A 103,975-nucleotide genomic window follows, 5' to 3' on the forward strand; every position below is an offset into this window, starting at 1 on the left:
ACATCACCCCGCCTCCCCCCTCCGGTTTCCGGCGGGGGGGCTGGGTTATGTGTATCACCCCCCGTTGGGGGGGCCCCCAAAACCTCGGGGCGGCCCCTAACCCTCCGGCCCCCGGTTTGCCCCGGGGCCCCCGAGCCGGAAAGTTGAGATCGTGGACTGGGATAGCCGTCAGCTCACGCCGGCAAAAGTGCCTTGCATGAGCAGATCCGGCAGATAGCTTGCCGGCTTGTCGCCAACCGCCTGCCCACCGGTCAAGCCGCCTTGTATTTCAGGGCCGAAGAACGAATACGGAAAGGGCGTGACCGGCCGGCTCACCGCATCGAGCCGTGCCCGAAGGTCTTCGGGAATGTCGAAATCAAGCGCGCCGAGATTGTCCTTGAGCTGGTCAAGCCTGGTGGAGCCGACGATGACGGACGCAATGCCTGGCCTGTTTGCCGCCCAGTTCAGGGCGACCTGGGCCATGCTGCGGCCGAGCTGGCCGGCAACCCTCTCCAGTTCGGCGACGATTTGCCAGTTGCGGTCGGTGAATTTCTGGAAACCGGGATTGGTCGAACCACGCATTGTCTCCAGCCGGCCACCATCCTTGACGATTGTATCGAAACGGCATTTTCCGCTGAGCAGGCCGCTGGCCAACGGACTCCAGACCATGATTCCAGCGCCATAGCGCGTGCCGAACGGCACGAACTCGTGCTCGATGTTGCGCTCGGCCAGCGAATATTCGAGCTGAAGCGCCGAAACCGGTTCATAGCCGCGATGCTCGGCGATCGCCTGCGCCCGGCTTGCGTACCAGGCCGGCACGTCGGACAGACCGACATGCCGGATCTTTCCGGCGCGCACCAGATCGTCCAGCGTCCGCATCACCTCCTCCGGTGGCGTCAGCCTGTCCCAGGTATGGAGGATGTAGAGGTCGATGTAATCGGTGCCGAGCCGCTTCAGCGAACCGTCTACCGCCCGCAGGATGTTCTTACGGCCGTTGCCGCCGGCATTTGGATTACCCGGTTCGGCGTTGTAGGTGAATTTGGTACTGATCACCGCCTTGTCGCGCAGCCCACGCTCGGCGATGAATTCGCCGAGCCAGGTTTCGGCCGTGCCACCGGTATAGAGATCGGCGGTATCGAACAAATTGCCACCGGCTTCGACATAGGCATCAACCAAGGCGCGCGCCGTTTCCTTCTCCGCGCCCCAGCCCCATTCCGTGCCGAACGTCATGGTGCCGAGCGCCAGACGAGTGACACGCAGCCCGCTGTTGCCGAGCGTGTAGTAGGACATGGTCATGGATTTTCTCCTGAAATTTGAAAACGGGATTGAGGTCCTTGCCTGGGATATGCAGTCAGGCCTTGGCCAGCGCATCGACCACCACCTGGAACCGACGCGGATCGAAATAGTCGTGGTAGGCGCTGATCAGACCGCTCTCGAAGCGGAAGATCGCGATATTGCTGTTGGTGTATTCAGAGCCGCCAATCAGCATCGCGCGGTTCTTGTACTCAACGACGATCGCGTCCGAATCCGCTGCCGGATAGACGGCTGTCAGCTGGGAGTCGAAGGATTCGAAATTGCCGAAGAGGCCTCGGAAGGCCGCCAGGATCGCGGCCTTACCATCGATGCTGCTTCCAAATCCTGCCGGCGGGTAGAAGACAAGGATTCGGCCATCTTCAGCCCAAAGGTTGCCCCATGCCTCAATGTCCTTGCGGTGCATCAGGTCAAAGAATTTACGCACTGTCTCGAGATTACGGGTTCGTTCGGACTTGAGGTCGGTCATTGGACGTCTCCTTGGCTGCTCGGCGATTGCCGTGTGATGCAGCCAAAGATGCGTTCTCCTTCCCTATCCGATAAGATTGCATTATCCGAATGGACTATGCGATACCATGCATGAATGGATCGCGATCTGCTTAGCCACCTACCTATAATCGTTGCCGTCGCGCGGCGTGGCGGCTTCGCCTCGGCGGCCGCCGAGCTCGGCATGAGCCCGTCAGCGGTCAGCCATGCGGTGCGGCTGGTGGAGGAGCGAATCGGCCAGCCGTTGTTTGCCCGCACCACACGCAGCGTCTCGCTGACCGAGGCTGGCACCGCCCTCGTCGCTGCGGCGGAGCCGGCGCTGGAAGACATTGCCGACCGGATCGAACGCATCCGCTCTGTCAAAGGCCGGGCAAGCGGACTGCTCAGGATCAACGCGCCGCGTTTGGCGCTGCCTCTGGCGCTGATGCCCATCCTGACGGCGATGGCGGAACGTTACCCTGACGTGACGGTGGAGATCGTCACCGACGAACGTCTGAGCGATATCGTCGGCGAGGGTTTCGACGCCGGCATCCGGCTGGGCGAGATGATCGCCGAGGATATGGTGACGGTGCGGCTGACTCAGCCGTTCCGGACGACCATTGTCGCCTCTCCGGCCTATATCGGCCGCCACGGAAAGCCGCGAACAATTGCTGATCTCTCCACCCGCAACTGCATCGGCTATCGGCTGTTGCGATCACGTGCGCTCTACCGTTGGGATCTGTCAGACCAGGGCAAGGATATCGGCGTCGAGACGCGCGGCAGCGTCGTCGTCAGCGAACCGCTGTCGGCAAAAGACATGGCCCTTGCCGGCATCGGCCTCGCATATCTGTTCGAGCCGCTTGTCAAGCCCGACATCGAGGCAGGCCGGCTGGTCGAAGTCCTTGGCGAGGCATCGATCGAGGAACCGGGACTGTTCCTCTATTTCCCGCGCCGCGCCGCGATGGCCCCGAAGCTCCGCGCCTTTATCGACACCGCGCAAGAAATCGGCCGGGCATCCTCGCGGACACCCGGCCGAAAAAGCCTTTCAAACGAATAGTTTACTTCTTGACCGCTGCCGCGACTTCCGCCGCGAAATCGGTCTCTTCCTTCTCGATGCCCTCACCGAGCGCGAAGCGCAGATAGGCGGCGATTTTGGCTGGCGCGCCGATCTCGCTTTCGGCATCCTTCAGCGCCTTCTCGACGGTGATGTCGGGATTGAGCACGAAAGCCTGCTTGAGCAGCACGACCTCTTCGTAGAACTTGCGCAAACGGCCCTCGACCATCTTCTCGATGATCGCTTCCGGCTTGCCGGACTGGCGCGCCTGGTCGGCGAAGATCGCCTTCTCGCGCTCGACCGCGGCCGGATCGAGCTCTTCGGTGGTCAAGGCCATCGGGTTGGTGGCGGCGACATGCATGGCGACTTGGCGGGCAAAGGCGTTGGCGGCCTGCGCGTTGCCTGTCGTCTCGATGGCGACCAGCACGCCGAGCTTGCCAAGGCCGTCGGCAACCGCATTGTGGACGTAGGTTGCGACAGCGCCGTGCTCGACGGTGAGCTTGGCCGAGCGGCGGAAGCCCAGATTCTCGCCGATGGTGCCGACTGCGTCCTTGATGGTCTCGGTGACCGACTTGCCCGAGCCCGGATAGGGAGCAGCGGCAACGGCCTCGGTCTTGCCGCCATAGGCAAGCGCGACCTTCGCGACATTGGCGACGATCTCCTGGAACGCAGCATTGCGCGCAACGAAATCCGTCTCGGAATTGACCTCGACGATCGCTGCCTCGCGGACGCCGGAATCGACGCCGATCAGGCCTTCGGCAGCAGTACGGCCAGCCTTCTTGTCGGCCTTGGAAATGCCCTTCTTGCGCAGCCAGTCGATGGCTTCTTCCATGTTGCCGTTGGTCTCGTTCAACGCCGCCTTGCAGTCCATCATGCCCGCGCCGGTCAAGTCGCGGAGTTCTTTGACCTGTGCAGCCGAAATGCTCATTGTCGCCTCTTTGTCTAAATGCACCGACGCACCATCGAGTTTCGATGATGCGCCTGGTGCCGGTAGCGCTTACCGCGCCAACATATTGGAAAGATGAAGGCCGCAGCCGGCCTTCGCTATTATGCTTCCGGGGTCTGGGTTGCCGGGCTCTCGGCGGCCGGGGTCGGTTCGAGCGCCGGCTCGACCGGAGCCTCGACCGATGCGCCGATGTCGACGCCGAGTGCGCCCTGCTGGCGGGCGATGCCGTCGATCGCAGCCTTGGCAATCAGATCGCAATAGAGCTGGATGGCGCGGGCCGCATCGTCATTGCCGGGGATCGGGAAGTCGATCTTGTCCGGGTCGCAGTTGGAATCGATGATGGCAACGACCGGGATGCCGAGACGCTTGGCCTCGAGGATGGCGATCGCTTCCTTGTTGGTATCGATCACGAACATCAAATCGGGCGTCGAACCCATATCCTTGATGCCGCCCAGCGCCTTGTCGAGCTTCTCACGCTCGCGGTCGAGGTTGAGGCGCTCCTTCTTGGTCAGGCCCTGAGCCTCGCCGGCCAGCATCTCGTCGAGCTTGCGCAGGCGCTGGATGGAATTCGAGATCGTCTTCCAGTTGGTCAGCATGCCGCCGAGCCAGCGCGAGTTAACATAGTACTGAGCCGAGCGCTGCGCGGCATCGGCGACGATGTCGGAGGCCTGGCGCTTGGTGCCGACGAACAGCACGCGGCCGCCCTTGGCAACAGTGTCGGAAACCTGCTTCAGCGCCTGGTGCAGCAAAGGCACCGTCTGCGAGAGGTCGATGATGTGGATGTTGTTGCGGGCGCCGTAGATATAGGGCGCCATTTTCGGGTTCCAGCGGTGGGTCTGGTGGCCGAAGTGAATGCCAGCTTCCAATAGCTGGCGCATGCTGAAATCAGGCAGAGCCATTCTTATTTCCTTTCCGGTTAGCCTCCACGGACACAGGCATTTTTTGGACTTGGTCCTCGAACGCCACCGGAGGTTTCCGCCGGATTTCTCCCGGGCAGACACCAAAGTCCGTGTGTGGAATGTGCGCGCATATAGAGGGGATGCGCGACAAACGCAAGCGCTGTGGCGTCTTGCGGCTCAGCGTGCGGCGATCAGCGCACCGGTGCCTATCATGGCGCCGCCGGCAAACCTGTTCATCAGCCGCATGCGCCTTGGCGTCTTGAACCAGCTCGAAGCCCGCCCGGAGAGCGCTGCGTAGAAGCCCATGGTGACGATGTTGACGCAGATCACGACCGCAACCACGAGCAGCCCATCGGCGAAGGTCATCGTATTGAGGTCAAGAATCAGCGGCATGATAGAGGCGTGGAACAGGATCGCCTTGGGATTGCCCAATGCGATGGAGATACCGAGGAAAAACGATCGAGACAGTCTTGCCTGGGTTGCGTGCTGTCCATGCGATCGCGCGGAGGCCGATCGCCACATCCGGATGCCGAGAAACACCAGATAGGCAGCACCCGCATACTTCAGGATTAAAAAAACCCATTCGAAGGCCTGTACCAGCGCCACGAGACCGAGCAGTGCCAAGGTGACCAGCACCGCGTCGCCTGCGGCGATGCCGAGACCAGCCAGGAAAGCGCGAACGAAGCCAAGCGAGACGCCATTGGCGATAACCGTGAACATCGCCGGACCAGGCGTGGCGGCGGCAAATGTGATCGCGGCGCAGTAAGCCAAAAATGCCGTCAATGTCATCGTCGCATCTTCCCCCTCGGCACGCGCACACGCCGGAAAACAGCGACGATCTCCTCGCGGCTGCACTCGATGGCGCCGAGCCGCACCGCGCGGTCGCGCTCGAACCCGGTTATGTCATAATGCGGCGCCGATGTCTTCGGCGGCCCTTGGTAGGACGAGCGCTTGATGCCGAGCTGCGCGGCGAAGCGATGCAGCTCGTCGGTGTCGTCTGCCAGCAGATGACACCAGCGGTGGCCGACCCATTTCCAGATCGCCGCATCGACATAGACCGCCATGGGGCTTGCCGCACTCCTTCATCTTGCGCCGATCAACACGCCGCTAACGATGATAGAAGGGATTAGCATAGAAAATGAAGCCGCCGCCGGCCTGGAGTTGCGCTATGGTGCTGGTGATGGTCTCCTGCATGCGGTCGTGCAGTTCGACGAGTGCCGCCTCGACGGAGCCTTTATAGGCGTGCAAGCCTAACGGGTCCGGCACCCGGATATGGGCGCGGCGTGGGCCTGCCGGCTGCGGCACGAAACGGTCGATCGTATCGCGCAGTGTACCCTTGCAATAATCGTTGCGGATCCGCTTCAAGTGTTCGGCGATCTCCTCCTGCGTGATGCGCGGATTGGCTGAAGCCCACGGCCCGACACGCCGCAAGCGCTGGATCGCATCCGCCAGCGTTCGGACCTGCTTCCGGCTTCCGGTATCATCCGTGTTTTCTCGCAGCCAGCGGCGCGACCGGCGCAAAAGCTCGCCACTGTCGAGCGTGCCGGCGCCGACCGAGACAAGTTCAGCAAGGCGACGGCCGAGTTCCACGAGCAGGTCCTTCTGACGTGCGTCATACGAAACCCGCTCATCGGACCGCAGGCCATATGCAGCCTCATCGCGCGACAGCAATGTCGCATAGATATGATGGACGCGCTCCGGCAGCGAATCGGCGGCATGGCGTTCGATCTTCAGGCTGCGCTCGACGTAGGCGCACTCCTTTGCCAGCGCTGCCTCGACATTCCCCGTGAAAGCGAGCTTCCAGATCACGGGCGCGATCCAAACTTTGAAATCCGGATCCGTCAGGCGGCCGCGCTTCAGCGCTTCGAGCCCCATCTCGACCGCGCCCGGCAGCAGCGGGGCAACGATGTTGGCATGCCAGCCGACGCCGCCTTCGGGATGCAGGAGAACGCCGTGCCCTTTCAGCGCCCAGGCCACCGAATGTTCCTTGGCGGCCCCGCTATTGCCCGGGATTTGGGCGATTAGATTGTTGGCCAGCCAGAATTTCTGCATCAGCCGGCCAAGCCCGTTGACGACGCCGTGCGTGGCCCAGGATGCCGCCAGCGGGCTTACCCGCGAGACGACCTCCTTGTCGATCATCCAGTCGGTAAAGAACTCCGGATGGTTGGGCGTGATGAACGTCGCCTTGCCCGCGCCGCAACAAGCCTTCAACCTTTGCCGGTCGTCCTCCGGAAAATCGATGTGGCGGACATTGGCGACGCCGCGCAGACCGGCCAGACGGTTGAACGGCAACAGGTCGCGAAGCCCCGGAATGCCGTGCAGCATGACAATGCGGTTGACGAATGTCATGGCCTTGATCAGCGTCGCATTGGGCCGCGGCGCCACAAAAACGTCGATCCTGCTCAACCTGCTCCCCCCGCGGCGCTTACCGTCGTAAGACGTTGATATGCAATTGCGGCATGCTCAAGTCGGTGCAACATGCCCGCAAGATCAAGCGCCACTATCGCGGAGAGCAGCCGGCAGCAGCTTGCCGTCGGTTCGAGCCTATTTCGACGGGCAGGTCTTTGGCTGATCGAACAGCGACAGATTGACCAGCTTGCCGGTCATCGAGAACTCGCCATAGTCCATTACGAGACCGCGCGTGATGCCGTTCTCGTGCAGCTTGAAGCTGATCCGGTATTCCGGCACTTCCTCGCCGCCTTTGTCGGTATCGTCGAAATAGGCGATGTCAACCGGCCAGTATTTGTCGCTGGCGAGCTTGGCCAGCGCCGGCACTTCCGGATCAGTCTTGTCGGCATTGGCTTGCTTGCCGACGACGACGGTGGTGGTCATCACCTTGTTGGCATCCTCCGAGCCGTCGAACAGGTTGGTTTCGTAAAAACGCTCGCCCTTTTCCGCCTTGCCGATCATTTCAACCATTTGCTGGGTCGGGAACTGGGTCGCGGCGAGTTCCAGGCTGTTCTTCTCGGGCTTGTCGATTTCGACCTTGAGACCATTGGCCTCCTTCGTTGCCGTCCCCTTGACCTCCTTGTCGAGGTTCTGGTCGACAAAGGACTTGTTGACGAAGGAGAAGGTCTTGCCTTCGGCATCCTCGAAGGTGGTCATCTGCTGGTCGGTCAGCCTAGTATTGTCGTTGGTGACGATCTGGGTGACCAGGCGGAACTTTACCGTGTAGCCCTCGCAAGGCGAGCCATTGAACTCGTAGACCATACGGCCCGATATGCCGGTGATCCCCGAGCGATCCGACGCCTTGTCCAGGGTGATATCATAGACGGCACGGTGCGCCTGCAGCGCCGGCACCGCAAAAGCGGGAGCCGCCCAGGAAGCCGCTGTCAGAAGAACGGCGTTGAATGCGAGGCGCGTTGCGCGCATGGGGTGCTCCGATCATCGCGGCTAATGGCAGGCCGCATGGAAAGATGGTCCAGCTTAAAAAAAGTCGTGGCGGAAGCGAGGCAAAAATAGCAATTTCGGCCCGGCCTGCGCGGCACCTTCAAGCAATAGGGAAATAGCATGAGCGAAACAATCGAAAAGCGGCTAAGCGATCTCGGCGTGACGCTGCCGGCTGCCGCTGCGCCCGCCGCCAACTACGTTCCCTATTGCAGGACCGGCAATCTGCTGTTCACCGCCGGGCAGTTGCCGCTCAAGGAGGGCAAGCTCCAGGCGAGCGGGCTGCTTGGCCGCGATGTCGACACCGCGACCGGAAAGGAAGCCGCAAAATACTGTGCGATCAACATATTGGCGCAGACCCAGGCGGCACTTGGCGATCTCGACAAGATCCGCCGCCTGGTGAAGATCACCGTCTTCGTCGCCTCGGCACCGGATTTTGTCGAACAGCATCTGGTCGCCAACGGCGCGTCGGATTTTCTCGTCGCCGTGCTCGGCGACCGCGGCAAGCACGCCCGCTCCGCCGTCGGCACCCCCTCCCTGCCGCTTAATGCCGCAGTGGAAATCGAAGCGATCTTCGAAGTCGAATGACCGGGACTGCGACCATGACCGACCTTTCCTGGCTGACTGCCCGGCCCGTCGCCCATCGCGGCCTCCACGACATGAACAAGGCGCGCTGGGAGAACACTCTTTCCGCCTTCGCCGCGGCAGCCGAGCGCGGCTATGCGATCGAGTGCGACGTGCACCTGTCATCCGACGGCGTCCCCGTCATCATCCACGATGGCGATCTGCGGCGGCTGACCGGCGAGGACGGCTTCGTCTGGCAGCGTACGGCTGCTGAGATCACGGCGCTGAAGGTCGGCGGCACCGCCGACCATTTGCCGACACTGCAGCAGGCGCTTAATCTGGTCGACGGGCGTGTGCCGATGGTTGTCGAGCTGAAAGGCGCTGCCGGACACGACGAAGGCCTGGTCGAAGGCGTCGGCAAGATGCTCAAGCGCTATAAGGGCAAGACCGCGATCATGTCGTTCGACCATTGGCTGATCCGCGAGTTCCCGAAACATGCACCCGGCATACCCGGCGGGTTGACCGCCTACGGCAACGACAACCATCTGATCGAGGCGCATTTCGCCATGCTGGCGCATGACATCGCCTTTATCTCCTACGCCGCCGGCGACCTGCCGAACCGGTTCGTGTCGTTCGTACGTGAAAGGCTCGGCATGCCGGTGATCACCTGGACAGTGCATGACCAACCTGCCGTCGACCTGACCTTCAAATATGCCGACCAGATGACGTTCGAAGGATTCGAGCCCGATCTTGTGCGGCTTGCTTGAACGGGCTTGTATGGGTTCGCAGCGAGCTTAAGTAAGCCACATGGATCAAGGGGACGACTGCGACAGACAAACGGCGAATGCGGAGCTGTCGATCCGCATCGCCGCGGGCATCGGCGCCTTCACCAGCGCGGAATGGGACAGCCTTGGTGGCACTACGCGGGGCGAGGCAGAAAACGCCTACAACCCGCTTGTTTCATTCGCTTTTTTGAGCGCGCTAGAAGATTCCGGCTGCGCCGTTCGACGCACCGGCTGGCAGGGTCATCATCTCAGGCTGGAAACCGCGCAAGGCAAGCTGCTCGGTGCGGTCCCCTGCTATCTGAAGTCGCACAGCCAGGGCGAATATGTCTTCGACCATGGCTGGTCGGACGCATTCGAACGCGCCGGCGGGCGCTACTATCCGAAGCTGCAATGCGCGGTGCCGTTCACACCCGTCACCGGCCCTCGCCTGCTGGTCGGCAAGCGCGAGGACAGCCCCACCGTCAAGGCCGGCCTTGCGGCCGGCCTAAAGGCGGTGACGGATAAGCTCGGCGTGTCTTCCGCGCATGTCACCTTCGCGCCGGAGGATGATGTCCAGATCTTAGCGGCAGCCGGCTTCCTGCATCGCACCGACCAGCAGTTTCACTTCTTCAACGAAGGCTTTTCGAGCTACGACGATTTTCTCTCGACGTTGGCCTCGCGCAAGCGCAAGGCGATGAAAAAGGAGCGGCGTGAGGCGCTCGCCGACGGCATCTCGATCGACTGGCTGACCGGCAAGGATCTGACCGAAAAAGCCTGGGACGACTTTTACGCGTTCTACATGGATACCGGCAGCAGGAAATGGGGCCGGCCCTACCTCAACCGCGATTTCTTCTCCTTGATCGGCGAGCGCATGGCCGACGACATCCTGCTGGTGATGGCCAAACGCAACGGGCGCTACATAGCCGGCGCCATCAACTTCATCGGTTCAGACGCGCTCTACGGCCGCAATTGGGGCTGCATCGAGGACCACCCGTTCCTGCATTTCGAGGTCTGCTACCATCAGGCGATCGATTTCGCCATCTCGCGAAAGCTGAAGGTGGTTGAAGCCGGTGCGCAGGGCGAGCACAAGCTGGCGCGCGGCTACCGGCCGGTGACGATGCATTCGGCGCACTACATCGCCCATCCAGGTCTGCGCAATGCAGTGGCCGACTACCTCCAGCGCGAGCGGCGCGAAGTCGAGCGGATGAGCGAATATCTGGAAGAGCACACCCCGTTCCGCAAGGACATGGCGGAGTAGCAAAACCCGCCCGATCGCTCAACCACGTTCGAGCCTGCATGGCCGATGTCGACCGATCGTCTTGCCCGCCCGCAACAGCTTCGCTACACGAGACCGCGAGCCAAGAACCGGAGCGTGCGCCATGGCCGAAGCAACCTACGACAGCAGCAACATTTTCGCAAAAATCCTGCGCGGAGAAATCCCTTCGCACCGCGTCTACGAGGATGATGCGGTCATCGTCTTCATGGATGTGATGCCGCAAGGACCGGGTCACACGCTGGTCGTGCCGAAAGCGCCGTCGCGCAACCTGCTCGACGCGGATCCGGCGGTGCTTGGCCCCCTCTTCGCTCACGTGCAGAAAGTTGCGCGGGCAGTAAAGAAGGCCTTCGATGCCGATGGCGTCACGGTCATGCAGTTCAACGAACCAGCTTCGGGCCAGACCGTCTACCACCTCCATGTCCATGTCATTCCGCGCTTCGAAGGCATCCCCTTGAAGCCGCACAGCGGACAGATGGAACAGCCTGAAGTCCTGGCTGAGAACGCCGGCAAGATACGGACGGCGCTGGCAAACTGAATCGGGGCGAAGCCGCTCGGCCGACACTCGACCACAAGCTTCATGAAAAAAGCCCCGTTGCCGGGGCTTTTTTACTTGCAGGATTGTCAGTTCTTACGCGGCAGTTGCGGCACCAGGCTGCGCTTGCCGCCATCCTTGCCCTTCGGCTCCGACTTCTGCGCCACCGCCTTTTTCCCGGCGGGCTTTTTCGCCACCGCCTTCTTGGCTTTCGGCACGTCGTCCGGCTCTTCCTTCTTCGGCTTCACCGGCGCCTCGTCGGCGAGCGATTCGAGCTTCAGGCCGGTCTCGCCGGTTTCCTTCTTCTCGACGGTGACACGCACCGTGCCGCCCTTCTTGAGCTTGCCGAACAGCACCTCGTCGGCCAGCGGCTTCTTGATGTGCTCCTGAATGACACGGCCAAGTGGCCGCGCACCCATGCGCTCGTCATAGCCCTTGTCGGCCAGCCAGGCGATTGCATCCTGCGACAGGTCGAAGGTCACGCCGCGTTCGGAAAGCTGCGCTTCCAGCTGCATGACGAACTTCTGCACCACCTGATGGATGACCGGCACCGGCAGCGAGCCGAACGGAATGATCGCATCGAGACGGTTGCGGAACTCCGGCGTGAACAGCCGGTTGATCGCTTCGACATCGTCGCCTTCGCGTTTGGTCGAACCGAAACCGATCGCCGCGCGCTGCGCGTCGGATGCGCCCGCATTGGTGGTCATGATCAGGATGACATTGCGGAAGTCGATCTGCTTACCGTTATGGTCGGTCAGCTTGCCGTGATCCATGACCTGCAACAGGATGTTGAACAGGTCCGGATGCGCCTTTTCGACTTCGTCCAGCAACAGCACGCAATGCGGATGCTGGTCGACGCCGTCGGTCAGAAGGCCGCCCTGGTCGAAGCCGACATAGCCGGGAGGCGCGCCGATCAGCCGCGAAACGGTGTGGCGTTCCATATATTCCGACATGTCGAAGCGGATCAGCTCCACGCCGAGCGAGGCGGCGAGCTGCTTGGCCACTTCCGTCTTGCCGACACCGGTCGGACCGGAGAACAGGTACGAGCCGATCGGCTTTTCCGGTTCCCGCAGGCCGGCCCGCGCCAGCTTGATGGCCGAAGTCAGCGCGGTGATCGCGGTGTCCTGGCCATAGACGACGCGCTTCAACTCGATGTCGAGACCTTGCAGCACCTTCTCGTCGTCGGCGGAAACCGTCTTCGGCGGGATGCGCGCCATCGTGGCGATCGTCGCTTCGATCTCCTTGATGCCGATGGTCTTCTTGCGCTTGGCCTCGGGCACCAGCATCTGCGAGGCGCCGGTCTCGTCGATCACGTCGATCGCCTTGTCCGGCAGCTTGCGGTCGTTGATGTAACGCGCCGAGAGCTCGACCGAAGCCTTGATCGCTTCACTCGTGTAGCGAACCTTGTGGAACTCCTCGAAATAGGGCTTCAGTCCCTTCATGATCTCGATGGCGTCCTCGACGGTCGGCTCGTTGACGTCGATCTTCTGGAATCGCCGCACCAGCGCGCGGTCCTTCTCGAAGAACTGCCGGAACTCCTTGTAGGTGGTCGAGCCGATGCAGCGGATCGCGCCGGACGACAGCGCCGGCTTCAAAAGGTTCGACGCATCCATGGCGCCGCCAGAGGTGGCTCCTGCCCCGATCACGGTGTGGATCTCATCGATGAACAGCACGGCGCCGGGATAGTCCTCGAGCTCCTTGACGACCTGCTTCAGCCGCTCCTCGAAATCGCCGCGATAACGGGTGCCGGCCAGCAGCGTGCCCATGTCGAGCGCGAAGATGGTGGCATTGTGCAGCACTTCGGGAACGTCGCCCTCGACGATGCGCTTGGCGAGGCCTTCGGCGATCGCCGTCTTGCCGACGCCGGGATCGCCGACATAGAGCGGGTTGTTCTTGGACCGGCGGCACAGCACCTGGATAGTCCGGTTGATCTCGCTCTCGCGACCGATCAGCGGATCGATCTTGCCAGCCTTGGCCTTGTTGTTCAGGTTGACGCAATAGGCAGTCAGCGCGTCCTGCTGCTGCTTCTTCTTGCCGCCTTCTTCTTGCGGCTCAGCTCCGCCCTGGCTGCCTTGCTCGTCGTCGGCGCCGCGCGGCGTCCGCGTCTCGGAAGCGCCTGGGCGCTTGGCAATGCCATGCGAGATGTAGTTGACCGCGTCGTAGCGGGTCATCTGCTGTTCCTGCAGGAAATAAGCGGCGTGGCTCTCGCGCTCGGCGAAGATGGCGACGAGCACGTTGGCGCCGGACACCTCCTCGCGGCCTGACGACTGCACATGGATCACCGCGCGCTGGATGACGCGCTGAAAACCGGCCGTCGGCTTGGAATCTTCATCGTAGCCGGTGACGAGATTGTCGAGCTCGGTGTCGATATAGGTGAGAACCGTATGCTTCAACTCGTCGAGATCGACGTTGCAGGCACGCATGACTGCGGCCGCCTCGGTGTCGTCGATCAGGGCGAGCAGCAAATGTTCAAGGGTTGCATATTCATGGTGCCGCTCATTGGCGAGCGTCAGCGCTTGGTGAAGCGCCTTTTCCAGGCCTTGGGAGAAAGCCGGCATGTTACCTCACTTCTTCTCCATCACGCATTGCAGCGGATGCTGATTCTGTCGGGCGAAATCCATGACCTGAGACACTTTGGTCTCGGCCACCTCGAATGTATAGACCCCGCACTCGCCCACCCCATGATTGTGAACATGAAGCATTATGCGTGTGGCGGCTTCGCGATCCTTCTGGAAAAAACGCTCCAGCACGTGAACCACGAACTCCATGGGTGTGTAGTCGTCGTTAAGGATGAGGACCCGATACAGACTGGGCTTCTTGGTCTTGGTTTTTGTGCGCGTGATGACGGCCGTGCCGCGACCGGCCTCATTGCCGTTGCTGCCGTTCTGCATTCGCACCACGTAGCTCGTGGCAGTCAAACCTGTAGTCACGTAGTCCTGCCTCTTTCGAATCCTCATGCATGCTCGACATGTAGGTGCTCGATGGACGATTTTAAGCCCTTCTGTTTAGCTGACAATATGGCTAGGTGGCCAAACTTGACCGATTTTTCAAATCGTGAAGACCGCAAGGACCCCGATTTCGAGCTGGCATGAAAAAACCCGGCCGCGCGTTCGCGACCGGGTCTGTCTTTTGAGGCCCAAGGGCCGGCTTGGAACGTTCGTCGAATTTACTTCGCCTTGGCGACAATCGATTCGAACGGCTTGTAGGCTTCCTTGGCGAGTTCGGCATAGAGATCGCCAAGCTTGGTGGCCTCGGTGACGAAGCTCTCATAGGACTGCTTGGCGTAGTCGGACTGGATTTCGATCGCCTTATCCAGCGACTTGGCGGAGAAGAGCTTCTCGACAACGGCGCTGCCGGCCTCAAAACTTTTCTTGGTGTACTCGCCCGCCTCGGTGGCGATGGCCTGCGCACCCTTGGACAGCGATGCAAAGCTCTTCAATCCGGTGTCGGCAAATTCCTTGCCGTATTTGCTGAAATCTTCATAGGTCTGGGTCATTTCACGCATTCCCTTGAACGGTTGCCTTTGGACGATGGACGCGCCTTGTCCGGGCCGCGTTGTGCAATGCGTGTAAATATATTGTGCAGTGCACAAAAAGTCAAGATTTCCGCGGCAATGCGCATCGTGAGCCGCCGGCAATCGCTAAGATTCGAATAAAGAGAGGCTCAATCCCGCAGAAAATGGTGAACGCGGCGGTTACCATAAACGGATTGGTAACGCTGCCCGCGTTAGCGTGGCCCGAGGTGAGGCAGGACCCTTTGCCGCCTCCAAGGCAACGGAAATTCAAAGGAACTATCAGTGCGTAAGGCGTTGTCGGGCTTCGTTTCCAAATCCGCGTCCCCCCTCAAAACGATCATGATTCTCGCTATGGCGATGAGCTTCGTCGTCGCGGACGCGGCTTCATCCATGGCGGCCAAGTCGGCGGCCATCGTCATCGATGCCAAGTCCGGCAAGGTGCTTTATTCGTCGGATGCCGATGGCCGGCGCTATCCGGCCTCGCTTACCAAGATGATGACGCTCTATCTGACGTTCGAGGCATTGGCGAAGGGCAGGATCAGCAGGAATTCTCCGGTCGTGTTCTCGGCCAATGCCGCTGCCGAACCGCCAACAAAGCTCGGCGTCAAGCGGGGCGGCTCGGTCACGGTCGAGACCGCCATCCTGTCGATGGTGACCAAATCGGCAAACGATTCCGCAACTGCGCTTGGCGAGATGCTCGGCGGCAATGAGGCCAATTTCGCCCGCATGATGACCGCCAAGGCGCGGGCGCTGGGCATGCGGGGAACCGTTTTCCGCAACGCCAACGGCTTGCCTGATCCCGGGCAGTTCACGACGGCGCGCGACATGGCGCTGCTCGGTATCGCCCTGAGAGAGCATTTTCCACAATATTACGGCTATTTCTCGCAGCGCTCCTTTCTTTACGGGCGACAGCGCATCAACGGCCATAACCGTCTGCTCGGACGCATCAAGGGCGTCGACGGCATCAAGACCGGTTATACCCGCGCCTCCGGCTATAACCTGGTCTCCTCGGTATCGGATGGCGACCGGCGCATCGTAGCGGTGGTCATGGGCGGCAGGTCCGGCGGCAGCCGCGACAGCCAGATGGCCGGGTTGATCAATGCCTACATGCCGAAGGCGTCGTCGCGCGGCGGCGGCATGCTGATTGCCAAAGCCGGTGGCGGCAATCCGATTTCAGCCCTGGCCAAGGTGCTTCTGCCGAAGCATGACGCGCCGACGCCGGATAGTAAGCCGGACGACGATGCCGTTGCCTCCCTCGTCGAGGAAAATGCTCCCGTCGCTGAAGAAACCACTCCGGTCGTTCAGACCAGAAAGGTCAAGACGGCGGCCGTGGCGACAGCGGACGATGTGGCGACGGCCCGGGTCGCCGCAGCCTATGCCGAACCGGCTGCAGAGGTCGATCCGGTCAGCACGGCGTCGGTGCCATCCGGCTGGGCAATACAGGTCGCCTCTTCGCCAAAGCAATCCGAAGCAAAGGCTTTCCTCGACAAGGCGACGAAGCAGGTGCCCTCCGTTCTGGCCGATGCCTCCGGTTTCACCGTCGCCTTCGACAAAGACGGCGTCACCTATTACCGCGCCCGGTTCGGTGGTTTTGGTTCGAAGACCGCCGCCTGGAGGGCTTGTAACGCTTTGAAAAAGAAGAAGATCGAGTGCTACGCCGTCCAGCAGTAAGGGCGCGAAACGATATCTTTCCCGAAAGTTCTGCGTCGAAGGAGACTAGTTGTGATTGGAGAGCAAGACGTCCTTGGCTTCGTTGATCCGCGCCGCCAGGAAAGACGTGCCACCGATATCGGGGTGCAGGCGCTGCATCAGGCGGCGGTGCGCCTTGCGGACATCCGCCGCGGCAGCCCCCGCTTCAAGACCAAGGATCTTGTAGGCCTCCTCCTTAGTCATGGCGCCCGAACCTGGCGCAACACCCAGCCCTTCGCCACCATTCGCATCAGCGTCTTTGCGCCAGATGGGAAATCTGCCGTCAAGATACGTCTCTAGCAGCTGGCGGCTCTCCGGATCGCCGGAGAGCTCGCGATAAAGTTGCTGCAATTCGGCAAGCCCCATCGAGCCAAGCATCTTGCCTTCATGGCGCCCAGCCAGCACGAGGCCTTCGAGGCCGCCGGTGTCGTGATCGAGTTCCATCTCAAGCGCCGCGGTACGCACCGTCGAACGCTTGCCCGGTGCCAGTTTTGCGGCCGGCTGATTCATGCGCATGGAGCCATACCAGGCGAGCGCGGCCGACAGGATCAAGCCGCCGAGGCCCTCGCGCCCGACCAGCAGCACGGCAACGCCGACCAGCCCGAGCAGCACGGGTCCAAGGGTCCTCATGCCGCCTGCAAGCTTCCCCGGATCGGCGCGCAGGAAGATGGTGAGCATGCCGAGAAGCACCAGAAGCAATGCTACAAAAGCGATAATCGCGCCCATCAGTTTCCGCCGCCCCGCAGATGCTCGATCATCAGCCGGTCCTCCGGCCTGCCCCGGTCCTCCAGTGCTTTCAGACCGCCGGTCGCAAACACGGCGACGGACGAAAGCAGGCCGGCCAAGGTCGCGGCAGCCCGCCGATCAAACCGGAACCAGGCCCCTTTGGACAGCCGTGCAATTTCCTTGAACGCCTTTTCTGCACCGGCATCATGGCCTTCCTGAAAAACGAAGACAGGAACGCCGTGCAGACCTAGGCTACCGGCCTTTTCGGCCAGATCATCTATGTTTTCTTCCATCGCATCGCCGATATAGACCAGCGCGTTGACCTTGGCCGCCGCCGTCTGTTTCAGCGCATGGGCGAGCACCTTGCCGATCTGGGTGTGGCCGCTACGGCAGTCGATGCGCGTCATCAGCTGCTTCAGAGCTTCGGTATCGGTGACGAATGCGGAGGAACGGCACTCGCCAAGCCCGCGGAAATAGACCAGTTGAACCTTGAGCACCCCAGCCTTGCCGACGGCGTCGAACATCTCGGCCTGCAGCGCACAGGCGAGATCCCAGGTCGGCTGGCGGCTCATCGTAGCGTCGAGGGACAGGATCAGCCTGCCTGAACCGGTGGCGGATGCAGCGAGCGTCCTTGCCTGACGGAGAAAGGCGTCGATCTCGCCGGTGCTCGATTGGGACTCGACCGGCGCAGGATTGGCCTTTGCAGGCACGGGCTGCTTCTTGTCGCTCATGACATTCAAGATGTGGCGTTGTTCCCCAGCTTGCAAGCCCAGATCAGGCGACCTGCAGGACCGGTGATGATGGCAACTGCGGACAAGCGTTCGGCCGGTGCCCTTGGCGTTACGGTTCTTGGCGTCAGAGTAGGCCGAGATCGGCAAGCTCACGCCTGAGCTTCGGCGGCATTTCGATCAGCCCGGCTTTGCCCTTGCCGAGATCGGCCGGCGCGTCCGCCGGCTTCAGGTAGCGCCACCCTTGGAATGCACGGCGCGGCTGCCAGTCGGTGCGCACGACCTCGGGATCGAGGATCAGATGGCAGCGGCCGATGCCATCGTCATCAGTGAAGGGCCGGATTTCGGTGATCAGCTGACGGCATTGGACATTGCCCTTGACCACCCAGTAGAGCGAGCCGCCGTCGGTGATCTCGGCGCCGCGCGTCGGCACCATGCGGGTGGTGTGGTAGTGTTCGGCCGGTTCGCCGGCGCGGCGCCGCTCGTCGAGGCGGAAGGCAATCCACTCTTCCAGATCCTCGACGCTGTCACAGCCGACGCAAAGCTTTATGAGATTGAGAGACATCGTTTAAGGTTTAGCCCAGCACGCGAACGCGTCAACGGCCTGATCGACTTCTCCACAGTGGTGGTCCAGGCCGCCAGACTGGCGCTCAGCACTCCACGACATTGACGGCCAATCCGCCAAGGCTGGTTTCCTTGTACTTTTCGTTCATGTCGAGGCCGGTCTGGCGCATCGTCTCGATCGCCGCATCGAGCGGCACGAAATGAACGCCATCGCCCTTGATGGCCAGCGAAGCGGCGGTCACCGCCTTGACAGCGCCAAGCGCGTTGCGCTCGATGCACGGCACCTGCACCAGGCCGCCGACCGGATCGCAGGTCATGCCGAGATGATGTTCCAGCGCGATTTCGGCAGCGTTCTCGACCTGCTCGGGCGTGCCGCCCATGACGGCGCACAATCCCGCCGCAGCCATCGCCGAAGCCGAACCGACCTCGCCCTGGCAGCCTACCTCGGCCCCCGAGATCGAAGCATTGGTCTTGATGATGCCGCCAACGGCCGCCGCCGTCAGCAGGAAATCGCGGATACTCGGCTGGTCGGCTTCGGGATGGAAATGCAGCCAATAGCGCAACACCGCGGGCAGAGTGCCGGCCGCCCCATTGGTTGGCGCGGTGACGACACGGCCGCCGGCGGCGTTCTCCTCGTTGACCGCCATTGCATAGATCGACAGCCAGTCATTGGCGAGCAGCGGGTTGGGCCGGTTCTGCTGCCATTGCTCCTGCAACTTGTCGTGCAGCATCCGGGCACGGCGGCGCACCTTCAGTCCGCCGGGCATGATGCCGTCTTGCGACAGGCCGCGCTCGATGCATCCCTTCATGGCGCTCCAGATGCCGTCGAGGCCGGCGTCGAGCTCCTTGCGCGACATCTGCGTCTCCTCGTTGACGCGCTTCATCTCGGCGATGGAAAGGCCACTTTTCGCTGCCATTGAGAGCATTTCGACGGCGTTCTTGAACGGATATGGAACCTTCTTGCCTTCGGTTGTCGCCGAGCCCCTCGCCTTCATCCGCTGCAATTCTTCCTCGGAAACGACAAAGCCGCCGCCGATCGAATAGTAGACGCGCCTCAGCAGCAACCGGTCTCCGGCATCATAGGCAGAAAACGCCATGCCATTGGCGTGACCCGGCAGCGGCGTCTTGCGATCCAGCACCAGATCCGTTGCCGGGTCGAAACGATAGGACGGATGGCCGGGCGGCGAAATCCGCTTCTCGGCGGCGATGCGAGCGGCGATGCCGTCGGCGTGGTCAGGATCCACCGTCTGCGGCGTCTGGCCGGCGAGGCCGAGCACCACGGCGCGATCGGAGCCATGGCCGATGCCGGTATAGGCGAGCGAGCCATGCAGGCTGGCCGCGATTCGGTCGACCCTGGCGCCGGCCGGACGCGGCCAGTCGTCTCCCGCAATCTCGTCGAGAAACCGCCGCGCAGCCGTCATCGGCCCCATCGTGTGCGAACTCGATGGGCCGATGCCGATCTTGAACAGGTCGAAAACCGAAAGGAACACGTGGGCGTTTTCTCCTGGGACCCTGTTGAGCTCTATATATAGGAATTCCCATGATGTTTTCCGCTGTTTTGAAGATTGCGGCGCTGCGCCTGCCGACCTTGTTTGCTCCGGCAGCGACATTCCGGCTTCGGCCATCGAAGCGTTGCCTCGGCTTGTGGTAAAAGCACCGCATGAGCGATTCCTTTCATCTATCGACGGCCGACCTTGCAGCGCTGGGGTTCTTCCTCGCCGCGTGGGTGCTGCATACGCTCGCCGCCGACGGAATGCTGGTCAGCCGCATGTCGCTGACGAGGGCGATGAACGCGCAGCGCGAGGCCTGGATGAGGACCATGGCCGAACGCGAGATCCGCATCGTCGACACCGCCATCATGAGCGGCCTGCAACAGGGGACCGCCTTCTTTGCCTCCAGTTCGCTGATTGCGATCGGCGGCTGTTTTGCCTTGCTCGGCGCTTCCGATCAGGTTCTCACTGTGCTGAGCGACCTGCCGTTTGGCGCCACATCCTCACGCGCCGCCTTCCAGACGAAGGTGTTCGGGCTGGTGCTGATCCTGGCCTTTTCCTTCTTCAAGTTCGGCTGGGCTTACCGGCTGTTCAACTATTGCTCGATCCTGATCGGCGCGGTGCCGATTCCGCATGGCGAGGCGTCGCGCAATCCGGTCACCGAAACGGCGGTGTGGCGCGCGGCCCGCATGAACATGCTGGCCGGGAAGCATTTCAATTCCGGGCTGCGCGGCGTGTTCTTCTCGATCGGTTATCTTGGCTGGTTCGTCGATCCCGCCGTTTTCGTGCTATCGACGCTGCTGCTTCTGGCGGTGCTGGTGCGCCGCCAATTTTTCTCGGCGGCGCGGCAGGCGGTGCTCGGTCAGCCGCCTGGCCCGGGAAAAGGCTGATCAATGCGGCCCGACAGCCAATAGGCGACGAGCCCGATCCATTCGCGAATCGCGATGGTCGTGGTCTGCAGCGCTTCGTTGGTAGATTTGCGGAACAGGCTGATACCTTCCTTACCGGAGGTGCGGTAGTCGACCGGCCATGGAACCGTCGGGAAGCCGGCTCTGTCGAACAGCGCCTTGGCGCGCGGCATGTGGAAGGCTGAGGTCACCAGCAGCCAGATCTCGCCGGGTTTCGGCGTAATCAGCCGCTTGGTGAAGACGGCATTCTCGTAGGTGTTGCGTGACTTGTCTTCCAGGATCAGACGATCGGCCGCCACGCCGAGCGCAGTGAGTACGCGTGGCGCCGTGGTTGAGTCGCCTTCGTCCTCACCGATTATTGCAACGGGGCCGCCTGAAATGACGACTCTCGCTGTCGGAAAACGCCGCGCCAGCACGGCTGCCTCGACAATTCGATCGCCACTGGCGTTGAGTTCATAACCGCCGCGAACGAAATTGATGGCGCCGTCCATACCGCCGCCGAGCACAACGATTCCGTCAACCCTTTCCGGCAGGGGTGGCTTAGGGAAACGCTCCTCGAGCGGATTGAGCATCACTGCGCCGAGCGAGGTCCATGCTGACAGTGCCAGGACAAGGAAGGCCAGCACGCTGCCGGTGGCAAATAGCCTTTTGCGCCCGACCAATGCCGCAAGCAATCCAGCCAGCAGCAGGATGATCGCGAGATTAAGCGGCTGGACGAAGAGCCACAGGACCTTGGAGACATAGAAGAACATCCCTCACCCCCTCAGATGAGAAACGATCCTACCACCATTTTTCCGGCTGAAATGTGCCGGCCGCCTGTTCGATGACATGGGCGGTCTGGAACAGCGTTTCCTCGTCGAAAGGCCGGCCGATCAGCTGCAGGCCGAGTGGCAGCCCCTTGGCGTCGAGCCCGGCCGGAACCGCGATGCCGGGCAAGCCGGCCATGTTCACCGTCACCGTAAAGATGTCGTTGAGATACATCTTGACCGGGTCGGCGGCCATGTCTTCGTCTGCGATGCCGAAGGCGGCGGACGGCGTTGCCGGCGTCAGGATGACGTCGACACCTGCGACAAACACATTTTCGAAATCGCGCTTGATCAGGTTACGAACCTTCTGCGCCTGCAGATAGTAGGCATCGTAGTAGCCAGCGGAAAGCACATAGGTGCCGATCATGATGCGGCGCTTGACCTCACGCCCGAAGCCGGCGGCGCGGGTCTTTTCATACATGTCGACAATGTCCTTGCCGGGCACGCGCAATCCATAGCGGACGCCGTCGTAACGGGCGAGGTTGGACGAGGCTTCGGCGGGCGCAACAATGTAATAGGCCGGCAGCGCGTATTTCGTGTGCGGCAGCGAGATGTCGACAATCTCGGCGCCGGCATCCCTCAGCCAGGCAATGCCCTTCTGCCACAACGCCTCGATCTCCTCGGGCATGCCGTCGACACGGTATTCCTTGGGGATGCCGACCTTCATCCCCTTGATCGAGCGGCCGATCGCCGCCTCGTAATCCGGCACCGGCAGGTCGACGGAGGTCGTGTCCTTCGGGTCGACCGAAGCCATCGAGTTCAACAGGATCGCGGCATCGCGCACGTCGCGCGCGATCGGCCCGGCCTGGTCGAGCGACGAGGCGAAGGCGACGACGCCCCAACGCGAGCAGCGGCCATAGGTCGGCTTAATGCCGACCGTGCCGGTGAAGGCGGCGGGCTGGCGGATCGAGCCGCCGGTGTCGGTGGCGGTAGCGCCGGCGCACAGGAAGGCCGAGACGGCTGATGCCGAGCCACCGGACGAACCGCCCGGCACCAGCTGGGCATTGTCCAACGTGCGCGCGGTCCTGGTGCCGCCCGCCGAAACGAAGCCGCCCTCGCCCTGATGTGTCGTCGGCATTACCACCGTGTCGAGCCGCGAACGCCGCCACGGGTTGATGACAGGCCCGTAATACGAGGTCTCGTTGGACGAGCCCATGGCGAACTCGTCCATGTTGAGCTTGCCGAGCATGACGGCGCCATCCGCCCACAGATTGGCGGTGATAGTCGATTCGTAGCGCGGCTTGAACCCGTCAAGCACGTGGCTGCAGGCCTGGGTGTGGACGCCTTCGGTGCCGAACAGATCCTTGATGCCGAGCGGGATACCCTCGAGCGACCCGCCCTCGCCCTTGGCCAGTTTCGCGTCGGAGGCCTTGGCCATGTCGCGCGCTTTGTCGCCAGTGACCACCACATAGGCATTGAGCGCCGGATTGGCTCGCTCGATAGCCGAAAGATAAGCCTCGGTGACTTCGGTGGCGGTGATCTCCCTGGAGCGCAATTTGGCGCGGGCCTGCGAAATCGTCAGCTGGGTCAGGTCGCTCATCAGGCAAGACTCTTTTCGTAAAACACCGACCACTCGGAATTGGGATAATTCAGCACCGGCCCACAGCGCGAAAAACCGGCGCGTTCGTAGACGGTCCAGGCGGCGGGATGACGGTCGCCCGTCTCCAGCACCAGACGCTTCAGCCCTTCTTGGCGCGCCAAGCCCTCAATCCGCTCGACGATCATCGCACCGATTTTTCGGCCGCGATGCGAAGGCCGCGTATACATACGCTTGACCTCGCCGACGACAGCATCGTGGCGCTTCAGCGCGCCGCAACCGATGGCAAGGCCGTTATCGCGGGCGATGAAGACGGTCGTGTCGCGGTCCGCCATCTGCTCGACCGTCAAATGGTAGCAATGCTCCGGCGGCGTCAACTCCAGCAATGTGGCGTTGAGCTCCTCGACCAGCCCACGCACATCGTCCTGCAGCGGCGTCTCCGCGGCGATCTCGATTACCATCGGCCAGCTACTCCACGACCTTTGGCACGAGAAAGAAGTTCTCTTCGGTTGCCGGCGCGTTGGCGACGATGTCGGCTGCCTTGCTGCCGTCGGTGACGACGTCCTGGCGCTTCTTCATTGCCATCGGCGTGACCGAGGTCATCGGCTCGACGCCGGAAACATCGACCTCGTTCAACTGCTCGACAAAGCCCAAAATGGCGTTCAATTCGCCGGTCATGCGCTCTGCATCCTCCTCGCTCACCGCAATGCGGGCAAGGTGCGCGACGCGCTTCACGGTTTTAATATCAACGGACATGTTGTGCCTCGGGGAAAACCAGCGCTATAGCGGCGCAGCGCGTGCCGCGCAACATGCATCGTGCCGACAACTGCCCTACGGCATCGCCACGCCGTCGCAGAGGAAATAGCTGCCACCGTTGCCGCTCTGCTCGCTTTCGTCCGCGGCAGGCCGAACCGAAACCAGGTCGATCTGCTTCGGGTTCATCTGAGTCAGTGAGAGAACATCCGGAAAGACGTAGCCCGGCTCCTGGCAGATGGCGGTCACCGCCCAGCTTGGCGACCGTGTCGCCTTGGTGATCTGCAGGAACTCGCAGTTATATTCGATGCTTTCCAATCCGTTTGCCGACAGTACGATATTGCCGCCCTCGATCACCGTCTGCAGCGTATCCTTTTTGGCCTGCGCGCAGAGATCCTCCGATTGCAGATAGATGCCCTCGATGAAATCCTCGGCGGCCAGCGCCGGCGATGCGGCAACCAGCATAGAAATGCAAAGAGAGTTTCTCAGACCCATGTCGTCATTCCGGTTCGCTATTCCTACAGCGTAATCGTCTCGCCGATCTTCGGCAACGCCACTTTCACACCCGATCCGTCCAGCCCGGCCACAAACTTGTCGGCGGTCTGATCTATCATCGGAAATGTGCCGAAGTGAGCGGGAACGACCGTCTCGAACTTGAAGAAACGCTGGCAGGCAAGAGCTGCCACCGCGCCACCCATGGTGAAGCGGTCGCCGATCGGCACGATGCCGATCTTCGGCTCATGCAACTCGTTGATCAGCGCCATATCGGAAAAGATGTCTGTGTCGCCCATATGGTAGAGCGTCTTATCCTCGGGGAAGTGCAGGACGAGCCCGCCCGGATTGCCGAGATAGGTGTTCTGGCCGCTCTCGCCTAGAAAGGACGATGAATGCAGAGCCTGAACGAAAGTGGTGGTGAAGCCGCCGCAATCGACGGTACCGCCGATATTGCCGGGATTGATTTGCTTGTCACTGACGCCTTTGCCGACCAGGTACATGCAAATCTCGAAATTGGCGACAAGCATCGCGCCGCTTTTCTTGAGCACTTCGACGGCGCCGCTGATGTGGTCGCTGTGGCCATGGGTAAGCAACACGTGCGTGACCCCTTCGGCCGGCTCTTCCCAGCCGCCTGTCCATGACGGATTGCCGACCAGATACGGGTCGATGAGGATTTTCGCGCCTTCGATTTCGACGCGGAATGCCGAGTGTCCGTACCAGGTAAGTTTCATCAATACCTTCCTCGATTTTTGCTTCGGTAGAGGCTAGAACGCCGACGGCGAAATTAAAGTGCCGCGGCATATGTTGCGCGTATAGGAAGTGCGGCGTCGCGGTCAAAGGAAAAGCCGTTGGGCATCATCACGATCGAGGAGTTGCCGGGCCGGCTCGGCGGCGGCAAGACCCTGGCTGGGCTTGACCTCGGCGACAAGACGATCGGCGTGGCGGTTTCGGACCGCGGCTTGTCCTTCGCGCACCCGCGCCCTGTCATCATGCGCAAGAAATTCTCGCTCGATGCCGCGGTGCTGCTCGCACTGCTGCAGAAGGAAAATGCCGGCGCAGTGGTGATCGGCCTCCCCATCAACATGGACGGCTCGGAAGGCCCACGCGCCCAAAAATCCCGCGCTTTCGTCCGCAACATGGCTGGATTGACCGATCTGCCGTTCGTCTTTTGGGACGAAAGGCTGTCGACGGTGGCGGCCGAGCGGACACTGATCGAGATGGATTTTTCCCGCAAGAAACGCGCCGGCAAGATCGATTCAGCGGCGGCGGCCTTCATCCTGCAGGGTGTTCTCGACCGGCTTCAGGCGCTCGGAGTCGATGCCTGGTCGAAATAGCGATTGCGCGTTGCCTTGATCCAGCTGCCGATCGCCTTGCGGCGGCGAAATGCCCAGAACGCCATCAGCAGTAGGCCGTCGAAGACGCAAGCCTTCGCCACCATGCCCGGGATGAGCGCCGGATCGACGCCGAGCATCTGCCCATAAAGCTGGAAAACGAGATCGTGCAATTGGCGGCTCAGCATGACATAGCCGAAATTGATATCGTTGAGCGACAGAAAGAACCAGCCCCAGAACAGGAGGAGCGGAGCCGCCCACAGCGCGAACAAGGTGCGCATCAGCGATCGTCCCTCGAATCCGGCCGGCCCGAAATGCGCGCAAGCGAGGAATTGTACGCCGCTGCCTTGGCCATGATATGCGCGGCCGCGCGGATTTCGCCGGTCACTGGAACTGCCGCGGCAGCGGCTGAGCGCCGCTCGGCGAGCATCGCGACATATGACGCCAGAAGTGCCGCCAATTGCACGGCGACAACCATGAACAGCCCATTGATGCCTTGCGCAGCGCCGCCGATGACGATCAACGACAGCACGCCCGAGGCCGAGATGAAGGCGATCCGCACAACACTGTCGGCTGGGTCCGGGTTGGTGGCGTCGCTGGTCAATGCTTCAACAAAGGCCCAGCAGAACAGCACCGCGACGACAAGCAATGCCACGGCGAGCGGCGCCACGACGACGGCGTTTTCAAGATCGGCAAAGCGAGTGTTCTGGACGGGAACGCCGAGCACGCCAAGGGCCGCCGCGACGCCACGATTCCCATCGATGCAGATGAACGCCAGCAGGGCGAAAACGGCCGCCCAATGCAATGCCAGAAAAGAGCTCAAAATATGCCGCATGACGCTCCTGCTTCGCAGGACAAAGACCGCTCAGCCGAACAGTCCTTGCCTTAACCATAACACTGGGCTTTGCCACCGGCCGCCGCAATGGAAACCATTTGTTAAGGTTAACGATCATCCACAGGGCGCGCGAAAAAAAGCGGCTACGACCCGGGCGACGGCACTAGTTGATCGGCGGGTAGAGCGTGTCGATGATCATCCGCGCATCGTGGCGCGAATCGAGCATTCCATAGGTGTTGCGCCACTGGCCGGCGAGGCGCGTCTCGACGAAGGCGTCGGCGATCCGCCCTGCCCCCAGCCTGCGAAGCTCTGCCGCCGCCGCCGACAATGCCAATTGCTCGGTCAACAGCCGCGCTGAGCCCTCGTCGGTTGCAGCGACCTGCATTGCTGCCTTGAGCACGCCGACGGTGCCGCGTCCGCCAGCGCCGAGATCGCGGTCGATGCCGGCCAGCACGTCATCGAACAGGCCTGGCGCGCGGCCGAGCACTCGCAACACGTCGAGCGCCATGACGTTGCCTGAACCCTCCCAGATCGCGTTGACCGGAGCTTCGCGATAGTAGCGGGCGAGCGGCCCCTCCTCGACATAGCCATTGCCGCCGAGGCATTCCATCGCCTCATAGAGCAGCGGCGGCGCAATCTTGCAGACCCAGTATTTGACGACCGGCGTCATGGCGCGGGCGAAGGCCGCCTCGCCGCGGTCGCCGGCCGCCTCGTCGAAGGAGCGCGCCAGCCGGAACGACAGCGCGGTAGCGGCGGCAACGTCGAGCGCCATGTCGGCCAGAACACGCTGCATCAGCGGCTGCTCGATCAGATTGGTTCCGAACACCTGGCGGTGGCGCGTATGGTGGACGGCCTCGGCCAGTCCGGCCCGCATGATCGCCGAGGAGGCGACGGCACAGTCGAGCCGCGTCAGGGTCACCATGTCCATGATCGTCTTCACGCCGGCGCCGGGCTCGCCAACCATCTCGCCGATGGCATTGACGAATTCCACCTCGGAGGACGCATTGGAGCGGTTGCCGAGCTTGTCCTTCAGCCGCTGAAAGCGGAAGCCGTTGCCGGATCCGTCGCCAAGCAAGCGGGGAACGAGAAAGCACGACAGTCCCTCCGGCGCCTGTCCGAGCACCAGGAAGGCATCCGACATCGGCGCCGACATGAACCATTTGTGGCCGGTCAGGCGATAAAAACCGCTGCCGGCGCGCTCGGCCTTGGTGACGTTGGCACGAACATCGGTACCGCCTTGCTTCTCGGTCATGCCCATGCCGAGCGTCAGCCCGGCTTTTTCGACCGGCGGCTTTTGGCCCTGATCGTATTTGCGCGTCGTCACCCGAGGCGCCCATTCGCGAAACAGCTTCGGGCTGGCCATCAGCGCTGCCAGCGAAGCGCTGGTCATGGTGATCGGGCAAAGATGCCCGGTTTCGAGCTCAGCCGTGAGGTAAAAGCGCGCGGCGCGCACCTGGTGGCGGCGGCCGATCTCGGCGTCGCCATTCTCCCAGACCGACGAATGCAGCCCGTTGGCGACCGAGCGGCGCATCAGCGCGTGATAGGCGGGGTGGAACTCGACCTGGTCGATGCGCCGGCCCTGGCGATCATGGGTCCTGAGCTTCGGCGTCTCGACATTGGCAAGACGGGCCAGCTCCTGCGCCTCATGCGTCAAAACGAAACGGCCAAGCCCGTCGAGGTCCTTGCGCACCGGATCGGAAAAGCGCTCGGCAAGCTGGATCAGCAACGGATCGCCCCGCCAGGCGTTGCCGCCGGCCAGCGGCGGCGGCTGGTTGGTCACGTCGTCGGTCACGCTTCGTCCTTATCACCTGAAGTCTGCGAATCCAAAGTCATCGCGGTTTATAGCCTATGGCCGGCGGCGCGCGACGAAAATACCGGGGAGAACCGATCCAATCCCAAGCCGGTGCTTGCAGCCGCGGAGCCTCCCCCCTATAGCAGCGACTTGAGATGACTGACGCATCGTCCCTTCCACTTTATCCCCACCGCCATCTTCTAGGCATCCGCGATCTTTCCCCCGCCGACATCGAGCTTCTGCTCGACCGGGCGGACCGGGCCGTTGCCATCTCGCGGCAATCGGACAAGAAGACATCGACGCTGCGCGGCCGCACCCAGATCAATCTCTTCTACGAAGCCTCGACCCGTACGCAATCGTCGTTCGAGCTGGCCGGCAAACGGCTCGGCGCCGACGTCATGAACATGTCGGTGGCAAGCTCGTCGGTGAAGAAGGGCGAGACGCTGATCGATACCGCGATGACGCTGAACGCCATGCGCCCCGACATATTGATCATCCGCCACCAATCGGCGGGCGCGGCGGCACTTCTTGCTCAAAAGGTCGGCTGCTCGGTGGTCAATGCCGGCGACGGCGCTCATGAACATCCAACGCAGGCGCTGCTCGACGCGCTGACCATCCGCCGCGCCAAGGGTCCGTTGTCGAAGCTGATCGTGGCGATCTGCGGTGACATCCTGCATTCGCGCGTGGCCCGCTCCAATATCATTCTGCTCAACGCACTCGGTGCCCAAGTACGGGTCGTCGCCCCTTCGACGCTTTTGCCCGCCGGCATCGAGAAGATGGGCGTCATCGTCACCCGCTCGATGGGCGAGGGTCTGAAGGACGCCGACGTGGTGATGATGTTGCGCCTGCAGCGCGAACGCATGGAAGGCGCTTTCGTACCCTCGGTGCGTGAATATTTCCGCTATTTCGGGCTCGACGCCGAGAAGCTGAAAGCGGCCAAGGAGGGTGCGCTGGTCATGCATCCCGGCCCGATGAACCGCGGCGTCGAGATCGCCTCCGAGATCGCCGACGGCCCGCAAAGCGTTATCCAGGAACAGGTTGAGATGGGCGTCGCCGTGCGCATGGCGGTGATGGAAGCGCTGCTCGACCCCCGTCGAAACCACGAGGGCCGCGGCGCATGAGCATAACGGTCTTCAGCCGCGCCCGCATCGTCGACCCATCGCGCGGCATCGACGAGATAGGCACCGTCATCGTCGAAGGACGCAAAATCGTTGCCGCCGGCAAGGCGGCCTTGAACCAGGGCGCGCCCGAAGACGCCACGATCATCGAGTGCGCTGGTAAGGCGATCATCCCCGGCCTGATCGATGCACGTGTCTTCATCGGCGAACCGGGCGGCGAACACCGCGAAACCATCGCATCGGCGAGCATTGCTGCGGCGGCGGGCGGCGTCACCTCAATCGTCATGATGCCCGATACCGACCCGGTGATCGACAATGTCGCACTGGTCGAGTTTGTGCTGCGCACCGCCAAGGACACGGCAATCGTCAACATCTTTCCGGCGGCAGCGATCACCAAGGGGCTGGAAGGCCGCGAGATGACCGAATTCGGCCTATTGCGCGAGGCTGGAGCGGTCGCCTTCACCGACGGCCGGCATTCTATCGCCAGCGCGCTGGTGATGCGTCGCGCGCTGACCTACGCGCGCGATTTCGACGGCGTCATCGCGCATGAAACCCAGGACGCCGATCTCGCCTCGGCCGGCGTGATGAACGAAGGCCTTTACGCAAGCTGGCTTGGCCTTGCCGGCATTCCTCGCGAGGCCGAATCAATCCCCCTGGAGCGCGATCTCGCGCTGGCTCGCCTGACCGGCGGCTCCTATCACGCTGCCAAGATCTCGACGGCTATGGCGGCAGACGCGGTAGCGCGCGCAAAAGCCGACGGGGCCAACGTCACAGCAGGCGTGTCGATCCACAATCTGTCGCTCAACGAGAATGATGTCGGCGAGTACCGCACCTTCTTCCGGCTGACGCCGCCGCTGCGCGCCGAGGAAGACCGGCTGGCGATGATCGAGGCGGTCAAGGACGGCACCATCGACCTCATCGTCTCCTCGCACGACCCGCAGGACGTCGACACCAAGCGCCTGCCCTTCGCCGATGCTGCGGCCGGCGCCATCGGGCTGGAAACGCTGCTGGGCGCGGCGCTGCGGCTCTATCACAATGGCGACGTGACGCTGCTCCGGCTGGTCGAGACCTTATCCACCGCGCCGGCAAGATTGTTCAGCCTGCCCGGCGGCACGCTGAAACCGGGGGCTTTGGCCGACCTTGCACTCGTCGATCTGGACGAGCCATGGATCGTCAGCGAGAGCGGCATCCGCTCGCGCTCGAAAAACACCTGTTTCGAAGGCGCGCGGCTGCAAGGCAAAGTCTTGCAAACGATGGTGGCGGGCCGCACAGTGTTTTCGGCCTAGGACGGAACAGGCGTCACGCCTTCAAATCCGTTCAGCCAAGGAAACTTCGGGGGAACAATGGCTTACAGTCCCGTCTTGGCATTGGTGTTCGGCTATCTTCTCGGCTCGATCCCCTTCGGGCTGCTGATCACCCGTGCCGCCGGCCTCGGCGACGTGCGCAACATCGGCTCCGGCAACATCGGCGCCACCAATGTGCTGCGCACCGGCAACAAGGGTCTGGCGGCGGCCACCCTGCTGCTCGACGCCCTTAAAGGCACCGCGGCTGTGCTGATCGCCGGCCGCTTTGCACCTGAGCTCGGACTCTGGGCCGGTTTCGGTGCGTTTCTAGGCCACCTCTTTCCGGTCTGGCTCGGCTTCAAGGGCGGCAAGGGTGTCGCCACCTACCTCGGCGTGCTGATCGGCCTTGCCTGGCAGGTGGCGGTGATCTTCGCCGTTGTCTGGCTCGCGGTGGCTTTCCTGTTCCGCTACTCCTCGCTGGCGGCATTGACGGCAGCGGTCGTCGTGCCAGTGGCCTTGTACTTCCTGAGCACGCCGCAGATTGCCGGGCTTTTCGCGGCGATGAGCCTGATCGTCATCATAAAGCACCGCGCCAACATTGCGCGGCTGCTTGCCGGCACCGAGGGTAAGATCGGGGCAAAGGAGTGAGCGAGCCCGCCGCCGGGCCGCGCCTCAGCGACCGGCAGCGGCTGAGCTGGCTTCGCCTGATCCGCACGCCGAATGTCGGCCCGGCTTCCTTTCGCGACCTGATCAACCGGTTCGGTTCGGCCGAAGCAGCGCTTGCGATGCTGCCGGAGCTGATGATTTCGGGTGGCGCCAAAAAAATCGTCCGCATTCCGTCCATTGCCGAGGCCGAGGCCGAGCTGGAGGCAGCCAGGCGGGCGGGCGCCCGCTTCGTCGGCATCGGCGAGGCGGATTATCCGCCGCTGATGAAGAGCATGGACCATCCGCCGCCGTTGCTCGCGGTCAGGGGCAGTAGTGCGGTTTTCCGCTTGCCCGCGGTCGCCATCGTCGGCGCTCGCAACGCCTCGCTGGCCGGCATCAAGATGGCGCGGATGCTGGCGGCGGATCTCGGCCGCGACGGCTATGGCATCGTCTCCGGCTTGGCGCGCGGCATCGATACGGCCGCGCACCAGGGCAGCCTTTCGACCGGCACGATCGGTGTGCTCGCCGGCGGCATCGATTTGCCCTACCCGCCCGAAAATGCCGGGCTGTGCGACGAGATTGCCGAGCGCGGTGGCGCCATCGTCTCGGAAATGCCGTTTGGCTGGCAGCCGCGCGCGCACGATTTTCCGCGCCGCAACCGGCTTGTTGCTGGCGCCGCATTGGGATTGGTGGTGGTCGAGGCCGCACAGCGCTCCGGCTCGCTGATCAGCGCCCGGCTTGCCGGTGAGATGGGCCGACTGGTCTTCGCCGTTCCCGGTTCGCCGCTCGATCCGCGCGCCGCCGGCACCAATGGCCTGCTCAAGGACGGCGCCACCCTTGTCACCGAGGCCGCCGATGTCACCAGTGCGATCGCGCCGCTGGTCGGCGCCTGGGCGCCAAGGACATCGCCGCTTGAAGAGCCGCCCGACTTTTCGGCAACGCCGCCGCCGCGCGAGGATGACCGCGACCGCGTCGTCGAGGCACTCGGCCCGACGCCGGTAGCAGTCGACGAGATCATCCGCCACACCGGCCTGCATCCCGCCCAAGTGTTCATGGTGCTGCTGGAGCTCGACCTCGCCGGCCGGCTCGAACGCCATGCCGGCGGTAGTGTCTCGCTGATTTGACCGGGAGCTTGCGCATGTCCCGGCGCGCATTCAGACGTGATTTCATGACCGATCTAAGCAACAAACCAAAGCGGACGCTGTTCACTCGTAAGACGGCCTTCGTTTGGGCGGCATTGAGCGTCGTGCTGGCGCTGCAATGGTCGATGGATCTCGGCACGCTGGGTTTTCCCGACAGCTATACAACGCCCTTCGCAAGAGGGACGAGCACGCTTCTGGGCATTCTGACGGCAGCCTGCATGGCCCAGGGTCTCTACTTTTTCCTGGCCGGCGTGTTCGGCAGAAAGGTAAGCGCCGTCGGTCTTTGCCCGCAAATCCTTGCCGCAGCGGTTCTCACGGTGGTGCCGGCGCTTATCGTGAAGGATTGTCCGCATTCGCAGCTGTGCAGCAGAGCCTATGAGGCGCTCACCGGCACGATGATGGACGATGGGGCGGTGGTTAAGGCCACCGCATGCGTTCGGCACGAGGTTGTCACCCATTTCTTAGGTACAAACTGTTACCCATGTCTCCGGGCCGTATCTGGATTTTGGTGAGCGCGATGGGATTCGAACCCATGACCTACTGATTAAAAGTCAGTTGCTCTACCGGCTGAGCTACGCGCTCCCGCGGGCTCAGAAAGGCCGCCCTCGAAATTGCGCGGAACATAGGGAGAGTGCCTCTGCCGGTCAACCGGAAAAAGACGGCTCGCACACCGGGCTTTCCAGCAGTGTCATCATGCCTTGCGGAGCGCTTCGGCGTTGACGGAACTGCCTCCCTCTCGCACAAGGCCGAAGCTCGCCCTCTATGGCGACAAAGGCAAGCAGCAAATCGGGAGAACCTTTGCGGATCAGCAACTTGGGATTTTTGGCGGAACAATTTGCGCAGCCTGCCCGTTTCCCGCGATAAGGGACATGCGTTTCAAGGAGAAGATCATGAATAGGATCATGTCGGGCCTGCTGGCGACCACTCTTTCGATCTCATTCGCTGCCGCGGAGATCGTGCCAGTCAACGCTCAGCCCAGCTATGCGCCCCCGGCCCAGGGGATCACCTCGAATGTCCAGACCGTCCAGTACGAGCCGTGGCGGAGGCACCGGAGTTTCAACCGCGATTTCTCGCGTCGCGATTTCTCCCGGCGCAGTTTTGCGCGTGACGATGGCATGTATTGGCGTGGCCATCGCGGCTATCGCGAATATCGTCGCGGCTATCGCCGTCACGGTGACTACTGGTTCCCGCTGGCCGCCTTCGCCACCGGAGCGCTGATTACGGGCGCTATCGTCAACAGCCAGAATCGTGTCTATCGTGGCGATGCCCACGTGCAGTGGTGCTACGACCGTTATCGGAGCTATCGCGCTTCTGACAACACTTACCAGCCCAACTACGGTCCGCGCCGGCAGTGCCGGTCGCCTTACTGAGTCCTAAAGCGCGTCGCGTTCGATCGGCCTCATGCGACGCGCTATCGCAAAACCGCTGTTTGCGCGACATGCATTAGATTAGAGGCTGCAGGCCCGCGCCCGAAACGGCGCGGGTGTTTCATTAGTGCGTATCCGGTGGCATCCCTGCCTATTGAGTACTGAGCGTCCTGCGTACAGCGTGGCGCCAACCTGCCAGCTTGGCGGCACGTGTCGAAGCATCCATGTCCGGCTTGAACCGGCGCTCGAGCGCCCAACTCCTGGCGAATTCCGCGGCCTTCGGCCAGACACCCGCCTTCGAGCCGGCCAGCCAAGCCGCACCAAGCGCCGTCGTCTCGAGAATTGTCGGCCGGTCGACCGGCGCATCGAGAATGTCGGCCAGCCGCTGCATGGTCCAGTCCGACGCCACCATGCCGCCATCGACCCTGAGCACGGTCTTGGCCGAGGCGCCCTTCCAGTCCTTTCGCATGGCGTCAAGCAGGTCGCGGGTCTGGAAGGCAACGGATTCCAGTGCCGCGCGGGCAAATTCCGCCGGCCCCGAATTGCGGGTCAGCCCGAAGATGGCGCCGCGCGCCTCGGCATCCCAGTGCGGTGCGCCGAGCCCGACGAAAGCCGGCACCAGATAGACGTTCTGCGTTGGATCGGCTTCCGCCGCCAATTTGCCGCTCTGCTCGGCCTTGCCGATCACCTTGATGCCGTCGCGCAGCCATTGTACGGCGGCGCCGGCGATAAAGATCGAGCCCTCCAGTGCATAGGTGGTCTTGCCGTTCAGCCTATAGGCGATGGTGGTCAAAAGCCGGTTCTTCGAACGCACCAGATCGCTGCCGGTGTTGAGCAGCGCGAAGCAACCGGTGCCGTAGGTGGATTTCATCATGCCCGGATCGAAACAGGCCTGGCCGATCGCCGCCGCATGCTGGTCGCCGGCCACACCGAGGATTCTGATCTCTGCACCAAACAGGCTTTTGTCTGTGATTCCAAAATCATCGGCACAATCTTTCACCTGCGGCAGCATTCTTGCAGGTATGCCAAGAATGGCCAGCAGCTCGTCGTCCCAGGCATTTTGTTCGATGTTGTAGACCAGTGTGCGCGAGGCATTGGTGGCGTCAGTGGCGTGGACCTTGCCGCCAGTCAGGCGCCAAATCAGAAAACTGTCGATGGTGCCGGCCAGCAGTTCGCCCTTCTCGGCGCGTTTTCTGGCGCCCTTCACCTTGTCCAGCATCCAGGCGATCTTGGTGCCGGAGAAATAGGGATCGAGTAGCAGGCCGGTCTTTTTTGTGAATTTCTTCTCCAGCCCCAGCTTCTTCAGTTTCTGGCATAGCGGCGCGGTGCGGCGGTCCTGCCAGACAATCGCGTTGTGGATCGGCTTGCCGGTCTCTTTGTCCCAGATGACGACGGTTTCGCGCTGGTTGGTAATGCCGATCGCGGCGACTTCGGCTGCGTTGCGGCCAGCTGTCTTCAGCGCGGCCTTCACCGTTTCCACGACGCTTGCCCATATCTCCTCGGGATCGTGCTCGACCCAGCCGGAGGCCGGATAATATTGAGTGAATTCCTTTTGCCCGCTGCCGACGACCTTCATCTTGTCGGCGAACAGGATCGCCCGGCTCGATGTCGTCCCCTGGTCGATTGCAAGGATGTATCCGGTCATTCTCTCTCCCGTCGAAGCGAATTCAAAGGTGCTACGGTGTCTCGACGCCAGACGGCGCGGAGCCGTTCACGCAAACAGGGGAGACGGCAACATGCCGCCTCCCCTGAGCATGGCGATGCGGGCGCGGACGCCCGCATCAAACGGTCCTATTGCTGCCAGCTCTTCACCAGCTCGTCGTAGTTGATGGTGACCGGCTTTTCCTTCTCGTTCTCGATCTTGAGCTGAGGAGCGAGATTGCCCTTCTTGACCGCGTCGGCGTTCCAGTAGGCGAGGTCATGCTCTTCGGCCATCTTCGGGCCAATATCGCCCTGGACGCCCGACTTCTCGATGCGGCTCATCACCTTTTCCTGCTCGGCGCAGAGCGAGTCCATCGCTTCCTGCGGGCTCTTGGCGCCCGACGAAGCATCGCCGATCGCCTGCCACCAGAGCTGTGCCAGCTTCGGATAGTCCGGCACGTTGGTGCCGGTCGGCGACCACTGGACGCGCGCCGGCGAGCGGTAGAACTCGATCAAGCCGCCGAGCTTTGGCGCACGTTCGGTGAAGCTCTTGTCGTGGATCGTGCTCTCGCGGATGAAGGTCAGGCCGACATGGCTCTTCTTCACGTCGACCGTCTTCGAGGTGACGAACTGCGCGTAGAGCCAGGCGGCCTTGGCGCGGTCGGTCGGCGTCGACTTCATCAGCGTCCAGGAACCGACGTCCTGATAGCCGAGCTTCATGCCGTCCTTCCAGTAGACGCCATGCGGCGACGGCGCCATGCGCCACTTCGGCGTGCCGTCGTCGTTCAGCACGGCCTTGGCGCTGGCGTCGACCATGCTGGCGGTGAAGGCGGTGTACCAGAAGATCTGCTGGGCAACCGCGCCCTGCGCCGGAACTGGCCCCGATTCGGAGAAGGTCATGCCTTGGGCTTCCGCCGGTGCATAGGCCTTCAGCCAATCGAGATACTTCTGGATGGAGTAGACGGAAGCCGGACCATTGGTGTCGCCGCCGCGCGCCGTGCAGGAACCGACCGGACGCGAATTCTCGTCGACCTTGATGCCCCATTCGTCGACGGGCAGACCGTTCGGAATGCCCTTGTCGCCATTGCCGGCCATCGACAGCCAGGCGTCGGTGAACCGCCAGCCGAGCGACGGGTCCTTCTTGCCATAGTCCATATGGCCGTAGACCTTCTTGCCGTCGATCTCACGCCCGGTGAAGAACGCTGCAATGTCCTCATAGGCCGACCAATTCACCGGCACGCCGAGGTCGTAGCCGTATTTGGCCTTGAAGTCCGCCTTGTTCTTCTCGTCGTTGAACCAGTCGTAACGGAACCAGTAGAGGTTCGCGAACTGCTGGTCAGGAAGCTGGTAGAGTTTCTTGTCGGGCGCGGTGGTGAACGAGGTGCCGATGAAATCCTTCAGGTCGAGATTCGGATTGGTGACATCCTTGCCGTCGCCTGCCATCCAGTCGGTCAGGTTGCGCACCTGCTGGTAGCGCCAGTGCGTGCCGATCAGATCGGAATCGTTGACCCAGCCGTCATAGAGGTTCTGGCCGGTCTGCATCTGGGTCTGGATCTTCTCGACAACGTCGCCTTCCTGGGTGACGTCGTGCGTAACCTTGATGCCGGTGATGGCTGTAAAGGCCGGCGCCAGCACCTGCGATTCATACTGATGCGTGGCGATGGTTTCGGAAACCACCTTGATATCCATGCCGGCGAAAGGTTTCGCGGCATCGATGAACCATTGCATTTCGGCTTCCTGGCCGGCGCGGTCGAGCGTCGACAGGTCGCCGATTTCCTTGTCCAGGAAGGCCTTGGCCTCGTCCATTCCGGCATAGGCGTTGCTTGCCCCGAGCAACAGGACAAGCGCAGTTGTTGATGTCAAGAATTGCCGTCGCATGTATTTCCTCCACTGTTAAGTTCAAAGTGCGATCTGGATCGGCGGCCGGCACGCCGCCGTTCCAACAGTTTCCCCCTCTATACGTAGCGGAACACGCCGACGGCGTAGACCACGGAGAGAGCGAGAGCCCACCACAGATTGGGTCCGACTAGACCCAGCCAAGCGAGATGGATAAAGGCACTGCCAAGCAGCGACAGGAACAAGCGGTCGCCGCGCGTCGTTTCGAAGCGCAGCACGCCGACGCGCGGATTGCCGCCCGGCGAGACGTATTCCCACACCGCCATGCCGCAAAGCAGCAGAAAGATGGTTCCAAAGAAGGCCGCGGTCGGCCACGTCCACGCCATCCACGAAAAATCGAGGTTGGACGAGAGGTTAAATCCCCACAGGCGGATATTGGCCGGATCGCTGAAGCCTACCGTTATTGCCACGAAATCGATTTGAAGGGCCACCCAGGCCACGACGACCAGGGCGAGAAACAGCACGGCCCACCACCATGGGCTTCTGTCGACCTGCTCCATCATACCCTCCCCAGGGCAAAGCCCTTGGCGATGTAGTTGCGCACAAACCAGATGACGAGCGCGCCGGGAATCAGCGTCAGCACGCCGGCTGCGGCGAGCAGCCCCCAATCCATGCCGGCGGCCGAAACGGTGCGGGTCATGGTCGCGGCGATCGGCTTGGCGTCCGTGGTCGTCAGCGTGCGGGCGATCAGCAGCTCGACCCACGAGAACATGAAGCAGAAGAAGCACGCCACGCCGATGCCGCTCGCAATCAGCGGCATGAAGATCTTGATGAAGAAGCGCGGGAACGAATAGCCGTCGATATAGGCGGTCTCATCGATCTCCTTCGGCACCCCCGACATGAAGCCTTCGAGGATCCACACCGCCAGCGGCACGTTGAACAGGCAATGCGCCAGAGCCACGGCGATATGGGTGTCGATAAGGCCGAAGGCCGAATAAAGCTGGAAGAATGGCAGCGCGAACACCGCCGGCGGCGCCATGCGGTTGGTCAGCAGCCAGAAGAACAGATGCTTGTCGCCGAGGAAGCGATAGCGCGAAAAAGCATAGGCAGCAGGCAGTGCTGCGGCCACCGAAATCACCATGTTCATAACCACATAGGTGATCGAGTTGATGTAGCCCGAATACCAGGACGCGTCGGTGAAGATGGTGCGGTAATTCGCCAATGTCGGTGCGTGCGGGTAGAGCGTCAGCGACGAGACGATCTCGCCATTGGTCTTGAAGCTCATATTGATGAGCCAGTAGATCGGCAAAAGCAGAACGATGATGTAGAGCGTCGGCACGATCCACCACCAACGCGACTCCTCGCCGCGACGGCGCATCAGCCGTGCGATCTCGTCCTGCCGCAGCGTGCTGGCTAATCCTTGCGAAGCTGTCGTCTCGCTCACTCTGTCGGCTCTTTCGTCAGCGCGGCTCATCTCAGCGCTCCGCGTCGTAATTGGTCATCACGGTGTAGAACACCCATGACAACAACAGGACGATAAGGAAGTAGACCAGCGACATCGCCGCCGCCGGGCCGAGGTCGAACTGGCCGAGCGCCGTCTTGACGAGATCGATCGAAAGAAAGGTCGTCGAGTTGCCGGGTCCGCCGCCGGTCACCACGAACGGTTCGGTGTAGATCATGAAGCTATCCATAAAGCGCAGCAGCACGGCGATCAGCAGCACGCGGTTCATCTTCGGCAGCTGGATGTAACGGAACACCGCCCAGCGCGAGGCACCGTCGATCTTGGCCGCCTGATAAAAGGCATCCGGGATCGAGACCAGGCCGGCATAGCAGAGCAGAACGACGAGGCTGGTCCAATGCCAGACGTCCATGATGATGACCGTGACCCAGGCGTCATAGGGATCTTGCACATAGTTGTAGTCGATGCCGAGCGCGTTGACGTAATAGCCGAGCAGGCCAATGTCGTTGCGCCCGAACACCTGCCAGATGGTGCCGACGACGTTCCACGGGATCAGCAGCGGCAACGCCATCAAAACAAGGCAAACAGGCACGCCCCAACCCTTCTTCGGCATATTGAGCGCAATGAAGATGCCGAGCGGCACTTCGATCGCCAGGATGATGAAGGAGAAGACAAGGTTGCGGATCATCGCCTGCCAGAAGCGGCTGGAGGAAAGCAGTTCCTCGAACCACTCGGTGCCGGCCCAGAAGAAGACGTTGTTGCCGAAAGTGTCCTGCACCGAATAATTGACAACCGTCATCAGCGGTATGACCGCCGAGAACGCCACCAGCAGCAGCACCGGCAGCACCAGGAACCAGGCTCTGTTGTTCCAGGTCTTTTCCACTTCAGGCTCCCATCTCGACGCGCCAGGAATCGGCATAGATGTTGATGCCGGCCGGGTCGAACCGCACCTTCGGATCAGCCGGAACTGTCTCGTCCTCGCCGATGATGGCGGCGATCTCGCGCCCTTCGAGATTGGCACGGACCACCTTGTGGCGGCCGACGTCCTCGACCTTGCTGACCCGGACGGCCATGCCCTGGCTGCCCAGGCGCACATATTCGGGACGGATGCCGAGCTCGATGGCGCCGCCGCCCGCCTTGGGCACGCCCGGCAGTTCGATCTGCTGCGAGCCCAGCTTCGCGGTCTTGCCGTCGATCGCCACCGGCATGACATTCATGCCGGGCGAGCCGATGAAATAGCCGACAAAGGTATGGCGCGGGCGCTCGAACAGCTCCGCCGGTGTGCCGATCTGCACGATTTCGCCGTCATACATGACGACCACCCTGTCGGCGAAGGTCAACGCCTCAGTCTGGTCGTGCGTGACATAGACCATGGTGTAGCCGAAGCGGCGGTGAAGCTGCTTCAACTGCGAGCGCAGCACCCATTTCATATGCGGGTCGATGACGGTCAAAGGCTCGTCGAACAGGATGGCATTGACGTCGGAGCGCACCAGCCCGCGTCCGAGCGAGATTTTCTGCTTCTGATCGGCGGTCAGTCCGCGCGCCTTTCGTTTGGCCATATCGGCCAGCCCGGTCATCTCCAGCGTCTCGCGCACCTTGCGGTCGACGTCGGCCTCCGGCACGCCGCGATTGCGCAGCGGGAACGCCAGATTGTCGTAGACGGTCATCGTGTCGTAGATCACCGGGAACTGGAAGACCTGGGCAATGTTGCGCTCTTGGGTCGACAGATTGGTCACGTCCCTGCCGTTGAACAGCAACTGGCCGTGCGAGGGATGCAGCAATCCCGAAATGATGTTGAGCAGCGTAGTCTTGCCGCAGCCGGACGGGCCTAGCAGCGCATAGGCGCCGCCATCCTCGAACGTGTGGTGCACTTCCTTCAGCGCGAAATCGGCATCCGTGCGGGGGTTCTGCAGATAAGAGTGGCGGATATGATTGACATCGATGCGCGCCATCGCTTCCTCCTAAGCCGCCAGCTTCGGCGCGGCCACGGCGCGGCCGTGCTCGTCGAAGACCATGATGTGGCGCGGGTCGATGAACACCTCGACCTCCTCGTCCGGCTCGAAGTCGCGAATGCCGTGGGTCAGCATGACCCAGCGCGCATCGGCAAAATCGAGATGGATGAAGCTTTCCGATCCCGTGATCTCGGTGATCGTCACCTTTGCGCGCACCGGCACCGCGGCGGCGTCGGGCCGATCGAGGGAAAGATGATGAGGCTGGAAGCCGATCGTATAGATCGCATCGGCAATGCCGAAGAGTTCGGCCGGCACCGGCAATTTCACGCCGCCCTCGAGCAGGAAATCCAGGCCCTTCTTGGCAAGCACGATGGTGTTGAGCGGCGGATCGGCGAAGGTTCTCGCCGTCACCAGATCGACCGGCTTGCGGAACACTTCGATGGTCGGCCCGAACTGGGTGATGCTGCCTTCGGAAAGCGTCGCCGTGTTGCCGCCGAGCAGCAAGGCCTCGTGCGGCTCGGTCGTGGCATAAACGAAGATTGTGCCGGCGGCCGCGAATATCTTCGGCAGTTCCGCGCGTAATTCTTCGCGCAGCTTGTAGTCTAGGTTGGCGAGCGGCTCGTCGAGCAGCACGAGGCTGGCATTCTTGACGATGGCGCGGGCCAGCGCGGTGCGCTGCTGCTGGCCGCCCGACAGACTGAGAGGCGTGCGATCGAGATAGGGCGTGAGTTTGAGAAGGGCGGCGGCATTGCGCACCTCCCTGTCGATCGTTGCCTGATCCGTGCCGGCCACCCGCAGCGGTGAGGCGATGTTTTCGTAGACCGTCATCGCCGGATAGTTGATGAATTGCTGGTAGACCATGGCGACGTTGCGCTTTTGCACAGGCATGCCGGTGACATCCTTGCCATCGAACCAGACCGAGCCGGAGGTCGGCACGTCGAGGCCCGCCATCAGCCGCATCAGGCTGGTCTTGCCGGAGAGCGTCGGCCCGAGCAGGACGTTGAGCGAGCCGTGCTGAAGCGTCAGCGAGACGTCGCGGATATGTTCCGCCGCACCCACCGTCTTCGTCACGTTTCTCAGTTCAAGCATGATGCCTCCTCCCAGGCTTTCTGCATTAGTCGGCCGTCCCTATTCGGCAGCCGCTACGTGCTGCCGGCTTATTCCGCGCATGAACTCGTCGAGCACTGCCGCCTGCTCACGGCTGAGACGCAGGCCGCGCTTGGTCCGGCGCCACAATACATCCTCGGCGGTCATCGCCCATTCGTTTTCGACGAGGTAGCGCACCTCGGCTTCGTAGAGATCGGCGCCGAAGTTGCGGCCAAGATCGACGTTCGACTTGGCGAGGCCCAGCAGCTTCCTTGCGCGGGTGCCGTAGAGCCGAGTCAACCGGCGGGCCAGCCGCGCGTCGAGGAACGGGTACGCCGTTTTCAGTTTCGCCACCTCGGCATCGAAGCCGGTGACGGGAAAGTCACCGCCGGGCAGCGGCGCGTTTGCCGTCCATGGTTTGCCGCGCTTGCCGAGAAAACCCTCGATCTTCTCGAGCATCGATTCCGACAATCGGCGGTAGGTCGTGATCTTGCCGCCAAAGGCGTTGACGATCGGGGCGGCACCCTCGCCTCCATCGGCCTTCAGCACATAGTCGCGGGTGGCTTCCTGCGCCTTTGAGGCGCCATCGTCGTAGAGCGGGCGCACCGCGGAATAGGTCCAGACGATATCCGACGGCTTGACCGGCTGCGCGAAATATTCGCTTGCCGCAGCGCAGAGATAGTCGATCTCGGCATCACTGATCCTGACGTCGTGCGGATCGCCGGGATAGTCCCGGTCGGTGGTGCCGATGAGCGTGAACTCGTCTTCGTATGGGATGGCGAAAATGATGCGCCCGTCCTTGTTCTGAAAGAAATAGGCGCGTGGGTCGTCGAATTTCTTGCCAACGACGATGTGGCTGCCTTGCACGAGGCGGACATTGTGCACGTCGTTCAAGCCGACGGTGGCTGAAAGCACCTGATCGACCCACGGGCCGGCGGCATTGACCAGCAGCCGCGCCTTGACCTCCTCGGTATCGCCGGTCCGCACGTTTTCAAGCCTGACCGTCCAGAGATTGCCTTCGCGGCGTGCGCTGACGACCCTTGTTCGGGTTCGAACGGTTGCACCGCGCTCGGCAGCGTCACGGGCGTTCAACACAACCAGCCGGGCATCGTTGACCCAACCGTCGGAATATTCGAACGCCTTTCGAAAAAGCGGCTTCAGCGGCTTGCCGGCCGGATCCTTGGCCATGTCCAGCGTTTTCGTCGGCGGCAGCAATTTGCGCCCGCCAATATGGTCGTAGAGAAAAAGCCCGAGCCGGATCAGCCAGGCCGGACGCAGCCCCTTGGCGTATGGCAGCACGAAGCGCATCGGCCAGATGATATGCGGCGCGTTCCTCCACAGGATCTCGCGTTCCATCAGCGCTTCGCGCACCAGGCGGAATTCGTAGAATTCGAGATAGCGCAAGCCGCCATGGATCAGTTTGGTCGAGCCGGAAGAGGTTCCGCTGGCCAGATCGTTCATCTCGGCAAGGAAGACCGAAAAGCCACGCCCAACGGCATCGCGGGCAATGCCGCAGCCATTGATGCCGCCACCGATGACGAAAATGTCATGGATCGGTGATGCGCCCAAAGAAGTCCTCCCTCGATTTCGCATTGCAGCATTTTTGAGTTTTGCGAAACCGTGGCGGGATTATTTCGAAATGATAACGAATGTCAAACGAAATATGATCGGCGGCAGATGCCGCAGCGGCATCTCTAGGAGAGCGACGTTTCGATCAGCTGAACCTCTGCCTCCTGGCAGATCTTGCGCACCGACGGGATGTCGCAACGATCGGTGATGAAGGTGTTGACCTGCGACAGATGGCCGATGCGGACGGGCGCGGTGCGCTCGAATTTGGTCTGGTCCGACACCAGGATCACATGCCGCGCGTTGGCGATGATCGCCTGAGCCACCTTCACCTCGCGAAAATCGAAGTCGAGCAGTGCGCCGTCATGGTCGATGGCCGAGGCGCCGATCACCGCAAAATCGACTTTGAACTGCCTGATGAAATCGACCGCTGCCTCGCCGACCACGCCGCCGTCGGAACCGCGCACGACACCGCCGGCGATCACCACCTCGATCGAAGGATATATGCGCATTCTGTTGGCAACATTGATGTTATTGGTGATGACCATCAGGCCAATATGATCGAGCAGCGACTTGCTGACCGCTTCCGTCGTGGTCCCGATATTGATGAACAGAGAGGCGTTGTCAGGGATCAGCCGGGCTGCCGCGCGGCCGATCGCCTCCTTCTCCTCGGCGGCGATCTTGCGCCGGGCCTCATATTCCATGTTCTCGATGCCGGACGGGAACAATGCCCCGCCATGAATGCGGGACAAAAGCCGCTGGTCGCAGAGATCGTTGAGATCCTTGCGGATCGTCTGCGGCGTCACGTTGAAATGCGTCGCCAACTCCTCGACCAGTACGCGGCCATGATCTTTGGCCATCTGGATGATTTCGGAATGACGCGGCGACAGATACATCTAGCAACCTCTCATTTTCGTTTTTCTCGTCTATAGCTGAAAACGAAAGCCATGAACAGGTATGAGCCGGCTAATGAAAATCGGGCGACTGCAGAGAGAAAAGCTCCGGCGCAATCTCGACGAGGCTATCAACTCAGGCCCCGCGCGATCTCAGTGATGACCTCGAAAGCAGTATCGACGTCCGCCGCAGTCGTTTCGAACTGCCCGACCTGAAAGCGGATCGCCACCTGCCCGTCCACCCGAGTCTGCGTCAGGTAGATGCGGCCGTCATCGTTGATCGCGCTGACCAACCGCAAATTGTGCTTGTCAGAGTCGATGCCCGCAGCCGTAAGATGCCGGAACGAGAGCAGCGACAGCATCGGCTCCGTTACGATCTCGAAATCCGGTTCCCGAGCCAGCCGCGCGGCAAGGCTCTCGCTCCAGGCGACATGATTGCGGATCATGGTTCGCAGATTTTCCAAGCCATGTGCACGCAGCAGGAACCAAAGTTTCAGCGCGCGGAACCTCCGTCCGAGCGGCACCGACCATTCGGAATAATTGATGACCCCGTCGCGGCCATGTGTTCTCAAGAATTCGGGCTTGATCGCCAGCGTACGCACGAGGTCTTCCGGCTGGCGAACGAACTGCATCGAGCAATCGAACTGTGCGCCCAGCCATTTGTGCGGATTGAAGACGATCGAATCCGCATGTTCGGCGCCGGCCCAGAAATGCCGGAACTCGGGGCAGATCATGGCGGAGCCGGCCCATGCGGCATCGACATGCAGGTAGAGCCCGTGCCGCTTCGCCACCGCGCCAACAGCCGCGACATCGTCGGTGCCGCCGGTACTGGTGCCGCCGACGCTGGCGATGATGCCGGCCGGCAGCATGCCGTTTTCGCGGTCGGTGACGATCGCCGCTTCCAGAGCCGCCGTCTGCATGGCGCGAAAGCGTCCGGCGACCGGAATGCGCACGAGGTTCGCCTCGCCGATGCCCGACACCCAGATCGCCCGGTCTATGGAAGTATGGACTTGGTCGGAAGAATAGACCCGCACGATCGGCTGGCCTTGCAGGCCGCTCTTGTTGCCTTGCCAGTCGAGCGCGCGCTCGCGCATGGTCAGCACGGCGGCAAGCGTCGCCGATGAAGCCGAATCCTGCATGACGCCGGAAAATCCCTCCGGCAGACCAAGCGCCTGCCGCATCCAGTCGACGACCCGCATCTCGAGCTCGGTTGCGGCCGGCGAGGTCTGCCAGAGCATGCATTGCGCAGCCATCGCGGAAACCAGATACTCGGCCACGACGGAGGCCGGGGCCGCATTGGCCGGAAAATAGGCGAAGAAACGCGGATGCTGCCAGTGCGTCATGCCCGGCAGGATCTTTTGCTCGAAATCGGCGAAGATTGCCTGCATCGTTTCGCCGTCTTCCGGCGGCGCGACATCGATGCTTTTGAAGATTTCGCCCGGCTCGACAAGCGGCCGCACCGGTCTTTCGCGAAGGCTGTTTCTGTAGTCGGCGCCCCATTCAGCCGCTCGCAGCGACCATTCGCGGAATTCGTTGCTATTCATCTTCGCCTCCGTAGCGCCTCAGCGAGCCGCGATCAAAGAGCACGAAAAACGAAGGTTTTCATTCGGGAAAATCAGGCAAGCTCGCAAAGGCGGTCTTCAGCGCGTTCGACCAGCTATCCGAGATCGTGCGATAATATTGATCGTCATGGTTTATTCGCTTTTTGAGGCCGACCTTGAAAGTGTCCTTTTCATAGAACAGCAGGTCGAGCGGCAGGCCGACCGACAGGTTCGACTTCAGCGTCGAATCGAACGACACCAGCAACAGCTTTACCGTCTCGGCGAAACTCATCGTCTTTTCGTAGGCCCGGATGATGATCGGCTTGCCGTATTTGGTCTCACCGATCTGGAAGAACGGCGTATCGTCGGTCGATTCGATGAAATTGCCTTCCGGATAGATCATGAACAGGCGCGGCGCGCTGCCCTTGATCTGACCGCCGAGGATGAAGGAGGCGTTGAAATAGGAATCCGCCTTTTCGCCGGCCGGCGACGAACTGGCGATGACCTCCTTGACGGTGTCTCCGACCAACCGGACTGTCTGGTACATGGAGGGCGTTTCGAGCAGCGTGGCATGGCGCTCCGCCACTGCCTTGGTGCGTTCGTCGAGCAGGCTGACTACGGCCTGGGTTGTCGCCAGATTGCCGGCCGACATCAAAACGATGACGCGCTCGCCCGGCTCCTCCCAGACATGCATCTTCCTGAAGGTCGAGATCGAATCCATGCCGGCATTGGTGCGCGTGTCCGACATGAACACGAGCCCGCGATCGATCTTCAGGCCGACGCAATAGGTCATCGAATCTCTTTGGCAACAATCTTGCCGGGATTACTGCTCCACGGTGACGGTGACCGCAAGCTGTTCTTCCGCCTGTCCCAGCCGAATTCCCGATACCGGCGTGGCGTCGCGATAATCGCGGCCGATCGCCACCTTTACATAGCGCTCGTCGGGAGAAATGCCGTTGGCGACATCGAAGGAGACCCAGCCCAGGCCCGAGACATGCGCCTCGGCCCAAGCGTGGCTTGCCGCCTGCTCGATCGCTGCATCCATCATCAGATAGCCGCTGACGTAGCGCGCCGGGAAATCCATGGCGCGAGCCGCGGCAACGAAGATATGGCTGTGGTCCTGGCAAACGCCGGTCTTGAGCGCAAGGGCCTCTTCGGCCGGCGTCGTCGCGTTGGTGGTGCCGGGTGTATAAGCGACATGCTCGCCGATCACGGCCATTAGCCGGTGCAGCCTTTCGATGTCGGTGCCCTTGCCCACCGAGGCAGCAAGCTCACGAATGCCGCTGCCGATCGTCGTCAGCGGCGTTTCATGGCCGAACAGCCAGAGCGGCGCGAAACCCTGATGCGGTCCGCAGACACCGGCGGTATCGCGCGTCACCACTTCGCCAGCTGCTTCGACTGTGATGAAGTCGCGCTCGCCCTCGACGCTCAACAGCCGGGTATCATTGCCGAAATGGTCGGTGAACCGCACTTCCTCGCGCGCGCCTTCGATCTTCAGCGCCCAGGACAGCACCGTCTGGGTGCGCCCGTTCACCGGGAGCAGCCGCAAACGCTGCAACAGATAATGCACCGGCGCATCGTAGCGGTATTCGGTCCGGTGGGTGATCTTCAGCCGCATTGCTGTCGTCCCTGGAGCATGAGCTTTACCGAAAACCGGTCTTCGTTTTTTGGGATCATGCTCAATAGAACCTGTAATCCTGCGCGATCTCATCGCCGAGCCTGGTGTTGTCGCGGATGAAATTGGCCAGGAATTCGTGCAGGCCGGCGTCGAAAATATCCTTGATCGAGCCGGCCGTCAGCATGGAATGGGTCTTGGCGGCCGTCGCATGACAGGCGTGGCGCTCACCATAGTCGTCACCCAGGAATTTGAGATGCTCCGTCAGGAAGCGGTAGCAAAAGGTCAGCGAGCGCGGCATGCGGACATTGAGGATCAGATAGTCGGCGATGTTGCTCGGCTTGTAGTCGGCGTCATAGACCCAGCGGTAGGAGCGGTGCGCCGACACCGAGCGCAGGATCGATTCCCACTGGTAGTTGTCGAGCGTCGAGCCGACCCAGGAGATCGACGGCAACAGAACATAGTACTTCACGTCCAGGATGCGCGCGGTGTTGTCGGCGCGTTCGACATAGGTGCCGAGCTGCGAGAAATCGAAGATCTCGTTGCGCAGCATGGTGCCGTAGAACGAGCCGCGGATCAGCGCCGTCTCGCGCTTGATTGCGTCGAGCGCGCTGGGCAGGTCGCGCTCGTCGATCGGCTTGGCCAACATCCGTTTCAGCGACATCCAGGCTTCGTTGATGCTTTCCCACGTTTCACGCGTCAATGCTGTGCGCACCATGCGGGCATTGTTACGGGCCGTTTCGATAGACGACATCGTGCTCGACGGGTTCGACGTATCGCGCAGCAGGTAGTCGGCGACATTGGCGGCGGTGTAGTCCGAATATTTCTGCGTGAAGCTGGCGTCCGAGCCGGCGCTGAGCAGCACCGAATTCCACTCCTCCGAAGCATTCTGCGTGCGAGTGAGCGCCATGCGCAGGCCGGCATCCACCAACCGCGCCATATTCTCCGCCCGCTCGATATAGCGGTTCATCCAATAGAGCCCGTTGGCGGTGCGGCCGAGAAGCATGTCAACGTGCCTCGATGCTGAGTGAGTAGCGAATAGCGAATAGCAAATAGGGGAAAATCGGCTTCATGATTTCTGTTGCAGACTCCTGATCATCGAACGCAGCATTCTCCCGATCTCATCGGCCTGGCCAAGCAAACGCAATACGTCCTGCTCAACCATCAGCGCTACCCTTCCAGACAAGATTAGGTGCGTTTCCAACTCTTTGAGAGAACCTTGCGCTATGCGAAGATATTGAACGAACGATCCCGTGTTTTCTCGCCCGTGCCCTTCGGCGACATTTGCCGCAATCGATACAGATGATCGCCGTATCTGAGACGTCATCCCGTAAACTTCGGTGCTCGGAAAGGCTTTCGTTGCCGAATAGCAATCTACAGCCAATTCAACGGCCGCCTTCCAAACAATCAAGTCCCTGTAAGAGTTAATAGTCGTGTTGGTGCCCTCTTCCCTATTCGCTATTCGCTACTCACTATTCGCTATTCGCTCTAATCATCCAACACCCAAGTATCCTTCGTGCCGCCGCCTTGCGAGGAATTGACGACCAGCGAGCCTTCCTTGAGCGCTACTCGCGTCAGTCCACCGGGCACGATCTGGATACGGTCGGACACCAGCACATAGGGGCGCAGATCGACATGGCGCGGCGCCAGCCCCTTGTCCGTCAGGATCGGACAGGTCGACAGCGCCAGCGTCGGCTGGGCAATGTAGTTCGACGGTTTTGCCGCGAGCTTTTTGGAAAAATCCTCGCATTCCTTCTTGGTCGCCGCAGGTCCTACCAGCATGCCGTAACCGCCGGACCCATGGACCTCCTTGATCACCAGTTCGTCGATGTGCTCCAGCACATATTTCAGGCTGTCCGGTTCCGAGCAGCGCCAGGTCGGGATGTTGCCGAGCATCGCCTTGCGGCCGGTGTAGAATTCGACGATTTCGGGCATGTAGGAATAGATCGCCTTGTCGTCGGCAATGCCGGTTCCGGGCGCATTGGCGATCGTGATATTGCCGGCGCGGTAGACGTCCATAATGCCCGGCACGCCAAGGGCTGAGTCCGGGCGGAAGGTCAGCGGATCGAGGAACGAGTCGTCGACGCGCCGGTAGAGCACGTCGATCTGCTTGTAGCCCTCGGTCGTGCGCATCGCGACATGGCCATCGACGACGCGCAGATCCTGCCCTTCGACGAGTTGCACCCCCATCTGGTCGGCAAGGAAAGCATGTTCGAAATAGGCCGAGTTGAAGCTGCCCGGCGTCAGCACGGCAATGGTCGGCGCGCCCTTGGTGCTTTGCGGCCGCACTGCGGCCAGCGACTGGCGCAAGAGCTGCGGATAATTCTCCACCGGCCGCACCTTGATCTGCTGGAACAACTCGGGAAAGAGCTGCATCATCGTCTCGCGGTTCTCCAGCATGTAGGAGACGCCGGACGGCGTGCGCGCATTGTCCTCCAGCACGTAGAACTCGTTCTCGCTGATGCGTACGATGTCGACGCCGATGATATGGGTATAGACGCCGGCCGGCGGCCGCACCCCGATCATTTCGGGCAGGAACGCCTCGTTCTTGGCGATCAACTCCTTCGGCACGCGGCCGGCACGCAAGATTTCCTGACGATGGTAGATGTCGTCGAGAAAGGCGTTCAGCGCCTGGACGCGCTGCTCGATGCCTTGCGTCAGCCGTCGCCATTCGTTGCCGGAAATGATGCGCGGAACGATGTCGAAGGGTATCAGCCGCTCCGATGCTTCCTGCTCGCCGTAAACGGCGAATGTGATGCCGGTCTTGCGAAAGACGCGTTCGGCGTCCTGCATCTTCTCGTTAAGCCTGGCCGGGTCCTGTTCCTTCAGCCAGCGATCGTAAGCCGAATACGGTTTTCTCAGCCCGGAAACTTCCGGAAGCATTTCATCGAACGCTGCCAATCGCATACTCCCCTGTGGCGCCATTTCACTGGCCTCGCTGGAGAAAATCAAGCGCAATCGGTGATTTGGTGGGCGCCGGCGATCAGTATATCGCTCTTGCCTAAAATTAAGGCAGTGCCGATAGGGCCGTAGTCAGGCTTTGCTTCGTGTCCGGGCAGATGCCGGATGCGGATCAAAACGCGCGAAAGGTGACGACCGTGAACGTGTCTTTGATGCCGGGAAGAATCTGCACTTTCTCGTTGACGAAGTGGCCGATGTCTTCCTCGTCGTCGACATAGAATTTGGCGAGCAGGTCGTAGTTTCCGGCTGTCGAGTAGATTTCGGAAGCGATCTCAGCATCGGCCAGGGCGCTGGCAACGTCATAGGCCTTGCCCAGATCGCACTTTATCTGCACGAAAAATGCTTTCATTGCCTGGTCCTGCCCAACATCGCACGCTCTAGGTAAAATCGAGCGGCCCTTGTGGCAGACTGCCGCCCGGCTTTCAAGCATCGGCCATCGCTCAGGCTGTCCTAGCCTCGACAATGCTTTCTCGGTCTGGACACAGCTCGCGGCGCCGAATGTTTGCGCTCGGCTGAAACCCTCGAGCACTGCAAAGCGTATAGTATCATGTACCTCGGACAGCGATTTCTCAGGGACAACGGAGACAGGCCATGCGCCGCGCGTTTTTCGCATTCGCAGTCGTTCCATTCATTTTCGCATCCCAGGCCTTTGCTGGCGACGCCGAAGTCAAGGCGGCGCAAACGGTCATCGATGGTCAATTGAAGGCCTTCATCGCCAACGACGGAGCGACGGCCTACAGCTTTGCCGCACCAAATGTGAAACGCATCTTTCCAACTGTCGATACCTTCATGAACATGGTGACCAACGGCTACCCGCCGGTGCGCCAACCGCAGACCTACTCCTTCGGCAAGGTTCGCGAGACGAGCCCGACCTCGATCATCCAGCAGGTGCTGATCGTCGGCCCGGATGGCAAGGACTATGAGGCGGTCTACACGCTCGAACTACAGCCTGACGGCAGCTTTCGGATCACCGGCTGCAGCCTGCGCGCGTCCACGTCGCTCAGCACCTGAGGGTGCTTGAGGAGGGCAAAGTTGTCTCAATCCTGTCGCCGGTAGAGCGTCCAGCTCAGGCCTGAAAACCCCCAGTGTCTCGACGCGTCGGCCCGTTCATACGCCAAAGCGCATGCGGCCGTCGGTTCAACATGTTCGGCTTGCTTGTCCACATCCCCCTCGAGGATCAGCCAAGCCGGCCGGTCGGCGCACATCCTGTTTTCCGGAACCAGCCAAGCCCGACGATCCGTCCGCGCCGCAAAATAATCGACGACCATGGCGGTGCGGAAATCACTGTTGCTCGCATAGGCGGCAGCGCCGTTCCTGGTCATTTCATCGACCATAGCAGCGTACGAGCCGCGTCCGTACTGATAGAATTGGAGCAGCGACGAAATGCTTCCACTCACCACGATCGCCAGTGCTCCCACCGCAAATAGCCTGGCAGTCCCGCGAGCAGCCAAGCCGCGACCGATCATCTCGCCGGCCCAGAGCAGCAGCAATGTTCCGCTGATGATGAAATAGCGCGGAAACTCGAGATTGGGCAGATGTGTCGCCGCCATGAGCAAAGGCAGTCCGATAATCCCGATGACATAGAGGCTGGCCCGGCGATCGCACCAGACACCAGCGGAGAGGCCAACAAGACCGCAGGCGGCAACGATATACGGCCAGTCGCCGAACCAGGGGGGCAGCCCGAACAGAGAGCGGATCATTCCGCCATAGCCCTGCGCGAAGGCGGCAATCGAGAACGGCGAAACACCACCGACACTGAAGCCGAACAGCCTGCCGCCGATAAACACGCAGGCAGCCAGCGGCAGCACGGCAAGCAAGGCCGGCAGGAAGATCGACGCCAGATCCGCAACGACACGGCTGACCCTCGCCGTACGCTGCCAGGCGAGCCACGCGGTCCAGATTGCGAGGACTGCCACCATTCCGATCATGGTGAGATGGCATAGGAACCCGAAAAGGATCGCCGCTGCCAAGGCCGTGCCAGACAACCGTTTGTTGTCGAGCCGGCGCTCCAGAAAAACCACCGAAAGCAGCGTGAAGAGCACAAGGCCGGCATAGCCACGCGCCTCCGAGCCGTAGTGCACCATCGGATAGCTCACGGCAAACAACAGGCTTGTGGCAATCATCGCCCGTCGTCCGTGCGGTGCGGCGGTCGCTGCCGCCGCAACTGTCGTGGCAACACCTAGTGCTATCGACAGGCCTCGCTGGATCAAAGGCGAAGCGTCGGGGCCGATGAGATAGAGATAGATCGAGTTGAGGAAATGATTGTTGTCGTGATTGACGCGCCAGAATATCTGGTCGATCGAGGTCAGCGGCTCAATCAGCGCAAAGCTCCAGATCTCGTCCAGCCAAAGGTCGCCGCGCGCGCCAAGCAAGCGCAAAACCAAGCCGGTCACGGCGATGACCAGAACGGCAAGCAACGACCCCGCCGTCCATTGCTGGACCGCCACGGAGGGCGAAGGCGAAGGCTCGGCGCTGCCATTCGTCCGCACCGTCGTGCCAGGAACTGAAACTTGCCCCGAAACGAACAGGTTCTTGATCCTCGCCCGATGTCGTCCGGCAATGCTTATTAGGCAGACGTTTCAAAACAGTTCATGGCAGGTGCGACTCCTTCCTGGAGCCGGATTCCTGGCGAGCACGCCTACCGGACGGGGAGGTCACCGTTTGCCCATTGCTGCGTGATGATCTCAGCTTGTCCGGCGAACCTGCCAGCCCCGATCGCTTCGCGAACGTCGCGCATCAGCTGCTGGTAGTAGGACAGATTGTTCCAGGTCAGGAGCATCGCCCCGAGCGCCTCTTGCGAGCGCACCAGGTGGTGCAGATAGGCGCGCGAATAGTCGCGTGCGGCCGGGCAGTCGCTTTCCTCATCGAGCGGGCGCGGATCGTCGGCATGGCGGGCGTTGCGCAGATTGACCTTGCCGCGCCGTGTATAGGCAAGGCCATGCCGCCCTGCCCGCGTCGGCATCACGCAGTCGAACATGTCGATGCCGCGCGCCACCGACTTCAAGATGTCGTCCGGCGTACCGACACCCATCAGGTACCGCGGCCGATCAGCCGGCAACTCCGGGCAAGTGATGTCGAGCATCTCCAGCATCACCGCTTGCGGCTCGCCGACGGCCAACCCGCCGACCGCGTAGCCCTTCAGCTCCATCGCCTTCAGCGCCTGCGCCGAGCGCAGCCGCAGGTCCGGTATATCGCCGCCTTGCACAATGCCGAACATCGCCTTGCCGGGCTGCTCGCCGAACGCCGTCTTGCAGCGCTCGGCCCAGCGCAACGACAACTCCATGGCACGCTCGATCTCTTTTTCCTTGGCCGGCAGCGCCGTGCACTCGTCGAGTTGCATCTGGATGTCTGAATCGAGCAGCCCCTGGATCTCGATGGAACGCTCCGGCGACATCTCGTAGGCGCCGCCGTCGATATGCGAACGAAAGGTCACGCCGTTCTCGGTCAGTTTCCTCAGCTTCGACAGCGACATCACCTGGAAGCCGCCGCTGTCGGTGAGGATCGGATAGGGCCAGCGGGCGAATTCATGCAGGCCGCCGAGCCGAGCCACGCGCTCGGCGCCGGGTCTCAGCATCAGGTGGTAGGTGTTGCCAAGGATGATGTCCGAGCCGACACCGCGCACCTGATCCATATACATGGCTTTCACCGTGCCGCCGGTGCCGACCGGCATGAAAGCGGGCGTGCGGATTTCCCCGCGCGGCATGGTGATTGAGCCGCGCCGGGCTCTGCCTTCGGTCGCCAGCACCTTGAAGGCGAATGCGTTAGTCATTGAATTCCCTAGCCATCGAACTCCTTGTCGAACACCGGCGCGTCCGGAGCCTGTCGGTCGAGCGACTGCCGGTAGCGGATGCAGCCGCGCATGAATTTCGGCCAGGGCGGCACGGCAATCGCCGGCTCGGTCTTTTCGGGTAAAAGCGACCAGAGGTCGGGGTGATGCCAGCACAGATCATGGCCGGTGGCGTCGCGGTGTTGGCGGATGCCGGCGCGCAGTTTCCTGACCTCGGCGAGCAAGGCTTCGCGGCCGAAAGTTTCCAGGTCATCATCCATCGTTATCCTCCCTGAACAGAAGACTTGCGTCTCCATAGGAATAGAACCTGTAGCGGTTCTCAATGGCATGCGCATAGGCCGCGTGCATCGTCTGCAAACCGCAGAAGGCCGAAACCAGCATGAACAGCGTCGAACGCGGCAGATGGAAATTGGTCATCAGCATGTCGGCGGTCTTGAAGCGATAGCCGGGCGTGATGAAGATGTCGGTCGGGCCTGACCATGCGGCCAGCCTGCCGTCCTTGCCAGCCGCGCTCTCCAACAAACGCAGCGATGTCGTGCCGACAGCGATAATGCGCCCTCCTTTTGCTCTCGCCGCATTCAGCGCCTCGGCGGTTTCCGGGCTGACCGAACCGGTTTCGGCGTGCATCTTGTGGTCGGCGGTGTCGTCCGCCTTCACCGGCAGGAACGTGCCGGCGCCGACATGCAGCGTGACGAAACGGCGCTCTATGCCCTTGGCGTCGAGCGTCGCAAACAGCTCCGGCGTGAAATGCAGCCCTGCCGTCGGCGCGGCCACGGCGCCCTCCTCCCTGGCATAGATGGTCTGGTAATCGCTGCGGTCGCGCTCGTCGTCGTCACGCTTGGAGGCGATGTAGGGCGGCAGCGGGATGTGGCCGACGGCGTGCAGAGCCTCATCGAGGAACGGACCCGACAGGTCGAAGCCGAGCAGCACCTCGCCACCTTCACCCTTCTCGATCACGGTCGCGTCGAGCTGGCCGAGAAAGCAGCAATTGGCATCATGACCAAAATGGATGCGATCGCCGGCGGCGACGCGCTTGCCCGGCCGCATGAAGGCGAGCCACCGGTCGGGCGCCGTCCGCATGTGCAGCGTGGCTTCAACCTGCGCCGCTGCCTCGCCGCGCCGCCTGATGCCTTTCAGCTGCGCAGGAATGACCTTGGTGTCGTTGAAAACCAGCACATCACCAGCCTTGAGCAGGGACGGCAGGTCGCGCACGGTCATGTCCTCGAGCCCCGCGCCCGGGCTGACCACCAGCATTCTGGCACTGTCGCGCGGCTCGGCTGGGCGAAGCGCGATGCGCTCCTCCGGCAGATCGAAGTCAAAAAGGTCGACGCGCAAGAAATCCCCGCCTCAAGGTTCCGGGCAGGTCACCGCCCAGGCGCCGACACCGTCTATGCTCAATGTGCCGCCCATCGCGAAACTGGACTGCTCGCTGGCCTTGACCAGCCGCAATCTGGCGACGATCGAGCTGAGGCCCTCATCAGTGAGATCGATCAGCATACGCTCGTCGTCCTCGAATGCCTGTCCGACGATGACTTTCGTTGAACCCGGCTGGCCGTCCGTGGTCCATGTCTTGCCGCCGGCATCCAGCCACACGCGCGCCACTGCAATGACGGCTGTGTGTCCCATCAACACGTCGATCGATGCCGCGCCGCCGTCGGCGCCGCAAACGATCGATTCCGTCGCCACCGCCGGAGTGGCCGCCGCGACGAGCACAAATGCGATGGCCGCGACAGCCCGGCTGGTCATTTCACGTCGGCCGCGACCTTGAGCGACACGATCTTGTCGGGATCCTGCACCGGTTCGCCGCGCTTGATCTTGTCGACATTGTCCATGCCTTCGATGACCTGGCCCCACACCGTGTACTGGCGGTTGAGGAAGGCGGCATCGTCGAAGCAGATGAAGAACTGCGAATTGGCCGAGTTCGGGTTCTGCGAGCGCGCCATCGAGCAGGTGCCGCGGCCGTGGTTGGCGTTGGAGAACTCGGCCTTCAAGTCGGGCTTATCGGAACCGCCCGTACCGGCGCGGGTCGGCGCGAAAGACGGCTTATTGGAATTGCCGAATTTCACGTCGCCGGTCTGCGCCATGAAGCCGTCGATGACGCGGTGGAAGACTACGCCGTCATAGGCGCCTTCGCGCGCCAGCTCCTTGATGCGGCCGACATGGCCGGGCGCCAGGTCTGGGAACAATTCAATGACGACCTTGCCCTTGGTCGTGTCCATGATAAGCGCGTTCTCGCGGTCCTTGATCTCGGCCATGTCAGAATATCCTTTTGAAACTTGGGTTTACTTGCCATCCGCGGCGATGCGCACCTTGATCATGCGATCGGGATCGGTCACCGTCCCGTTCTGCGCCTCGTCGCCTTTCTTGATGTGGTCCACCAGTTCCATGCCGCTGACGACATTGCCGACGATGGTATACTGGCCATCGAGCGGCGGTGCCGGCGCGAACATGATGAAGAATTGCGAATTGGCGGAATTCGGATCGTTGGAGCGGGCCATGCCGACCACGCCGCGCTGGTAGTGTTCGGTGCTGGAGAATTCGGCCGGCAGGTCGGGAAGATCGGAACCGCCGGTGCCGACGGCGTCGGCATTGAAGCCGCTCTTCATATTGCCGAACTTGACGTCGCCGGTCTGCGCCATGAAGCCGTCGATGACGCGGTGGAAGGCGACGTTGTCGTAGGCGCCCTGGCGCACCAGCTTTTTGATCTGCGCGACGTGCTTCGGCGCAAGGTCGGGCCTCAGCGCGATGGTCACGTCGCCGTCCTTCAGCGTTACGATCATGGTGTTTTCGGGATCGGCGGCAAACGCCGACACCGATGCGGTCACAAGACCGGCAAGCATGACAAGCAAGAAGGCAAGCTTTTTCAGCTGCATGGGATCTTTCTCCGAATATCTTCGTTCATGCATGTCGTTACCCAAAACCGGGCTCCACTTTTGGGCGACATGCATTTATTTCGCGAATTTGGCGGTGAGCGCGCCGGCCACGGCCGCCGGCACGAAGTGGCGGATGTCGCCTCCCATCGAAGCTATCTGGCGCACAAGTGTGGCGGTAATGGTGCGCACCGAGGGGCTGGCGGGCAGGAAGACCGTCTGCAGCTCCGGCGCCATGGTCTCGTTCATGCCGGCCATCTGCATCTCGTAGTCGAGATCGGTGCCGTCGCGCAGGCCGCGGATCATGATCGAGGCGCCATGCTTCCTGGCCGCGTCGATGACCAGACCGTCGAAGGCGACCACTTTGATGCGCGCACCGTCGCTGCCGAATTCCGCCTTCGTTGCCGTTTCGATCAGATCGACCCGTTCCTCGAAGGAAAACAATGGCTTCTTGCCGGGATGGATGCCGATCGCCGCATAGATGGTGTCCGCCACGGCCAGCGACGCCTTCAGCACGTCGAGATGGCCGTTGGTCAGCGGGTCGAAAGAGCCGGCATAAAGGGCGATGCGTTCGGTCATGGCAGGTGCTTCTAGCGAGCCTCTCCCCTAAAGGCAAATCCGATCGGCAGGCCCGCCCCATGAACCTTTTGGCCGACGTGAACGACAGATGAATGTGCCGCTCACAACGGCTTCACGCAGTGTTCACTAAGTTGCAGCTTCGAAAGATGAAACCAAACACCCATCTAACCGTTGTTAGGCGCAGGAGAACACGCACATGCTGATCTACATGCTCGCCACCGCAATGACCGTCGCCATGCTGATCGCTACCGTATTCGGGTTGCATCAGGAAGCACAGCGAGTCCGCGCCAAGGCCAATACCAAACGGTTCGAAGGCTTCGGCATCCGCAAGCCTTATCGCCACTTCTAGATTGCTGGGGTTTCTTGAGAACGCCGGCCCATAGGGCTGGCGCCGTCGCGGCAAACTCACTCGACGGTAGTGTCAGGCTCCCCACCTTCGGCATCGGTAGCAGCGCCACCTTCAGCATCGACACTCTCTTCGATCTCTTCGTCGGCTTGCGGCTCTGAAATCCGCTCCACCGAAACGACCTTCTCGCCCTCTGCGGTATTAAAGATCGTAACGCCCTTGGTGGCGCGGCTGGCAAAACGAATGCCGTTGACCGGGACGCGGATGACGGTGCCGCCATCCGAAACCAGCATGATCTGATCGTCATTGCCGACCGGGAAAGTCGCCACCAGGCGGCCGATTTCGGCCGTTTTCGACACGTCGGTGGCGCGGATACCCTTGCCGCCACGGCCGGTCAGACGGAAATCGTAGGACGACGAACGCTTGCCGTAGCCATATTCCGTAACCGTCAGCACGAACTGCTCATGTGCCTTGAGGAATTCGTAGCGCTCGTCGGAAAGCTCCGCCTCTTCGCCGACCTCCTCATTGGTAAGCTGGATTTCTTCCTCCTCACCGGCGGCAATGTCGACGACAAGCCGGCGTTCAGCCACCACCCGCTTGAGGTAGGCGGCCCGCTCGGCCGGCGGCGCATCGACATGCTCGATCACCGCCATCGAGATCACCCGGTCGCCATCGGCCATGGCTATGCCGCGTACACCGACCGAATTGCGGCTCTGGAAGACGCGTACGTCGCTGACCGAAAAGCGAATGCACTGGCCGGAACTTGCCGTCAAAAGCACGTCGTCATTGTCGGTGCAGGTTTCGACGCCGAGGATCTCGTCGCCTTCCTCGTCCAGCTTCATGGCGATCTTGCCGTTGCGGTTGACCTGGACGAAGTCCGAAAGCTTGTTGCGACGCACCGTGCCGCGCGTGGTGGCGAACATCACGTCGAGCTCGCCCCAGCTCGTCTCATCCTCCGGCAGCGGCATGATGGTGGTGATGCGCTCGCCCTGTTCGAGCGGCAGCATGTTGATCAGCGCCTTACCGCGCGATTGCGGGTTGCCGATCGGGAGGCGCCAGACCTTTTCCTTGTAGACGATACCGCGTGAGGAGAAGAACAGCACCGGCGTGTGCGTGTTGGCGACGAACAGCCGGGTGACGAAATCCTCGTCCTTGGTCGACATGCCGGAGCGGCCCTTGCCGCCGCGGCGCTGCGCCCGGTAGAGCGACAGCGGCACGCGCTTGATGTAGCCGGAATGGCTGACGGTGACGACCATGTCCTCGCGCTGGATGAGGTCCTCGTCTTCCATGTCGGCCCCGCCCTCGGCGAGCTCGGTGCGGCGCGGTGTGCCGAACTCGTCGCGCACGGCGATGAGTTCGTCCTTGACGATCTGCTGGATGCGGGCGCGGGACGACAGGATGTCCAGGTAATCCTTGATCTCGTCGCCGATCGTATTCAGCTCGTCCGCGATCTCGTCGCGGCCGAGCGCGGTCAGGCGCTGCAGGCGCAGTTCGAGGATGGCGCGGGCCTGCTCCTCGGAGAGATTGTAGGTTCCGTCCTCGTTGATGCGATGGCGCGGATCGTCGATCAACAGAATCAGCGATTCCACGTCGCCCGAAGGCCAGCGCCGCTCCATCAACTGCTCGCGCGCCGTCTGCGGGTCCGGCGCCGTGCGGATCAGCTTGATGACTTCATCGATGTTGGCAACAGCAATGGCAAGGCCGACCAGCACATGGGCGCGGTCGCGCGCCTTGCGCAGCAGGAATTTCGTGCGCCGGCTGATCACCTCCTCACGGAAGGCGACGAACGCCTTCAGCATGTCGGTCAGCGTCAGCAATTCCGGCTTGCCGCCGTTCAGCGCCACCATATTGGCGCCGAAGGACGTCTGCAGCGGGGTGAAGCGGTAAAGCTGGTTGAGGATGACATCGGCGACGGCGTCGCGCTTCAGTTCGATAACGACGCGGTAACCCTGGCGGTCGCTCTCGTCGCGAATGTCGGAAATGCCCTCGATGCGCTTATCGCGCACCAGCTCGGCCATCTTCTCGATCATCGACGCCTTGTTCACCTGGTAGGGAACCTCGGTGATGACAATCGATTCACGGTCGTTGCCGCGTGGCTCGACGTTGACGCGGCCGCGCATGACGATGGAACCGCGGCCTGTCGAATAGGCGCTGTAGATGCCGGAGCGGCCAAGCACGATGCCGCCGGTCGGGAAATCCGGTCCAGGAATGATCTCCATCAGCGCCGGCAGGTCGATCGCCGGATTGTCGATGAGGGCAATGGCGCCGTTGCAGACCTCGCCCAGATTGTGCGGCGGGATGTTGGTGGCCATGCCGACGGCGATACCGCCGGAGCCGTTGACCAACAGGTTCGGGAAGCGCGCCGGCAGGACTTTCGGTTCGCTGCCCGACGCATCGTAAGTGTCCTGGAAATCGACGGTGTCCTTGTCGATGTCTTCCAGCAACTCATGCGCGACCTTGGTCAGCCGCGATTCCGTGTAGCGCATCGCCGCCGGCGGATCGCCGTCGATCGAGCCGAAATTGCCCTGCCCGTCGATCAGCGGAACGCGCAGCGACCAATCCTGCGCCATGCGCACCAAAGCGTCATAGATCGAGGCGTCGCCATGCGGATGGTATTTACCCATCACGTCGGCGACCGGGCGTGCCGATTTCACATATTTGCGGTTCCAGTGATAGCCGCTCTCATAGGCGGCGTAGAGGATGCGGCGATGCACCGGCTTGAGGCCGTCGCGCACGTCCGGCAGCGCACGGCTGACGATTACGCTCATGGCGTAATCGAGATAGGAGCGCTGCATCTCCTCGATGATGGATATCGGCTCGATGCCGGTGGGGCCGCCGTCGGCGCCGCGCGGTGTCTTTTGGTCGGTCAAATCGGATCACAATCTAATCAGGAATCACTTGGTGCTTATATAGGAAGCCGGCCCGAAACTCCAATAATCGCGGCAGTTTTCCAGTGTCGTTTTTAGCGGCAAATTCAAAAGGATACACCAATTGCGACGATATGGCCGTGGCACCCTTTCACGAGCGTCGCCGGCGGGCGCGATAAGTTCCCGGCGTCTCGCCCATCAGCCGCCGGAAACGGCGGTTGAAGGTTGATAGATCGTTGAATCCCGCCGCAAAGGCGATCGCCGAGATCGCCTGATCTGACGTCCGCAGCCGCACGGCTGCCCTGTGCAGCCGCGCTCTCAGCAGGAACTGATAGGGCGTCATGCCGGCAACGTGCCGGAAGGTGCGCAGGAAATGGTAAGGGCTGGTGGCGGTCTCGTCGGCGAGTTCGGCAAGCGAGATCGGCCGGTCGGCATCGATTTCGATGCGGCGCACCGCTTCGGCGACACGCTTCTGGTCACGGCGACTTGGCGCCCGTCCCCGATCCGTATCGCCGCAAGCCGCTGTCACGGCTGCGCCGGCAATGCGCAGGGCGAGTTCCTCGAACGCGCCGGTGTCGGCCATCTCGCGCGCCGCCTCCGCTTCGGCGAGCAGCGGCACCAGCGCCGACAAAGGCGGCAGGCGCGGCATGCTGAAATCAAGCTGCTTTGCGCCCGCGTCGGCGACGATCCGCTCCATATAGGCCAGTCCGAAATGGAAGGAGAGGCAGCGGTCGCCGGTGCCATGCTCATGCCCGCATTCGTAGCAGGTGCCGGGATTGCCGAGCAGGAGCGCGCCCGGCGCCAGCATCGCCGTGCCCTGGCGCGCACGATAGCGGAACGTGCCGCTGGTCACGGCGGCGACGCAGAAATCCCGATGCTCCTCCTCGAATGGCCTGTCGGCGGCACTAGCGGTGCAGACGACATCCAACACCTGCCAGCCTCGGCCCGACGCCAGCCTATGCGCGCTCGTCGTCATCGCCGAAACATAGCAATTTTTCCCAAGCGCAGAACCCCGGTCGGCCTCTATGCTTACCGGTCTCCTGACAAGATGAGAGCGAAGCCATGTCCAATTCCTTTGCCAAGGCCCTGCACAGCGATGGGCCCGTACCGGCCCTTGCCGAGAAACTGAACCTTTATGGCCGCTTCGTCGGCGCCTGGACGTTCGACGCCACGCGCCATCTCGAGGACGGCCAGGTGCTGACCGGGCGCGGCGAAGTGCATTTCGGCTGGGTGCTCGAGGGCCGCGCGATCCAGGACGTATGGATCCTGCCCGCTCGCGACGCCGGCCCCTCGCCGTCGCTCGGCAAATGGACCTTCTATGGCACGACGTTGCGCGTCTATGACTCAGGCGTCGACGCCTGGCACATCTTCTGGAGCGACCCGCGCAACCAGTATTACAGCCGTCAGCTGGGCCGCGTCGAAGGCGACACGATCGTCCAATTGGGCGCAGACGGCACCGGCGCTTCGGTACGCTGGAGCTTTTCCCGGATCACCGGAGATTCCTTCCGCTGGCTGGGCGAGCGGTCGTATGACGACGGCGCGGCCTGGCGTGTCGAAGTCGAGTTTCTGGCGCGGCGCGCCGCCAGCCCCTGATCCGCACGGTTTCCACTGGCACCGCTTTGCTCTACCAATCCCGTTATCCGGCATTGCCGGCGGGGAGGGTCAGCATGCCGAGCTTCGACAGCCTGTTCAACGCCTTCGTCACCATACTGGTGACGATCGATCCGCCCGGCCTGGCGCCGCTCTTCCTCGCCGTGACCCGCGGCATGAACCGCGAGGAGCGCAACCAGGTCTCCGTGCGCGCCTCGGTCATCGCCTTCCTGGTGATGGCGTTGTTCGCAGTCGCCGGCGCGTCGATCCTGTCAGTCTTCGGCATCACCCTGCCGGCCTTCCGCGTCGCCGGCGGCTTTCTGCTGTTCTTCATCGCCTTCGAAATGGTGTTCGAGCGCCGGCAGGACCGCAAGGAGAAGATCGGCGATGTCGCCATCACCAGGGACATGATCCACAACATCGCCGCCTTTCCGCTGGCGATCCCGCTTATTGCGGGTCCCGGCGCGATTTCGGCGACCGTCCTGCTCTCAAGCTCGTTTCAGGGTTTTAGCGCGCAGACAGCACTTGTCGGCATCATCGCGATCTGCCTTGTCATCACCTACCTGGTGTTCGTGCTGTCAGAGCGCATCGACCGTATCCTCGGCCAGACCGGCCGTTCGATCCTCACGCGGCTGCTTGGCGTCATACTGGCGGCGCTCGCCGTGCAGTTCGTCGCCGACGGCATCAAGGCACTGATGGCGACGTAGGAACCGCCCTACTTCGCCGTCTCGATCACTTCGAAGTCATGGGTGATCACGGCGGTCTTGGCCATCATTGCCGAGGCCGAGCAGTATTTCTCGATCGAAAGCTCGATCGCGCGCTTTACCTTGTCGTGCGACAGCGCCCGGCCCTTGACGACGAAATGCATGTGGATGCGGGTGAACACCTTGGGATCGGCTTCTGCACGGTCGGCATCGAGTTCGACGACGCAATCTTCGACCGCCTCGCGCCCCTTTTCCAGGATATGGACCACGTCATAAGCCGAACAGCCGCCGGTGCCGATCAGCACCAGCTCCATTGGGCTCGGCCCCGGCGTCTTGCCCTCCGGCCCGAACGCAGTGCCTAGCACCAGCTTGTGCCCACTGGCGGACTCGCCGACGAAAGTGCGCTCCTCGACCCATTTGACCCTTGCTTTCACTGATCCGTCCTTTCACCGCTCAAACGCACAACGTCCCGAAAATCCAAGACAGATTTTCGGGACGCCATTTCGTGGCCAAGGTGCTGGCGCTTTTCGCCGCAAGGGCAGTCCGCCCCGAGAAATCAGAACGGGATTTCGTCGTCCAGTTCGCGCGACGAACCACCGCCGGTGCCCTTGTTGGCGCCACCGCGATTGAAACTTTCGCCCGGGCCGGACTGGCCGAAATCGGACCCGCGGCTGGCACCACCACCGGCATAGTTGCCGACCTGGCCGCCGCCCTCGCCCCGTGCATCGAGCATCTGCAGCTCGCCGCGGAATTTCTGCAGCACGATTTCGGTCGTATAGCGGTCATTGCCGGTTTGGTCCTGCCACTTGCGCGTCTGCAACTGGCCCTCGACGTAGACTTTCATGCCCTTCTTCAGATACTGCTCGGCCACCTTGGCGATCTGATCGTTGAAGATCACGACATTGTGCCACTCGGTCTTTTCCTTGCGCTCTCCGGACGTCTTGTCGCGCCAGCTTTCCGACGTCGCGATGCGGATGTTGACAACCGGGTCACCCGAATTCAGGCGGCGGATTTCAGGGTCCGCCCCGAGGTTGCCCACCAGAATGACCTTGTTGACGCTACCCGCCATGATACTTCTCCGCGCTCATCCGAAACCAGATTTCTGTCGCTGCACCTTACAGGCTATGGATAAGCCCTGCCTGCCGTCGCTGCCTTTTCCCACAACGTTTTTGTTCTCTTTTCGTTCTATAGTACAGGCCCTGCACTGTCAATAGTTGTCAGTAAGAAGTAGTGTCTTGGCGTCGAATTTCCACAGACCATGGGATCGAGGCGAACGCATGAAGACGGTCGCGCATGACGATCAGCCGCAAGAAGAATGGCGGGCGGGGGTAAAGACCCGAATGCATGTCTCGGCCCGCAACGGCGCAACTCAACTTTGCATATTCGAACAATGGGTCGAACCAGCGGTTGGCGCCCCGACACATTGGCACCCGGTCGAGGAAGTGCTTACCGTCATCGCTGGCAAGGCCGAGATGTGGATCGACGAAGAGCATGTCGTCTTGACTGCCGGACAGTCGCTTGTTGTTGCCGCGCGCAGGCGACATGGCTTCCGAAACGTCGGCTCCGAAATGCTTCATATCCATGCCGTGCTCGCGTCACCAGTTTTCGAGGCGACGTTCAACGGATCCCCTGACATGGTGAGACGCTGGCTTCCAGCGAGTTTGTAAAACCTCGCCCGTCTTAAAAAACACCGCCTGTCTTAAAAACACGGCTTGCCAAACCGATAAGTATCGACTTATGCTTTTGACATGATCGAAGCAGAGATTTTTCGGGCACTGGCCGATCCGACGCGTCGCGCCGTCTATGAGCGGCTCGCCGGCGGCGAGATGACGGTGTCGGAACTGCGCACTGGCATGCCGGTATCGCAGCCGGCGGTATCGCAACACCTCGCCGTGCTGCGCGGCGCCGGCCTCGTGGTCGAGCGCCGGGCCGGTCGCAACGCCTATTACCGCGCCGATCCGAAGGGGCTTGCGCCACTGCTCGGCTGGATCGAACGCTACCGCGCGTTCTGGCCAGAGCGCATCGAAAGGCTCAAGACGGTTTTGAAGGACATGGACCAATGACCAGCCGAGGCAAAGAACGCGCGGAAATGGCGGCAGACAAGATCGAGTTCGAGTGCGAGCTGCCGGAGCCGCCGGAAAAGGTGTGGCGGGCGCTGACGGTGCCGGACCTGCTCGCGGCCTGGATGATGCCGAACGACATTGAACCAAAGATCGGTAGCCGCTTTGCCTTTAAAGCGCCGGAGGCGCCGATCGAATGCGAAATCCTCGACGCCGATCCCGGACGGCTGCTGCGCTATTCCTGGCGGGAACGGCCGGCGCCCGGCGATACGCAGGCGCCGCACGGCAGCCCGGTGGACAGCCCAATGGACGACAGCCCGGTGGACAGCATCGTCACCTTTACGCTCGATCGCACCGTTTCCGGCGGCACGCATCTGCGCATCGTCCATGATGGTTTTGCTCGGGCAGCGATGCCGGAGATCGCGATGGCAGGCGCCGGCTGTCGGCTTTCGTTTGAAGCGCGCAATCCCAGGCACAAGCAGATCGCCGCCAACATCCCGCGCCTCTTCCTGCGCGCGGCCTGAACGACAATAGTCAACGGAGAGAAACGATGAGCGGCCTTGCCAATCTGGTGCCGATGGTGATCGAGCAGTCGAGCCGCGGCGAACGCGCCTTCGACATATTTTCGCGGCTGCTGCGCGAGCGCATCGTCTTCATCAACGGCCCGATCGACGACGGCACCTCGGCGCTGGTCTGCGCCCAGCTTCTGTCGCTGGAATCCGACAATCCCGACAAGGAGGTCTCGCTCTACATCAACTCGCCGGGCGGCGTGGTGACCAGCGGTTTCGCCATCTACGACACGATGCAGTACATCAGCTGCCCGGTCTCCACCGTTTGTATGGGCTTCGCCGCCTCGATGGCCTCGTTCCTCTTGATGGCGGGCACGCCGGGGCGGCGCATCGCATTGCCCAACGCCAGCATCGTGCTGCATCAGCCTCTCGGCGGTTTCCAGGGCCAGGCCTCCGACATCCAGCGCCATGCCGAGGGCATCCTTCGCACCAAGCGGCGCATGACCGATCTTTACGCCCAGCATTGCGGCCGCACCTACGAAGAAGTGGAACGCACGCTCGACCGCGACTTTTTCATGACCGCGCAGGAGGCCAAGGATTGGGGCCTCGTCGACCATGTTTTCGACACTCGCAAACAGGCCGCGTGAAGCACCTTCGAAGCGATATAAGGGCCGGCAACTTTCAGCGCCGCCGGTCTGGCTTCGGCGCTATCGCCGCACTATAGTCAGGTGATGACCGCCAGCCGTTCACCCAGCCTATACCTTGCCATTGCCGCCATTGTGGGCACGAACATGCTGGTGGGCACGGCATTTGCCCAAGATAATTCGACGTCGGCGCAAAGGGGCGCCCTGCCCGGTGTGACCAGCGACTATCGCATCGCCGAGCCAGCGCTGCAGCCCGAGCCCGACGGGGCGGTTCCCAGCAGCGGCTACGGCACATTCAAGATCGGCGATACCGAAGTTCGGATTTCCGGTAGCATCACCATCGATGTCGCCACCGGCGGGATCAGGCCTCCCAGCCGCTAAGTTCGCCTGGTATGCACCACAAATGTGCGCTTCAAACGAACAGCCCCGCCATTGCTTGTGCAACTGACGGGGCTTCTTGGATCTAAAATCCAAATTGCCGGGAGTGTACTGCCGGCTTTTTATTTCGGATGCTTCGCGGCATTCAGCCGACGATCCGACTAGCAGTCTCTGATTGTTGTGGGGATCGGCAAGTCAACGTTGGCAGATAGCGCAAAACGCCTGACCTGGCCACTTATACCTGCCGCGGCTCCAGCGACACGTGGAGCCTCAACGAACTATCCGGTGGAGTCATGCCTCTGCTCTCCTTCTGTTCATTGTGACTGTCGTCGTCGAAGCGCTCATCGCATAACCCGCGGCGTCTCGCAGGCTAGCCCCAGGCCGCGAGGCCATCGAAAGACGGCCGGCTTCGTTGACGTTTGGAGTCTGCCCCCGTGACGCATGGACGTCAACCTTGAATAGCCGATTACCGAAAAATGTGATCGCGAGACGCTTTGTGAAGCCGGCTGTACGGGCAGCTTTTGTCAGGAGCGTGTTCGGCCTTTGTTCTTTCCGCTTGCCCGTTCGCGCGAAAGGCGGTTAAACGCTTTGGTCGAGAGTTGTGGCGTCTCTCGAAAAGGCGGCGAAATTACCTACATAGGGGATGGTCGGGAAAACCCGCCCATCCCACGAATTCCAGATTCTGAGGCGGCGACCGGCGATGGCCGACCATAAATATCTCTCCATTCGCGGGGCACGCGAACACAATCTGAAGAATGTCGATCTCGACCTGCCGCGTGACAGCCTGATCGTCATGACCGGGCTGTCGGGGTCCGGCAAGTCGTCGCTTGCCTTCGACACCATCTATGCCGAAGGCCAGCGCCGCTATGTCGAGAGCCTTTCGGCCTACGCACGGCAATTCCTCGAGATGATGCAGAAGCCGGACGTCGACCAGATCGACGGCCTGTCGCCGGCCATCTCCATCGAGCAGAAGACCACCTCGAGGAACCCGCGCTCGACGGTCGGCACCGTCACCGAGATCTACGATTATATGCGGCTTTTGTTCGCCCGCGTCGGCATCCCCTATTCGCCGGCCACCGGCCTGCCGATCGAGAGCCAGACGGTTTCGCAGATGGTCGACCGGGTGCTTGCGGTCGAAGAGGGCACCCGGCTGTTCATCCTGGCACCGATGGTGCGCGGCCGCAAAGGCGAGTACCGCAAGGAACTGCTCGAGCTGCAGAAAAAGGGTTTTCAGCGCGTCAAGGTCGACGGCGTCTTCTACGAGATCGCCGACGTGCCGGCGCTGGACAAGAAGTACAAGCACGACATCGACGTCGTCGTCGACCGCATCGTCGTGCGCGGCGATCTGGCGACGCGGCTCGCCGATTCCATCGAGACCGCGCTGAAGCTGGCCGACGGGCTGGCGGTGGCGGAATTTGCCGACAAGCCGCTCGACGCCAGCCAGACCGGCGAGGATTCGGTCAACAAGTCGAAGAACGAGACGCATGAGCGCATGCTGTTCTCGGAAAAATTCGCCTGCCCGGTGTCCGGCTTCACCATTCCCGAGATCGAGCCCAGGCTGTTCTCGTTCAACAATCCGTTCGGCGCCTGCCCGACCTGTGACGGGCTCGGCAGCCAGCGCGCCATTGACGCCAGCCTGGTCGTGCCCGACGAGAATGTCTCGCTGCGTGCCGGCGCCGTCAGCCCGTGGGCGAAGTCGACCTCACCCTATTATGCGCAGACGCTGGAAGCGCTGGGCGTTGCCTATGGCTTCAAGCTCGGCGACAAGTTCAAGGATTTGAGCGAAGAGGCAAAGCAAGCGATCCTGCACGGCACTGGCGAGCGCGAAATCGCCTTCCAGTATGATGACGGGCTGCGCTCCTACAAGACGACCAAGACCTTCGAGGGCGTCATCCCCAATCTCGAGCGCCGCTGGAAGGAAACCGAATCCGCCTGGATGCGCGAGGAGATCGAGCGCTTCATGTCGGCCACGCCCTGCCCGGCCTGCCGCGGCTACCGGCTGAAGCCCGAGGCGCTCGCAGTCAAGATCGCCGGCAAGCACATTGGCGAGGTCACCGAGCTGTCGATCCGCAAGGCTGACCAGTGGTTCACCGATTTGCCTGCTTCGCTTAACGACAAGCAGAACGAGATCGCAGTGCGCGTGCTCAAGGAAATCCGCGAGCGGCTGCGCTTCCTCAACGATGTCGGTCTCGACTATCTGACGCTGTCGCGCAACTCCGGCACGCTGTCGGGCGGCGAGAGCCAGCGCATCCGCCTCGCTTCGCAGATCGGCTCCGGCCTGACCGGCGTGCTCTACGTGCTCGACGAGCCGTCGATCGGCCTGCATCAGCGCGACAATGCCCGCCTGCTCGACACGCTGAAGCATCTGCGCGACATCGGCAACACGGTCATCGTCGTCGAGCACGACGAGGATGCCATCCTGCATGCCGACTACGTCGTCGATATCGGCCCGGCCGCCGGCATCCATGGCGGTCACATCATCGCCCAGGGCACACCGCAGCAGATCATGGCGACGCCCGCCTCGATCACCGGCAAATATCTGTCGGGCGAGCTCGAAGTGGCGACGCCTGCGGTTCGGCGCGAGGCGAAAAAGAACCGCCGGCTGAAGATCGTCGGCGCGCGCGGCAACAATCTGAAGAACGTCACCGCTGAAATCCCGCTCGGCACGTTTACCGCCGTCACCGGCGTGTCCGGCGGCGGCAAGTCGACCTTCCTGATCGAGACCTTGTTCAAGGCGGCGTCACGCCGCATCATGGGCTCGCGTGAGCATCCTGCCGATCACGACCGCATCGAAGGGCTGGAATTCCTCGACAAGGTCATCGATATCGACCAGTCGCCGATCGGGCGCACCCCGCGCTCCAACCCTGCAACCTATACCGGCGCCTTCACGCCGATCCGCGACTGGTTCGCCGGCCTGCCGGAGGCCAAGGCGCGCGGCTACCAGCCGGGCCGTTTCTCGTTCAACGTCAAGGGCGGCCGCTGCGAGGCCTGCCAGGGCGACGGCGTCATCAAGATCGAGATGCATTTTCTGCCCGACGTCTATGTCACCTGTGATGTCTGCCACGGCAAGCGCTACAACCGCGAGACGCTCGACGTGCTGTTCAAGGGCAAGTCCATCGCCGACGTGCTCGACATGACGGTCGAGGAAGGCGTCGATTTCTTCGCCGCCGTGCCCGGCGTGCGCGACAAGCTGGAGACGCTGAAACGGGTCGGCCTCGGCTACATCCATGTTGGCCAGCAGGCGACGACTTTATCGGGCGGCGAAGCGCAGCGCATCAAGCTCGCCAAGGAACTGTCGCGCAAGGCAACCGGCAAAACGCTCTACATCCTCGACGAACCGACCACCGGCCTGCATTTCCACGATGTCGCCAAGCTGCTTGAAGTGCTGCACGAGCTGGTCGACCAGGGCAACACGGTCGTCGTCATCGAGCACAATCTAGAGGTGATCAAGACCGCTGACTGGGTTCTCGATCTTGGCCCCGAAGGTGGTGACGGCGGCGGCGAGCTGGTGGCGTCCGGCACGCCGGAGGACATCGTTCGCGAAAAGCGCAGCTATACCGGGCAGTTCCTGAGGGAATTGCTGGAGCGGCGCCCCGGAGGCAAGCGCGAAGCGGCGGAGTGATGGCAAAGAACGGTCTCATCACGGTCCAAAGCAGCTTCGGCGTGGCCGAAACCATCGATCGCCTGGTCGAGACTGTGGAACGTGCAGGATTGCTGGTCTTCGCCCGCATTGACCACGCCGCCGGTGCGCGCAATGTCGAAACATCACTGCGTCCAACCCAACTCCTGATTTTCGGCAATCCCAAAGGCGGTACGCCACTGATGCAGGACCGGCAGCTTGCCGGCATCGATCTGCCGGTCAAGGCGTTGGCCTGGGAGGACGAGCAAGGCAAGGTCTGGCTCTCCTACAATGACGCACACTGGCTGGCGGAACGCCACGGCTTGGGCGACGCTAGTCGCAATGCCGTCGCTGCGATCGCCGCCGGCATGGACAAGGTGATTGCGGCCGCTGCCGGCGCGGGCCAGTTTTGATCATAAGAGCCGCTCGGGCCGATGATCTCCCTACGGTGATCTCGCTCACCACCGACGCCTACGCGCCCTACACTGCCCTGTTCGGAGCGCCGCCGATCCCCGTCACCGAGGACTATGCGCCGCGCATAGAACGCGGCGAGGTCTGGCTTTCGGAGCAGTACGGACAGCCGGCCGGCCTGATCGTTCTCGAACGGCACGATGACCACACAGTGATCTTCAGCGTCGCCGTTGCGCCCGCCTTTCAAGGCAAGGGTTTCGGCATAGCGCTGCTCGACTGGGCCGAGCAACAGACGCGCCTGTGGAGCTTGCCTGAAATCCGACTCTACACCAATTCCAGAATGGAACGGAACGTTTCGTTGTATAAGGCCTACGGCTTTCGCGAAACGGGTCGCCGGCCCAATCCATATCGGCCAGGATGGACGGTCGTCGACATGGCGAAAGCCGTCGAGACGACCGCCATCGCGTGATCCTTTTTCTGCAAACCGGGAGGACTACCATGACTCAATCAGGAACAATCCGCGCTGGCATGGGCGGCTGGACCTTCGAGCCCTGGGACACGTCCTTCTACCCGGACAAATTGTCGAAGGCCAAGCAGCTGAATTACGCCAGCCGGCAGGTGCCGACCATCGAGGTCAACGGCACCTATTATTCGAGCTTCAAGGAGCCGACCTTCGTCAAATGGGCCAACGAGGCGCCGGATGGTTTCGTCTATTCGCTGAAGGGCAACCGCTTCGTCACCAACCGCCGCGTGCTCGGCGAGGCCGGCGAATCGGTGATGCGCTTCCTCGGGTCGGGCGTCGCGGCACTTGGCGACAAGCTTGGGCCGATCCTGTGGCAGTTCGCGCCGACCAAGCGGTTCGACCCGGACGACTTCGAGGCGTTCCTCAAGCTATTGCCGGAGAAGCAGGACGGCGTTGCGCTGCGCCACGCGGTCGAGGTGCGCAATGACAGCTTCGTCGTGCCCGAGTTCGCCGCCTTGGCACGCAAGCACAAGGTCGCGATCGTTTTTGCTGATCATGCTAAATATCCAGCGATTGCCGACGTCACCGGCGATTTCATCTATGCGCGGCTGCAGACCGGCAGCGACGACAATCCCGATTGCTATACGCCCAAGGCGCTCGACGAATGGGCGGCCCGCGCCAAGACTTGGGCGCAGGGCAAGGTACCGGCCGAGCTGCCGCGCGCCGATCCTTCGACCGACGCGCCGGTCAAGCCACGCGACGTATTCGTCTACTTCATCACCGAGGGCAAGGTCCGCGCTCCATTCGGCGCCATCGCGCTGATGAAGCGGGTCGCAGGCTGACGCCCCGCTGTCGGCGGTCCGGCTGGCCGGCTCCTAGATTACCGCCTATGCGGCGCGCTCGTCCGGACGCCGATCAACCCTGACGATCTCGTTGAAAGCATCGAGATCGACATAGAAGACCTTGGTGATCTCCGCGATAAGTTCGTCGTGTTCATATCCCTGCGATTTCAGAATGTTGATGGCGGTTATGATGTCGATACGCTCCGTGAGCCGTCGTTTCTGGTAGTCCTCGACATAGCGCTCCATCGTCTGGCCCTGGCTCCCAAGCACCCGAAATGTTGGACGACAACAGATCGCTGGAGGGAGCGGCTTGCGCGCAAGCGGCCCGCGCCTTCCCCTGATCTGCCAATTTGGAACTGGTACGGAAAGCGGCCGACTCACCAAGGCCAAGCAAAATCTAGCACGCAATCTTCGGCGCGCCAGAGTTGCAAAGTAATAGAATCAATAAGAATTCAGACGGTCAGGAATTTCCGCACGTCCGCCCGGTCGAGATCCTCGGCGGGGCCGGTATGGACGATCTGGCCGCGGTCCATGATATTGACCTCGTCGGCCAATTCCCGGCAGAAATCGAGATATTGTTCGACCAAAAGCACGGCAATGCCGGCTTGGTCGCGCAGATAGCGGATGGCGCGGCCGATATCCTTGATGATCGACGGCTGGATGCCTTCGGTCGGCTCGTCGAGCACCAGCAGTTTCGGCCGCATCACCAGTGCCCTGCCGATGGCAAGCTGCTGCTGCTGGCCGCCGGACAGATCGCCGCCGCGGCGCGCGAGCATCTGCTTCAGCACCGGAAACAGCTCGAAGACGTGACCGGGAATGTTGCGGTCGGCGCGCTTCAGCGGCGCGAATCCCGATTCGAGGTTTTCCCGCACCGTAAGCAGTGGAAAGATCTCCCTGCCCTGCGGCACGAATGCGATGCCCGACCGGGCGCGATCATACGCCGCGCTCCGGTCGAGCGCCTTCCCCTCGAAGGCAACACTTCCGCTCGTCAGCCGGTGATGGCCGACGATCGATCTCATCAAACTGGTTTTGCCGACGCCGTTGCGGCCGAGCACACAGGTGATCTTGCCGGCGCCGGCCTTTAGCGAGACGCCGCGCAGCGCCTGGGCGGCGCCGTAATGCAGCGTGGCATTGGAGACTTCGAGCATGGTCAGCGCTTTCTCCAACGCCTGAAAAACGAAAGGTCGAAATGATGGAACGGAACGCGCCAGACCATGCTCATCTCCCCAGGTAGACTTCGACGACGCGCTCGTCGGCCGAAACGAAGTCGAGCGAGCCCTCGGAAAGTACCGAGCCTTCGTGCAGGCAGGTAACCTTGACGCCGAGCTCGCGCACGAAATGCATGTCGTGCTCGACGACGATGATCGAATGGTCGCGCGCGATGTCTCTAAGCAGCCGCGCGGTTTCCTCAGTCTCGGCGTCTGTCATGCCGGCAACCGGTTCGTCGACCAGCAGCAGCTTCGGATCCTGCGCCAAAAGCATGCCGATCTCGAGCCATTGTTTTTGGCCATGGCTCAAATTGGCGGCGAGTTCGTCGCGCTTGTCGCCAAGCCGGATGATGCCGAGAATGTCGTCGATCTGCCGCGCTTCCGCGGCCGAGCGACGATGGAACAGTGCCGGGAAGATCGAGCGCGGGCCTTTCAGCGCCAGCATCAGATTGTCCTCGATCGTGTGGCTTTCGAAGACGGTCGGCTTCTGGAATTTACGGCCGATGCCCATCATGGCGATTTCGGCCTCGTCGTGTTTAGTCAGGTCGACCTCGCCGTCGAAGAAGACCTCGCCCGCGTCGGGCCGCGTCTTGCCGGTGACGATGTCCATCATCGTCGTCTTGCCGGCGCCGTTGGGGCCGATGATCGCCCGCATCTCGCCCTTGTCGAGCACCAGCGACAGGTTGTTGATGGCGCGAAAACCATCGAAGGAAACCGACACGCCGTCGAGATAGAGGATGGTGTTGCTCTTCGACATCAGGCCATCACTCCGCCGGCTGCGGTTCGGCACCGGAGGCCGACCAGTCGCCCGGCCTTCTCGCCGCCGAGCGATCGGTTTTCGGCGGCACCGGCGTGTCAGGATCGGTGCCGGCTTCCTCGGCAATCGAGGCTGCCCGCAGCGCCTTGGCATTGCCGCGCCAGGAATCCCACATGCCGATGATGCCCTTGGGCAGGAACAGCGTGACGGCGACAAACAGGCCGCCCAGCGCAAACAGCCAGAACTCCGGCAGCACGCCGGTGAACCAGGATTTACCGGCATTGACCAGAAGCGCGCCAATGATCGGTCCGACGATGGTGCCGCGCCCGCCGACGGCCGCCCACACCACCACCTCGATCGAATTGGACGGCTCGAACTCGCCAGGGTTGATGATGCCGACCTGCGGCACGTAAAGCGCACCGGCGATGCCGGCCATCACCGCCGACACGGTGAAGGCGAACAGTTTGACGTTCTCTGCCCGCCAGCCGAGAAAGCGCGTGCGGCTTTCGGCGTCGCGCACCGCCATCAAAAGCTTGCCGTATTTGGAACCGACGATTGCCCAGGTGACGAAGACGGCAAACGCGAGCATGACGGCGCTGGCCGCGAAAAGCGCCGAGCGTGTCATGTCGGCCTGCACGTTGAAGCCTAGAATGTCCTGGAAATCGGTCAGGCCGTTATTGCCGCCGAAACCCATGTCGTTGCGGAAAAAGGCAAGCAGCAGCGCATAGGTCATCGCCTGGGTGATGATCGACAGATAGACGCCGGTGACGCGGCTGCGGAACGCAAACCAGCCGAAGACGAAGGCGAGCAGGCCGGGCACCGCAAGCACCATGACCGCCGCGAACCAGAAATGGTCGAAGCCATACCAGAACCACGGCAATTCCTTGTAGTTCAGGAACACCATGAAGTCGGGCAGCAGCGGATTGCCGTAGACGCCTCGCGAGCCGATCTGGCGCATCAGGTACATGCCCATCGCATAGCCGCCGAGCGCGAAGAAGGCGCCGTGGCCGAGCGAGAGGATGCCGCAATAGCCCCAGACGAGATCGAGCGCCAAGGCGAGCAGTGCGTAGCAGAGATATTTGCCGGTGAGCGCCACGATATAAGACGGCACGTAGAAGGAACTTGTCGGCGAGACCGCAAGGTTGAGCAGCGGCACGACGATGGCGGCCGCCAGCAGGACGAAGATGGTGATGGCGACGCGACGATCGGCGCCGGCGGCAAAGAAACGTCCCGTGATCATGCTTCCACCGACCTGCCCTTGAGCGCAAACAAGCCGCGCGGGCGTTTCTGGATGAACAGGATGATCAGCACCAGGACGACGATCTTGCCGAGCACCGCTCCGGCATAAGGTTCGAGGAACTTGTTGACGATGCCGAGCGAGAAGGCGCCGACCAGCGTGCCCCAGAGATTGCCGACACCGCCGAAGACGACGACCATGAAGCTATCGATGATGTAGCCACGACCGAGATTGGGCGAGACGTTGTCGATCTGGCTGAGCGCGACACCGGCTATGCCGGCAATGCCGGAGCCGAGTGCAAACGTCAGGGCGTCGACCCACGGCGTCCTGATGCCCATCGAGGCGGCCATGCGGCGGTTGGCGGTGACGGCACGCATCTGCAGCCCCCAAGGCGTGCGCTTCATCACGTAGAGCAGCACCGCGAACACGCCAAGCGCGAATACCAGGATCCAGAGCCGGTTCCATGTCACGGCAAGCTGGCCGATATTGAACGAGCCGGACATCCATGACGGGTTGCCTACCTCCTGGTTGGTCGGCCCGAAGATGGTGCGTACGGCCTGCTGCAGGATCAGCGACACACCCCATGTCGCCAGCAGCGTCTCCAGCGGCCGGCCGTAGAGGAAGCGGATCAGCCCGCGCTCAATGACAAGGCCGACGAGCGCCGCCACTAGGAAGGCCAGCGGCAAGGCGATGACCAGCGACCAGTCGAACAGACCGGGAAAGGAATTCCGGATCACCTCCTGCACGACGAAGGTCGTGTAGGCACCGAGCATGACCATCTCGCCATGCGCCATGTTGATGACGCCCATGACGCCGAAGGTGATGGCCAGGCCAATCGCCGCCAGCAGCAGCACCGATCCGAGCGATATGCCGTACCAGATATTCTGGCCGGCATCCCACAGCGCCAGCGTCGAATTGATATTGGCGATCGCAGCCGTCGCCGCGTCCTTCACCGCACCTTCGGAATTGGCCTCTACAGACGTGAGCAGCGACACCGCATCGCGGTCGCCGCGCGCGCCGATGAGAGCGATAGCCGCCAGTTTGTCGGCCTCCGGCCTGTCGGAAACGAGAACCGACGCGGCGCGGGCATGTTCGAGCAGCGCCTTGACGCTTGCCACGCTCTCATTGGCGATGGCGGTGTCGAGCGGCTCGATGTTTGCCGCGTCCGGCGTCTTGAACATGGTGTCGGCGGCGGCAATGCGCACGGCCGGGTCCTTGGAGCCAAGCGTCAGTGTGCCCAGCGCGTCGCGGATGACGCGGCGCAGCGTGTTGTTGACTTTGATCTTGGTGATGTCGGCCTTGGCAGCTTCGCCCGATTTTTCGCCGGTGAGCGCATCGAGCAGCTCAATACCGTCGCCGCTCTCCTTGCCGACAAAGACCAGTGAATCGGCCTTGCGGACGTAAAGGCTGCCCTCCGCAAGCGCGGCAAGCGGCCGTTCGACGGCCGGATCGCCGGAAGCCGCAAGCTCGCGCACGACGGCTTCGATCGCCGGAAAATTGGCGGCAGTGGCGAATTTGGCGATGACGGCGCGCAGATCTGCTTCGCTGGCGTTCGACGGCAGCAGCGCCCCCAGGAGGAGCAGCAGCATCAGGCCAATCGCGCGGATCAGGATCATCGGTTTCTGGTGGCTCTTGGAGGTTGAATGTCGCCTCCGGGCAGGCTGGAGAAAGGAGCCCGCCCGGAGGCTTTGCGGTCTGGGAGGACAGACCGGGAGGATTAGTTGGTTCCCTTGCCGCCGCATTTGCCGGTGGCAACGTTGAAGTTGCCGCAGGATAGAGGCGCGCGCCAATCGGAGATCAGGTCCTTGGAGTCGGGCAGGTAGTCGGACCATTCGTCGCCCATCACCAGGCCCGGCGTCTGCGAGACGGTTTCGAACTGGCCGTCGGCCTGGATTTCGCCGATCAGCACCGGCTTGGTGATATGATGGTTCGGCATCATGGTCGAATAACCGCCGGTCAGGTTCGGCACCGAGACGCCGACCATGGCGTCGATGACCTTGTCCGGATCGGTGGTACCGGCCTTCTCTACCGCCTTCACCCACATGTTGAAGCCGATATAGTGGGCTTCCATTGGGTCGTTGGTGGTGCGCTTGTCGTTCTTGATGAATTTGTGCCAATCGGCGATGAACTTCGCGTTCTCGGGCGTGTCGACGCTCTCGAAATAATTCCAGGCGGCGAGATGGCCGACGAGCGGCGCGGTGTCGAGACCGGCAAGCTCTTCCTCACCAACCGAGAAGGCCATGACCGGAATATCCTCGGCCTTGATGCCCTGATTGCCGAGTTCCTTGTAGAACGGCACGTTGGCGTCGCCGTTGACGGTCGAGACGACAGCGGTCTTCTTGCCGGCCGAGCCGAACTTCTTGATTGCCGAGACTTCGGTCTGCCAGTCGGAGAAGCCGAACGGCGTATAGTTGACCATGATGTCTTCGGCAGCAACGCCCTTCGCCTTCAGATAGGCTTCAAGAATTTTGTTGGTGGTGCGCGGATAGACATAGTCGGTGCCTTCGAGCACCCAGCGCTTCACCGAACCGCCATCCTCGCTCATCAGATAGTCGACCGCGGGAATGGCTTGCTGGTTCGGCGCCGCACCGGTGTAGAACACGTTGCGCTCGCTCTCCTCGCCCTCATATTGAACCGGGTAGAACAGGATGTTGTCGAGTTCGCTGAACACCGGCAGCACCGATTTGCGCGACACCGAGGTCCAGCAGCCGAACACCGCCGCGACCTTGTCCTTCGAGATCAGCTCGCGCGCTTTTTCTGCGAACAGCGGCCAGTTGGAAGCCGGATCGACGACCACCGCCTCGAGCTTCTTGCCGAGCAGGCCACCCTTGGCATTCTGCTCTTCGATGAGCATCAGCATGGCGTCCTTTAGCGTCGTCTCCGAGATCGCCATGGTTCCCGACAGCGAATGGAGGATGCCGACCTTGATGGTGTCGTCGGCCGCCTTGGCGGGAATGCTCATCAGCAGGCCGGCGGTGACCACGCCGGCCGAAAACATTTTTGTTATTGTCGAGAAACTGCCCCTCATACTTTTAAACTCCCAAGCTGGTTAACTGCATCGGAACAGACCATGCAACGGCTGTGCCAATTACCGGAGCAAGATCGGAAGATCTGAGATTTCCCAGCTCTGTCAGTCGGTTAATGTATTAGGCGCAGGAGATGAACCTCGCCTGCCAGGTTCGAACTGAGAAAAGATCACCCGTATCAGCCTAAGTTTTACTCATGTACGGGCCAATGCCCGAATTTTGAGCAGCATCACAAGAGCACTGGCGAGGATTGCAGCGCCGCAGCGAAATGGGGCAAGTTCGAACCCTTAAACGAGCGACGCCATGGCCTTCCGAACGTCTTGCATTTTCATCACCATGCTTCTGCTGGCGACGACGACTGTAGCGCGCGCCGGCTTCAGCGACGGCAAGCTGCCGGACGGCCCCTATCATTGCGAAGTCTATCTGCTTGGCATGTTCCTCAGCCTCGGCGACATCACCATCAAGGGAAACGTCTATAGCGGTCCGGTGAGCTTCGGCACCGCGCGGCAGAGTTATAACTACCAGATGGATGCAGACGGGGTGATCACTTGGCTGGGTCCGCTGGGCGGCTACACCAGCGGCGGCAACTCGATCTCGCTTACGCAAGCGACGCTGGAAAGCGGAACCACCCCCTCCTTCGACATCATCATGAAGCAGCCGGACGGTGCCTTTACCGCCTCGACCTGCACCAAACGTTGAAAAAAATATGCGCAACCTCGTGAGAATTAGCACCGGAAGGCAGAGAGCCGCCTAGCTCTCCGCCGCCACGTCGAGCGCCAGCCGGGTCATATTGGTGAAAAGCCCCTGGCGTTCTGCATAGTCGGTCTGCTCGCCGGTTGCCACATTGTCGACGACGGTCAGGATCGACAGTGCCCGGGCACCAAAATCGGCCGCGATGCGGTAGAGCGCGCTGGTTTCCATGTCCACGGCGAGCGCGCCCTGTGCCTGCGCTTCGGCAAAGCGCTCACGCCCCTGCGGATGATAAAAAATATCGCTGCAGATGGTCAGGCCGGCCCGCTGGTCGATGCCGAGTTCGGCGGCCCGGGTCAACGCCTGGGCCAACAATGCCGGATCGGGGCTGGCGTTGGCACGATAGAGCCCGAAACTCTGAACGCTTTCTGAGCTTTCACCGCGCACCGATTGCGCGATCACCAGACTGCGCAGCGCCAGCTCGGCGGTCAGCCCGCCGCAGGTGCCGGTGCGGATCAGTGTTTTCGCACCATAGAAATCCAGCAGCTCGTGCACGTAGACCAGGAATGACGGGACGCCGATGCCGGTGGACTGGATGCTGATAGGCTTGCCGCGAAACAGGCCGGTAAAACCAAGCGCGCCGCGGCGGCGGTTGACGCAGCGCGGCGCCTCCAGAAAAGTCTGCGCCATCCATTCGGCGCGCTGCGGATCGCCCGGCAGCAGCACCGTGCTTGCGTAGTCGCCCTTGCTGGCCTCGTTGTGTGGCGTCACGGCATGCTTTCCAAAACCCGTCGCCCGTTTCGCCTGCAATCATGGCAGTCTCACGGCATTGCGCAAGCGGAGCATTGGAAGGGTCAGGATTCCAGCATGTCCTTGACGATCGTGGCCAATTGCTTGAGCGAAAACGGCTTGGGCAAAAAGCCGAAATGTGCGTCGGCCGGCAAGTTCTTGGCGAATGCGTCTTCCGCATATCCGGACACGAAGATGAACTTGATGTCGGGCTGCCGCTTGCGCAATTCGCCAAGCAGCGTCGGGCCGTCCATTTCCGGCATCACCACGTCTGAGACCACGATGTCGACCTTGCCGCCGAGCGCTTCGTAGACTTCAAGCGCCTCGACGCCCGACGACGCCTCGTGGACGGTGTAGCCGCGCGACTTTAGTGCACGCATGCCGCCCATGCGTACGGCGTCCTCGTCCTCGACCAGCAGCACCGTGGCCGAGCCCGACAGATCCTTGGCTGAGTCGGCGATCTTGGCAGGTGCGGCCGGCACTTCTCCAGCCTCGCCCGCCTTCCTTGCCTCCGCAATGTGCCGCGGCAGGAAGATGCGGAACAGGGATCCCTTGCCGACTTCGGAATCGCAGAAGATGAAGCCGCCTGTCTGCTTGATGATGCCATAGACCATGGACAGGCCGAGGCCCGTTCCCTTGCCAACCTCCTTTGTCGTGAAGAAGGGCTCAAAGATCTTTTTCAGCACATCAGGCGCGATACCGCTGCCGCTGTCCTCGACCTCGACCAGCACATAGTCGGCCGGAGTAAGTTCGCGATAGGAAAAGGTCTTGCATTCCCCGGCGCTGACGTTGCGGGTGCGAACGGTGAGGTCGCCGCCGGCCGGCATCGCATCGCGCGCATTGACCGCCAGATTGACCACCACTTGCTCGAACTGCCCGATATCGACCCTGACCGGCCACAGGTCGCGGCCATGGTCGATCTTGAGCTTGATATCGTTGCCGACCAGACGGGCAAGCAGCATCCTTAGGTCGGCGAGCACGTCGGTCAGGTTGAGCACCTCCGGTCGCAGCGTCTGCTTGCGCGAGAAGGCCAGCAACTGCCGCACCAGCGAGGCCGCCCGGTTGGCATTCTGCTTGATGTTCATGATGTCCGGGAACGACGGATCGGACGGCCGGTGGTTGGTCAAAAGCAGGTCTGAGGCCATGATGATGGCGGTCAGCACATTGTTGAAATCATGCGCGATGCCGCCGGCGAGCTGGCCGACCGCCTGCATCTTCTGGCTCTGCGCCATCTGGCCCTCGAGGGCCTTTTGCTCGGTGGTCTCGACGGCATAGACGATGGCCGATTCCTCGGCGCCCTCGCCGCCGGTGCCGTCTGCGACCGCATTGACGTAGAAGCGTATGTGTCGTTCCTCATTGCCGGGCAGCACCGTATCGATCGGCTCGATATCAGCCTGTTGCTGGCGTGCCTTTTCGAACGCCGCGGCGAAGGCCGGCCGGTCGCGCTCGTGGATCACCGTATCCAGCCGCACACGCCGATCGACCGCGTCGCGGTCGACGACCGAGGAAAATAGCGACAGGAACGGCGCATTGGTGCGCAGGATGCGACCGGCATGGTCGACGCCGGCAATCGCCATCGGCGTCGAGTTGAAGAATCGCGTGAAGCGTATTTCCGAGGCGCGAAGGTCGGCCGAAGCGTCCTCGCCTTGCGTCCGGTTGAGCACGATGGTGCGAGTCGGGCCGTTGAGCCCCTCTCGGCTGGCCGAAACACGATGCATGAAGCGCACCGGCAACGCCTCCCCGGTCATCGTCGTCAGATCGAGATCGATAACGGCATTGCGCGTGGTACCCGCGTCGGCCTTGACCGAACGGACCAGCGCCATGCCGTCGCCGGCGACGATCTCCGGCAGCGTGATGGCGCCGGGGGTGAAGCTGGCCAGGTCGATGCCCAGCCACTCCGCAAGGGTCGCGTTGATATAGGTGACGCGGCCTTCCTGGTCGGCCGAAAAGAAACCGGCCGGCGCGTGGTCGAGGTGATCGATGGCCTTTTGCAGGTCGAGAAAGAACCGCTCCTGCTCGGCCCGTTCCCGCGAGATATCAGCAAGCTGCCAAGCAAGCATGGGCAGCCGCTGGCCTGGAACGCTGAACGCGCGGGCCCGGACGCGGTACCAGCGCGCGCCCGATTCGGCGCCTGGCCGAATGGACTGCGCGAGCCGAAACTCGCCGTCGCCCGCCTGGCCGTCGCGCAGGCCTGACGCCAGCCGGTATATGGTCACTGAGGCCTCGGGAACGTCTGAAAGCAAACCTTCGACCGTCTTGAGGTCGGCGGCCGACTCGGCGCCAGTCATGTCGGCATAGGTCCGGTTGGCGTAGATGATCCGGCCTTTGGTATCGGTGACCAGGAGGCCTTGCGACATCGAATCGACGAAAGCTTTCGACAGTTCGTCGCTTGTCGAGCGCGGCGTGACGTGCACGAAGCCGATCGCAGTGGCGAACAGAAAGCCGACGCCGATCATCGCCAACACGCCAAGCATGCCGAGCAGGAATGGGTCGCCAAGTCGCTCGCGGAAAAGGCCGAAGACGATCGCTGCCCCCGTCAGGACGACGATGAAGACGATGAGCCGGGTGACCGCGCCCGGTCGCGTGTTCTGGTCGACGATAGGTACCGGATAGAAATCGCCGCGCGCTTCCTTGGCCATGTTCCCCCTGCTCGTGAATTCCGGTGTCGGTTGAATCATATTCTCAGGGTCGGGAAAAGGCCCGGCGGCAAATGTCCGCTAAAAAGACGCCGTTCCGCTCCCGGTGTTTCAAGCTGTTCACGAAGCGTGAAAGGCAACTTGCGGTGGCCTGCCGCAACAGTCTAGTGTCGCGTCTCTTCGAAAGCTGATTTTGGGGGAACCAATGCTGCAATGGCTGGATGGCGTGGCGGGTCCTGGTTATGCCGCGGCAATCCTGTGGACGTTTGCAGTACTTGTCCTTCTGCTCATCATTCTTCTTATCATCAGGCTGGTCCGCAGCCTGACCTTCGGAACATTCGTCGCCGGCGGCAGGAACCGCAAGACGCGGCTGGCGGTCATGGATGCCACAGCGGTCGACAGTCACCGGCGGCTGGTGCTGGTGCGCCGCGACGATATCGAGCACCTGCTCTTGATCGGTGGTCCGACCGACGTCGTCGTCGAGCGCGACATCAGGCTCTCGGCGCTGCGCCGCCCGGCATTGACCGGAGATAACAGCCACCAGCCGGCAGCAAGATCGGCTCAGACCACAGCCGCGCCGGTGAGGCAAGCGCCGCCGCAGGCGGCAAGCGTAGCCGCAACCCCTGTCCGAGCCCGCCAGACGGCGACAATGCCGGCAACAATGCCGGCACCGGCGCCGAAACCGCCATCGAACGTCACACCGTTGCCAAATTATGGATCCGTCAACGCCAATGCTTCACGGCATGCGCCGCCGCCGACAAGACAGGACTCCCCGGCAAGATACGAGCCGCCGGCACAGCACGAGTCGATCGACGATGCGCTGATGAAGGAGCTGGAGGTTTCCCTCGACGAGCCACGCTTCAGCCAAACGCCGAGCAAGCCGGTGGCGAAGGCATCGCCCTCTCTCGACGACGAGATGACGAAGCTCCTCGGCGAGTTGTCCAATCAGAAAAGATAGGCTGATAGCGAACGGCCAATGAAAATGGCCGGAAAACCGGCCATTTTGAACGCTTTACCGATGCCGCTCTGTTTTTCCCGCCGACTCAGTCGTCGCGGTACACCTTCTCGCGCCGCTCATGGCGCTCCTGTGCCTCGATCGACAAGGTCGCGATCGGGCGCGCGTCGAGCCGCTTCAGCGCGATCGGCTCGCCTGTTTCCTCGCAATAGCCGTAGGTGCCTTCGTCAAGGCGCTGGAGGGCGGAATCGATCTTCGAGATGAGTTTTCGCTGGCGATCGCGGGCGCGAAGTTCGATGGCGCGGTCGGTTTCTGAGGAAGCCCGATCGGCGAGATCGGGATGGTTGGCGTTTTCCTGCTGCAGGATTTCGAGAGTTTCGCGCGCTTCGCGCAAGATGTCGTTCTTCCAGGTGACGAGCTTCAGGCGAAAGTAGGATTTCTGCCGCTCGTTCATGAACGGCTCGTCTTCGGAGGGTACGTAATCGGCGGTAACGATGTCGTTCATTCGACTCACCCAACAAACCCCAAATTTGGCGCCTATATATTCGCGGACCGAAAACTGCACAAGGTCAATCGACGACTGTTTCACGCAATTGTTAGTCCCGGACAAACGGCATCCGCGATGCCCTTTTTGCGAAGAATACGACCGAATTCATACATGATTCGCTATGCTTGAAGGACGCTTGCCATTGCGCACGGAGCTCTTCTGATGGCAAATCCTGCGGCGTATTGACGGGTTCGGTGCCCGGCACAACGGGGATCCGGTGACCAGACTTTACCTGCTGAGGCATGCGAAGGCCGGCTGGGCGCTGCCCGGCGTCGCCGACTTCGACCGCCCGCTCTATACATCTGGCTTCGCCGATGCCGAAGCGATGGGCGTGCTGATGCGTTCTCGCAAATACGTACCGGGCCTCACCCTGTGCTCAAGCGCCAGGCGTGCCCGCCAGACGCTGGAAAGCTTAGCTGGCCATACGGACACGGGCCGGGTGCTGTTCTTTGACGCGCTCTACAACGACGATGCCGCCGCGTACCTCGCTGCCGTCCGGCAGAATGGCGGGCTGGACGCCCTGCTCGTCATTGGCCACAATCCGATGATTGAGGATCTCGCCATGGCGCTCTCAGGCGACGGCAACGAGACCGCGCGGGCCATGCTGAACCACGGCTTCCCGACCTCCGCACTTGCGGTGGTCCGGTTCAACGGCAGTCTTGCGGAGGCTGCGCCTGGCGCCGGCTATCTCGAAGCCTTCCTGACGCCTGCCGATATCTGAGGCCATTTCAAAGCCGCGCCTCAAAGCCTATATCGGTGGCTGACCGGCCCCGCGAGAACAGATTTTGGCATCATCACTGACGACTTTCACCGACGAGGCGAAGATCGCCTTGGATACGTTGTCAGGCCGCGCTGCCGGGCTTTTCGCTCCGTCGCTGCGTCTTGGCGTGACCGGGCTGTCCCGCGCCGGCAAGACGGTGTTCATCTCGGCCCTTGTGCACAATCTGGTCCATGGCGGACGCTTGCCGCTGTTTGAGGCACAAAAATCGGGGCGCATCGCCAGGGCCTTTCTCGAAGAGCAGCCGGACGACGCCGTACCACGCTTCCAGTACGAGGATCACATCGCGGCTCTTGTCGACGACCGTGTCTGGCCGGACTCGACGCGTGCGATTTCCGAACTGAGGCTCACCATCGAATACGAATCGGCCTCCGGTTGGAGCCGCATGTTTTCCGCCGGCAAATTGTCCGTCGACGTCGTCGATTATCCCGGCGAATGGCTGCTCGACCTGCCGCTGCTCGGCAAGTCCTACGCCGATTTTTCGCGTGAGGCCTTCGAGATGGCCGTGTTGCCGGTGCGTGTCGATCTTTCGCGGGAATGGCAGGCGCTCTCTGCCTCCGTCGACCCCAACGACGACGCCGACGAGATGACGGCGCGCCGTCTCGCCGAGAGCTTCGCCGCCTACCTCAAGGCCTGCAAGCTTGACGAGCGGGCGCTTTCGACCCTACCGCCCGGCCGCTTCCTGATGCCCGGCGATCTTGAAGGATCGCCGGCGCTGACCTTTGCGCCGCTGCCGAAACTCGGCCTCGGGCGCGCCCGCTCCGGATCGCTGCAGGCGATGATGGAGCGGCGCTACGAGGCTTACAAGACGTATGTCGTCAAACCGTTCTTTCGCGAACACATCACGCGCCTCGACCGGCAGATCGTGCTCATCGACGCCTTACAGGCATTGAACGCCGGCCCCGGTGCTATGGCCGATCTGGAACGCGCGGTCACCGAAATCCTGTCCTGTTTCCGGCCCGGCCGGGGCAACTTCCTGACCGACCTGTTTTCAAGACGCATCGACCGCATATTGGTGGCCGCGACCAAGGCCGACCATCTGCACCACGAAAGCCACGACCGGCTGCAGGCGATCGTGCGGCGGCTTGCCGACCGCGCCGTGGCGCGGGCGAATTTCACTGGTGCCGACGTCGACGTCGTCGCCATGGCGGCCATGCGCGCGACTCGGGAAGGCACGGTCAAGCAGGGCCGTGAGACTTTGCCGGTCATTATCGGCACGCCATTGCGTGGCGAAAAAATCAATGGCGAAACCTTTGACGGAAAGACCGAAACAGCCATATTTCCCGGTGATTTGCCGGAGAAAGTTGATGCGGTGTTCGATGGTTTCGAATCGAAGCACCAGCAGAACGATGACGACCCGGCGATCCGCTTCGTGCGCTTTCGCCCGCCGAAACTCGAGCGCACGGCCGAGGGCGTGACGCTGTCGCTGCCGCATATCAGGCTCGACCGCGCGGTGCAGTTCCTGATCGGAGATCATCTCGCATGAGCGCGCCCCGCAGACCGGCGGCCTTTCGCATCGAGCCGGAGCCCCAGCCGAAGGTAGATCCGACGGCTCGCCATTCCGGGGCCGAGGCCGCGCCGGCGCGAAAGCCGCGTAACGTGAAGGCGGATCTTGCCGTGGTCACACCGGCGGAGATCGACGTCTTCGACGAGCCTGATGTCGTCGCTGCCGAACCGCCGCCGGCGATTGCGCCGCGAAAACGTTCGCTGCTTGGCTGCCTGTTCTTCGGCGCGCTGGGCGTTCTGGTTTCGCTCGCCCTTGGCCTCTGGACCGACCAGCTGATTCGCGACCTGTTCGAGCGCGCCGAGTGGCTGGGCTGGCTGGCGGCCGGAATGGCATTGATCGCCATCCTGGCGCTTGTAGTCATCCTTATCCGCGAATTCGTGGCGATTGCTCGCCTCGCCGAGGTCGAAAAGTTGCAGAAGCGGGCGCTCGATGCGATTGCCCGCGATGATCCGAAGGCCGCCCGCGCCGTGGTCGACGAGTTGTCGGCATTTGTCGCGGCCAAGCCCGAAACCGCGGCCGGCAGGCGCTCGCTGGCCGAATTGCGCGGCGAGATCATCGATGGCGGCAATCTGGTGCGGCTGGCCGAGACCGAGATCCTCGGCCCGCTCGATGCCCGCGCCAAGATGATGATCCTCGAAGCGGCGAAGCGCGTGTCCCTGGTGACCGCGGTCAGTCCGCGCGCGCTGGTCGACGTCGCTTATGTCGTGTTCGAAGCCGGCCGGCTGATTCGCCGTCTGTCGGAGCTCTATGGCGGCCGCCCCGGCACGCTAGGCTTTTTTCGCCTGGCGCGCAGCGTTCTCGCCCATCTCGCGGTCACTGGGTCGATCGCCGTCGGCGACAGTTTCGTCCAGCAGATCGTCGGCCATGGCCTTGCGGCTCGGCTCTCGGCCAAGCTCGGCGAAGGCGTCGTCAACGGCATGATGACGGCGCGCATCGGCATTGCAGCGATGGAAACGGCAAGGCCCCTGCCCTTTAACGCCGTCAGGCGTCCAGGATTGGGCGATTTCCTTTCCGCGCTGACCTCCTTTGCGGCAAAGAAAGAAAAAGAAACATCCGCTTCCGAGACGTGACTACCGCCTTGGGGTGACAAAGCATTAACCAATCTTGTTCATGGTCGGAAGCGTCCAAACCAGTCTCTTTGTTGCCGGGTGTCGTCGATGAAAAGCGTTATTTTGTCCAACGTGCTGCACGTGGCGCTCGCCCTTGTCGCAACCATCGGCATTGCCGGAAAGGCTTCGGCGGCGGAACCGGACAAGCAGTTCTTTCGATCGGTCGAGGGCAAATGGGTCGGCCCCGGAGAAATCGTTGCCGGCAAATACAAGGGCACGAAATTCACCTGCAGCTTCATTGGCTCGACGCCTGACGGCAAGGTCGGCATGTCGCTCGACGGCGGCTGCCGGGTCGGTATGTTCACCCAGCAGATGTCGGCAACGATCGAACACATGGGCCGGCAGGGCTACAAGGGCAGCTTCATGGGCGGGGCCGCCGGCTCCGGCCTCGACATTATCGGCGGCAATGTCGTCGATGCGCACAAGGTGGTTTTCACCATTAATCGTAATCAGTTGCGCGGCGTGATGCAGGCGCTTGTCCCCGACGACAATTCGATGACGGTGACCGTTGCCGTGCGGGTCGACCAGCAGCTGGTCCCGGTCATCGGTATGAAGTTGAAGCGGATCGATGCAGTCGAGGTCGGCTCCATAACTCCGAACTGAGCTTTCGGCGTGAAAAGGCGGCAACCAAACGCCGCCGCCGTCCTTGACATGCAGATGGGTGCTCAGCCCTTGATCGCTGCAATCAACTCGTCATAGGCCTTGCAGGCCTCGGCTGCTGTCGTGCCGCCCTGATACTTGGTTGTGACCGCCTGGACCTTGGCTGTGAGGTCGGCTGCCTTGGCCGGATCCTTGGTGATAGCAGCCTGAAGTGCCGCAGTCATGTCCTGAGCCTTCTTGGTCAGCATCTCGGTCGTGCACTCCGGCGCCTTCGAACAGGCAGAGCCGGCAAGTGCCGCGATGCCAACGGCAACCAGCAAAAACTTCTTCATGTCAGTCATCTCCTCAAAAAGGGCCGTGACTTGATCGTCGCTCACCCTCCACTGGCCGAAGCCGGGCGTCCTTAGCGCCGGATAGCGAAAACAAGCAACGCCTGGAAGGCCATTATCCTGTGCAGTGCGCCTGCAATATCGCCTGCACAATGCGCCGGATTCACACTGTTCGATCCGCTCCGAAGCCCCTATCTTGGCCGCTTGACTCCCAGGAGAGCGGAAGGGCAGGCATGGCGGCAGAGGCATCGAACAGCGATCTGATCCAGGTGGTGGCGCTGCTTGCCGCCGGCGTCGTTGCAGTGCCGATCTTCAGGCGCATGGGACTTGGCTCCATCCTCGGCTATTTGGCGGCCGGCGTCGTGATCGGCCCATTCGGGCTGCGCGTCTTTTCCGAATCGGAAGCCATTCTTCATGTCGCCGAACTCGGCGTCGTCATGTTCCTGTTCATCATCGGGCTGGAGATGCAGCCGTCACGCCTATGGGGCCTGCGCCGCGAGATTTTCGGGCTTGGTGCGCTGCAGGTCGGCGTCTGCGCGGTTCTGCTGACCGGCGTCGGCCTGGCGGGAGGTTTCCCGATCGCGCAATCCTTCGTCGCTGGCGCCGGTTTCGTACTCACCTCGACGGCAATCGTCATGCAATTGCTGGAAGAACGCGGCGACCTGGCAACGCCCAAGGGCCAGCGCATCGTCTCGGTCCTGCTTTTGGAAGATCTGGCCATCGTGCCGCTGCTGGCGCTGATCGCCTTCCTCGCGCCGGGCGGCGCCGATATGAGCCTGTCGGATAGGTTGACGGAGGTCGGCATCGGCCTTGCCGCGATCGTCGGGCTGGTGGTTGCCGGGCGCTATCTGCTCAATCCGTTCTTCCGTATCCTGGCGGATGCGCGCGCCCGTGAGGTGATGACCGCAGCTGCCCTTCTGGTCGTTCTCGGGTCAGCGCTCGCCATGCAGCTTTCCGGCCTGTCGATGGCCATGGGCGCCTTCCTGGCCGGCGTGCTTTTGTCGGAATCGACCTTCCGCCACCAGCTGGAGGCCGACATCGAACCGTTCCGCGGCATTCTGCTCGGGCTGTTCTTCCTCGCCGTCGGCATGTCGCTCGACCTGCATGTCGTCGTCGTCAACTGGCAGCTCATTGCCATCTATGTCGTCGCCTACATGGTGATGAAGGCGATCGGCATCTATATCGTTGCCCGCGTCCTCAAAACCGACCATCGGGAAGCGCTCGAGCGCGCCGTCTTCATGGCGCAAGGCGGCGAATTCGCCTTCGTCCTCTATTCCGCGGCGGCTGCGGTGGGCATTATCGACGGCCAAGCCAATGCGATGCTGACCGCCATTGTCATCATTTCCATGGTGCTGACGCCGTTGGCGATCATTGCACTGCGGTATCTGACGCCGCGCGACGAGCAGTCGCTTGAAGGCGTCGATGTCGCCAACGGCCTGACCGGCAGCGTGCTGATCATAGGCTTTGGCCGGTTCGGCCAGATCGCCAGCCAGCCGCTTTTGTTGCGCGGCATCGACGTGTCGATCATCGACAACGAGGTCGAAATGATCCAAGCAGCGGCCGATTTCGGCTTCAAGGTCTATTACGGCGACGGCACGCGGCTGGACATCCTGCGAGCCGCGGGAGCCGGGCGGGCACGCGCCGTGCTGATCTGCGTTGACAAGCCCGATGCCGCCGTGCGCATCGCGGAACTGATCAAGGCGGAGTTTCCCTTGCTGACAGTGCTGGCACGGGCGTTCGACCGCGGCACCGCGTTGCAGCTCATCCGTGCCGGCGTTGACTATCAGCTCCGCGAGACGTTCGAATCGGCGCTTGTCTTCGGCGGCTCGACGCTGGAAGCCCTCGGCGTCGACCCGGAAGAGGTCGCCGAGGTAGTCGAGGACGTCCGCCGCCGCGACGCTGCCCGTTTCGAGCTTCAACAGGCCGAAGGCATCCGCGCCGGACGGCGCTTCCTCAAAGGCAATATTGGCACCCCCATCCCGACGCCGCTCAGCACACCACGCCGCGCGGGTCAGGCGCTCAATGAGGAAACCGCCGGCGTGCTGCAGAAATCCGAGCCGGCCGATTAATCCTTGGGAAGATGCGAATGATGGATGAACTGGACGAACGCGCGCTCTCCGTAACCAGATTCTGGCGCCACGCCGGGGAGGACGCATGGTTCGAGAAGAACGACGCTTTTGATGCCGACTTCCGCACCCGGTTTCTCGATCTGCACTTCGCCGCCGCCCGCCGCGAATGCGACGGCTGGTCCGAACACGCCGAAGGGTCGCTGGCACTGATGATCCTGCTCGACCAGTTTCCGCGAAACTGCTTTCGCGGCACTGGCCACATGTACGCCACGGACCCGCTGGCGCGGCATTTTGCCGGGAAGGCGATCGCTGCCGGCCATGACTTGGCGCTCGACGAAGAGCTCCGCGTCTTTCTTTATCTGCCCTATGAGCATTCGGAGGATCTCGCCGATCAGCTCAAATCGATGGAGCTTACCGCGGCCAAAGCCCCGTCCTATCTGAAATATGCGGTAGAACACCGCGACATCATCCAGCGCTTCGGCCGCTTTCCACACCGAAACAGGATGCTTGGCCGGGAGACGACACCGGACGAACAAATGTTCCTCGACGGTGGTGGGTTTTCCGGCTGATTTTCGGCCACCAATGGCGGCAGCGTCAGGTCTTCCACCATTTCCGGCCTGACGGCAGCCGTTCAATACCCGACGTGTCGACGGCGGCCAGTCGCTCCGACACGCTCTTGCCGTCGACCACAAGCTTCGGTGCAATTTCTGCCAACGGTGCCAGCACGAAGGCGCGCTCCAGCATGCGCGGATGCGGCACCTCCAGTCCGGTCTCGTGGATGATGCGGTCACCGAACACCAGAATGTCGATGTCGATCAGGCGCGGACCCCAGCGCTCCTCCCGCACCCGCTTCAGTTTTCGCTCGGCGTCGAGGCAAAGGTCGAGCAAAGCCCGCGGCGCAAGCGCGGTCGAGATCTCGGCCGCCGCATTGAGGAAATCCGGCTGATCGAGCTTGCCCCAGGGCGGCGTTCGGTAGAGCGACGAAACGGCAACGACGCGCGTGCTCTCGTCGGCATCCAGAATGCCCAGTGCCGCAGCCATCGACTTCGCCGGATCACCGAGATTGCCGCCAAGGCTGAGATAGACGGTGTTGTTGTTACTATTCTGGCCAGACAACGGTCACCTCGACATGATCGAGCACACCCGGCACCGGGGCGTTCGGCTTGCGCACGGTGATCTCGGCCTTTTTGATCTGCGGAAACCGCGCCGTCAGCGCCCTCGCCACTTCGAGCGCCAGCGCTTCGATCAGAAAGCGCCGCTCGCCGGTAATGATCTTTTCGATGACCGCAAAGGCGATGCCGTAATTGACGGTGTCCTCGATAGAATCGTCGACCAGCGCCCGCCCGGGGTCTACCGTGAGCGCCGCATCGACATAAAAGCGCTGGCCGAGCGTCTCCTCTTCGTCCAGCACACCGTGCCGGGCGAAGAAGGCGCAGTTCTTCATGCGGATGACATACATGGCTCAGCTTTCCCCGATCTCACGTGCGAGCATAGCATCGGCAATAGCCAACGCATCCACGTTGATTGCGACATCGTGGACGCGAAAAAGATGCGCGCCTTTGAGCCTCAGGATGACGCTTGTGGCGGCGGTTCCGGCGCCCCTTGCCGCTGCGTCGCGGCCGGTGACGGTGCCGATAAAGCGCTTTCGCGATGTGCCGGCCATCAGCGGAAAGCCCAGCGCACGAAGCTCGGAAAACCGTGCCATCAGGTCAAGGTTTTCCGCGGCTGTCTCCTTGGCGAAGCCGAAGCCCGGATCGAGCACGATGTGGTCGTCGGCAACACCGCTCCGTTGCGCGATTTCCAGCGACTTCCTGAGGAAGAAGAGCTGATCGGCAATCACGTCGGGCAGTTTCTGCCGGTCCCGTCCCGTGTGCATGATGACAAGGCCGGCGCCGGTTTCGGCAGCGACGCTGGCAATGCCCGGCTCGCGCTGCAGGCCCCAGACGTCGTTGACGATATGTGCACCGGCTTGGACGGCAAGCCGCGCCGTATCCTGGCGATAGGTATCGACCGAGATCAGCGTTCCGCCAGACGTCGCGAGCGCCTCGATGATGGGCACTATGCGGGCCTGCTCTTCCTTTGCAGACACCGGAGAGGCACCGGGACGCGTCGATTCTCCGCCGATGTCGATGACGGAGGCTCCCTCCTCCACCATACGGCGCGCCTGGTCCACCGCTTTTTCCGGGGCATCGAACAGCCCGCCGTCGGAAAAACTGTCCGGCGTGACGTTGAGGATGCCGACGACGATGGCCTTGCCGCCAAGGTCAAGATGGCGCCCATGCGCCAGCTGCCATCGCCCTGTCATCATTGCCCATCAACCATGTTCGATCCCACGTCATGACCGGGGATCAATTCCGTTGCGCCGGAGACGGCGGTAAAGCAAGGTGGGCAAAGAGGCAACACGATGAAACGATCCCTCCTCTGCGCCCTGATGCTCGCTCTGACCGCATTCCCGGCCGGCGCTACGACTCTCGTCAAGACATATAGTTATTTCCCGATCGGCGGCAGGACGCTCGACGACATCGGGACCCAGCTGTCGAAACTCGGGCCTCAGGTGAAAAGCACCGGGTCGCGGCATCCCGGCGCCACCCAGATGGCGTTCACCACCCGCGTCAGTTATGCGCAAAAGCCGGGCTCGTGCTGGATTGCCGACGCTGCCGTTACCGTCAAGGTCAAGGTTATCCTTCCCGAGTGGCGCCGCCCGCGCAAAGCCGATGCAGGCGTCAAGCTGTTCTGGGAGACTTTGTCCGCCGACATCAAGCGCCATGAGGAACGCCACGTCGAGATTGCCAAGAACCATGGCCGCGAACTAGAAGACGCCTTGAAGGCGAGCTACCCTGAAAAGACCTGCGAATTGGCCAAGGCCAAGGCCGCGAAAATTACAGCGGCCATGCTTGCCAAGCACGACCAGGACCAGATGCGCTTCGATCGTGTGGAAAGCGTCAATTTCCAAAGCCGCATCCTGCGGCTTTTGCACTATCGCATCGAGCGCATTGAGAATGGACGGCTCGCTCCCGGCTGAACTCCGCGTCGGACAAAGCCAAATTTGGAACAAAGCCAATTTGGCGAAGCATAGTGCCAGCTTCGAAAAACTTTCGAGCCGCTGTCGAAATCGGCCTATAGCGAACGACATATGCCAGGTTCGCAGGGATCAGCCTCCGGCAAACGCCAATCGGCGTACTAGATGCTTCCCAGCCCGTCGCGGAAGTGCACGCAGGCATAATGGATGAACGGATATGGACCAGGCTATCGACAAGCAAGCGATGGTGGAAACCAGCACGCCGCTGACCGAAACCGAGAAAAACGCCATCATCGGCGGCGTGCTTTTGTCAATGCTGCTGGCGGCGCTCGACCAGACCATCGTCGCGCCGGCGATGCCGACGATGGCACGTCTGCTCGGGCATGCCGAATATCTGCCGTGGATCGTAACCGGCTATCTTCTGACCGCGACCGCAGTGGCGCCGCTCTACGGCAAGATCTCCGATATCTATGGCCGCCGGCCGACCGTCTATGCGGCAATCCTGATCTTTCTCGCCGGGTCGCTGGTCAGCGCCACGGCCCCCAACATGCTGGTCCTGGTTGTCGGCCGGGCGATCCAGGGCGCCGGCGGCGGCGGGCTCTTCGCCCTGACGCAGACCGTGATCGGCGACCTCGTGCCGCCGCGCGAGCGGGCTCGCTACGCCGCCTGGATTTCGGGCACCTGGGCCGTCGCCAGCATCGCCGGGCCGCTGCTCGGCGGCACCTTCGCCGAACATCTGCATTGGTCGCTGATCTTCTGGATCAACATTCCGCTCGGCCTGCTGGCGATGGCGATCATTAACAATCCGCTCAAGAAGCTGCCGATCGCCGCAAAACATCACCGCATCGACGGCCTCGGCGCGCTGCTTCTGGTCGCGGCCACCTCGCTGCTGCTGCTTGCCTTGAACTGGGGCGGCAGCGAGTATCCGTGGCTGTCGCGTGAAATCCTTGGACTGCTCGCCTGCTCAGCGGTGTTCTGGAGCGCGTTCGCGCTGCGGCTGATGCGCGCGGCCGAACCGCTGATCTCGCTGGAAGTGCTCGGCAATCCGATCGTTCTCGCCGGCACGTTGTCGATGTTCCTGCTGCAGGCCGCCAATGTCGGCTTGTCGGTCTATCTGCCGGTCTACCTGCAATCGGTCGTCGGCCTGTCAGTCAGCGAATCTGGCACCGCGTTGCTTGGGCTGATGCTCGGCACGGTGGCCGGTGCGACATTCAGCGCGCGAATGATCCCACGCTTTTTCCACTACAAGCGCATTGCCATGGTCGGAACTGTTTTCTCGATCCTGTGCCTCGGCGTGCTCAGCCTGGTCGCCGGGCATGCCTCGCTATTGCTTGTCGAGGTGTTGACGACCTGCATAGGCCTGGGCACAGGCACGACCTTTCCGGTTGCCACTGTCTCGGTCCAGAACGCCGTCGATCGCATGCACCTTGGCGTGGCGACCGGCGTTCTCACCTTCCTCCGCTCGCTGGGTAGTGCGCTTGGCGTCGCCATGCTTGGTGCCGTCGCCCTTGGTTACGGGCTGCCGCTGGCCAGCGAAGGCACGCAGACGGCCGGCCATATCGCCTCAGCCACGCCGTTCGTGATGATCTTTCTTGCCGCCGCCGCGACCTTGCTGCTGTCGTTCATCACGCTCTGGCTGATGCCGGAGAAAACGCTTCGCGGCCATGCCGAGGCTTCGGCCCCAGCCCTGGCGGAGTAGACCGGCCTGGTGAAATCCGGCGAGCTTCAGTCGACCACGCCGAGCTTCTTCTGCAGGCTGGTCGACGAAGTCGTATACTGGAACACGATGCGCTCGCCGGGGCTGATGATGCGCTTGGCTGCCTGTGCCATTAGAGCGACCTCATGGAAGCCCGACAGGATCAGCTTCAGCTTGCCGGGGTACCAGTTGATGTCGCCGACGGCGAAGATGCCGGGCACCGACGTCTGGAATTTTTCGGTGTCGACCGGGATCAGGTTTTCGTGGAGATTGAGGCCCCATTCGGCGATTGGGCCGAGCTTCATCGTCAGGCCGAAAAATGGCAGCATCCGCGTGCACGGCACTTCGACATCGCCCTCCGGCCCCTTGATCGTGGCGGAGGCTAGCTGGCCGTCGCTGCCGGTCAGGCCCGTCACCTGTCCGACTTGGAATTCCAGCTGCTTCATCTCTTGCATGGCATACATCTTGTTGACGCTGTCGGGCGCTGCCCGGAATTCGGGCCGCCGATGCACCAGCGTCACGCTCTTGGCCACCGGCTGCAGGTTCAGCGTCCAGTCGAGCGCCGAATCGCCGCCGCCGACGATGACGAGGTCATGGCCGCGAAAGTCCTCCATCCGGCGCACCGAGTAGAACACGCTCTTGCCTTCATAGGGTTCGATGCCTGGAATCGGCGGCCGCTTCGGCTGGAAAGAGCCGCCGCCGGCGGCAATCACCACAATTTTGGCTTCGAACACCTCGTTTTCGTCGGTAGTGACGCGGAAGCTGCCGTCCTCCAGCCTTTCCAGGCTCGAAACCATGCGGTTATAGGTGAATTCGGGCTTGAACGGCGCGATCTGCTCAAGCAGCTTGTCGACCAGACCTTGCGCCGAGATCGAGGGCCAACCCGGAATGTCGTAGATCGGCTTTTCCGGGTAGAGTTCGGCGCACTGCCCGCCGGGCCGGTCGAGTATGTCGATCAGATGGCACTTCATGTCGAAGAGGCCGAGCTCGAATACGGCAAACAGGCCGACAGGCCCTGCCCCGACAATGAGTACGTCCGTCTTGGTGATAGCGGTCATGAAGCATGCGCCTTTATGGGAAAACGGCGCGACACTGCATGACCATTGGTCCGCTGCCAAGCGGCAGCCGCAAAAATCGGCTTCAGCCTTGGCGGGCCGGCACGCGCACGACCAGCCCATCGAGGGCGTCGCGCACCTTGATCTGGCATGACAGCCGCGAATTCGGCTGGACGTCGTAGGCGAAGTCCAGCATGTCTTCTTCCATGGCTTCCGGCTCGCCGACCTCCGCCGTCCAGGCTTCGTCGACATAGACATGGCAGGTCGCGCAGGCGCAGGCGCCGCCGCATTCCGCTTCTATTCCCGGCACCGCATTGCGGATCGCATTTTCCATGACGGTCGAGCCGTTTTCGGCATCCACGTCAAAATGCGTGCCGTCATGGGCGATGAAGGTCAGCTTGGTCATTTGTCACCTGAAGGGAGTCTGAGCCGACATAATCACTCTGCCAGACAAGTCAACTGCGGCGCGAAAGCGCCGCTGCGTGGCGTTTTGGGAATAAGTTCTATCGGCTGATGGCGGCGACGAAGTCGCGCACTTCTTCGATCAGTGAGCCAAGGCGCTTCAGCGTGCTGGCGTCGTCGGGCCGGCATTCGATCGCACTGGCGCAATCGGCAATGGCGAAGGCGCCGACCCCGCGCGCCGAGCCTTTGAGCCCGTGCGCCAGTAGCAGCCGCTGCCTGACATCCGCATCGACGATCTTGTCGCGCACCGATAGCGCCTGCTGCACGAACAGTGCCAGCACCTCTTGCTCGAGGCTCCGATCGCCCATCGTCTGGCGCGCAAGATGCGCCAGATCGATCGGCCGCGCCCCAGCTGTCCCTGACACGTCACCGCCGGGCATCGAGAAGGCAATGCCGTTTTCGCCACGTATCACTTTGAGACTCCGTTCTTCGACCGCCGCAAAAAATAGGCGTATCCGGTGGACAACGGGTTAATGATTGACCCGGAAAAATGTCGCGATAACGGCGCCGGAATCACGGCTGTGTTAACCTTATATTTAAAGTTTTACGTATCGGACGGAATGCATGTTTTCTTTACCCCGCTGTGTCATTACGATACGACAGGTCCATTTTCAGCCTCCTGCGCGGGACACGCTAGGCAGAATCAATAAGCACAACCATAAGTCCCGCGGCAGCTTGTACAGGGTAGCGAAGGCATGGCGAAGAAACCAACGACGACAAAAACGCTCGACAGCGACGTAGCCAGGGAACTCGAAAAGGCACTTGATATCGATCTGAGCGGCGATGCCGGCGGCGACTTCGACATCGCGGCATCCATGGAAGATCTGGAAGCGCAGATATCGCAAGCCGCCGACGAACTGGCGCGCGAAGGCCGCAGCCAGAACGAGGCGCCTGCCCCCGACCAGGCCCAGAATGCAGCACCCGCCGCCAATCAAAGCCAGAACCTAAATCCCGCGCCAAAAGCCAAGCCGGCTGAGTTGCGTCCTGTCGCAACGCGCAATGGCTCGCAGCCGCCAGCTTTCTCGCCGGCCAACGACGATCGTCAAAAAGACTATAAGACGCTCCTGCACACCCTCAACCGGCGCGCCTCGAACACGATCTATTGGGTCGTGGCTTTTGTTTCGCTGGCCTGGATCGCCGGCGCCGGTGGCCTCGCGAACCTGTTGTTCGGACCTGGCATCTGGAACATCCGCACCTTCGATCAGTTTTTCGCCCGTCCCGAGCTGATCGGCCTGGCGGTCGCGGCAATCGTGCCCGTCATCCTGTTCTGGGCATTCGCAGTGATGATTCGCCGCGCTCAGGAGATGCGCCTTGCCGCGCAGTCGATGACCGAGGTGGCCTTCCGTCTGGCCGAGCCGGAAAATCTTGCCCAGGATCGCGTCATGATGATCGGCCAAGCGGTTCGCCGCGAGGTGGCGGCCATGGGCGAAGGCATCGAACGCACGCTTGCGCGCGCCGTCGAGCTCGAAACGCTGGTTCACAGCGAGGTGAACCAGATCGAGCGCTCCTATTCGGAGAACGAGTCCCGCATCCGCTCGCTGGTCGACGGGCTGGGCAGCGAGCGCGAAGCGGTCGTCACCCATGCCGAGCGTGTGCGCGCCTCGATCACCGGTGCCCACGAGACGCTGAAGGACGAGATCAACGCCGCCAGCGATATCATTCGCGACAGCATTCTCAACGCCTCGACCAAGCTGTCGATGACGATCAACGAATCCGGCGACACGCTGATCGACAGGATCAACGGGAGCTCGATGTCGATCTTCGATTCGGTGGAAGGCCGGCTCGAATCGATCACCGACCGGCTGTCGACGTCGGGCGAGGCCTTCGCCAGCCTGCTCGACACCCGCATCGCCAAGCTGACGGACACCACCGATGGCCTGACGCGGTCGCTGACCGACCTGCTCGACGACCGCACGACCGGCATGGTGTCGCTGCTCGGCGGTGCCGCGCGCACACTCAATTCCGAATTCGAAGCCAGCCTCAACGGCATCGAGCGGACGCTTGCCGAACGTGGCCAGGCGCTGATCAGCGAGTTCCAGACCCGCGCCGAGGCGCTCGACACCGGTACGCAGAAGCTCAACGCCGCGCTGGAGGCTCGCGCACGCCAGATCAACGAGACGCTGGTCGAGCGCGCGCGCGAAATCGCCCACACCTTCCAGGATAGCAAGGAGACGCTGTCGGCGATGATCGATCAGGGCAAGACCCAGATCGGCGCCGACATGGCCGACATCATCTCATCGACCTCGACCATGCTCGAAGCCCGCGCCGGCGATTTCGCCGGGCGCATGGAAGCGGCGCGCCATGTCGTATCGCGATCGTTCGATACGGACATCCAGCGGCTTGCGGATGCTCGCGCCGGCATCGAGGAAGCCGTCGAAAACCACAGCCGCAAACTTTCCGAAAGCCGCGACCGGATGGCGGCGGCAATGCAGGCCGATCTGGCGAAGTTCGCCGAGGGCCGCGCCGAAATCGATGCGGCGGTGACCAACCAGGTGCAGAAGCTTGCCGAAGGCCGCGGCCTGATCTCGCGCGCCCTTGAAGAGGATCTGCGCAAGGTCAACGAATCGCGTGCAGCGATCGACGCTTCGCTGGGCAGCCATCTAGAAAGCCTTGAAGAGGGCCGCAACCGGCTCGCCCAGGCCTTGAACGAAGACTCTGGAAAACTCGTACAAGCCCGCACGATCATCGATGAAATGGTTGCCGGGCACGTCGGAAAGCTCGCCGAAGGCCGCAGCATTCTTTCGCGCGCGCTCGAGGCCGACCTCGGCAAGCTGGCAGACAGTCGCGCCAGCATCGACGGCCTTGTCGCCGGTCAAGTCGAAAAGATCGCCGAGGGTCGCGCCATACTCGCCAGTGCGCTGGAATCCGACATCGCCGGCATCAATGGCCTCATCGAGGCCCATTCGGCGAAATTGGCGCAAGACCGCAGCGGTCTTTCCCAGTCGCTCGAGAACGACCTGTCCGACATCAGAGGTCTGATCGCCGATCATTCGGGCAGGCTCGCCGATGATCGCAGCCTGCTTTCGAAGACGCTTGAAGACGATCTTGCCAAGCTGGCCGAAAGCCGGTCGAGCATCGACGGGCTGGTTGCCGGCCAGGTCGAGAAGCTTGCCGAAGGCCGCGATATCCTCAAGCGCGCGCTGGAATCGGACCTGAACGCGATCAAGGGCGTCATCGCTGGCCAGTCCGAAAAGCTGGCGGAAGACCGTGGCCAGCTGTCACGGGCACTGGAGAGCGACTTGGAGGCTGTGCGCGGCGTTGTCTCCGATCACATGAACAAGCTCGCGGAAGACCGTTCGACGCTGTCGAAGGCGCTCGAAGACGATCTCGCCAAGTTGGCCGAAAGCCGCTCGAGCATCGATGTGATGGTTGCCGGCCAGGTCGAAAAACTGGCAGAGGGCCGCGACATCCTCAAACGCGCTCTGGAAGCCGATCTGAGCACCGTCAAGGGCGTCATTGCCAGTCAATCCGAGAAGCTGGCGGAGGATCGCGGTCAGCTGTCGCGCGCACTGGAGACCGATCTCGAGACCGTGCGGGGCGTCGTCTCCGAACATATGAACAAGCTCGCCGAGGACCGTTCGGCCCTGTCGAAGGCGCTCGAGGACGATCTCGCCAGGCTGGCAGAAAGCCGGTCGAGCATCGACGGGCTGGTTTCCGGTCAGGTCGAGAAGCTGGCCGAGGGCCGCGACATCCTCAAGCGCGCGCTGGAAGACGATCTCGCCAAGCTGGCCGAAAGCCGCTCGAGCATCGACGGGCTGGTTTCCGGCCAGGTCGAGAAACTGGCCGAAGGCCGCGACATCCTCAAACGCGCTTTGGAGGCCGATCTCAACACGATCAGGGGCGCCATCGCCGACCAGTCGCAGCTATTAACCGACAATCGCGCACAGTTTTCGCGCGCCCTAGAGGCCGATCTCGGCAACGTCAACAGCCTTGTCGCTACCCACGCGGAGAAGCTCGTCCAGGACCGCTCGACCCTGTCGAAGGCGCTCGAGGACGATCTCGCCAAGCTGGCCGAAAGCCGCTCGAGCATCGATGGGCTGGTTGCCGGCCAGGTCGAGAAGCTTGCCGAAGGCCGCGACATCCTCAGGCGCGCTCTGGAAGCCGATCTGGAGAGGCTTGCATTGAGCCGCAGCGAGGTCGACGAGATTGTCGCCGGTCATGTCGGCAAGCTGACCGAGGGCCGCGACATGCTGACCCGCGCATTGCAGGACGATCTCTCCAGGCTCGCCGACACGCGCAAGGATGTCGACCGTTCGCTGTCCGGCCATATCGACCAGATCGCCGCCAGGAGCACCGACATCTCCGATGCCATCGCTGCCGACGTGGAAAAGATCGAGCAGGCGTTCAGCCGGCAGACAGGCATCATCGAGGAGCGCGCCAGCACCATGGAGCGGGCGCTGTCGACGGGTGTCGACAACGTTCGCAGTGTGCTCGAAAGAAGCGCGGTCTTCGTCGCCGGGGCGCTGCGCGAGAAGGTCATGGAAGTCACCAGCGCTCTGCATGAGCAGGCGGGCGCTGCATTCAGCGATGCCGACCGCAAGATCGCCGAGCGCGCCGAGCAGACCTCGGCCGCTCTGCTCGCCAGGGCGGAGGACATCGCCCGCACCTTCGAGGAGGCGGATCGTCGCCTCGCCGCCCGCGCCGAGGATACGTCGAGCGCACTGATTGCCCGCGCCGACGACACGTCGAACACCTTGCTCGCGCGCGCCCAGGAGACGGCCGATCAGCTGGCAACCCGAGCAAGTGAGATTGCCGGTACCTTCGACGCGGCGGACCACAGACTGGTCTCTCGCGCCATCGAAACGGCCCAGTCGCTGGCTGCACGTGCCGGCGACATCTTGCGCAATTTCGAAACAGCTGACGAGCGGCTGGGCGTGCGCATCGGCGAATCCGCCGAAGCTCTCGCGGCACGTGCGTCGGATCTCGGCCGCATTTTCGATGCCGCCGACCAGCAACTTATTTCGCGCATTGCCGAAGGCTCCGAAGCACTTTCGGCACGTGCGTCCGAGATCGGCCGCATCTTCGAGGAGGCCGATCATCGCCTGGTGTCCCGTATCGCCGACAGCAGCACCGCAATCGGCGAACATGCCGACAACATTGTCGGTGCCTTCACCAGCACCGAGCAGCGGGTTGCCGAACGCGCCAGGCAGACTGGCCAGGAACTCGCCGTCCATGCCCGTGAAATCGAGCAGCTGCTTGCCGGTGCCGACGAACGCCTGGCCTCGAGTGCTGCCGCCACAGCGGCCCGCGTCGAGGAGCAGGTCGCCAGCGTCGAGAACCGCCTCGCCTACACTGCCGAGACAATGGGCCAAAAGCTCAACGAACAGGTCTCGAACGCCGAGGCGCAGTTAGTCTCGCGTGCCAACACGATCGCCGAAACCTTCACCGCGGTCGGCCAGCATATCGGCCAGAGCACCAACGACGCTGCAAAGACCATCGGTGCCAATACTCGCGAGCTCAGTACGATGCTTGCGGCACGTTCGGCCGAAATATCGAAAATCCTGGACGAGACGGCACGGCCTCTGGTCGAGCGCTTCGCCCAGGGCGGCTCCGAGCTGCAAAAGAGCATGGAAGAGGTCACCGAACGTGCGACAGAGAAGCTGCGCACTCAAAACGCCGCCCTCGTCGACGCCCTCGCCAGCCGCACGGCCGAAACTCTGTCGGCCGTCGAAGGCGCGCGCTCGACGCTTGCCGACAGCGTTGCCGACCTCATCGGCCGCATGACCGCCTCCAGCTCGCAGCTCGGTCAATTGATCGAGCAGGCGGCGACCAATCTCGGCCAGGTCGACGAACGCCTGACTGGGAGCACGCAAAGCTTCGCGGCGACCACGGAAAAGACCGCCCAGACTTTCGCCAGCTCGGCGCGCCTTGTCGATTCGAACACGACGCGGCTCACCGAGCTGTCGTCCTCGACCTTGCGCGAGGTTGCCTCTATCGCCACCAAGTTCGACGAGCACAGCCGGTTGCTGTCCAGCGCCTCGGATCTGCTGAGCTCGGCCCAGAGCAACCTCGAGCACACGCTCGAAAGGCAATCGTCGCTGGAGGACCTCGCCGTCGGCCTTGTTAAGAAGTCGGAAGATCTCGAACGGGTCATGCGCTCGTTCGAGAATCTGGTCGGCCAGACGCTGCAGAACGCCGAAGGCAAGACGCTGGAATCCGCCGACAAGATCCGTGCCGCGATTTCCGAAGTGGTCGATTCGGCTACCAAGCGCTTTGCCGATGCGACCGAGGAAATGCGGCGCACCGCCGGCTCGATCAAGAGCGAGCTCGACCTCACCCGAGCCGAGCTCAAGAAAGGCGTCATCGAGATGCCGGAAGAGGCAAAGGAATCAACCACGGCTATCCGCCGTGCCGTTTCCGAGCAGATCAACGCGCTGAAGGAACTTTCTGAAATCGTTGCCAAATCTGGCCGCAGCGCCGACAGTTCGGAACAGCGCAACCTGCGTCCGGCGCCGCAAGCGCCTGCCGCACGCGCCGCCGAGCCGCCACGCCGCCCGGCTCCGGCTCCGGAACAGCGCCATGCACCGCAGGCGCCTTCGGGCGAGACGGCGCTGCGCGGCACGCTCGACCTCGAACGTCCCGCAGACACAGCGCTGCGCCAGCGCGACCCCAACGGCCGCACGCCGCAAGGCGGCTGGGTGCGCGACCTCCTGACCGGTGCATCGCGCGAAGACGACGCCAAGCCGGCGGCGCCTGCCGAAGCGCCGCGCCCGGCTCCCGCTCCGCGTTCGCCGCTTCATGTCGTGGAATCGCTGAACTCGCTCTCCGTCGATATCGCCCGAGCCATCGATCACGATGCCTCGATCGAGCTGTGGAACCGATACCGGCGCGGCGAGCGCGACGTCTTCACGCGCCGTCTTTACACGCTGAAGGGCCAGCAGACGTTCGACGAGATCCGCCGCAAATATCAGTCGGAGGCGGAGTTCCGCGCTGCTGTCGATCGTTACTGCGACGATTTCGAAAAGCTGCTCAAAGACGTGTCGCGCAACGACCGCGACAACATCATGGCGCAGACCTACCTGACGTCGGATACCGGCAAGGTCTACACCATGCTGGCCCACGCCAGCGGCCGCTTGCATTGATCAGACGACAATGGAACATGAAAAAGGCGGGAAATTCCCGCCTTTTTCGCGCCGTGCTGATCTTGATCCTATCAACGCATGAAGCGACACCCCAGGATGCGTTCAAATGACGAGGCATCCTGCTCTATCTGTTGTTTAGCCGCATTTCTGCGGTGCCAACTAACACCATTGGGCAGAATGCTCTAGGGTCAAAAACCAAACACTCTGAACGACCGAATTCGATAGTGTCCTGAAGGTTCTGCAAAAAGTTTTGGAGAGAGAACGGCGCTTGCTCTGAAGGGCGAGCGGCCATGGCACGGTGGTGA

107 protein-coding genes and 1 tRNA gene are annotated in these 103,975 nt (G+C 62.2%); 38 read left to right on the forward strand and 70 right to left on the reverse strand.

Annotated features, from left to right (window positions below):
• Positions 1-168: 168 nt before the first annotated feature.
• Together NKH29_RS24795 and NKH29_RS24800 are read right to left on the reverse strand one after the other, a co-directional pair.
• On the reverse strand, positions 169-1,275 hold the full coding sequence (locus NKH29_RS24795) for an aldo/keto reductase (protein WP_352789262.1): 1,107 nt from the start codon (positions 1,273-1,275) through the stop codon (positions 169-171).
• 55 nt (positions 1,276-1,330) lie between these two features.
• Positions 1,331-1,759, reverse strand: coding sequence for a nuclear transport factor 2 family protein (locus tag NKH29_RS24800; RefSeq protein ID WP_352482295.1), 429 nt, complete (start codon positions 1,757-1,759; stop codon positions 1,331-1,333).
• A 114-nt stretch (positions 1,760-1,873) separates the two neighbouring features.
• Between NKH29_RS24800 and NKH29_RS24805 the strand changes: the two genes are divergently transcribed.
• On the forward strand, positions 1,874-2,812 hold the full coding sequence (locus NKH29_RS24805; RefSeq protein ID WP_023717732.1) for a LysR family transcriptional regulator: 939 nt from the start codon (positions 1,874-1,876) through the stop codon (positions 2,810-2,812).
• A gap of 1 nt (position 2,813) precedes the next feature.
• Here the strand turns inward: NKH29_RS24805 and tsf are convergent, their stop codons facing one another.
• The 6 genes from tsf to NKH29_RS24835 form a co-directional block, all read right to left on the reverse strand.
• On the reverse strand, positions 2,814-3,737 hold the full coding sequence (gene tsf / locus NKH29_RS24810; protein ID WP_023717733.1) for a translation elongation factor Ts: 924 nt from the start codon (positions 3,735-3,737) through the stop codon (positions 2,814-2,816).
• Between the two features lie 119 nt (positions 3,738-3,856).
• Positions 3,857-4,654, reverse strand: coding sequence for a 30S ribosomal protein S2 (rpsB, locus tag NKH29_RS24815; protein WP_023717734.1), 798 nt, complete (start codon positions 4,652-4,654; stop codon positions 3,857-3,859).
• 177 nt (positions 4,655-4,831) lie between these two features.
• Positions 4,832-5,443, reverse strand: a complete 612-nt coding sequence (locus tag NKH29_RS24820; RefSeq protein WP_352587146.1) for a LysE family translocator — start codon at positions 5,441-5,443, stop codon at positions 4,832-4,834.
• Positions 5,440-5,718 carry a DUF4031 domain-containing protein gene (locus NKH29_RS24825; RefSeq protein WP_023717736.1) on the reverse strand — a complete coding sequence of 93 codons (279 nt, stop codon included), beginning with the start codon at positions 5,716-5,718 and terminating at the stop codon, positions 5,440-5,442. The genes NKH29_RS24820 and NKH29_RS24825 overlap by 4 nt, the downstream gene beginning before the upstream one ends.
• 43 nt (positions 5,719-5,761) lie before the next feature.
• A complete protein-coding gene (locus NKH29_RS24830; protein WP_353000782.1) occupies positions 5,762-7,060 on the reverse strand; it encodes a lysophospholipid acyltransferase family protein in 1,299 nt (432 codons plus the stop codon).
• A 138-nt stretch (positions 7,061-7,198) separates the two neighbouring features.
• Positions 7,199-8,026: a cell envelope integrity EipB family protein gene (locus tag NKH29_RS24835; protein ID WP_023717738.1), complete on the reverse strand. Its 828-nt coding sequence runs from the start codon at positions 8,024-8,026 to the stop codon at positions 7,199-7,201.
• A 138-nt stretch (positions 8,027-8,164) separates the two neighbouring features.
• Here NKH29_RS24835 and NKH29_RS24840 point away from each other — a divergent pair, with 138 nt between their 5' ends.
• From NKH29_RS24840 to NKH29_RS24855, 4 genes are all read left to right on the forward strand, one after another.
• Positions 8,165-8,629, forward strand: a complete 465-nt coding sequence (locus NKH29_RS24840) for a RidA family protein (RefSeq protein ID WP_353000783.1) — start codon at positions 8,165-8,167, stop codon at positions 8,627-8,629.
• Positions 8,630-8,643: 14 nt separating this feature from the next.
• Positions 8,644-9,372, forward strand: coding sequence for a glycerophosphodiester phosphodiesterase (locus NKH29_RS24845; protein WP_023717740.1), 729 nt, complete (start codon positions 8,644-8,646; stop codon positions 9,370-9,372).
• A 40-nt stretch (positions 9,373-9,412) separates the two neighbouring features.
• The gene (locus tag NKH29_RS24850; RefSeq protein ID WP_352587134.1) at positions 9,413-10,627 is read left to right on the forward strand and encodes a GNAT family N-acetyltransferase; all 1,215 of its coding nucleotides are present in this window, start codon (positions 9,413-9,415) and stop codon (positions 10,625-10,627) included.
• Between the two features lie 121 nt (positions 10,628-10,748).
• Positions 10,749-11,180, forward strand: a complete 432-nt coding sequence (locus tag NKH29_RS24855; RefSeq protein ID WP_352482287.1) for an HIT family protein — start codon at positions 10,749-10,751, stop codon at positions 11,178-11,180.
• 86 nt (positions 11,181-11,266) lie between these two features.
• Here the strand turns inward: NKH29_RS24855 and clpA are convergent, their stop codons facing one another.
• The 3 genes from clpA to NKH29_RS24870 all read right to left on the reverse strand — a co-directional run bounded on the left by clpA (position 11,267) and on the right by NKH29_RS24870 (position 14,673).
• Positions 11,267-13,735, reverse strand: a complete 2,469-nt coding sequence (gene clpA, locus NKH29_RS24860; RefSeq protein WP_023717743.1) for an ATP-dependent Clp protease ATP-binding subunit ClpA — start codon at positions 13,733-13,735, stop codon at positions 11,267-11,269.
• Positions 13,736-13,741: 6 nt separating this feature from the next.
• Complete coding sequence (clpS, locus tag NKH29_RS24865) at positions 13,742-14,068, reverse strand: ATP-dependent Clp protease adapter ClpS (RefSeq protein ID WP_023717744.1); 327 nt, start codon at positions 14,066-14,068, stop codon at positions 13,742-13,744.
• Positions 14,069-14,343: 275 nt separating this feature from the next.
• Positions 14,344-14,673 carry a phasin family protein gene (locus NKH29_RS24870; RefSeq protein WP_023717745.1) on the reverse strand — a complete coding sequence of 110 codons (330 nt, stop codon included), beginning with the start codon at positions 14,671-14,673 and terminating at the stop codon, positions 14,344-14,346.
• 300 nt (positions 14,674-14,973) lie between these two features.
• Between NKH29_RS24870 and NKH29_RS24875 the strand changes: the two genes are divergently transcribed.
• A complete protein-coding gene (locus NKH29_RS24875; protein WP_353000785.1) occupies positions 14,974-16,362 on the forward strand; it encodes an SPOR domain-containing protein in 1,389 nt (462 codons plus the stop codon).
• A 45-nt stretch (positions 16,363-16,407) separates the two neighbouring features.
• On the opposite strand, the gene NKH29_RS24880 is transcribed toward NKH29_RS24875, so the two are convergent.
• The 4 genes from NKH29_RS24880 to NKH29_RS24895 all read right to left on the reverse strand — a co-directional run bounded on the left by NKH29_RS24880 (position 16,408) and on the right by NKH29_RS24895 (position 19,888).
• Positions 16,408-17,106 (reverse strand): DnaJ domain-containing protein, encoded by a 699-nt coding sequence (locus tag NKH29_RS24880; RefSeq protein WP_023717747.1) that lies wholly within the window; start codon positions 17,104-17,106, stop codon positions 16,408-16,410.
• A complete protein-coding gene (locus NKH29_RS24885; protein ID WP_352482282.1) occupies positions 17,106-17,837 on the reverse strand; it encodes a vWA domain-containing protein in 732 nt (243 codons plus the stop codon). Before NKH29_RS24885 ends, NKH29_RS24880 begins: the two co-directional genes overlap by 1 nt.
• Before the next feature lie 124 nt (positions 17,838-17,961).
• Positions 17,962-18,399, reverse strand: coding sequence for a DUF1489 family protein (locus tag NKH29_RS24890; RefSeq protein WP_023717749.1), 438 nt, complete (start codon positions 18,397-18,399; stop codon positions 17,962-17,964).
• Positions 18,400-18,484: 85 nt separating this feature from the next.
• Positions 18,485-19,888 carry an L-serine ammonia-lyase gene (locus NKH29_RS24895; protein WP_353000788.1) on the reverse strand — a complete coding sequence of 468 codons (1,404 nt, stop codon included), beginning with the start codon at positions 19,886-19,888 and terminating at the stop codon, positions 18,485-18,487.
• A 170-nt stretch (positions 19,889-20,058) separates the two neighbouring features.
• Here NKH29_RS24895 and NKH29_RS24900 point away from each other — a divergent pair, with 170 nt between their 5' ends.
• On the forward strand, positions 20,059-20,778 hold the full coding sequence (locus NKH29_RS24900) for a DUF599 domain-containing protein (protein WP_352494594.1): 720 nt from the start codon (positions 20,059-20,061) through the stop codon (positions 20,776-20,778).
• Here the strand turns inward: NKH29_RS24900 and NKH29_RS24905 are convergent.
• From NKH29_RS24905 to NKH29_RS24930, 6 genes are all read right to left on the reverse strand, one after another.
• Entirely contained in the window at positions 20,751-21,548 is a 798-nt protein-coding gene (locus NKH29_RS24905) for a YdcF family protein (protein ID WP_023717753.1), read from the reverse strand. The genes NKH29_RS24900 and NKH29_RS24905 overlap by 28 nt on opposite strands.
• 28 nt (positions 21,549-21,576) lie before the next feature.
• Positions 21,577-23,142 (reverse strand): amidase, encoded by a 1,566-nt coding sequence (locus tag NKH29_RS24910; protein WP_352587122.1) that lies wholly within the window; start codon positions 23,140-23,142, stop codon positions 21,577-21,579.
• The gene (locus NKH29_RS24915) at positions 23,142-23,600 is read right to left on the reverse strand and encodes a GNAT family N-acetyltransferase (RefSeq protein ID WP_352482278.1); all 459 of its coding nucleotides are present in this window, start codon (positions 23,598-23,600) and stop codon (positions 23,142-23,144) included. Before NKH29_RS24915 ends, NKH29_RS24910 begins: the two co-directional genes overlap by 1 nt.
• 7 nt (positions 23,601-23,607) lie before the next feature.
• Positions 23,608-23,895, reverse strand: a complete 288-nt coding sequence (gatC, locus tag NKH29_RS24920; RefSeq protein WP_023717756.1) for an Asp-tRNA(Asn)/Glu-tRNA(Gln) amidotransferase subunit GatC — start codon at positions 23,893-23,895, stop codon at positions 23,608-23,610.
• 75 nt (positions 23,896-23,970) lie between these two features.
• Entirely contained in the window at positions 23,971-24,387 is a 417-nt protein-coding gene (locus NKH29_RS24925) for a hypothetical protein (protein WP_023717757.1), read from the reverse strand.
• Between the two features lie 23 nt (positions 24,388-24,410).
• Positions 24,411-25,118, reverse strand: a complete 708-nt coding sequence (locus tag NKH29_RS24930; protein ID WP_023717758.1) for a metal-dependent hydrolase — start codon at positions 25,116-25,118, stop codon at positions 24,411-24,413.
• 117 nt (positions 25,119-25,235) lie between these two features.
• Here NKH29_RS24930 and ruvX point away from each other — a divergent pair, with 117 nt between their 5' ends.
• The gene (gene ruvX / locus NKH29_RS24935) at positions 25,236-25,721 is read left to right on the forward strand and encodes a Holliday junction resolvase RuvX (RefSeq protein ID WP_023717759.1); all 486 of its coding nucleotides are present in this window, start codon (positions 25,236-25,238) and stop codon (positions 25,719-25,721) included.
• Here ruvX and NKH29_RS24940 read toward each other — a convergent pair.
• The 3 genes from NKH29_RS24940 to NKH29_RS24950 all read right to left on the reverse strand — a co-directional run bounded on the left by NKH29_RS24940 (position 25,688) and on the right by NKH29_RS24950 (position 28,345).
• A complete protein-coding gene (locus NKH29_RS24940) occupies positions 25,688-25,999 on the reverse strand; it encodes a DUF6105 family protein (protein WP_023717760.1) in 312 nt (103 codons plus the stop codon). The genes ruvX and NKH29_RS24940 overlap by 34 nt on opposite strands.
• Positions 25,999-26,553: a hypothetical protein gene (locus NKH29_RS24945; protein ID WP_023717761.1), complete on the reverse strand. Its 555-nt coding sequence runs from the start codon at positions 26,551-26,553 to the stop codon at positions 25,999-26,001. Before NKH29_RS24945 ends, NKH29_RS24940 begins: the two co-directional genes overlap by 1 nt.
• Before the next feature lie 163 nt (positions 26,554-26,716).
• Positions 26,717-28,345, reverse strand: a complete 1,629-nt coding sequence (locus NKH29_RS24950; RefSeq protein ID WP_023717762.1) for a DNA alkylation response protein — start codon at positions 28,343-28,345, stop codon at positions 26,717-26,719.
• A 155-nt stretch (positions 28,346-28,500) separates the two neighbouring features.
• On the opposite strand from NKH29_RS24950, the gene NKH29_RS24955 reads away from it, so the two are divergent.
• Genes NKH29_RS24955 through NKH29_RS24975 form a run of 5 tightly spaced genes read left to right on the forward strand, consistent with a single transcriptional unit; the run spans position 28,501 to position 33,045 of the window.
• Positions 28,501-29,466, forward strand: a complete 966-nt coding sequence (locus tag NKH29_RS24955; protein ID WP_352494588.1) for an aspartate carbamoyltransferase catalytic subunit — start codon at positions 28,501-28,503, stop codon at positions 29,464-29,466.
• Complete coding sequence (locus NKH29_RS24960; protein ID WP_023717764.1) at positions 29,463-30,749, forward strand: dihydroorotase; 1,287 nt, start codon at positions 29,463-29,465, stop codon at positions 30,747-30,749. Before NKH29_RS24955 ends, NKH29_RS24960 begins: the two co-directional genes overlap by 4 nt.
• A 57-nt stretch (positions 30,750-30,806) precedes the next feature.
• Positions 30,807-31,394 (forward strand): glycerol-3-phosphate 1-O-acyltransferase PlsY, encoded by a 588-nt coding sequence (gene plsY, locus NKH29_RS24965; protein ID WP_352482272.1) that lies wholly within the window; start codon positions 30,807-30,809, stop codon positions 31,392-31,394.
• The gene (gene dprA, locus NKH29_RS24970; RefSeq protein WP_352494586.1) at positions 31,391-32,515 is read left to right on the forward strand and encodes a DNA-processing protein DprA; all 1,125 of its coding nucleotides are present in this window, start codon (positions 31,391-31,393) and stop codon (positions 32,513-32,515) included. Before plsY ends, dprA begins: the two co-directional genes overlap by 4 nt.
• Positions 32,516-32,529: 14 nt before the next feature.
• Positions 32,530-33,045 carry a hypothetical protein gene (locus NKH29_RS24975; protein ID WP_353000790.1) on the forward strand — a complete coding sequence of 172 codons (516 nt, stop codon included), beginning with the start codon at positions 32,530-32,532 and terminating at the stop codon, positions 33,043-33,045.
• Here NKH29_RS24975 and NKH29_RS24980 read toward each other — a convergent pair.
• Positions 33,040-33,115, reverse strand: a tRNA-Lys gene (locus NKH29_RS24980). The two genes, NKH29_RS24975 and NKH29_RS24980, sit on opposite strands and share 6 nt — an antisense overlap.
• Before the next feature lie 308 nt (positions 33,116-33,423).
• Between NKH29_RS24980 and NKH29_RS24985 the strand changes: the two genes are divergently transcribed.
• Positions 33,424-33,903 carry a BA14K family protein gene (locus tag NKH29_RS24985; protein WP_023717768.1) on the forward strand — a complete coding sequence of 160 codons (480 nt, stop codon included), beginning with the start codon at positions 33,424-33,426 and terminating at the stop codon, positions 33,901-33,903.
• 148 nt (positions 33,904-34,051) lie between these two features.
• On the opposite strand, the gene glpK is transcribed toward NKH29_RS24985, so the two are convergent.
• From glpK to NKH29_RS25065, 16 genes are all read right to left on the reverse strand, one after another.
• Positions 34,052-35,545 carry a glycerol kinase GlpK gene (glpK, locus tag NKH29_RS24990; RefSeq protein ID WP_023717769.1) on the reverse strand — a complete coding sequence of 498 codons (1,494 nt, stop codon included), beginning with the start codon at positions 35,543-35,545 and terminating at the stop codon, positions 34,052-34,054.
• 146 nt (positions 35,546-35,691) lie between these two features.
• The gene (locus tag NKH29_RS24995) at positions 35,692-37,419 is read right to left on the reverse strand and encodes an ABC transporter substrate-binding protein (RefSeq protein ID WP_023717770.1); all 1,728 of its coding nucleotides are present in this window, start codon (positions 37,417-37,419) and stop codon (positions 35,692-35,694) included.
• Between the two features lie 77 nt (positions 37,420-37,496).
• Positions 37,497-37,763 (reverse strand): DUF2160 domain-containing protein, encoded by a 267-nt coding sequence (locus tag NKH29_RS25000; protein WP_031193610.1) that lies wholly within the window; start codon positions 37,761-37,763, stop codon positions 37,497-37,499.
• Positions 37,764-37,936: 173 nt separating this feature from the next.
• Entirely contained in the window at positions 37,937-38,851 is a 915-nt protein-coding gene (locus NKH29_RS25005) for a carbohydrate ABC transporter permease (RefSeq protein ID WP_023717772.1), read from the reverse strand.
• A 1-nt stretch (position 38,852) separates the two neighbouring features.
• Positions 38,853-39,719: a carbohydrate ABC transporter permease gene (locus NKH29_RS25010; RefSeq protein WP_023674893.1), complete on the reverse strand. Its 867-nt coding sequence runs from the start codon at positions 39,717-39,719 to the stop codon at positions 38,853-38,855.
• A gap of 1 nt (position 39,720) precedes the next feature.
• Positions 39,721-40,788, reverse strand: a complete 1,068-nt coding sequence (locus NKH29_RS25015; RefSeq protein WP_023717773.1) for an ABC transporter ATP-binding protein — start codon at positions 40,786-40,788, stop codon at positions 39,721-39,723.
• Between the two features lie 9 nt (positions 40,789-40,797).
• Positions 40,798-41,877: an ABC transporter ATP-binding protein gene (locus NKH29_RS25020; RefSeq protein ID WP_352482266.1), complete on the reverse strand. Its 1,080-nt coding sequence runs from the start codon at positions 41,875-41,877 to the stop codon at positions 40,798-40,800.
• A 39-nt stretch (positions 41,878-41,916) separates the two neighbouring features.
• A complete protein-coding gene (gene glpD, locus NKH29_RS25025) occupies positions 41,917-43,443 on the reverse strand; it encodes a glycerol-3-phosphate dehydrogenase (protein ID WP_352482265.1) in 1,527 nt (508 codons plus the stop codon).
• Between the two features lie 125 nt (positions 43,444-43,568).
• Positions 43,569-44,336, reverse strand: coding sequence for a DeoR/GlpR family DNA-binding transcription regulator (locus NKH29_RS25030; RefSeq protein ID WP_023717776.1), 768 nt, complete (start codon positions 44,334-44,336; stop codon positions 43,569-43,571).
• A gap of 128 nt (positions 44,337-44,464) precedes the next feature.
• Entirely contained in the window at positions 44,465-45,877 is a 1,413-nt protein-coding gene (locus NKH29_RS25035) for a pyridoxal phosphate-dependent decarboxylase family protein (RefSeq protein WP_352494585.1), read from the reverse strand.
• Positions 45,878-45,935: 58 nt separating this feature from the next.
• On the reverse strand, positions 45,936-46,667 hold the full coding sequence (locus NKH29_RS25040; protein ID WP_352482263.1) for a proteasome-type protease: 732 nt from the start codon (positions 46,665-46,667) through the stop codon (positions 45,936-45,938).
• A gap of 30 nt (positions 46,668-46,697) precedes the next feature.
• The gene (locus tag NKH29_RS25045; protein ID WP_352494584.1) at positions 46,698-47,492 is read right to left on the reverse strand and encodes a transglutaminase family protein; all 795 of its coding nucleotides are present in this window, start codon (positions 47,490-47,492) and stop codon (positions 46,698-46,700) included.
• Between the two features lie 61 nt (positions 47,493-47,553).
• On the reverse strand, positions 47,554-48,495 hold the full coding sequence (locus tag NKH29_RS25050; RefSeq protein WP_023717779.1) for an alpha-E domain-containing protein: 942 nt from the start codon (positions 48,493-48,495) through the stop codon (positions 47,554-47,556).
• A gap of 63 nt (positions 48,496-48,558) precedes the next feature.
• Positions 48,559-48,951 (reverse strand): four helix bundle protein, encoded by a 393-nt coding sequence (locus NKH29_RS25055; protein WP_502911298.1) that lies wholly within the window; start codon positions 48,949-48,951, stop codon positions 48,559-48,561.
• Positions 48,952-48,977: 26 nt separating this feature from the next.
• Complete coding sequence (locus NKH29_RS25060; RefSeq protein WP_023717781.1) at positions 48,978-50,390, reverse strand: circularly permuted type 2 ATP-grasp protein; 1,413 nt, start codon at positions 50,388-50,390, stop codon at positions 48,978-48,980.
• Positions 50,391-50,562: 172 nt separating this feature from the next.
• Positions 50,563-50,799 (reverse strand): Lrp/AsnC ligand binding domain-containing protein, encoded by a 237-nt coding sequence (locus NKH29_RS25065; protein WP_023674883.1) that lies wholly within the window; start codon positions 50,797-50,799, stop codon positions 50,563-50,565.
• Between the two features lie 242 nt (positions 50,800-51,041).
• On the opposite strand from NKH29_RS25065, the gene NKH29_RS25070 reads away from it, so the two are divergent.
• Positions 51,042-51,461 (forward strand): DUF4864 domain-containing protein, encoded by a 420-nt coding sequence (locus NKH29_RS25070; RefSeq protein ID WP_023717782.1) that lies wholly within the window; start codon positions 51,042-51,044, stop codon positions 51,459-51,461.
• Positions 51,462-51,487: 26 nt separating this feature from the next.
• On the opposite strand, the gene NKH29_RS25075 is transcribed toward NKH29_RS25070, so the two are convergent.
• The 8 genes from NKH29_RS25075 to coaD form a co-directional block, all read right to left on the reverse strand.
• Entirely contained in the window at positions 51,488-52,867 is a 1,380-nt protein-coding gene (locus NKH29_RS25075) for a glycosyltransferase family protein (protein WP_353000793.1), read from the reverse strand.
• A 221-nt stretch (positions 52,868-53,088) separates the two neighbouring features.
• Positions 53,089-54,219, reverse strand: coding sequence for a tRNA guanosine(34) transglycosylase Tgt (gene tgt / locus NKH29_RS25080; protein WP_352482259.1), 1,131 nt, complete (start codon positions 54,217-54,219; stop codon positions 53,089-53,091).
• An 8-nt stretch (positions 54,220-54,227) separates the two neighbouring features.
• Positions 54,228-54,497 (reverse strand): hypothetical protein, encoded by a 270-nt coding sequence (locus NKH29_RS25085; protein ID WP_023717785.1) that lies wholly within the window; start codon positions 54,495-54,497, stop codon positions 54,228-54,230.
• Positions 54,490-55,572 carry a tRNA preQ1(34) S-adenosylmethionine ribosyltransferase-isomerase QueA gene (gene queA / locus NKH29_RS25090; protein WP_353000795.1) on the reverse strand — a complete coding sequence of 361 codons (1,083 nt, stop codon included), beginning with the start codon at positions 55,570-55,572 and terminating at the stop codon, positions 54,490-54,492. Before queA ends, NKH29_RS25085 begins: the two co-directional genes overlap by 8 nt.
• A 12-nt stretch (positions 55,573-55,584) precedes the next feature.
• Positions 55,585-55,983 carry a hypothetical protein gene (locus NKH29_RS25095; protein ID WP_352587095.1) on the reverse strand — a complete coding sequence of 133 codons (399 nt, stop codon included), beginning with the start codon at positions 55,981-55,983 and terminating at the stop codon, positions 55,585-55,587.
• Positions 55,980-56,492, reverse strand: coding sequence for a peptidylprolyl isomerase (locus tag NKH29_RS25100; RefSeq protein WP_023717788.1), 513 nt, complete (start codon positions 56,490-56,492; stop codon positions 55,980-55,982). The genes NKH29_RS25095 and NKH29_RS25100 overlap by 4 nt, the downstream gene beginning before the upstream one ends.
• Positions 56,493-56,519: 27 nt before the next feature.
• Positions 56,520-57,110, reverse strand: coding sequence for a peptidylprolyl isomerase (locus NKH29_RS25105; RefSeq protein WP_502896295.1), 591 nt, complete (start codon positions 57,108-57,110; stop codon positions 56,520-56,522).
• A gap of 75 nt (positions 57,111-57,185) precedes the next feature.
• Positions 57,186-57,686, reverse strand: a complete 501-nt coding sequence (gene coaD / locus NKH29_RS25110) for a pantetheine-phosphate adenylyltransferase (protein WP_023717790.1) — start codon at positions 57,684-57,686, stop codon at positions 57,186-57,188.
• Positions 57,687-57,882: 196 nt separating this feature from the next.
• Here coaD and NKH29_RS25115 point away from each other — a divergent pair, with 196 nt between their 5' ends.
• Positions 57,883-58,035, forward strand: a complete 153-nt coding sequence (locus tag NKH29_RS25115) for a hypothetical protein (protein ID WP_023717791.1) — start codon at positions 57,883-57,885, stop codon at positions 58,033-58,035.
• Positions 58,036-58,091: 56 nt separating this feature from the next.
• Here the strand turns inward: NKH29_RS25115 and gyrA are convergent, their stop codons facing one another.
• A complete protein-coding gene (gene gyrA, locus NKH29_RS25120) occupies positions 58,092-60,902 on the reverse strand; it encodes a DNA gyrase subunit A (RefSeq protein ID WP_023717792.1) in 2,811 nt (936 codons plus the stop codon).
• 148 nt (positions 60,903-61,050) lie between these two features.
• Complete coding sequence (locus NKH29_RS25125) at positions 61,051-61,875, reverse strand: helix-turn-helix transcriptional regulator (RefSeq protein ID WP_352789237.1); 825 nt, start codon at positions 61,873-61,875, stop codon at positions 61,051-61,053.
• A gap of 86 nt (positions 61,876-61,961) precedes the next feature.
• Here NKH29_RS25125 and NKH29_RS25130 point away from each other — a divergent pair, with 86 nt between their 5' ends.
• Positions 61,962-62,492 carry a hypothetical protein gene (locus NKH29_RS25130; protein ID WP_352908358.1) on the forward strand — a complete coding sequence of 177 codons (531 nt, stop codon included), beginning with the start codon at positions 61,962-61,964 and terminating at the stop codon, positions 62,490-62,492.
• 74 nt (positions 62,493-62,566) lie between these two features.
• Positions 62,567-63,196: a MarC family protein gene (locus NKH29_RS25135; protein ID WP_023717795.1), complete on the forward strand. Its 630-nt coding sequence runs from the start codon at positions 62,567-62,569 to the stop codon at positions 63,194-63,196.
• A gap of 8 nt (positions 63,197-63,204) precedes the next feature.
• On the opposite strand, the gene NKH29_RS25140 is transcribed toward NKH29_RS25135, so the two are convergent.
• Together NKH29_RS25140 and NKH29_RS25145 are read right to left on the reverse strand one after the other, a co-directional pair.
• A complete protein-coding gene (locus NKH29_RS25140; protein ID WP_352482253.1) occupies positions 63,205-63,627 on the reverse strand; it encodes an OsmC family protein in 423 nt (140 codons plus the stop codon).
• A 122-nt stretch (positions 63,628-63,749) separates the two neighbouring features.
• Positions 63,750-64,262 carry a single-stranded DNA-binding protein gene (locus tag NKH29_RS25145; protein WP_023717797.1) on the reverse strand — a complete coding sequence of 171 codons (513 nt, stop codon included), beginning with the start codon at positions 64,260-64,262 and terminating at the stop codon, positions 63,750-63,752.
• Between the two features lie 208 nt (positions 64,263-64,470).
• Between NKH29_RS25145 and NKH29_RS25150 the strand changes: the two genes are divergently transcribed.
• The 9 genes from NKH29_RS25150 to NKH29_RS25190 all read left to right on the forward strand — a co-directional run bounded on the left by NKH29_RS25150 (position 64,471) and on the right by NKH29_RS25190 (position 72,119).
• Positions 64,471-64,860, forward strand: coding sequence for a cupin domain-containing protein (locus NKH29_RS25150; protein WP_352587086.1), 390 nt, complete (start codon positions 64,471-64,473; stop codon positions 64,858-64,860).
• A gap of 81 nt (positions 64,861-64,941) precedes the next feature.
• Positions 64,942-65,256: an ArsR/SmtB family transcription factor gene (locus NKH29_RS25155; protein ID WP_023717799.1), complete on the forward strand. Its 315-nt coding sequence runs from the start codon at positions 64,942-64,944 to the stop codon at positions 65,254-65,256.
• The gene (locus NKH29_RS25160) at positions 65,253-65,777 is read left to right on the forward strand and encodes an SRPBCC family protein (RefSeq protein ID WP_352789233.1); all 525 of its coding nucleotides are present in this window, start codon (positions 65,253-65,255) and stop codon (positions 65,775-65,777) included. Before NKH29_RS25155 ends, NKH29_RS25160 begins: the two co-directional genes overlap by 4 nt.
• Positions 65,778-65,803: 26 nt before the next feature.
• Positions 65,804-66,409 carry an ATP-dependent Clp protease proteolytic subunit gene (locus tag NKH29_RS25165; RefSeq protein ID WP_352482251.1) on the forward strand — a complete coding sequence of 202 codons (606 nt, stop codon included), beginning with the start codon at positions 65,804-65,806 and terminating at the stop codon, positions 66,407-66,409.
• Positions 66,410-66,493: 84 nt separating this feature from the next.
• Positions 66,494-66,787, forward strand: a complete 294-nt coding sequence (locus NKH29_RS25170) for a hypothetical protein (RefSeq protein WP_352789227.1) — start codon at positions 66,494-66,496, stop codon at positions 66,785-66,787.
• A 697-nt stretch (positions 66,788-67,484) separates the two neighbouring features.
• Positions 67,485-70,406, forward strand: coding sequence for an excinuclease ABC subunit UvrA (gene uvrA / locus NKH29_RS25175; RefSeq protein ID WP_352789224.1), 2,922 nt, complete (start codon positions 67,485-67,487; stop codon positions 70,404-70,406).
• Complete coding sequence (locus NKH29_RS25180; RefSeq protein WP_023717804.1) at positions 70,406-70,816, forward strand: DUF302 domain-containing protein; 411 nt, start codon at positions 70,406-70,408, stop codon at positions 70,814-70,816. The genes uvrA and NKH29_RS25180 overlap by 1 nt, the downstream gene beginning before the upstream one ends.
• Positions 70,813-71,283 carry a GNAT family N-acetyltransferase gene (locus NKH29_RS25185; protein WP_353000797.1) on the forward strand — a complete coding sequence of 157 codons (471 nt, stop codon included), beginning with the start codon at positions 70,813-70,815 and terminating at the stop codon, positions 71,281-71,283. The genes NKH29_RS25180 and NKH29_RS25185 overlap by 4 nt, the downstream gene beginning before the upstream one ends.
• Positions 71,284-71,312: 29 nt before the next feature.
• Positions 71,313-72,119, forward strand: coding sequence for a DUF72 domain-containing protein (locus NKH29_RS25190; RefSeq protein WP_352494575.1), 807 nt, complete (start codon positions 71,313-71,315; stop codon positions 72,117-72,119).
• A 45-nt stretch (positions 72,120-72,164) separates the two neighbouring features.
• Here the strand turns inward: NKH29_RS25190 and NKH29_RS25195 are convergent, their stop codons facing one another.
• The 6 genes from NKH29_RS25195 to urtA all read right to left on the reverse strand — a co-directional run bounded on the left by NKH29_RS25195 (position 72,165) and on the right by urtA (position 78,349).
• Entirely contained in the window at positions 72,165-72,365 is a 201-nt protein-coding gene (locus NKH29_RS25195) for a hypothetical protein (RefSeq protein ID WP_353000799.1), read from the reverse strand.
• Between the two features lie 206 nt (positions 72,366-72,571).
• Positions 72,572-73,267 carry an urea ABC transporter ATP-binding subunit UrtE gene (gene urtE, locus NKH29_RS25200; protein ID WP_126041867.1) on the reverse strand — a complete coding sequence of 232 codons (696 nt, stop codon included), beginning with the start codon at positions 73,265-73,267 and terminating at the stop codon, positions 72,572-72,574.
• A gap of 70 nt (positions 73,268-73,337) precedes the next feature.
• Positions 73,338-74,084 carry an urea ABC transporter ATP-binding protein UrtD gene (urtD, locus tag NKH29_RS25205; RefSeq protein ID WP_352789221.1) on the reverse strand — a complete coding sequence of 249 codons (747 nt, stop codon included), beginning with the start codon at positions 74,082-74,084 and terminating at the stop codon, positions 73,338-73,340.
• Between the two features lie 7 nt (positions 74,085-74,091).
• On the reverse strand, positions 74,092-75,324 hold the full coding sequence (urtC, locus tag NKH29_RS25210; RefSeq protein WP_353000801.1) for an urea ABC transporter permease subunit UrtC: 1,233 nt from the start codon (positions 75,322-75,324) through the stop codon (positions 74,092-74,094).
• Positions 75,321-76,937, reverse strand: coding sequence for an urea ABC transporter permease subunit UrtB (gene urtB / locus NKH29_RS25215; protein ID WP_352494573.1), 1,617 nt, complete (start codon positions 76,935-76,937; stop codon positions 75,321-75,323). The genes urtC and urtB overlap by 4 nt, the downstream gene beginning before the upstream one ends.
• A 101-nt stretch (positions 76,938-77,038) precedes the next feature.
• The gene (gene urtA, locus NKH29_RS25220) at positions 77,039-78,349 is read right to left on the reverse strand and encodes an urea ABC transporter substrate-binding protein (protein ID WP_352448748.1); all 1,311 of its coding nucleotides are present in this window, start codon (positions 78,347-78,349) and stop codon (positions 77,039-77,041) included.
• 301 nt (positions 78,350-78,650) lie between these two features.
• Here urtA and NKH29_RS25225 point away from each other — a divergent pair, with 301 nt between their 5' ends.
• Positions 78,651-79,046, forward strand: coding sequence for a hypothetical protein (locus NKH29_RS25225; RefSeq protein WP_352482241.1), 396 nt, complete (start codon positions 78,651-78,653; stop codon positions 79,044-79,046).
• Between the two features lie 51 nt (positions 79,047-79,097).
• Here NKH29_RS25225 and NKH29_RS25230 read toward each other — a convergent pair whose 3' ends face one another.
• Together NKH29_RS25230 and cckA are read right to left on the reverse strand one after the other, a co-directional pair.
• On the reverse strand, positions 79,098-79,808 hold the full coding sequence (locus NKH29_RS25230; RefSeq protein WP_023717814.1) for a purine-nucleoside phosphorylase: 711 nt from the start codon (positions 79,806-79,808) through the stop codon (positions 79,098-79,100).
• Between the two features lie 83 nt (positions 79,809-79,891).
• Entirely contained in the window at positions 79,892-82,465 is a 2,574-nt protein-coding gene (gene cckA / locus NKH29_RS25235) for a cell cycle histidine kinase CckA (RefSeq protein ID WP_352494572.1), read from the reverse strand.
• 202 nt (positions 82,466-82,667) lie between these two features.
• On the opposite strand from cckA, the gene NKH29_RS25240 reads away from it, so the two are divergent.
• Entirely contained in the window at positions 82,668-83,420 is a 753-nt protein-coding gene (locus NKH29_RS25240) for a flagellar biosynthetic protein FliO (protein ID WP_031193614.1), read from the forward strand.
• Positions 83,421-83,505: 85 nt separating this feature from the next.
• Here NKH29_RS25240 and dksA read toward each other — a convergent pair whose 3' ends face one another.
• Positions 83,506-83,922: an RNA polymerase-binding protein DksA gene (gene dksA, locus NKH29_RS25245; protein ID WP_023717816.1), complete on the reverse strand. Its 417-nt coding sequence runs from the start codon at positions 83,920-83,922 to the stop codon at positions 83,506-83,508.
• Between the two features lie 259 nt (positions 83,923-84,181).
• Here dksA and NKH29_RS25250 point away from each other — a divergent pair, with 259 nt between their 5' ends.
• From NKH29_RS25250 to NKH29_RS25265, 4 genes are all read left to right on the forward strand, one after another.
• A complete protein-coding gene (locus NKH29_RS25250) occupies positions 84,182-84,685 on the forward strand; it encodes a SixA phosphatase family protein (RefSeq protein ID WP_023717817.1) in 504 nt (167 codons plus the stop codon).
• Between the two features lie 64 nt (positions 84,686-84,749).
• The gene (locus NKH29_RS25255) at positions 84,750-86,228 is read left to right on the forward strand and encodes a YcjX family GTP-binding protein (protein WP_023717818.1); all 1,479 of its coding nucleotides are present in this window, start codon (positions 84,750-84,752) and stop codon (positions 86,226-86,228) included.
• The gene (locus NKH29_RS25260) at positions 86,225-87,319 is read left to right on the forward strand and encodes a YcjF family protein (protein ID WP_023717819.1); all 1,095 of its coding nucleotides are present in this window, start codon (positions 86,225-86,227) and stop codon (positions 87,317-87,319) included. The genes NKH29_RS25255 and NKH29_RS25260 overlap by 4 nt, the downstream gene beginning before the upstream one ends.
• 87 nt (positions 87,320-87,406) lie before the next feature.
• The gene (locus NKH29_RS25265) at positions 87,407-87,961 is read left to right on the forward strand and encodes a hypothetical protein (RefSeq protein WP_023717820.1); all 555 of its coding nucleotides are present in this window, start codon (positions 87,407-87,409) and stop codon (positions 87,959-87,961) included.
• Between the two features lie 62 nt (positions 87,962-88,023).
• Here the strand turns inward: NKH29_RS25265 and NKH29_RS25270 are convergent, their stop codons facing one another.
• Positions 88,024-88,290 carry a hypothetical protein gene (locus NKH29_RS25270; protein ID WP_023717821.1) on the reverse strand — a complete coding sequence of 89 codons (267 nt, stop codon included), beginning with the start codon at positions 88,288-88,290 and terminating at the stop codon, positions 88,024-88,026.
• Positions 88,291-88,520: 230 nt separating this feature from the next.
• Here NKH29_RS25270 and NKH29_RS25275 point away from each other — a divergent pair, with 230 nt between their 5' ends.
• Both NKH29_RS25275 and NKH29_RS25280 read left to right on the forward strand, forming a co-directional pair.
• Positions 88,521-90,356 carry a monovalent cation:proton antiporter-2 (CPA2) family protein gene (locus tag NKH29_RS25275; protein ID WP_023717822.1) on the forward strand — a complete coding sequence of 612 codons (1,836 nt, stop codon included), beginning with the start codon at positions 88,521-88,523 and terminating at the stop codon, positions 90,354-90,356.
• 20 nt (positions 90,357-90,376) lie between these two features.
• Positions 90,377-90,925 carry a DUF924 family protein gene (locus tag NKH29_RS25280; RefSeq protein ID WP_031193615.1) on the forward strand — a complete coding sequence of 183 codons (549 nt, stop codon included), beginning with the start codon at positions 90,377-90,379 and terminating at the stop codon, positions 90,923-90,925.
• A gap of 25 nt (positions 90,926-90,950) precedes the next feature.
• On the opposite strand, the gene folK is transcribed toward NKH29_RS25280, so the two are convergent.
• Genes folK through folP form a run of 3 tightly spaced genes read right to left on the reverse strand, consistent with a single transcriptional unit; the run spans position 90,951 to position 92,664 of the window.
• The gene (gene folK / locus NKH29_RS25285) at positions 90,951-91,472 is read right to left on the reverse strand and encodes a 2-amino-4-hydroxy-6-hydroxymethyldihydropteridine diphosphokinase (RefSeq protein WP_023717824.1); all 522 of its coding nucleotides are present in this window, start codon (positions 91,470-91,472) and stop codon (positions 90,951-90,953) included.
• The gene (gene folB, locus NKH29_RS25290) at positions 91,456-91,815 is read right to left on the reverse strand and encodes a dihydroneopterin aldolase (protein ID WP_023717825.1); all 360 of its coding nucleotides are present in this window, start codon (positions 91,813-91,815) and stop codon (positions 91,456-91,458) included. The genes folK and folB overlap by 17 nt, the downstream gene beginning before the upstream one ends.
• 3 nt (positions 91,816-91,818) lie before the next feature.
• A complete protein-coding gene (gene folP, locus NKH29_RS25295) occupies positions 91,819-92,664 on the reverse strand; it encodes a dihydropteroate synthase (protein WP_023717826.1) in 846 nt (281 codons plus the stop codon).
• A 96-nt stretch (positions 92,665-92,760) separates the two neighbouring features.
• Here folP and NKH29_RS25300 point away from each other — a divergent pair, with 96 nt between their 5' ends.
• Both NKH29_RS25300 and NKH29_RS25305 read left to right on the forward strand, forming a co-directional pair.
• Positions 92,761-93,378 carry a DUF922 domain-containing Zn-dependent protease gene (locus NKH29_RS25300; RefSeq protein ID WP_023717827.1) on the forward strand — a complete coding sequence of 206 codons (618 nt, stop codon included), beginning with the start codon at positions 92,761-92,763 and terminating at the stop codon, positions 93,376-93,378.
• Between the two features lie 214 nt (positions 93,379-93,592).
• Entirely contained in the window at positions 93,593-95,074 is a 1,482-nt protein-coding gene (locus NKH29_RS25305) for an MDR family MFS transporter (protein ID WP_023717828.1), read from the forward strand.
• 26 nt (positions 95,075-95,100) lie between these two features.
• Here NKH29_RS25305 and NKH29_RS25310 read toward each other — a convergent pair whose 3' ends face one another.
• The 3 genes from NKH29_RS25310 to NKH29_RS25320 all read right to left on the reverse strand — a co-directional run bounded on the left by NKH29_RS25310 (position 95,101) and on the right by NKH29_RS25320 (position 96,998).
• Positions 95,101-96,129: an NAD(P)/FAD-dependent oxidoreductase gene (locus NKH29_RS25310; RefSeq protein ID WP_023717829.1), complete on the reverse strand. Its 1,029-nt coding sequence runs from the start codon at positions 96,127-96,129 to the stop codon at positions 95,101-95,103.
• A gap of 82 nt (positions 96,130-96,211) precedes the next feature.
• The gene (locus tag NKH29_RS25315; protein WP_006334837.1) at positions 96,212-96,532 is read right to left on the reverse strand and encodes a 2Fe-2S iron-sulfur cluster-binding protein; all 321 of its coding nucleotides are present in this window, start codon (positions 96,530-96,532) and stop codon (positions 96,212-96,214) included.
• Positions 96,533-96,629: 97 nt separating this feature from the next.
• Positions 96,630-96,998, reverse strand: coding sequence for an Hpt domain-containing protein (locus NKH29_RS25320; protein WP_023717831.1), 369 nt, complete (start codon positions 96,996-96,998; stop codon positions 96,630-96,632).
• 285 nt (positions 96,999-97,283) lie between these two features.
• On the opposite strand from NKH29_RS25320, the gene NKH29_RS25325 reads away from it, so the two are divergent.
• Positions 97,284-103,670: an apolipoprotein A-IV repeat region-like domain-containing protein gene (locus tag NKH29_RS25325; RefSeq protein WP_352482227.1), complete on the forward strand. Its 6,387-nt coding sequence runs from the start codon at positions 97,284-97,286 to the stop codon at positions 103,668-103,670.
• Positions 103,671-103,794: 124 nt separating this feature from the next.
• Here the strand turns inward: NKH29_RS25325 and NKH29_RS25330 are convergent.
• A partial coding sequence (locus NKH29_RS25330) for a hypothetical protein (protein ID WP_353000803.1) occupies positions 103,795-103,975 on the reverse strand: 181 nt, incomplete at its 5' end.

It is taken from the genome of Mesorhizobium sp. M1295 (assembly GCF_040318135.1).
Lineage (GTDB): Bacteria > Pseudomonadota > Alphaproteobacteria > Rhizobiales > Rhizobiaceae > Mesorhizobium.

Coding starts and splice junctions, on each gene's coding strand:
- NKH29_RS25325 (WP_352482227.1), top strand. CDS start 97,284: ATGGCGAAGAAACCAACGACGACAAAAACGCTCGACAGCGACGTAGCC.
- NKH29_RS24845 (WP_023717740.1), top strand. CDS start 8,644: ATGACCGACCTTTCCTGGCTGACTGCCCGGCCCGTCGCCCATCGCGGC.
- NKH29_RS25095 (WP_352587095.1), bottom strand. CDS start 55,983: ATGACCAGCCGGGCTGTCGCGGCCATCGCATTTGTGCTCGTCGCGGCG.
- NKH29_RS25040 (WP_352482263.1), bottom strand. CDS start 46,667: ATGACCTATTGCGTCGGCCTGAAGATCGATCGCGGGCTCGTGTTCATG.
- NKH29_RS25270 (WP_023717821.1), bottom strand. CDS start 88,290: ATGAAGAAGTTTTTGCTGGTTGCCGTTGGCATCGCGGCACTTGCCGGC.
- NKH29_RS25105 (WP_502896295.1), bottom strand. CDS start 57,110: ATGCAGCTGAAAAAGCTTGCCTTCTTGCTTGTCATGCTTGCCGGTCTT.
- NKH29_RS25000 (WP_031193610.1), bottom strand. CDS start 37,763: ATGGCGTGGACGTGGCCGACCGCGGCCTTCTTTGGAACCATCTTTCTG.
- clpS (WP_023717744.1), bottom strand. CDS start 14,068: ATGCAGAACGGCAGCAACGGCAATGAGGCCGGTCGCGGCACGGCCGTC.
- NKH29_RS24800 (WP_352482295.1), bottom strand. CDS start 1,759: ATGACCGACCTCAAGTCCGAACGAACCCGTAATCTCGAGACAGTGCGT.
- NKH29_RS24900 (WP_352494594.1), top strand. CDS start 20,059: ATGAGCGATTCCTTTCATCTATCGACGGCCGACCTTGCAGCGCTGGGG.
- NKH29_RS25065 (WP_023674883.1), bottom strand. CDS start 50,799: ATGAAAGCATTTTTCGTGCAGATAAAGTGCGATCTGGGCAAGGCCTAT.
- NKH29_RS24955 (WP_352494588.1), top strand. CDS start 28,501: ATGACTGACGCATCGTCCCTTCCACTTTATCCCCACCGCCATCTTCTA.
- NKH29_RS25020 (WP_352482266.1), bottom strand. CDS start 41,877: ATGCTTGAACTGAGAAACGTGACGAAGACGGTGGGTGCGGCGGAACAT.
- NKH29_RS24820 (WP_352587146.1), bottom strand. CDS start 5,443: ATGACATTGACGGCATTTTTGGCTTACTGCGCCGCGATCACATTTGCC.
- NKH29_RS25180 (WP_023717804.1), top strand. CDS start 70,406: ATGGCAAAGAACGGTCTCATCACGGTCCAAAGCAGCTTCGGCGTGGCC.
- NKH29_RS24915 (WP_352482278.1), bottom strand. CDS start 23,600: ATGGTAATCGAGATCGCCGCGGAGACGCCGCTGCAGGACGATGTGCGT.
- tsf (WP_023717733.1), bottom strand. CDS start 3,737: ATGAGCATTTCGGCTGCACAGGTCAAAGAACTCCGCGACTTGACCGGC.
- NKH29_RS25310 (WP_023717829.1), bottom strand. CDS start 96,129: ATGACCGCTATCACCAAGACGGACGTACTCATTGTCGGGGCAGGGCCT.
- urtE (WP_126041867.1), bottom strand. CDS start 73,267: ATGCTCGAAGTCTCCAATGCCACGCTGCATTACGGCGCCGCCCAGGCG.
- plsY (WP_352482272.1), top strand. CDS start 30,807: ATGGCTTACAGTCCCGTCTTGGCATTGGTGTTCGGCTATCTTCTCGGC.
- NKH29_RS25190 (WP_352494575.1), top strand. CDS start 71,313: ATGACTCAATCAGGAACAATCCGCGCTGGCATGGGCGGCTGGACCTTC.
- NKH29_RS25315 (WP_006334837.1), bottom strand. CDS start 96,532: ATGACCAAGCTGACCTTCATCGCCCATGACGGCACGCATTTTGACGTG.
- NKH29_RS24905 (WP_023717753.1), bottom strand. CDS start 21,548: ATGTTCTTCTATGTCTCCAAGGTCCTGTGGCTCTTCGTCCAGCCGCTT.
- NKH29_RS24930 (WP_023717758.1), bottom strand. CDS start 25,118: ATGAAACTTACCTGGTACGGACACTCGGCATTCCGCGTCGAAATCGAA.
- NKH29_RS24870 (WP_023717745.1), bottom strand. CDS start 14,673: ATGACCCAGACCTATGAAGATTTCAGCAAATACGGCAAGGAATTTGCC.
- NKH29_RS24840 (WP_353000783.1), top strand. CDS start 8,165: ATGAGCGAAACAATCGAAAAGCGGCTAAGCGATCTCGGCGTGACGCTG.
- NKH29_RS25275 (WP_023717822.1), top strand. CDS start 88,521: ATGGCGGCAGAGGCATCGAACAGCGATCTGATCCAGGTGGTGGCGCTG.
- urtA (WP_352448748.1), bottom strand. CDS start 78,349: ATGAGGGGCAGTTTCTCGACAATAACAAAAATGTTTTCGGCCGGCGTG.
- NKH29_RS24795 (WP_352789262.1), bottom strand. CDS start 1,275: ATGACCATGTCCTACTACACGCTCGGCAACAGCGGGCTGCGTGTCACT.
- NKH29_RS25050 (WP_023717779.1), bottom strand. CDS start 48,495: ATGCTTCTCGGCCGCACCGCCAACGGGCTCTATTGGATGAACCGCTAT.
- NKH29_RS24825 (WP_023717736.1), bottom strand. CDS start 5,718: ATGGCGGTCTATGTCGATGCGGCGATCTGGAAATGGGTCGGCCACCGC.
- glpK (WP_023717769.1), bottom strand. CDS start 35,545: ATGACCGGATACATCCTTGCAATCGACCAGGGGACGACATCGAGCCGG.
- NKH29_RS25015 (WP_023717773.1), bottom strand. CDS start 40,788: ATGGCGCGCATCGATGTCAATCATATCCGCCACTCTTATCTGCAGAAC.
- NKH29_RS25035 (WP_352494585.1), bottom strand. CDS start 45,877: ATGAATAGCAACGAATTCCGCGAATGGTCGCTGCGAGCGGCTGAATGG.
- NKH29_RS24995 (WP_023717770.1), bottom strand. CDS start 37,419: ATGCGACGGCAATTCTTGACATCAACAACTGCGCTTGTCCTGTTGCTC.
- NKH29_RS25145 (WP_023717797.1), bottom strand. CDS start 64,262: ATGGCGGGTAGCGTCAACAAGGTCATTCTGGTGGGCAACCTCGGGGCG.
- NKH29_RS25085 (WP_023717785.1), bottom strand. CDS start 54,497: ATGGATGATGACCTGGAAACTTTCGGCCGCGAAGCCTTGCTCGCCGAG.
- NKH29_RS25130 (WP_352908358.1), top strand. CDS start 61,962: ATGTCCAATTCCTTTGCCAAGGCCCTGCACAGCGATGGGCCCGTACCG.
- NKH29_RS25195 (WP_353000799.1), bottom strand. CDS start 72,365: ATGGAGCGCTATGTCGAGGACTACCAGAAACGACGGCTCACGGAGCGT.
- NKH29_RS25005 (WP_023717772.1), bottom strand. CDS start 38,851: ATGAGCCGCGCTGACGAAAGAGCCGACAGAGTGAGCGAGACGACAGCT.
- cckA (WP_352494572.1), bottom strand. CDS start 82,465: ATGGCCAAGGAAGCGCGCGGCGATTTCTATCCGGTACCTATCGTCGAC.
- NKH29_RS25150 (WP_352587086.1), top strand. CDS start 64,471: ATGAAGACGGTCGCGCATGACGATCAGCCGCAAGAAGAATGGCGGGCG.
- NKH29_RS24975 (WP_353000790.1), top strand. CDS start 32,530: ATGTCCCGGCGCGCATTCAGACGTGATTTCATGACCGATCTAAGCAAC.
- NKH29_RS24885 (WP_352482282.1), bottom strand. CDS start 17,837: ATGAGCGACAAGAAGCAGCCCGTGCCTGCAAAGGCCAATCCTGCGCCG.
- NKH29_RS25280 (WP_031193615.1), top strand. CDS start 90,377: ATGGATGAACTGGACGAACGCGCGCTCTCCGTAACCAGATTCTGGCGC.
- rpsB (WP_023717734.1), bottom strand. CDS start 4,654: ATGGCTCTGCCTGATTTCAGCATGCGCCAGCTATTGGAAGCTGGCATT.
- NKH29_RS24835 (WP_023717738.1), bottom strand. CDS start 8,026: ATGCGCGCAACGCGCCTCGCATTCAACGCCGTTCTTCTGACAGCGGCT.
- NKH29_RS25100 (WP_023717788.1), bottom strand. CDS start 56,492: ATGGCCGAGATCAAGGACCGCGAGAACGCGCTTATCATGGACACGACC.
- tgt (WP_352482259.1), bottom strand. CDS start 54,219: ATGACTAACGCATTCGCCTTCAAGGTGCTGGCGACCGAAGGCAGAGCC.
- NKH29_RS25030 (WP_023717776.1), bottom strand. CDS start 44,336: ATGTATCTGTCGCCGCGTCATTCCGAAATCATCCAGATGGCCAAAGAT.
- dksA (WP_023717816.1), bottom strand. CDS start 83,922: ATGAACGACATCGTTACCGCCGATTACGTACCCTCCGAAGACGAGCCG.
- NKH29_RS25160 (WP_352789233.1), top strand. CDS start 65,253: ATGACCAGCCGAGGCAAAGAACGCGCGGAAATGGCGGCAGACAAGATC.
- NKH29_RS25225 (WP_352482241.1), top strand. CDS start 78,651: ATGGCCTTCCGAACGTCTTGCATTTTCATCACCATGCTTCTGCTGGCG.
- folB (WP_023717825.1), bottom strand. CDS start 91,815: ATGTATGTCATCCGCATGAAGAACTGCGCCTTCTTCGCCCGGCACGGT.
- NKH29_RS25260 (WP_023717819.1), top strand. CDS start 86,225: ATGAGCGCGCCCCGCAGACCGGCGGCCTTTCGCATCGAGCCGGAGCCC.
- NKH29_RS24945 (WP_023717761.1), bottom strand. CDS start 26,553: ATGCGGCATATTTTGAGCTCTTTTCTGGCATTGCATTGGGCGGCCGTT.
- NKH29_RS24940 (WP_023717760.1), bottom strand. CDS start 25,999: ATGCGCACCTTGTTCGCGCTGTGGGCGGCTCCGCTCCTCCTGTTCTGG.
- NKH29_RS25305 (WP_023717828.1), top strand. CDS start 93,593: ATGGACCAGGCTATCGACAAGCAAGCGATGGTGGAAACCAGCACGCCG.
- NKH29_RS24890 (WP_023717749.1), bottom strand. CDS start 18,399: ATGTCTCTCAATCTCATAAAGCTTTGCGTCGGCTGTGACAGCGTCGAG.
- gatC (WP_023717756.1), bottom strand. CDS start 23,895: ATGTCCGTTGATATTAAAACCGTGAAGCGCGTCGCGCACCTTGCCCGC.
- NKH29_RS24960 (WP_023717764.1), top strand. CDS start 29,463: ATGAGCATAACGGTCTTCAGCCGCGCCCGCATCGTCGACCCATCGCGC.
- NKH29_RS25240 (WP_031193614.1), top strand. CDS start 82,668: ATGCTGCAATGGCTGGATGGCGTGGCGGGTCCTGGTTATGCCGCGGCA.
- NKH29_RS25115 (WP_023717791.1), top strand. CDS start 57,883: ATGCTGATCTACATGCTCGCCACCGCAATGACCGTCGCCATGCTGATC.
- folP (WP_023717826.1), bottom strand. CDS start 92,664: ATGATGACAGGGCGATGGCAGCTGGCGCATGGGCGCCATCTTGACCTT.
- NKH29_RS25135 (WP_023717795.1), top strand. CDS start 62,567: ATGCCGAGCTTCGACAGCCTGTTCAACGCCTTCGTCACCATACTGGTG.
- urtB (WP_352494573.1), bottom strand. CDS start 76,937: ATGATCCTGATCCGCGCGATTGGCCTGATGCTGCTGCTCCTCCTGGGG.
- NKH29_RS24985 (WP_023717768.1), top strand. CDS start 33,424: ATGAATAGGATCATGTCGGGCCTGCTGGCGACCACTCTTTCGATCTCA.
- NKH29_RS25300 (WP_023717827.1), top strand. CDS start 92,761: ATGAAACGATCCCTCCTCTGCGCCCTGATGCTCGCTCTGACCGCATTC.
- NKH29_RS24805 (WP_023717732.1), top strand. CDS start 1,874: ATGGATCGCGATCTGCTTAGCCACCTACCTATAATCGTTGCCGTCGCG.
- NKH29_RS24855 (WP_352482287.1), top strand. CDS start 10,749: ATGGCCGAAGCAACCTACGACAGCAGCAACATTTTCGCAAAAATCCTG.
- urtC (WP_353000801.1), bottom strand. CDS start 75,324: ATGATCACGGGACGTTTCTTTGCCGCCGGCGCCGATCGTCGCGTCGCC.
- NKH29_RS25155 (WP_023717799.1), top strand. CDS start 64,942: ATGATCGAAGCAGAGATTTTTCGGGCACTGGCCGATCCGACGCGTCGC.
- urtD (WP_352789221.1), bottom strand. CDS start 74,084: ATGTCGAAGAGCAACACCATCCTCTATCTCGACGGCGTGTCGGTTTCC.
- uvrA (WP_352789224.1), top strand. CDS start 67,485: ATGGCCGACCATAAATATCTCTCCATTCGCGGGGCACGCGAACACAAT.
- coaD (WP_023717790.1), bottom strand. CDS start 57,686: ATGACCGAACGCATCGCCCTTTATGCCGGCTCTTTCGACCCGCTGACC.
- NKH29_RS25045 (WP_352494584.1), bottom strand. CDS start 47,492: ATGCGGCTGAAGATCACCCACCGGACCGAATACCGCTACGATGCGCCG.
- NKH29_RS25125 (WP_352789237.1), bottom strand. CDS start 61,875: ATGACGACGAGCGCGCATAGGCTGGCGTCGGGCCGAGGCTGGCAGGTG.
- clpA (WP_023717743.1), bottom strand. CDS start 13,735: ATGCCGGCTTTCTCCCAAGGCCTGGAAAAGGCGCTTCACCAAGCGCTG.
- NKH29_RS24880 (WP_023717747.1), bottom strand. CDS start 17,106: ATGGGCGCGATTATCGCTTTTGTAGCATTGCTTCTGGTGCTTCTCGGC.
- NKH29_RS24850 (WP_352587134.1), top strand. CDS start 9,413: ATGGATCAAGGGGACGACTGCGACAGACAAACGGCGAATGCGGAGCTG.
- NKH29_RS24910 (WP_352587122.1), bottom strand. CDS start 23,142: ATGAGCGACCTGACCCAGCTGACGATTTCGCAGGCCCGCGCCAAATTG.
- NKH29_RS25165 (WP_352482251.1), top strand. CDS start 65,804: ATGAGCGGCCTTGCCAATCTGGTGCCGATGGTGATCGAGCAGTCGAGC.
- NKH29_RS25170 (WP_352789227.1), top strand. CDS start 66,494: ATGACCGCCAGCCGTTCACCCAGCCTATACCTTGCCATTGCCGCCATT.
- NKH29_RS24925 (WP_023717757.1), bottom strand. CDS start 24,387: ATGGGTCTGAGAAACTCTCTTTGCATTTCTATGCTGGTTGCCGCATCG.
- NKH29_RS25070 (WP_023717782.1), top strand. CDS start 51,042: ATGCGCCGCGCGTTTTTCGCATTCGCAGTCGTTCCATTCATTTTCGCA.
- NKH29_RS25265 (WP_023717820.1), top strand. CDS start 87,407: ATGAAAAGCGTTATTTTGTCCAACGTGCTGCACGTGGCGCTCGCCCTT.